At 43.0% G+C, this 102,769-nt stretch carries 98 protein-coding genes; 73 read left to right on the top strand and 25 right to left on the bottom strand.

Annotation, left to right across the window (positions count from 1 at the left end; all coding sequences use genetic code 11):
* Positions 1–5,884: Ig-like domain-containing protein (locus LPA49_RS15240; protein ID WP_230237023.1), on the top strand; the 5,884-nt coding region annotated here is incomplete at its 5' end.
* Between the two features lie 486 nt (positions 5,885–6,370).
* Here the strand turns inward: LPA49_RS15240 and flgN are convergent.
* The 3 genes from flgN to flgA all read right to left on the bottom strand — a co-directional run bounded on the left by flgN (position 6,371) and on the right by flgA (position 7,899).
* Positions 6,371–6,802, bottom strand: coding sequence for a flagellar protein FlgN (gene flgN, locus LPA49_RS15235; RefSeq protein ID WP_036970220.1), 432 nt, complete (start codon positions 6,800–6,802; stop codon positions 6,371–6,373).
* Positions 6,795–7,115, bottom strand: coding sequence for a flagellar biosynthesis anti-sigma factor FlgM (gene flgM / locus LPA49_RS15230; RefSeq protein ID WP_036970217.1), 321 nt, complete (start codon positions 7,113–7,115; stop codon positions 6,795–6,797). Before flgM ends, flgN begins: the two co-directional genes overlap by 8 nt.
* A gap of 79 nt (positions 7,116–7,194) precedes the next feature.
* On the bottom strand, positions 7,195–7,899 hold the full coding sequence (flgA, locus tag LPA49_RS15225) for a flagellar basal body P-ring formation chaperone FlgA (protein WP_036970214.1): 705 nt from the start codon (positions 7,897–7,899) through the stop codon (positions 7,195–7,197).
* Positions 7,900–8,041: 142 nt separating this feature from the next.
* Here flgA and LPA49_RS15220 point away from each other — a divergent pair, with 142 nt between their 5' ends.
* The 17 genes from LPA49_RS15220 to fliD all read left to right on the top strand — a co-directional run bounded on the left by LPA49_RS15220 (position 8,042) and on the right by fliD (position 26,386).
* A complete protein-coding gene (locus LPA49_RS15220; protein ID WP_036970211.1) occupies positions 8,042–8,974 on the top strand; it encodes a chemotaxis protein in 933 nt (310 codons plus the stop codon).
* A 21-nt stretch (positions 8,975–8,995) separates the two neighbouring features.
* Positions 8,996–9,826, top strand: coding sequence for a protein-glutamate O-methyltransferase CheR (locus tag LPA49_RS15215; RefSeq protein ID WP_036970209.1), 831 nt, complete (start codon positions 8,996–8,998; stop codon positions 9,824–9,826).
* A 133-nt stretch (positions 9,827–9,959) separates the two neighbouring features.
* Positions 9,960–10,370, top strand: a complete 411-nt coding sequence (flgB, locus tag LPA49_RS15210; RefSeq protein WP_036971676.1) for a flagellar basal body rod protein FlgB — start codon at positions 9,960–9,962, stop codon at positions 10,368–10,370.
* 2 nt (positions 10,371–10,372) lie between these two features.
* On the top strand, positions 10,373–10,804 hold the full coding sequence (gene flgC / locus LPA49_RS15205; RefSeq protein ID WP_036970207.1) for a flagellar basal body rod protein FlgC: 432 nt from the start codon (positions 10,373–10,375) through the stop codon (positions 10,802–10,804).
* A 13-nt stretch (positions 10,805–10,817) separates the two neighbouring features.
* Positions 10,818–11,501 carry a flagellar hook assembly protein FlgD gene (locus LPA49_RS15200; protein ID WP_036970204.1) on the top strand — a complete coding sequence of 228 codons (684 nt, stop codon included), beginning with the start codon at positions 10,818–10,820 and terminating at the stop codon, positions 11,499–11,501.
* Positions 11,502–11,551: 50 nt separating this feature from the next.
* The gene (flgE, locus tag LPA49_RS15195) at positions 11,552–12,895 is read left to right on the top strand and encodes a flagellar hook protein FlgE (RefSeq protein ID WP_036970201.1); all 1,344 of its coding nucleotides are present in this window, start codon (positions 11,552–11,554) and stop codon (positions 12,893–12,895) included.
* Between the two features lie 149 nt (positions 12,896–13,044).
* Positions 13,045–13,809 carry a flagellar basal body rod protein FlgF gene (locus LPA49_RS15190; RefSeq protein ID WP_036970198.1) on the top strand — a complete coding sequence of 255 codons (765 nt, stop codon included), beginning with the start codon at positions 13,045–13,047 and terminating at the stop codon, positions 13,807–13,809.
* Between the two features lie 21 nt (positions 13,810–13,830).
* Complete coding sequence (flgG, locus tag LPA49_RS15185) at positions 13,831–14,619, top strand: flagellar basal-body rod protein FlgG (protein WP_036970195.1); 789 nt, start codon at positions 13,831–13,833, stop codon at positions 14,617–14,619.
* Between the two features lie 15 nt (positions 14,620–14,634).
* Entirely contained in the window at positions 14,635–15,318 is a 684-nt protein-coding gene (flgH, locus tag LPA49_RS15180; RefSeq protein ID WP_036970191.1) for a flagellar basal body L-ring protein FlgH, read from the top strand.
* A 12-nt stretch (positions 15,319–15,330) separates the two neighbouring features.
* On the top strand, positions 15,331–16,425 hold the full coding sequence (locus tag LPA49_RS15175) for a flagellar basal body P-ring protein FlgI (RefSeq protein ID WP_065978733.1): 1,095 nt from the start codon (positions 15,331–15,333) through the stop codon (positions 16,423–16,425).
* A 125-nt stretch (positions 16,426–16,550) separates the two neighbouring features.
* On the top strand, positions 16,551–17,507 hold the full coding sequence (flgJ, locus tag LPA49_RS15170) for a flagellar assembly peptidoglycan hydrolase FlgJ (protein WP_065978734.1): 957 nt from the start codon (positions 16,551–16,553) through the stop codon (positions 17,505–17,507).
* Positions 17,508–17,520: 13 nt separating this feature from the next.
* Positions 17,521–19,584, top strand: a complete 2,064-nt coding sequence (gene flgK / locus LPA49_RS15165) for a flagellar hook-associated protein FlgK (protein WP_230237019.1) — start codon at positions 17,521–17,523, stop codon at positions 19,582–19,584.
* 2 nt (positions 19,585–19,586) lie between these two features.
* Positions 19,587–20,840: a flagellar hook-associated protein FlgL gene (gene flgL, locus LPA49_RS15160; protein ID WP_230237016.1), complete on the top strand. Its 1,254-nt coding sequence runs from the start codon at positions 19,587–19,589 to the stop codon at positions 20,838–20,840.
* A 233-nt stretch (positions 20,841–21,073) separates the two neighbouring features.
* Positions 21,074–22,525 (top strand): flagellin, encoded by a 1,452-nt coding sequence (locus LPA49_RS15155; protein WP_230237014.1) that lies wholly within the window; start codon positions 21,074–21,076, stop codon positions 22,523–22,525.
* Between the two features lie 396 nt (positions 22,526–22,921).
* Positions 22,922–24,364 (top strand): flagellin, encoded by a 1,443-nt coding sequence (locus LPA49_RS15150; protein WP_230237011.1) that lies wholly within the window; start codon positions 22,922–22,924, stop codon positions 24,362–24,364.
* 127 nt (positions 24,365–24,491) lie between these two features.
* A complete protein-coding gene (locus tag LPA49_RS15145) occupies positions 24,492–24,905 on the top strand; it encodes a flagellar protein FlaG (protein WP_230237008.1) in 414 nt (137 codons plus the stop codon).
* A gap of 44 nt (positions 24,906–24,949) precedes the next feature.
* Positions 24,950–26,386 carry a flagellar filament capping protein FliD gene (gene fliD / locus LPA49_RS15140; protein WP_230237005.1) on the top strand — a complete coding sequence of 479 codons (1,437 nt, stop codon included), beginning with the start codon at positions 24,950–24,952 and terminating at the stop codon, positions 26,384–26,386.
* Between the two features lie 234 nt (positions 26,387–26,620).
* Here the strand turns inward: fliD and LPA49_RS15135 are convergent, their stop codons facing one another.
* The gene (locus LPA49_RS15135) at positions 26,621–26,908 is read right to left on the bottom strand and encodes a hypothetical protein (protein WP_230237003.1); all 288 of its coding nucleotides are present in this window, start codon (positions 26,906–26,908) and stop codon (positions 26,621–26,623) included.
* Positions 26,908–27,309 carry a flagellar export chaperone FliS gene (fliS, locus tag LPA49_RS15130; protein ID WP_230237000.1) on the bottom strand — a complete coding sequence of 134 codons (402 nt, stop codon included), beginning with the start codon at positions 27,307–27,309 and terminating at the stop codon, positions 26,908–26,910. Before fliS ends, LPA49_RS15135 begins: the two co-directional genes overlap by 1 nt.
* A 303-nt stretch (positions 27,310–27,612) precedes the next feature.
* On the opposite strand from fliS, the gene LPA49_RS15125 reads away from it, so the two are divergent.
* Entirely contained in the window at positions 27,613–29,052 is a 1,440-nt protein-coding gene (locus LPA49_RS15125; RefSeq protein ID WP_230236998.1) for a sigma-54 dependent transcriptional regulator, read from the top strand.
* Positions 29,053–29,159: 107 nt separating this feature from the next.
* On the opposite strand, the gene LPA49_RS15120 is transcribed toward LPA49_RS15125, so the two are convergent.
* Positions 29,160–29,747 carry a DNA-3-methyladenine glycosylase I gene (locus tag LPA49_RS15120; RefSeq protein ID WP_199524105.1) on the bottom strand — a complete coding sequence of 196 codons (588 nt, stop codon included), beginning with the start codon at positions 29,745–29,747 and terminating at the stop codon, positions 29,160–29,162.
* A gap of 127 nt (positions 29,748–29,874) precedes the next feature.
* Here LPA49_RS15120 and LPA49_RS15115 point away from each other — a divergent pair, with 127 nt between their 5' ends.
* The 31 genes from LPA49_RS15115 to LPA49_RS14965 all read left to right on the top strand — a co-directional run bounded on the left by LPA49_RS15115 (position 29,875) and on the right by LPA49_RS14965 (position 60,269).
* The gene (locus LPA49_RS15115; protein WP_230236995.1) at positions 29,875–30,987 is read left to right on the top strand and encodes a PAS domain-containing sensor histidine kinase; all 1,113 of its coding nucleotides are present in this window, start codon (positions 29,875–29,877) and stop codon (positions 30,985–30,987) included.
* A complete protein-coding gene (locus LPA49_RS15110; protein ID WP_230236992.1) occupies positions 30,984–32,390 on the top strand; it encodes a sigma-54 dependent transcriptional regulator in 1,407 nt (468 codons plus the stop codon). The genes LPA49_RS15115 and LPA49_RS15110 overlap by 4 nt, the downstream gene beginning before the upstream one ends.
* A 164-nt stretch (positions 32,391–32,554) precedes the next feature.
* Positions 32,555–32,887 carry a flagellar hook-basal body complex protein FliE gene (gene fliE / locus LPA49_RS15105; RefSeq protein WP_036970144.1) on the top strand — a complete coding sequence of 111 codons (333 nt, stop codon included), beginning with the start codon at positions 32,555–32,557 and terminating at the stop codon, positions 32,885–32,887.
* Positions 32,888–32,907: 20 nt separating this feature from the next.
* Positions 32,908–34,623: a flagellar basal-body MS-ring/collar protein FliF gene (gene fliF, locus LPA49_RS15100; RefSeq protein ID WP_065978746.1), complete on the top strand. Its 1,716-nt coding sequence runs from the start codon at positions 32,908–32,910 to the stop codon at positions 34,621–34,623.
* Positions 34,616–35,656: a flagellar motor switch protein FliG gene (fliG, locus tag LPA49_RS15095; RefSeq protein ID WP_036970138.1), complete on the top strand. Its 1,041-nt coding sequence runs from the start codon at positions 34,616–34,618 to the stop codon at positions 35,654–35,656. The genes fliF and fliG overlap by 8 nt, the downstream gene beginning before the upstream one ends.
* A gap of 3 nt (positions 35,657–35,659) precedes the next feature.
* Complete coding sequence (fliH, locus tag LPA49_RS15090; RefSeq protein ID WP_230236989.1) at positions 35,660–36,478, top strand: flagellar assembly protein FliH; 819 nt, start codon at positions 35,660–35,662, stop codon at positions 36,476–36,478.
* Between the two features lie 17 nt (positions 36,479–36,495).
* Entirely contained in the window at positions 36,496–37,830 is a 1,335-nt protein-coding gene (gene fliI, locus LPA49_RS15085; protein ID WP_036970132.1) for a flagellar protein export ATPase FliI, read from the top strand.
* Positions 37,830–38,285 carry a flagellar export protein FliJ gene (fliJ, locus tag LPA49_RS15080; protein WP_036970129.1) on the top strand — a complete coding sequence of 152 codons (456 nt, stop codon included), beginning with the start codon at positions 37,830–37,832 and terminating at the stop codon, positions 38,283–38,285. The genes fliI and fliJ overlap by 1 nt, the downstream gene beginning before the upstream one ends.
* Before the next feature lie 96 nt (positions 38,286–38,381).
* A complete protein-coding gene (locus tag LPA49_RS15075) occupies positions 38,382–40,616 on the top strand; it encodes a flagellar hook-length control protein FliK (RefSeq protein WP_230236986.1) in 2,235 nt (744 codons plus the stop codon).
* 68 nt (positions 40,617–40,684) lie between these two features.
* The gene (gene fliL / locus LPA49_RS15070) at positions 40,685–41,206 is read left to right on the top strand and encodes a flagellar basal body-associated protein FliL (protein WP_199524101.1); all 522 of its coding nucleotides are present in this window, start codon (positions 40,685–40,687) and stop codon (positions 41,204–41,206) included.
* 9 nt (positions 41,207–41,215) lie between these two features.
* On the top strand, positions 41,216–42,307 hold the full coding sequence (fliM, locus tag LPA49_RS15065; protein WP_036970123.1) for a flagellar motor switch protein FliM: 1,092 nt from the start codon (positions 41,216–41,218) through the stop codon (positions 42,305–42,307).
* A 22-nt stretch (positions 42,308–42,329) separates the two neighbouring features.
* Complete coding sequence (gene fliN, locus LPA49_RS15060) at positions 42,330–42,731, top strand: flagellar motor switch protein FliN (RefSeq protein WP_036970120.1); 402 nt, start codon at positions 42,330–42,332, stop codon at positions 42,729–42,731.
* A complete protein-coding gene (fliO, locus tag LPA49_RS15055; protein WP_036970117.1) occupies positions 42,728–43,111 on the top strand; it encodes a flagellar biosynthetic protein FliO in 384 nt (127 codons plus the stop codon). Before fliN ends, fliO begins: the two co-directional genes overlap by 4 nt.
* Positions 43,112–43,115: 4 nt before the next feature.
* Positions 43,116–43,856 (top strand): flagellar type III secretion system pore protein FliP, encoded by a 741-nt coding sequence (gene fliP / locus LPA49_RS15050; protein WP_036970114.1) that lies wholly within the window; start codon positions 43,116–43,118, stop codon positions 43,854–43,856.
* 39 nt (positions 43,857–43,895) lie between these two features.
* A complete protein-coding gene (gene fliQ / locus LPA49_RS15045; protein ID WP_036970111.1) occupies positions 43,896–44,165 on the top strand; it encodes a flagellar biosynthesis protein FliQ in 270 nt (89 codons plus the stop codon).
* Positions 44,166–44,945: a flagellar biosynthetic protein FliR gene (fliR, locus tag LPA49_RS15040; RefSeq protein WP_065978751.1), complete on the top strand. Its 780-nt coding sequence runs from the start codon at positions 44,166–44,168 to the stop codon at positions 44,943–44,945.
* A 9-nt stretch (positions 44,946–44,954) separates the two neighbouring features.
* Positions 44,955–46,085 carry a flagellar biosynthesis protein FlhB gene (gene flhB, locus LPA49_RS15035; protein ID WP_036970105.1) on the top strand — a complete coding sequence of 377 codons (1,131 nt, stop codon included), beginning with the start codon at positions 44,955–44,957 and terminating at the stop codon, positions 46,083–46,085.
* A gap of 71 nt (positions 46,086–46,156) precedes the next feature.
* Complete coding sequence (gene flhA / locus LPA49_RS15030; RefSeq protein WP_036970103.1) at positions 46,157–48,268, top strand: flagellar biosynthesis protein FlhA; 2,112 nt, start codon at positions 46,157–46,159, stop codon at positions 48,266–48,268.
* 20 nt (positions 48,269–48,288) lie between these two features.
* On the top strand, positions 48,289–49,773 hold the full coding sequence (gene flhF / locus LPA49_RS15025) for a flagellar biosynthesis protein FlhF (RefSeq protein ID WP_065978753.1): 1,485 nt from the start codon (positions 48,289–48,291) through the stop codon (positions 49,771–49,773).
* Positions 49,766–50,626, top strand: a complete 861-nt coding sequence (locus tag LPA49_RS15020; protein ID WP_036970099.1) for a MinD/ParA family protein — start codon at positions 49,766–49,768, stop codon at positions 50,624–50,626. Before flhF ends, LPA49_RS15020 begins: the two co-directional genes overlap by 8 nt.
* Before the next feature lie 26 nt (positions 50,627–50,652).
* The gene (locus tag LPA49_RS15015) at positions 50,653–51,363 is read left to right on the top strand and encodes an RNA polymerase sigma factor FliA (RefSeq protein ID WP_036971668.1); all 711 of its coding nucleotides are present in this window, start codon (positions 50,653–50,655) and stop codon (positions 51,361–51,363) included.
* A gap of 39 nt (positions 51,364–51,402) precedes the next feature.
* Positions 51,403–51,786: a chemotaxis response regulator CheY gene (cheY, locus tag LPA49_RS15010; RefSeq protein WP_016708035.1), complete on the top strand. Its 384-nt coding sequence runs from the start codon at positions 51,403–51,405 to the stop codon at positions 51,784–51,786.
* A gap of 17 nt (positions 51,787–51,803) precedes the next feature.
* Positions 51,804–52,571 (top strand): protein phosphatase CheZ, encoded by a 768-nt coding sequence (locus LPA49_RS15005; protein WP_036970081.1) that lies wholly within the window; start codon positions 51,804–51,806, stop codon positions 52,569–52,571.
* A 15-nt stretch (positions 52,572–52,586) separates the two neighbouring features.
* Positions 52,587–54,866 (top strand): chemotaxis protein CheA, encoded by a 2,280-nt coding sequence (locus tag LPA49_RS15000; protein WP_230236982.1) that lies wholly within the window; start codon positions 52,587–52,589, stop codon positions 54,864–54,866.
* Positions 54,867–54,941: 75 nt separating this feature from the next.
* A complete protein-coding gene (locus tag LPA49_RS14995; RefSeq protein ID WP_065978754.1) occupies positions 54,942–56,078 on the top strand; it encodes a chemotaxis response regulator protein-glutamate methylesterase in 1,137 nt (378 codons plus the stop codon).
* Positions 56,071–56,835: a flagellar motor protein gene (locus LPA49_RS14990; RefSeq protein ID WP_065978755.1), complete on the top strand. Its 765-nt coding sequence runs from the start codon at positions 56,071–56,073 to the stop codon at positions 56,833–56,835. Before LPA49_RS14995 ends, LPA49_RS14990 begins: the two co-directional genes overlap by 8 nt.
* 6 nt (positions 56,836–56,841) lie before the next feature.
* Positions 56,842–57,801, top strand: a complete 960-nt coding sequence (locus tag LPA49_RS14985) for a flagellar motor protein MotB (RefSeq protein WP_065978756.1) — start codon at positions 56,842–56,844, stop codon at positions 57,799–57,801.
* 11 nt (positions 57,802–57,812) lie between these two features.
* Positions 57,813–58,583, top strand: coding sequence for a ParA family protein (locus LPA49_RS14980; RefSeq protein WP_036970071.1), 771 nt, complete (start codon positions 57,813–57,815; stop codon positions 58,581–58,583).
* 2 nt (positions 58,584–58,585) lie between these two features.
* On the top strand, positions 58,586–59,332 hold the full coding sequence (locus tag LPA49_RS14975; RefSeq protein ID WP_036970068.1) for a chemotaxis protein CheW: 747 nt from the start codon (positions 58,586–58,588) through the stop codon (positions 59,330–59,332).
* Positions 59,333–59,353: 21 nt separating this feature from the next.
* Complete coding sequence (locus tag LPA49_RS14970) at positions 59,354–59,851, top strand: chemotaxis protein CheW (protein ID WP_036970065.1); 498 nt, start codon at positions 59,354–59,356, stop codon at positions 59,849–59,851.
* 16 nt (positions 59,852–59,867) lie between these two features.
* A complete protein-coding gene (locus LPA49_RS14965) occupies positions 59,868–60,269 on the top strand; it encodes a DUF2802 domain-containing protein (protein WP_036970062.1) in 402 nt (133 codons plus the stop codon).
* 381 nt (positions 60,270–60,650) lie between these two features.
* Here the strand turns inward: LPA49_RS14965 and LPA49_RS14960 are convergent, their stop codons facing one another.
* Both LPA49_RS14960 and LPA49_RS14955 read right to left on the bottom strand, forming a co-directional pair.
* Entirely contained in the window at positions 60,651–60,959 is a 309-nt protein-coding gene (locus tag LPA49_RS14960; protein ID WP_036970060.1) for an EscU/YscU/HrcU family type III secretion system export apparatus switch protein, read from the bottom strand.
* A gap of 6 nt (positions 60,960–60,965) precedes the next feature.
* The gene (locus tag LPA49_RS14955; RefSeq protein WP_230236979.1) at positions 60,966–63,527 is read right to left on the bottom strand and encodes a flagellar hook-length control protein FliK; all 2,562 of its coding nucleotides are present in this window, start codon (positions 63,525–63,527) and stop codon (positions 60,966–60,968) included.
* Between the two features lie 102 nt (positions 63,528–63,629).
* Between LPA49_RS14955 and ccmA the strand changes: the two genes are divergently transcribed.
* Genes ccmA through LPA49_RS14905 form a run of 10 tightly spaced genes read left to right on the top strand, consistent with a single transcriptional unit; the run spans position 63,630 to position 71,345 of the window.
* Complete coding sequence (gene ccmA / locus LPA49_RS14950) at positions 63,630–64,250, top strand: cytochrome c biogenesis heme-transporting ATPase CcmA (protein ID WP_196857647.1); 621 nt, start codon at positions 63,630–63,632, stop codon at positions 64,248–64,250.
* Positions 64,250–64,936: a heme exporter protein CcmB gene (gene ccmB, locus LPA49_RS14945; RefSeq protein ID WP_036970055.1), complete on the top strand. Its 687-nt coding sequence runs from the start codon at positions 64,250–64,252 to the stop codon at positions 64,934–64,936. The genes ccmA and ccmB overlap by 1 nt, the downstream gene beginning before the upstream one ends.
* A 1-nt stretch (position 64,937) precedes the next feature.
* The gene (locus tag LPA49_RS14940; RefSeq protein ID WP_036970052.1) at positions 64,938–65,675 is read left to right on the top strand and encodes a heme ABC transporter permease; all 738 of its coding nucleotides are present in this window, start codon (positions 64,938–64,940) and stop codon (positions 65,673–65,675) included.
* A gap of 2 nt (positions 65,676–65,677) precedes the next feature.
* Positions 65,678–65,881: a heme exporter protein CcmD gene (gene ccmD / locus LPA49_RS14935; protein WP_036970047.1), complete on the top strand. Its 204-nt coding sequence runs from the start codon at positions 65,678–65,680 to the stop codon at positions 65,879–65,881.
* Positions 65,878–66,357, top strand: a complete 480-nt coding sequence (gene ccmE / locus LPA49_RS14930) for a cytochrome c maturation protein CcmE (protein ID WP_036970044.1) — start codon at positions 65,878–65,880, stop codon at positions 66,355–66,357. Before ccmD ends, ccmE begins: the two co-directional genes overlap by 4 nt.
* Before the next feature lies 1 nt (position 66,358).
* Positions 66,359–68,314: a heme lyase CcmF/NrfE family subunit gene (locus LPA49_RS14925; RefSeq protein ID WP_230236975.1), complete on the top strand. Its 1,956-nt coding sequence runs from the start codon at positions 66,359–66,361 to the stop codon at positions 68,312–68,314.
* Positions 68,311–68,883 (top strand): DsbE family thiol:disulfide interchange protein, encoded by a 573-nt coding sequence (locus tag LPA49_RS14920; protein ID WP_065978760.1) that lies wholly within the window; start codon positions 68,311–68,313, stop codon positions 68,881–68,883. Before LPA49_RS14925 ends, LPA49_RS14920 begins: the two co-directional genes overlap by 4 nt.
* Positions 68,880–69,341, top strand: a complete 462-nt coding sequence (locus LPA49_RS14915; RefSeq protein ID WP_036970035.1) for a cytochrome c-type biogenesis protein — start codon at positions 68,880–68,882, stop codon at positions 69,339–69,341. Before LPA49_RS14920 ends, LPA49_RS14915 begins: the two co-directional genes overlap by 4 nt.
* Positions 69,342–70,604, top strand: a complete 1,263-nt coding sequence (gene ccmI / locus LPA49_RS14910; protein WP_074988670.1) for a c-type cytochrome biogenesis protein CcmI — start codon at positions 69,342–69,344, stop codon at positions 70,602–70,604.
* Positions 70,605–70,613: 9 nt separating this feature from the next.
* Positions 70,614–71,345, top strand: a complete 732-nt coding sequence (locus LPA49_RS14905; RefSeq protein WP_036970030.1) for a VacJ family lipoprotein — start codon at positions 70,614–70,616, stop codon at positions 71,343–71,345.
* Between the two features lie 66 nt (positions 71,346–71,411).
* Here the strand turns inward: LPA49_RS14905 and LPA49_RS14900 are convergent, their stop codons facing one another.
* The 3 genes from LPA49_RS14900 to LPA49_RS14890 form a co-directional block, all read right to left on the bottom strand.
* Positions 71,412–72,635 (bottom strand): EAL and HDOD domain-containing protein, encoded by a 1,224-nt coding sequence (locus LPA49_RS14900; RefSeq protein WP_036970026.1) that lies wholly within the window; start codon positions 72,633–72,635, stop codon positions 71,412–71,414.
* Between the two features lie 269 nt (positions 72,636–72,904).
* Entirely contained in the window at positions 72,905–74,182 is a 1,278-nt protein-coding gene (locus tag LPA49_RS14895; RefSeq protein WP_000610830.1) for an ISL3 family transposase, read from the bottom strand.
* A gap of 12 nt (positions 74,183–74,194) precedes the next feature.
* A complete protein-coding gene (locus LPA49_RS14890) occupies positions 74,195–75,229 on the bottom strand; it encodes a permease (protein WP_000098298.1) in 1,035 nt (344 codons plus the stop codon).
* 111 nt (positions 75,230–75,340) lie between these two features.
* Between LPA49_RS14890 and LPA49_RS14885 the strand changes: the two genes are divergently transcribed.
* Positions 75,341–75,655, top strand: coding sequence for a helix-turn-helix transcriptional regulator (locus LPA49_RS14885; protein ID WP_008294929.1), 315 nt, complete (start codon positions 75,341–75,343; stop codon positions 75,653–75,655).
* Positions 75,656–76,004: 349 nt separating this feature from the next.
* Positions 76,005–77,516, top strand: a complete 1,512-nt coding sequence (gene putP, locus LPA49_RS14880) for a sodium/proline symporter PutP (RefSeq protein WP_065978762.1) — start codon at positions 76,005–76,007, stop codon at positions 77,514–77,516.
* Positions 77,517–77,653: 137 nt separating this feature from the next.
* Here the strand turns inward: putP and LPA49_RS14875 are convergent, their stop codons facing one another.
* Positions 77,654–77,962 (bottom strand): YebG family protein, encoded by a 309-nt coding sequence (locus LPA49_RS14875; RefSeq protein ID WP_074988669.1) that lies wholly within the window; start codon positions 77,960–77,962, stop codon positions 77,654–77,656.
* A gap of 250 nt (positions 77,963–78,212) precedes the next feature.
* Between LPA49_RS14875 and LPA49_RS14870 the strand changes: the two genes are divergently transcribed.
* Positions 78,213–78,506 (top strand): helix-hairpin-helix domain-containing protein, encoded by a 294-nt coding sequence (locus LPA49_RS14870; RefSeq protein ID WP_075593876.1) that lies wholly within the window; start codon positions 78,213–78,215, stop codon positions 78,504–78,506.
* Between the two features lie 25 nt (positions 78,507–78,531).
* Here LPA49_RS14870 and LPA49_RS14865 read toward each other — a convergent pair whose 3' ends face one another.
* The 3 genes from LPA49_RS14865 to LPA49_RS14855 form a co-directional block, all read right to left on the bottom strand.
* Entirely contained in the window at positions 78,532–78,834 is a 303-nt protein-coding gene (locus LPA49_RS14865; protein ID WP_036970014.1) for a DUF6170 family protein, read from the bottom strand.
* Positions 78,834–79,352 (bottom strand): disulfide bond formation protein DsbB, encoded by a 519-nt coding sequence (gene dsbB / locus LPA49_RS14860; RefSeq protein WP_036970011.1) that lies wholly within the window; start codon positions 79,350–79,352, stop codon positions 78,834–78,836. Before dsbB ends, LPA49_RS14865 begins: the two co-directional genes overlap by 1 nt.
* A 144-nt stretch (positions 79,353–79,496) precedes the next feature.
* Positions 79,497–80,648, bottom strand: a complete 1,152-nt coding sequence (locus LPA49_RS14855) for a chorismate mutase (protein WP_036970008.1) — start codon at positions 80,646–80,648, stop codon at positions 79,497–79,499.
* A gap of 333 nt (positions 80,649–80,981) precedes the next feature.
* Here LPA49_RS14855 and LPA49_RS14850 point away from each other — a divergent pair, with 333 nt between their 5' ends.
* A complete protein-coding gene (locus tag LPA49_RS14850; protein WP_230236971.1) occupies positions 80,982–83,987 on the top strand; it encodes an EAL domain-containing protein in 3,006 nt (1,001 codons plus the stop codon).
* Positions 83,988–83,998: 11 nt separating this feature from the next.
* Here the strand turns inward: LPA49_RS14850 and LPA49_RS14845 are convergent, their stop codons facing one another.
* Positions 83,999–84,328, bottom strand: a complete 330-nt coding sequence (locus LPA49_RS14845; protein ID WP_230236968.1) for a stress response translation initiation inhibitor YciH — start codon at positions 84,326–84,328, stop codon at positions 83,999–84,001.
* Positions 84,329–84,461: 133 nt separating this feature from the next.
* On the opposite strand from LPA49_RS14845, the gene LPA49_RS14840 reads away from it, so the two are divergent.
* The 4 genes from LPA49_RS14840 to LPA49_RS14825 all read left to right on the top strand — a co-directional run bounded on the left by LPA49_RS14840 (position 84,462) and on the right by LPA49_RS14825 (position 88,406).
* Positions 84,462–84,767, top strand: coding sequence for an STAS domain-containing protein (locus tag LPA49_RS14840; RefSeq protein ID WP_036970002.1), 306 nt, complete (start codon positions 84,462–84,464; stop codon positions 84,765–84,767).
* Positions 84,767–86,437, top strand: coding sequence for a fused response regulator/phosphatase (locus LPA49_RS14835; RefSeq protein ID WP_065978766.1), 1,671 nt, complete (start codon positions 84,767–84,769; stop codon positions 86,435–86,437). Before LPA49_RS14840 ends, LPA49_RS14835 begins: the two co-directional genes overlap by 1 nt.
* Positions 86,438–86,482: 45 nt before the next feature.
* On the top strand, positions 86,483–87,142 hold the full coding sequence (locus LPA49_RS14830) for a GAF domain-containing protein (RefSeq protein WP_074988666.1): 660 nt from the start codon (positions 86,483–86,485) through the stop codon (positions 87,140–87,142).
* A 73-nt stretch (positions 87,143–87,215) separates the two neighbouring features.
* A complete protein-coding gene (locus LPA49_RS14825) occupies positions 87,216–88,406 on the top strand; it encodes an amino acid aminotransferase (RefSeq protein ID WP_065978767.1) in 1,191 nt (396 codons plus the stop codon).
* A 62-nt stretch (positions 88,407–88,468) separates the two neighbouring features.
* On the opposite strand, the gene LPA49_RS14820 is transcribed toward LPA49_RS14825, so the two are convergent.
* The 8 genes from LPA49_RS14820 to LPA49_RS14785 form a co-directional block, all read right to left on the bottom strand.
* On the bottom strand, positions 88,469–89,248 hold the full coding sequence (locus LPA49_RS14820; RefSeq protein WP_065978768.1) for a DUF3379 family protein: 780 nt from the start codon (positions 89,246–89,248) through the stop codon (positions 88,469–88,471).
* On the bottom strand, positions 89,248–89,811 hold the full coding sequence (locus LPA49_RS14815) for a sigma-70 family RNA polymerase sigma factor (protein WP_074988664.1): 564 nt from the start codon (positions 89,809–89,811) through the stop codon (positions 89,248–89,250). The genes LPA49_RS14820 and LPA49_RS14815 overlap by 1 nt, the downstream gene beginning before the upstream one ends.
* A gap of 68 nt (positions 89,812–89,879) precedes the next feature.
* Positions 89,880–91,526 (bottom strand): BatD family protein, encoded by a 1,647-nt coding sequence (locus tag LPA49_RS14810; protein ID WP_230236966.1) that lies wholly within the window; start codon positions 91,524–91,526, stop codon positions 89,880–89,882.
* Positions 91,520–93,388 carry a VWA domain-containing protein gene (locus LPA49_RS14805; RefSeq protein WP_230236962.1) on the bottom strand — a complete coding sequence of 623 codons (1,869 nt, stop codon included), beginning with the start codon at positions 93,386–93,388 and terminating at the stop codon, positions 91,520–91,522. The genes LPA49_RS14810 and LPA49_RS14805 overlap by 7 nt, the downstream gene beginning before the upstream one ends.
* Before the next feature lie 2 nt (positions 93,389–93,390).
* A complete protein-coding gene (locus LPA49_RS14800; RefSeq protein ID WP_036969987.1) occupies positions 93,391–94,377 on the bottom strand; it encodes a VWA domain-containing protein in 987 nt (328 codons plus the stop codon).
* Positions 94,370–94,810 carry a DUF4381 domain-containing protein gene (locus LPA49_RS14795; RefSeq protein ID WP_074988660.1) on the bottom strand — a complete coding sequence of 147 codons (441 nt, stop codon included), beginning with the start codon at positions 94,808–94,810 and terminating at the stop codon, positions 94,370–94,372. The genes LPA49_RS14800 and LPA49_RS14795 overlap by 8 nt, the downstream gene beginning before the upstream one ends.
* A 2-nt stretch (positions 94,811–94,812) precedes the next feature.
* Positions 94,813–95,757 (bottom strand): DUF58 domain-containing protein, encoded by a 945-nt coding sequence (locus LPA49_RS14790; RefSeq protein WP_230236959.1) that lies wholly within the window; start codon positions 95,755–95,757, stop codon positions 94,813–94,815.
* Positions 95,758–95,760: 3 nt separating this feature from the next.
* Positions 95,761–96,717: a MoxR family ATPase gene (locus tag LPA49_RS14785; RefSeq protein ID WP_036969980.1), complete on the bottom strand. Its 957-nt coding sequence runs from the start codon at positions 96,715–96,717 to the stop codon at positions 95,761–95,763.
* Between the two features lie 337 nt (positions 96,718–97,054).
* On the opposite strand from LPA49_RS14785, the gene fadI reads away from it, so the two are divergent.
* From fadI to LPA49_RS14770, 3 genes are all read left to right on the top strand, one after another.
* Entirely contained in the window at positions 97,055–98,365 is a 1,311-nt protein-coding gene (fadI, locus tag LPA49_RS14780) for an acetyl-CoA C-acyltransferase FadI (RefSeq protein WP_036969977.1), read from the top strand.
* On the top strand, positions 98,365–100,590 hold the full coding sequence (gene fadJ / locus LPA49_RS14775; RefSeq protein ID WP_036969975.1) for a fatty acid oxidation complex subunit alpha FadJ: 2,226 nt from the start codon (positions 98,365–98,367) through the stop codon (positions 100,588–100,590). The genes fadI and fadJ overlap by 1 nt, the downstream gene beginning before the upstream one ends.
* Positions 100,591–100,734: 144 nt before the next feature.
* Positions 100,735–101,265, top strand: a complete 531-nt coding sequence (locus tag LPA49_RS14770; protein ID WP_036969973.1) for a GNAT family N-acetyltransferase — start codon at positions 100,735–100,737, stop codon at positions 101,263–101,265.
* 27 nt (positions 101,266–101,292) lie between these two features.
* Here LPA49_RS14770 and LPA49_RS14765 read toward each other — a convergent pair whose 3' ends face one another.
* Complete coding sequence (locus LPA49_RS14765; protein WP_036969971.1) at positions 101,293–101,679, bottom strand: MmcQ/YjbR family DNA-binding protein; 387 nt, start codon at positions 101,677–101,679, stop codon at positions 101,293–101,295.
* Between the two features lie 189 nt (positions 101,680–101,868).
* Here LPA49_RS14765 and yeiP point away from each other — a divergent pair, with 189 nt between their 5' ends.
* Both yeiP and LPA49_RS14755 read left to right on the top strand, forming a co-directional pair.
* On the top strand, positions 101,869–102,441 hold the full coding sequence (gene yeiP / locus LPA49_RS14760; protein ID WP_036969970.1) for an elongation factor P-like protein YeiP: 573 nt from the start codon (positions 101,869–101,871) through the stop codon (positions 102,439–102,441).
* A gap of 77 nt (positions 102,442–102,518) precedes the next feature.
* Positions 102,519–102,769 (top strand): helix-turn-helix domain-containing protein (locus LPA49_RS14755; protein ID WP_218640583.1); only part of this gene is annotated, 251 nt, incomplete at its 3' end.

The raw sequence follows: 102,769 nt of genomic DNA, 5'->3' as shown, positions 1-102,769 counted from the left end.
GGGCAGTGATGTCACGCCGGTACTCAGTGGTCGTAGTAATGAAGTGGGCGGCACTGTCACCGTGACAGTCACCGACAGCAATGGGGCAGAGCAAACACTCACCGCCACCGTAAATAGCAGTGGTGATTGGAGCGTTGAAGTACCGACAGCCCTAGCCGAAGGCAGCTACACGGTTGCCGTGACCATCAGTGATGATGCAGGCAACACCAGCAACGTTACCGCCACAGGCAATATCGATACCACCAACCCCGTTGTTACTGTAAATGACAATGGCCTAGGTAATGACAGTACACCAACCTTAAGTGGTACCTCAACCGAGCCTGCTGGCACGGTCGTGAACCTTAGTATTGTTGATAGCAATGGTGATTCACACAGCTTGACCGCGACAGTCTTAGCTGATGGGTCATGGCAAGCCACATCAAGCAGCTTGCCAGATGGTGCGTACACTGTGACGGCAACCATCACCGATGCTGCGGGCAATGTTGGCACAGACACAGGCACCGGCAGCATTGATACTTTACCGCCTAGCTTAGCAATTGATAGCTTGGGAACGGTGAATGATACCACCCCAACCATTAGCGGTACGTCTAACGAGCCTGCGGGCAGTGTGGTGAACTTAAGTGTCTCTGATGGCACCAACACCTACACCTTCACCGCGACAGTATTAGCGGATGGCACTTGGAGCGCCGATGTCCCTAGCCCACTGGATAATGGCACCTTCACGATTGATGCGAGCATTACCGATGCGGCAGGCAACGCCACCACCGCAAGCGACAGTGCACTGCTTGACACCACCGCTCCAAGTGTCACGATTAATGTGATTGGTGAAACAAATGACACCACACCGACCATTAACGGCACCAGTGATGCAGAGAATGGCAGTGTGGTGACGGTTGTGATTGATGATGGGATAAACCCTGTCGAAACAATTACCACCACCGTCAGTGGGGGCACGTGGAGTGTCACAGCGATGACCGCATTACCAGAAGGTGAGTTTACCGTGACCGCCTCAGTGCTCGAAAATGGTAACACTGGCACCGCCACACGCACCGGTATTATTGATACCACCATGCCAGCGATTGACATTAACGAACTGGGTATTACAAACGACACCACCCCGACGATTAGCGGCACAGCCAGTGCGCCACAAGGCAGCACAGTCACCGTGGTGATCACCGATGCAAACAACAACAGTCACACCGTGACCACCACCATGCAAAGTGATGGTAGTTGGTCAGTGGCAGCCAGCACGATTCTAGCGGAAGGCGAATACACCGTTACCGCGACAGTCAGCGATCAAGCTGGTAACCCAGCATCAGCAAGTGCCACCGGTGAAGTGGATATCACCGCGCCTGTTGTCAGTATTGATGCGATTGCCGACAGCAACGATGTAACCCCTGTTATTAGTGGCCAAAGCAGTGGTGCGACAGCAGGCTCTCAAGTCTTGTTAACCGTGACTGACAGTGACGGGGCGACACAAAGCGCCACAGCCATTGTGCAGGCTGATGGCAGTTGGTCAGTCGAGCTGAGCTCAGCACTGGCGGAAGGAAACTACACCGTTGTTGCGACACTGAGTGATGCCGCCGGTAATACAGGCACCGACACCGAAACCGGCACAATTGATGTGACCGCGCCAACCATCACCATTGATGCGCCAGCGCTAACCAATGACAACACACCCACAGTCACTGGTTCATCAGACTTAGCCAATACGAATCTTGATGTGACCTTTACTGATGCCAATGGCACCAGCCACACAGTGACAGTGACCACCGATGCGTCAGGTAATTGGAGTGTCGATGCAGCGCAAGCATTGGCCGATGGTAACTACAGTGTGACAGCGAGTATCAGCGATTCAGCGGGTAATAACAGCAGCGCCACAGACAGTGGTATAGTTGATACAATTGCACCAGATATCCGTATTATTCCTTCATTCTTATTAGGAAATTTAGTTGGCTTATCGGGCACATCAGATTTGCCAGAAGGCAGTGTGATCACAATTACTGAACATTTAGTAGGGGGCTTAATAGGTGCGACTTATACCGCCACGACTGATGCAAATGGTAATTGGACGCTTGCCAACATTACTGTCCCACTTATTAGCCTGGCTTATGTTACGGCAAGTGGCACAGATGCGGCGGGTAACACTGCTACTGTGAGCACATTAGAATTTGATAATGTGGCGCCTGAGCTGACGGTTACTGTTGATGCATTAACAAATGATACAACCCCAACCATTTCGGGCACAACGGATATGGGAGAAGGCACGGTGATCAACATCACCGTTCAAGATGCCAATGGTGATTCACAAACCTTTACTGCAACTGTGCAAAGTAACCAAACTTGGTCTGTCGATGTGCCCACAGCGCTAGCTGAAGGGACCTTTACAGTAACGGCATCGGTAAGGGATCAGGTCGGTAATTTAACTACAGAGCAAACATCGGGTGTGTTAGACAGCATTGCGCCAACCTTAGTTGTTAACGCGGTTGATGGCACCTCTGACGCGCGTCCAACTATTTCAGGTAGTAGTAACGAAATAGGCGGCTTAGTTATCGTTGAGGTTGCAGGACAAACCATTACCACCACAGTAGCATCAGATGGTACTTGGCAGTTTATAGTACCGGTTGATATTACCGATGGCAGTTACACTATTACGGCGACCATAACGGATGATGCTAATAATACGCAAACTGCAACGGCATCGATAACGGTTGATACAGTTGCGCCTGTCGTAGTGATAGACACGTTGGGACTTGGTAACTCAAGTACGCCTGTTATTTCGGGCACATCGACAGAAGCCACCGGTACTCAGGTTTCTGTTACGGTGACAGATAGCAACAACGATATACAAACATTAACGGCAACCGTCCAAAGTGATGGGTCATGGCAAGTAACACCGAGTACTATGCCAGATGGCAATTATAGTGTCACAGCGACTATCACAGATGTTGCAGGTAATGTTGGTACTGACACCGAAACGGGGTCAATTGATACTCTTACACCTGAGTTGGTTCTAGATGGTTTAGGGACTATTAATGATTCAACACCAACAATTAGTGGTAGCACCAATGAGCCTGCAGGCAGCACCGTAAATATTAGTGTGGTAAATGATGGGAATACATACAGCTTTACTGCAACTGTTCAGGCTGATGGGTCATGGTCAGCAGATGTTCCAACAGCATTGGCTGATGGCTTACTGACTATTACAGCGACAATTACCGATGCTGCAAACAACACGGTAACGGTAACAGACACGGCAACGCTAGATACCAATGCACCTACAATTTCGATTGATGCTCTTGCAGTCACTAACGACACCACACCGACCATTTCGGGTACAAGTGATGCAGCTGACGGTATTCAAGTGACCATTACTGTTGTCGATGCACTTGGTAATAGCCAAACAGCTATCGCCACTATTAGCAGCGGTACATGGACTGTAGACTTAACAACGCCGCTCAGTGAAGGAAACTATACTGTTACAGCAAGTGTGTCTGAAGATGGACTCACTGGTACGGCAAGTCGTCAAGGTGACATCGATCTCACTCCGCCAGCGTTAACAGTTGACTCTCCAGCAATCACGAATGACACCACACCAACAATCAGTGGTACAAGTGATGCACCACAGGGTAGCGTGGTGACGATAAGTGTCACCGACAGTGCGGGCGATATTGTGACAGCATCTGCGGTTGTTGGCGCATCAGGTGCTTGGTCTGTTGCATTAGGTACAGCATTAGCTGAAGGTGCCTACACGATTTCAGCAAGCGTTTCTGACACTGCTGGTAACACCAGCTCAGCCTCTGCATCGGGTGTGATTGATATTACACCTGCGAATGTGGTCATTGACACTGTGGCTGTTTCAACCGATTTAACGCCAGTGATAATGGGCAGTGCAACTGGCGCAGTGGCAGGCAATCGAGTAGTCGTTACGTTTGTAGACTCTGCCGGCGTAAGTCACAGTGTCGAAACGACACTAGATGCAAGTTTAAATTGGCAAGTTGAAGCGACTCAAGCACTCGCTGAGGGAGCGTATACAGTAACCGCAGTCGTGACAGATACCGCAGGAAACAATGGCAGCGCTTCAACGACATCTGCGGTTGATACCACAGCACCTGTCGTTAGCATTGATCAAAGTAGTTTAACTTTAACGAACGACTCAACCCCTCTTATTAGTGGTACGTCTGATGCGGCCAATAGCACTATTACAGTCACCTTTATCGCAGCCGGTGGAGCACAGCACAGTGTTACAACGACCACCGATGCGAACGGTGACTGGCAAGCAGCAGCAGATCAAGTGTTGGCCGATGGAGTTTATTCTGTTACTGCAAGTATCACGGATACTGCGGGTAATACCGGAACAGACAGTAAAACAGGTGGCGAAGTTGATACCGTAGCCCCAGAGCTCACCATTGTGCCATCGTTCCTATTAGGTCTGTTGGTCTCTTTATCTGGTACATCTGACTTACCTGAAGGCAGTGTTATTACGATAACAAACTACCTCGTCGGTGGAGTGGCTGGTGTGCCATATACAGCAACCGTTGATGCCAATGGTGATTGGCAAGTATTGAACTTGTCGGTGTCATTATTGAACTTAGCTTATGTAGAGGCAACAGCGACCGATGCCGCCGGTAATACCACGACTATTAGTACAGACACTTTTGACAATTCCGCCCCTGAATTGACATTAGATGTACCGGCTATCTCAGCAGACACAACGCCAGTGATAAGCGGCACAAGTACTGTGGGAACAGGGCAAACTGTGACACTGATTGTGCAAGGTGCCGATGGTGCTTCACAAACGCTAACGACCTTAGTGAACAGTAATGGCACTTGGTCAGTGGAAGTATTATCTGAACTTGTTGATGGCACTTACACTGTAACGGCAAGTGTCACAGATGCTGAAGACCGCACTACAGAGCAAACAGCCTCAGGTATTATTGATGCTGGATTGACTATAACCATTGATGATGGGTTACAGCTCACCAACGATGACACCCCGCTCATTACGGGTAAATCAATTGCACCAAACAGTGAAATAGAAGTGGTGTTTGATAATGGCACTACGCAACAAACGAAAACGGTTACCTCATTAAGTGATGGCACTTGGAGTGTAACACCAGACAGTGCGTTAGTGGATGGCACTTACACGGTAACCGCAACGATTGTTAGTAGTGGCGTAACAACGGGTGCAATTTCAGGATTAGAAATTGATACGATTCCGCCGACACTTGAGAATATAGATGTTAACTCTTTACTAAACTTAGGGCTTGTCATTACTGGCTTTGACGGCACAACGGATGCAGAAGATGGGGCTATCGTGCAATTAGATAACGCCCTTGCTTTAGGGATCACCTTATTAAGTGAAGGCGGCTCGGTTGTACAAAATGGACAGTGGTCAATAGGTATCGTTGATATTAACCTGCTTGATATATTGGGTTTAGGCCTAGCAGATGCACGCTTTAGCATTACAGATTCTATTGGTAATGTGCGCGTTGTTGATATTAACGGCAATGATATTGAAATTAATGGAGAGCCCGCAAGCACTGGCGGTGCGGGTCCTGAAGAAATGGCCTTAGGATCTGACAGCATTGAGGCTGACGAGCAAACTGCAGAAAGTATTGATCTCAGCCTTGTTCTATTAGATGCAAGCCCAGAGCCAACCTCAAGTGGGGGTATTGCTGCGCTTGACGTGACTATCGAAGATGTCTTAAGTGATAGTGAACAAAGTAATTTACTTGCCCTTGATAGCAACAGTGAAAGTCAGAGCTTAGCATTTACAGGCAACACAGAAGTCACGTCAGAGCCTGCCAGTAATATCCAAAGTGAGTCAGATGAGCTAATCAAAAAACTCATTGAGGGAGGCAATAACTCAATTGATATTTAGATAAATAGTTAAGCTTAAATAAGAAAAGCGCGATAATTATCGCGCTTTCTTTTTGAATTGGGTAGTTTGTAAAACGAGCAACGAGCAACGAGCAACGAGAAACGAGTAACTAGAAACGAGCAACGAGAAACGAGAAACGAGAAACGAGAAACGGGTAACGAGAAACGAGAAACGGGTAACGAGAAACGAGAAACGAGAAACGGGTAACGAGAAACGAGCAACGGGTAACGAGAAACGAGAAGCGAGTAACTAGAAACGAGTAACTAGAAACGAGTAACTAGAAACGAGTAACGAGTAACGAGCAACGAGAAATGAGTAACGAGAAATGAGTAACTAGAAACGAGTAACGAGTAACGAGTAACGAGTAACGAGCAACGAGAAATGAGTAACGAGAAATGAGTAACGAGAAATGAGTAACGAGAAATGAGTAACGGGTAACGAGCAACGGGTAACGAGAAACGAGTAACTAGAAACGAGTAACGGGCATTATGCTTTAAGGTTATGCACTATTTTTTTATCGCCTTGAATCACACTGCCACCTTGATCGTAGGTCATCGATGAAGGTGCGCCAATCAAGATATCTTTTAGTTGCTTAACACTAAGCTGGGCTTGATGAGCTGCATGTGCATTCACATCATTTTTCTTTTTACAGGCTGCAAGAAGAGAGTTTACTTTAGAAATGAGTTCGTTTACTTCATCATCTGGCGAGTCATTTTTGCTAACCAGCGTTTGCACTTCTTTATCTATTAACTGAATTTGCTGTAGTAGAGAGACTTTTTGTTGGGCAATACTTTTTAGCCCCTCACCACGTTTTGCAGCAATGGCTGTTAATTCATCATCCAAAAGCACAGCAATAGACTCTAAACAAGTGACTTGTTGTGTTAATTTGCTGGCGATTAAATGATTATGATCAGCCATACACATCAAACTCAAATGCGGCGATATTTTTAGCTAACTTTTCAGCATCAATTTGGTATTTACCTTCGCTGATTGCTTTTTTTAACTCAGCCACTTTATTGCTATCAAAGCCAGACGACTGTTCAGCTTTATCTTGTAAAGATTTAAGTTGTTTAGCTTGAGGCGTTAAGCTTACCGAATCTGCACTTGCTTTTGGCGCTGTCGATTTTGCCGCTGCCGCGTTAGCGTTATCTTTTTGTAAATCAAGATTTTTTTGCTTGGTATTCGTCAACACAGAAGTTTGTTGTTGACCATTATTGACATTGCTTACCATAATTTTTGACCTATACATTACCCAACATATGCCTATATATCGGCGGGCACAGCGGATACTTTAGCATAAATATAAAAAATTAAATATTCACTTGTACAGACTCAACACCATCCACACGTGCATTTAATACTTTACCTGATTTTTTGTTTTTTACACGTACTAATTCGTCTAATGTGCCATCTTCAAGCGCAATACCTGTTGTTTTGATCCTCAAGCCACGCAATGAAGCATAAATAGTCACATTGTCGCCTTTACACACCATGCAAACATGGCTCATTACAATAGGCACACCACTGCGAATATTGCGCTTGCTACGACTGCCGACAAGCATTGATTTTTCTTGAACATATTGCGTTCTTACAAACTGCTTAGGTTTCATCTCTAAGCGCAAATGCTCTGCTCTAATTACTTCACCGCGTGCTAAATTGGTTGTTACGACAACAACGGGTTCCAGCTCAATAATGCGAACATGCACATATTGAGTCCAACTATTTATGTCATCGCATTTAAGTTGTACGGTAACCTGCCGATTAAAAGGAGGTTCTGTCGGTAATGTTTTATTTAATGGCGATTCACACAATCTTTCTGGAATACGGCTATCAAGTGGTAATGCACTTACTTGCGGTGCCGTATCGAGATCGGGGATCTGCTCGCTGACAAAATCAATAGCGATTTGTTGAAGTTGCTCGTTATTATACACTTCAGCTTGTAGATGCGTGGCAAATAACAAGCTAGAAAGAAAATAAAAAACACTGTATCTTCGGCTTTTTTTTAACAAACTCATATTGTTTCGACTATGCTTATTGTTGAAAACAAGGTATAAATATTTTGCGTCAAAAAACAGACGCTTCGTAACCTTATGTAGCTTTAACACAAAGTAAGCAATTATTGTTCCGGCTCTGGTTGTTTATCTTTAGGAGATTGAAATGGCAGGCATTTTAGACTCAGTAAACCAGCGTACACAGTTGGTTGGGCAAAACCGCCTTGAATTACTATTATTCAAACTCAGAGGGCGACAACGCTTTGGTATTAACGTGTTTAAAGTAAGAGAGGTTCTACAATGTCCACCGCTTACAAACATGCCAAAATCGAATGCTTATATTCGTGGTGTTGCACACATTCGTGGTCAAACCATTTCTGTTATCGATTTATCAATGGCTGTTGGCGGTCCTGCCATTGAAAATATCAAAGATAGTTTTATTATCATTGCGGAATACAATCGTTCAGTGCAAGGGTTCTTAGTCGGTGGCGTAGAGCGCATCGTTAATATGAACTGGGAAAAAATTATGCCGCCACCTTCAGGTGCAGGGCGTTACTCTTATTTAACCGCGGTCACTGAAATAGAAAACGAACTGGTAGAAATCTTAGACGTCGAGAAGATCCTTAACGAAATTTGCCCTGTTAACACTGAAGTAAGTGCGGATGTGATTGGTGAGGGAGAAATCCAAAAAGATTTAGGGGAGCGAATCGTTTTTATTGCTGATGACTCGGCCGTTGCGCGTAATCAGGTAAAACGTGCGTTAGAACCTCTCGGTGTACAAACTGAACTCGCTAAAAATGGTAAAGAAGCCTTAATACGCTTACGTGAAATAGCAGAACTTGATTGTGTAAATAATATTACTGAGCGAGTTGGCTTGTTAATTTCAGACGTTGAAATGCCAGAAATGGATGGCTACACCTTAACCGCAGAAATTAAGGCCGATCCAAAGTTATCACCTTTGCATGTAATCTTGCATACATCACTCAGTGGTGTTTTTAATCAAGCGATGATAGAAAAAGTGGGTGCCGATGATTTTATTGCAAAATTTAACCCAGACGAATTAGCGACTGCCGTTAAAAAGTGGGTTCATTGTGATTAATTATTTATAGGTGGTATTACTTTGGAAAATAAGCACTTACAACAAAGCGAATACGATCAGTTCCGCTCTTTTTTAGAGCAACAATGTGGCATTGTACTAGGCGATAACAAACTTTATTTAGTGAAAAGTCGCCTGGCACCCTTGATGGCGCGTTTTAATGTTGAGTCATTGTCACAGTTGGTAAGTAAAACCTTGAGTCCTCACGAGAGGCAGCTTCGTGCCGCAGTGGTTGATGCAATGACAACAAACGAAACTTTGTGGTTTCGTGATCAATACCCATTTGAATTGCTTAAAACTAAACTTTTCCCTGAATTCAAAGAATTGCGTCGTCCAATTAAAATTTGGTCAGCGGCAAGTTCATCAGGTCAAGAACCGTATTCTATTGCCATGTCGGTTGCTGAGTTTCAATCTAAGCAACCTGGCGTTTTAAAAATGGGCGCACAAATTATCGGCACAGATATTTCTAATACTATGCTTGATATGTGTAAAAACGCAGAATATGACTCACTGGCTTTAGCACGTGGTCTGTCTGTTGAAAGACGTCAAAAGTTTTTTAAAGACAGTGGTAATGGTATGGCTCAAGTAGTTGATCCAATAAAGAAAATGGTCAGTTTTAGGCATTTAAACTTATTGGATTCGTATGCCTTGATGGGTAAATTTGATATTATTTTTTGCCGTAATGTATTGATCTACTTTGCACCTGAAGTAAAAGCAAAAATTATCGCGCAATTTGCGCAAGCACTTAATCCAAAAGGCTACCTGTTTTTAGGCGCTTCAGAGTCAATGGCTGGCCTTAGTGACAGTTTTGATATGGTGCGATGTAATCCGGGTATCATCTACCAGAAAAAGTAATCTTTCCTTAGCAACCTAGTTCTTAGGTTGCTAATTTCATTATATATCAACACCTTAATTATAAAATAATCATGCTTAATTTTTGGCTTACCTTTTGCATTAGCTAAGGAGAGTCAAATTTTTGGAGATGGTTATGGCTATCAGTTTTGATAAAGCATTCGGTGTGCATCCTCATGCCATGTTGATCCGTTCACAACGCGCTGAGTTATTAGCGACAAATATCGCTAATGCTGATACGCCGGGCTATAAAGCGAAAGATGTCGATTTTGCATCCGCATTAAAAGCGGCAAAAAGCAACCAGCACGGCGGCAATAGCATGGTAAGAACGGATGAGAAACACCTTGCCGGTGGCAGTCGATTTGTTGGTAATTCAGAAATGTTTCGTACGCCAAATCAAGCAGATACAGGTGATGGTAACTCTGTTGATATACAAGTGGAACGAAACTTGTATGTACAAAACTCATTAGAGTATCAGGCAAGCCTGCAATTTATGAGTAGTAAAATTAAAGGCCTTAAAAAAGCCCTCGGTAGTCAAGGAGCTTAATCATGAGTTTATATAATGTTTTTGATATTTCGGGCACGGGTATGAGCGCACAAAATGTTCGCTTAAATACCACAGCAAGTAATATTTCGAATGCAAATACAATTAGCTCAAGCCAAGACCAGACATACCGAGCGCGCCATCCTGTGTTTGCTGCTGAACTTACAAAAGCGTCAGCATCGCAAAGTAATCCGCAGGGCTCTTCTGTTGGCGTTAAAGTATTAGGCATTGTAGAGAGCGATAAGCCGCTACAAATAGAATACAACCCGAATCACCCCAGCGCGGATGAAAATGGGTATATCTATAAACCAAATGTCAACGTTGTAGAAGAAATGGCTAATATGATTTCTGCCTCTCGCTCTTACCAAACAAATGTGCAAGTTGCTGATGCAGCTAAGCAAATGTTAAGTAAAACACTGTTGTTAGGACAACGGTAATCGAGGATAAGTTATGAGTAACGACATCAGCTCTGCATCATCATCCTATATGGATAGCTTGCGTTGGAATGAGACAAACACGCCAACAGCAAAAGAAGACAGTAATACACTGTCTCAAGAAGATTTCTTTTCGTTGTTAACGCAGCAGTTGTCGTTTCAAGATCCGAGCAATCCTGCTGATAACGATCAAATGATTGCGCAAATGACGAACTTTACCATGGCAGAAGGTATTTCAAATTTAAACACAAAATTTGAGTCACTCACTGCATCCATGACATCAAATTCGGCATTACAAGCGTCAACGTTAGTGGGTAAGCAAGCGTTGCTTGAGTCAGAGACTATTGACTTTGATGGCGAAAATTTAGCTAAAGGTTCCGTTGTGGCAGAAACAGCTGTTGAATCTCTTACGTTAAGAATCACTGATTCGACGGGACAATTAGTTCGCACGATTGATTTAGGATCGAAGTCTGCCGGTGCTCACCGTTTCGAGTGGGATGGTAAAGATGGTGAGGGCAATGTTCTTCCTGAAGGCGAATACAATATTAGCGCTGAAGGCTTCGTAAATGGAGACTACAGCAGCATGCCTCTGGCAACCTTTAAGAACATTGAAAGTGTCAATATTAATGGCAGCAGCGGCATTATCGTAAATACAAAAGAGGGTGCGGTTAGGCTAACTGATATAGCTGAAATCGCATAATTAAAAAGGTTTGGGTTAGCTTAGGCTAAGAGATAGGTTAGAGGTGAGTTATGAGCTTCAATATTGCATTAACAGGTTTAGCAGCCGCACAAAAAGATTTAGACGTAACGGCAAATAATATTGCCAACGTAAACACAACGGGCTTTAAAGAGTCGCGAGCTGAGTTTGCTGATGTGTACGCATCGTCAGTATTTAGTTCTGGTAAAACAAAAAACGGCGACGGTGTTAAAACAGCAACGGTTGCACAACAGTTTCACCAAGGGTCGTTATCATTCACAAATAACTCACTTGATTTAGCAATCACAGGGGAAGGTTATTTTGCGATGAGTGATGACATCGCATCACAAGACTTTACATATACGCGTGCGGGTGCATTTAAATTAAATGCAGATAACTTTGTTGTTGATGCCAATGGTAACTACCTGCAAGGTTTCCCTGTTGACCCATCAACGGGTAATACGACATCGGTAAGTTTAAGTACTACTTCACCGATTCAAATTCCAGATGCTTCAGGTTCGCCTCGTCATACGAGTAATATCTACAGCTCAATGAATTTAGACGCACGTGTCGATACGCCAACAACGACAACCTTTGATCCAACTGATAGCACGAGCTATAACTCGTCTACTTCAACAACTGTTTATGACTCATTAGGTGAGCCGCATGTTGTGCAGTTATTTTTTGTAAAGCAAGACCCTACAGCAACGCCAAATACGTGGGAAGTGTACGCCACAATGGATGGTCAAGCGTTTGATGATTCAGGTGCTGCAACGGGCACAGGTGCACACACGCCAATTGATACACTTGAGTTCACGGCGGCGGGTTTACCGAACGTAACCGCTCCAGAAACCACATTTGATGACATTATTTTGCCTTCAGGTGCTTCGTCAGGTTTATCGACACTACTTGGTAATGGCGCACAGTTCCCGAATGAAATCACGGTTAATTGGCGTGACGAAGCAGGCACCGCTAATAAAGTGCCTACGCAATACGCCAGTAACTTTGAAGTAAAAGCACTTGAGCAAGATGGTGCGACAGTCGGTCGTTTAGCGGGCATTGATATTGGTGCAGATGGAAAAGTAGTTGCTTCATACAGCAATGGCGATACTTCATTCTTAGGCCAAGTGGCTATGGTGCGCTTTTCAAACTCTCAAGGCTTACAACAAGCGGGTGACACTTCTTGGAAGAAAAGCCTAACCTCGGGTGAGCCTATTGCGGGTGAGCCAAACTCAGGCACATTGGGTTCAATTAACTCATCAGCACTTGAGCAATCAAACGTTAATTTAACGAATGAACTGGTTGACCTTATCAGCGCACAGCGTAATTTCCAGGCGAACTCACGTGCCTTAGAAGTTAACTCAACATTACAACAAAATATCTTACAGATCCGTTAATTTTAGCGGCTCTAAGCTTAATCCGACACGAAAGGCTGCCCCCTCTATTGGCAGCCTTTTTTTATTTTCCTTTGCTTATTTCCGCGTCAATTTTACTTTGGCACTTTTATTGCATTTCATAGTTATCGTATTTTTAGTGAGTCAATGTTATGGACAAAATGGTCTACATTGCCATGTCTGGTGCAAAGCAAAGCTTGCGTGGCCTTGAATTAAAGGCAAACAACTTAGCAAATGCAAACACCACTGGCTTTAAAGCTGATTTTGCACAAGCACGCTCAATGCAAGCATTTGGCGAAGGCTTGCCATCGCGTGTATTCGCAATGCAAGAGCGCCCAGGTTCTAACATGGAGTCGGGTGGTTTTGTTGAAACAGGCCGAGAACTTGATATTGCCATGAGTGATCGGGGTTGGTTAAGCGTACAAGATGCATCGGGCAATGAAGCCTATACCAAAACAGGCACGCTGAATATTACTCCCGATGGCGCATTGATGACCAGTCATGGTCGTCAAGTTATTGGCGAAGGTGGCCCCATTATTTTGCCTTTACCAATCGAGAAGATTGAATTTAGTTCTGATGGGTCAATTCAGGTGCGTCCACAAGGGGCACCTGCAAACTTTTTAGAAGTGGTTGATCGTTTAAAGGTAATCGAAGCCGATAACAATCAACTAGAAAAAGGCAATGATGGCTTATTTAGGCCAAAGCCAGACATGTTGGTAAATGATTTATGTGGGTTTTGCGACATTTCAAATAATGTAAAAGTGCTTTCGGGCACCCTTGAAATGTCCAACGTTAACCCCGTACATGAAATGGTCGATATGATCAGCAATCAACGCCAATTTGAATTACAAGTTAAATTGATGAAAACAGCGGAAGAAATTGATGAACGTCAAGATCAGCTGTTACGCATTGTTTAAGATGACTGAGAGGGTAGAGTTATGAATCCTGCATTGTGGATCAGTAAAACCGGGCTTGACGCCCAACAAACCGATATTTCGGTGATCTCAAATAATCTCGCGAATGCCAGCACGGTCGGTTACAAAAAAAGCCGCGCCGTATTTGAAGATTTATTGTATCAAAATATTAATCAGCCAGGTGGCCGTTCCTCACAAGACACTGAAATGCCATCAGGTTTGATGTTAGGCGCGGGTGCGAAAGTGGTTGCTAACCAAAAGAACTTTTCACAAGGTAACATGCTTACCACTGAAAATTCATTGGATTGGATGATTTCAGGACCGGGCTTTTTTGAGGTGTTACTCCCAGATGGCAATATCGCTTATTCGCGTAATGGTCAATTTACCACCGATGAAGATGGCCGCATTGTTACCGCGGGAGCCGGTTTTCCTGTGCAACCAGAGATGAATGTGCCAGACGATGCACAATCAATTACGGTATCACAAGATGGTGAAGTGTCGGTGCGTATCTCAGGCCAAGCTGACAATGTTGTTATTGGTCAGCTAACTATCAGTGATTTCATCAATCCATCTGGCCTTGAGCCTATGGGTCAAAACCTTTACACCGAAACGGCTGTAAGTGGGGCTCCTGTGCAAGGTAATCCCGGTATTGATGGTTTAGGAACTGTTGTACAAGGTTCACTTGAAACTTCAAATGTGAATGTAACAGAAGAGCTCGTTAACCTCATTGAAACACAGCGAATTTATGAAATGAATTCAAAAGTGATTTCGGCTGTTGATGAAATGCTTAGTTACATTAACCAACAGTTATAATGGGTAGGAGGCAGCATGCGTAACATTATCTTAGTCACATCAACAGCGTTATTGCTCGGTGGTTGTATGGCAACACAAAATAACCATGTGGTTCAGGATGACCCTTACTATGCGCCAATGTATCCTGAGCCTGCAGCAGAGCAAATGGTACCCACCGGTTCATTATTTGATAGTTATTTATCAAATGACCTGTATTCAGATAAAAAAGCGTTGCGAGCAGGCGATATCATCACGGTTAAACTGCAAGAATCGACTCAAGCAACCAAAGCGGCGAAAACCGAAACCGATAAAGAAACCGACGCAAGCCTTGACCCAGTCATTGGTTTAGGCGGCAATCCTGTGAATATAGGTGGTGATAGTATCCAATTTGGTATTGGTTCAGATTCATCATTTAAAGGTGATTCTAAATCGAATCAATCGAACAGCTTATTTGGTGATATTTCAGTTAATGTTATGCGAGTTTTGCCGAACGGTAACTTAGTGATCCGTGGCGAAAAGTGGCTTACTTTAAATACCGGTGAAGAGTTTATTCGTCTTGAAGGTTTAGTGCGTCCCCAAGATGTGACAGCAGATAATACGGTGACTTCAAACCGAGTTGCGAATGCGCGCATTCAATACTCAGGTAAAGGTCAACTTCAAGAAGCGCAAAGTGCGGGTTGGTTAACTCGTTTCTTTAGCAGTTCTATTTTCCCATTTTAGAGGATACAAATCATGAATGGGTTTAAATACATTATTGCTCTTTGCTTAATTAGTGTACAGCTTTCTGTTCAGGCTGAGCGAGTTAAAGATGTGTCTATGGTTGAGGGTGTACGCTCAAATCAATTAGTCGGTTATGGTTTAGTGGTGGGTTTACCTGGCACGGGCGAGCAAAGTCGTTTTACAGAGCAGAGCTTTAAAGCGATGTTAAATAGCTTCGGTATCACGCTTCCTGCGAACTTAAAACCAAAGATTAAAAATGTTGCAGCCGTTGCTGTACATGCCGAGTTACCCGCGTTTAGAAAACCAGGTCAAACCATTGATATTACCGTGTCTTCAATTGGTAGTGCAGGAAGCTTACGCGGTGGTACGTTATTACAAACCTTTTTGAAAGGGGTTGATGGTAATACGTATGCCATTGCACAGGGCAGTTTGGTCGTGGGGGGCTTAGGCGCAGAAGGTGCTGATGGCAGCCGAGTGATTATAAACACTCCCACCGTTGGCCGAATTCCGAATGGGGCAACGGTTGAGCGCGCTGTTAAAAGCCCGTTTATGCAAGGTGACTACATCACCTTTAATTTGAATCGTCCAGATTTCACAACGGCAAAGCGCCTAGAGCAAACTATTAATGATTTAGTTGGGCCAAACAGTGCTCAAGCAATTGATGCAGCGTCTGTACGTGTCATTGCACCGCGCGATGCATCGCAGCGCGTATCGTATTTATCAACGCTTGAAAACTTAGAGTTCACACCGGCTGATACTGCGGCAAAAATTATTGTCAATTCACGTACGGGCACCATTGTTATTGGTAAAAACGTAAAATTACAGCCAGCTGCAATTACCCACGGTGGATTAACCGTGACCATTGCTGAGCAGCAAAACGTATCGCAGCCGAATGCACTGAGCGAAGGCGAGACGGTGGTGACAAACCAAAGTATTATCGATGTTAATGAAGATGACTCTCGCGCTTTTGTGTTTAATCCAGGTATTAGCCTTGATGATTTAGTGAGAGCGATAAACGAAGTTGGTGCCGCCCCTGGTGACTTAATGGCTATCCTTGAAGCGTTGAAAGAGGCGGGAGCCATAAACGGGCAACTTGTTATTATATAATCAATTAAAAACGCGCTGAGCTCAGCGCGTTTTTTCATTTTTACCTTCCCTCAATCTGATAAATCCTCTTTTGGCGTAATTATTGCATTTGATTATGCATTATTAATTATTGTGTCAAAAAGCTGATGGATACGAATCATCTCGACAAGCAAAACTTTTTTGATTTAGGCAACTTAGACTCATTGCGTCAAAGTGCTCTAAAAAGTGATGCCTCTAGCAATGCGTCAAAAGAGGCGCTGAAAAAAGCGGCGGCACAATTTGAATCTATCTTTACGCAGATGCTGCTTAAAAGCATGCGTAAGGCTAATGAAGCATTTGAAGACAAAGACAGTCCGTTTAACTCGAGTGGCGTAAAATTCTTTGAAGAAATGCATGATCAACAGCTTTCTGTTGAGTTGTCTTCTAACGGCTCACTGGGTTTGGCTGATCTTATTGTGCAGCAGCTATCGCCCGACGGTAAGAAATTTACTCCTGGTTCCGTGTTAAGAACAACCGCAGAGTTTGATAGCGATAAGCGTGTTCGCGGTAATCAAGAAGCTAAGCCAGAAACACACCCAATGGCGGAAGTTGCCACTGATGAGCAATCAGAAAACCGCTTTGAAGATGCTGAGTCATTCATTAGCTCTGTTTGGGAGCACGCAAAAAATGCGGCTGAAAAAATTGGTTTAAACCCTGCTGTGATGGTTGCTCAAGCTGCGCTTGAGACAGGGTGGGGTAAGCATATTATTAGTAAAGCGGATGGCACCAGTAGTAATAACCTTTTTAACATTAAATCTGATAAGAGCTGGCAAGGTGACAAAGCAAGTAAAGTTACGCTTGAGTTTGAGCAAGGTGTGCCTGTTAAAAAGCATGCAAGCTTCCGTTCTTATCAGTCAATTAAAGACAGTGTGAATGATTTTGTGGATTTCTTAAATGAAAACCCACGTTATCAAGACGCACTAAAAAACACCGCAGAACCCGCAGCCTTTTTAGATTCGTTACAAAAAGCAGGTTATGCAACTGATCCAAATTATGCCAACAAAATTAAGCAGGTATTGAAGCGTGTTGAGCTTCAAAGCGTCGCTGCTTCATTGGTACGTTAAGGAGTAAGTCCTCATGTCATTCAGCTTATATGACATAGCAAATGCAGGTATCAGAGCGAATTCTGAGCTTTTACAAACGACCAGTAAAAACATAGCCAATGTAAATACAGCGGGTTATGTTCGTGAGCGCACTGAGTTCAGCACCATGATCGACAACCAAGTTGGTCAGGGTGAAACGTATCGTTTACTCAATGAGTTTGCTCAAAAACAGCTAAATCGTGATACGTCAAATAAAGCATTTTTTGATCAGTTTGTAACAGAAGCAAGCCGAGTCGATAGCTTGTTTTCTGAAGAGTCGAATAGCTTATCAACCAGCATTAACTCGTTTTTTAATAATGTTCAAGAAAGCTTAAATCAGCCTTCATCGACGGTGGCGCGTTCGCTGGTTATGACAGATGCACAAAACCTCATTGATCAAATGGACAGGCTTTCAAGCATCGTGGTTGACCAGCAGACTGTTGTGAATGAGCAATTAGAAATTTTCTCGGATGAAGCAAATAACTTGATCCAAAGTATTAGCGAATTGAACTCTAAAATTGCCGCGGTGCATGGCACTGATCGTGAATCAGCGTCTAGCGGACTGTACAACGAGCGCGACAAAGCAATTCGTGACTTATCAGAACTCATTGATGTAGAAACTCTCAACGGTAATAACGGTGAGAAACAAGTCTATTTGGGGTCTGGTCAAGCATTAGTGATGGAAAGCGGTACCTTTAACCTGTTTTCATTTACTGGCGATCCCGATCCCAGCTTCAAAGAGCTACATTTAGATGTTAATGGTGGCAAAGCCGTGCCGCTTGAGGTTGATGTAAGTAAACTTAAAGGCAAAATAGGCGGCTTACTGTCATTTCGTGATGACATTTTAGTGCCAGCCCAGAATCAATTAGGCCAAATGGGCTTAGCCCTTGCTGATGCCTTTAATCAGCAAAACCATTTAGGTATGGATGCCGATGGCGATTTAGGTGGGGATATATTTAAAATCCCCACGGTTGATGCATTTGCTTATCAAGCAAACACGGGCAACGGAAGTATTACTGCAAGCGTTGAAGCTGGTAAAGGCAATGAATTGCCAGCAAGTGATTTTATTGTAAAGTACAGTGGCACTAATGAAGTTGAAATTTACCCTGTTGATAATAAAGGCGAGACGATTAAGGATGCCAACGGCGATGAAATTTTTACTACAGCAGTCGTTGACCCAGCAACAGGTAAGGTTAATTCACAAAATAACCCAAATTTAGATTTATTCGGATTAGAGTTAACACTGGATATGTCTTCTTTACCTGATATTGATGATCAATTTATGATCAAACTCAATTCTCAAGCATCAACAAGTTTAGAGCTTGCAACAAATCGCCCAGAAGATATAGCGCTTGCTTCACCTATTCGTACTGCAAACGATATTAACAATACAGGTACTGCCAGTATTTCAGCTGGTACGGTGTCTGATGTATCAAATTTTACAGATACCCCATCGTTACAATTACCAACAGGGTCTTTAACTTTAACAAAAAGCGCTGAAAACCCCGATATGTACACCTTAAGTGATGGTACGAATACGACAGCTCCATTTGCAATTGATTCTTCTGGTAAAAATGTTATTCAACAAGCTGAAACAGCGGGCGTGTTAGATGACATAACAACACTCACTGCGGAGCAAGTTGGCTTCGATTTTGATATTGAGGGGACGCCAGCTTTAGGTGATTCATTTACAATAGAGGCCAATGAAGACGGCTTTGATGATAACCGTAATGGGCAGTTTTTAGCTGATATTCAAAACTCAAATATAGTTAGACAAAATGTAGTCGGTAACGCTAGTAATAATCATCTAACCTTAAACAAAGCATATACTAGTTTAGTGTCGGATATTGGCGTTGTGACTAATCAGGCACAGACTAATGGTGCAGCATTTACTGCGCTCGCAGAGCAGTCTGAAGCGTGGTACGAATCTCTGTCAGGTGTAAACCTCGATGAAGAAGCGGCGAATCTATTGCGTTTCCAACAATCGTATGCGGCATCAGCGCAAGTGCTTGCCACTGCTCGTTCAATATTCGACACCTTACTTAATTCAGCGAGGTAATTATGCGTTTATCAAATAACTTAATGTATCAAAGCAGCGTTAATAAAATTCTTGAAGGCCAGCAAGGTGTTGCTAATGCACAAGAGCGTGTAACAACAGGTAAAAAGTATTTATCGACCTCTGAAAGCCCGTCGGCATATTCTCAAGCGTCTTTGTATATAAACAAAATACAAACTAATGAGCAGCACACAAAAAATATTAATCAGTTGAATGGCCGTCTAGAAACCGAAGAAAGTATCTTGATGAGTATTAATACGACGATTCAAGCAGCGCAAGAATTAACGATTAGAGCGGGTAATGGTGCTATGAGTCAAACAAACTTAGAAACTATCGCAGGAGAATTACAAGAGCTACAAAAGTCGCTAGTTAATTTGATGAATAGCCAGTCAGAAGACGGTAAGTATATTTTTTCGGGATATCAAGACAGCACCCAAACATATAGTTTTGACACATCTACTGGCTTATACGAATATCAGGGAGACCAAGGCCAGCATAGTGTAACGATAGCGCAAGGTGTTCACGTAAAATCAAGTGATAATGGATTTACAACATTTGAAAAAGTGAATGCTCGGCTCAATGTTACTTCTAACGATGGCGTCTTTTCAGGAGGAGTGACCTCAGGCACTGTGTATGTGAAAAATCAAGCTGATTTTGACACGTTCCATCAAGCTAATTATGACTTAAGCCCAACAGCAAATGCTGCAGATAATTCTTTTCAAGTTGAACTTGTCGCCGGAGTAAACCCTGGCGACCCTGATACTTATATTATAAACGATGGCTATGGGAATCCTATTTCGCCAGCTGTTACCGGGGAATTTACTGGTGAGCCTATCGAGTTTGCTGGCATGGAGTTTAAGCTAGAGGGTGCAGCGCCAGGTACATTTGATTTTTCACTGCAACAACCGCAAAAAGAAAATGTACTTAATACTATGCAAAACTTAATTACAAATCTTAACAGTGGCCTAGAGGGAGATGCATTGCATGACGCATTAGCCGATGGTTTAGTACAACTGCAAAATGCCAGTGATCAAGTTGTATTTACTCAAGCGAGTTTAGGGGCGCGTATGATTTTAGTCGAGCGAGTAACAGATACCAACAGTGCACTTGATATAAATAACAAAGCGAATAAAGCGAGTTTAGTCGAAGTTGATATGGCTGAAGCAATCAGCGACTTAACGAAACATGAGACTGCTTTGCAGGCTTCACAGGCAACCTTTGGCCGCTTAGCTAATTTGTCATTATTTGATTACTTATAATGTTGTATTGTCGGAAATAGTTTGCCTTTTTAATAAAAAGCCAGTGGCAAAAAATTGTCACTGGCTTTTTTATGCTTAATAATTACTATTTTTATAGGTTAAAATCGTTATTAAACAAGATTTTATAGTTTATATTTAAACTGGCACATTTCCTGCTTTTAGTTCTACACAAAGCGCGTGGTTCCTCACATTATCATTGGACCACAGCCTAATTAAAACTAGGAGATGGTAAAATGGCATTAACAGTCAATACTAATGTGTCGTCACTCAACGCACAACGTAACTTAACAAAATCGAGCGATGGTTTAGCAACCTCAATGGAACGTTTGGCATCGGGCATGCGTATTAATAGCGCAAAAGACGATGCAGCGGGCCTACAAATTTCAAATCGTTTAACATCACAGATAAATGGTTTAGCAGTCGCACAGCGTAACGCCAATGATGGTATCTCAATGGCGCAAACCGCGGAAGGTGCAATGCAAGCTTCAACTGATATATTACAGCGTATGCGAGAGTTAGCTCTTCAATCTGCCAATGGCTCTAATTCAGATTCAGATAGAGAAGCGTTACAAAAAGAAGTTAGTGCGTTACAAACGGAGTTGACACGCATCTCTGATACAACTTCATTTGGATCTCAGAAACTATTAGATGGTTCGTTTGGAACAAAAAGCTTTCAAGTTGGTGCTAATGCCAATGAAACAATCTCAATGAGTTTAAGCAGTATAGCATCTGCAGATATTGGGACTAACCAATTGACTCTTGCTGGTACAGGGTTAGGGGCTGCTGTAACAGGTACTAGTGGTAATGGGGTTCCAACAACAACACCGACAACAGCTTTAAGTATTACTGGTAAAGACGGCCAAGCTAAAGTTTTTAATACGACAGCTGGTGATGGTGCAGATACTCTTGCTACTTTAATTAATTCTAAAACAACTGAAACAGGCGTTACTGCGGATGCAAGAACTGTAGTCTCTATAGACAGTTTAAGTGCAGCTGGAGCAACATCTTTTACATTGAATGGATCAGCTATTTCAGCAACTACATCAAGCACCACAGACTATATTTCGATTGCTGAGGCTGTTAATGAGAAATCCGGTGCGCATGGTGTTACAGCAACTGTCGATGAAACATTAGGTTTGGTACTGACTGATGAAAGTGGTAAAGATATTGTGATTGGATCTATGGTAGGTGCGACCGCGTCAATTAGGGCGGTTGAGCATGATGGAAAAACAGCAAGCACTACAGTTTTAGCAGGTGCGACTTCTGCGACCGTTGCAGGTTCTATTCGATTAAATTCTACAGAGTCATTTGCTGTAACTAGCGCTAATGCCGCATTAGAGCCAACTGGATCTCAAGTTTCAGCTAGCGTAAATGTTGGCAGTATTAACTTAGGGACTACTCAAGGCGCTCAAGATGCTTTAGATATTATAGATGGTGCTCTTTCGCAGATAGATTCACAAAGAGCTAGTCTCGGTGCAATTCAAAATCGTTTTGCTCATACAATTAGTAATTTAGCTAATATACAGGAGAATGTCTCTGCATCACGTAGCCGAATTCAAGATACTGACTTTGCGACAGAAACTGCGCACATGACGAAAAACCAAATTTTACAACAAGCGGGTACGTCAATTTTATCGCAAGCAAATCAAATACCACAAGCGGCTGTCAGCTTGTTAGGTGGTTAATTAAAGTTATAGCTTTATATATGAAAAGCGCACAGGTTGCGCTTTTTTATTGCATAAAAGGCTGTAATTTACTCGGTGAAGTGCACAACGACTTTTAGCCTCTTTGTAACTAATTCACTTAAAACTTATATGTACAAAATGTACAAAGAGAAAAATGAGAAGTAAATGAGGGGGTCAATACGACTTAAGCGAAAACAAATAGTTTTAAATAAAAAATAATTAAAATCAGTTTGTTAAGTTAAAACTTTCAAATAAAATCCATTTTTTTAAAAAAAAAACTAAAGATAAATTCTCATCTGCCGTTAACTTAACCAGTACGGAGCTTGAACATACAATTGTGAAAGTTCTTGGTTAAATCAACACAGATATATTACGAAAGTAATCAGGAGTTTTATCATGGCTTTATCAGTAAATACAAATGTATCTTCATTAAACGCTCAACGTAACTTGTCAAAATCTAGTCAAGGGTTAGCTACATCAATGGAGCGCTTAGCGTCAGGTATGCGTATCAATAGCGCTAAAGATGATGCGGCAGGCCTACAAATTTCAAATCGTTTGACCTCACAGGTAAATGGTTTAGCTGTAGCCCAGAGAAATGCTAACGATGGTATTTCTATGGCGCAAACAGCTGAAGGTGCAATGAATGAATCAACCAATATTTTACAGCGTATGCGTGAGCTTGCTCTACAATCGGCAAATGGTTCAAATTCAGATTCAGATCGCGAAGCGCTTCAAAAAGAAGTAAGTGCTTTGCAAACTGAATTAACGCGAATTTCAGATACAACATCATTTGGATCTCAAAAATTACTTGATGGTACTTTTGGTACGAAGACTTTCCAAGTAGGAGCTAATGCGAATGAAACGATATCGATGAGTTTAAGTAGTATTGCTGCATCAGATATTGGGACAAATCAATTGACACTTGCGGGTACAGCTTTAGGTGCTGCTAATGCAAGTGGAACCGTTAATGGCGTAACTGCAATTAACCCTGCTGTTACTTTGACTGGCAAGGATGGTGTGGCTACAGCATTTGCTACTACTGCCGGCCAGAGCGCAGCTTCGCTTGCTAACTCTATAAATGCCAAGACATCTGATACCGGAATTACTGCTGATGCTAGAACAGTAGCAGGAATTAATACTCTTTCAGCAGCTGGAGCAGTATCATTTTCTTTAAATGGCTCAACTATATCAGCAACCACATCTAGTACAACTGATTATGCAGCATTAGCTGAGGCAGTTAATGAAAAATCAGGAGCACACGGAGTTACAGCTACTGTTGATGATACACGAGGATTGATATTAACAGACGAAAGTGGAAAGGACATCAAAGTTACAGGTATGACAGGAATGACAGCTTCTTTCCAAGGCTATGAGGCAGATGGTACTACTGCTGCAGGTGCGGCTGTTGCTACTGCTACGGAAGCAGTTATAGCTGGTTCAATTAAGTTGAACTCAACTGAGTCATTTGCGGTTCTGGGCGGTGATGCAGCTATTGAATCAACTACAGCTCAAGTATCATCAAGTGTTAATGTTGGCAGTGTTAACTTGGGAACTGTTTCAGGAGCCCAAAATGCTTTAGATATTATTGATGGTGCATTAGCTGAAATTGATTCACAGCGTGCAGACCTAGGTGCGATTCAAAACCGTTTTGGTCACACAATCAGTAACCTTGCAAACATTTCTGAAAACGTAGCAGCTTCACGTAGCCGTATTCAAGATACAGACTTTGCAACAGAAACTGCACACATGACTAAAAACCAAATCTTGCAACAAGCGGGTACCTCAATCTTGTCGCAAGCGAATCAGTTACCACAAGCAGCACTTAGCTTAATTGGCTAATAGCGCTTAGGTTAATGATTAGCTAGACTAATGATTAAGTCAGCATTAGTTAAATAATGAAAAGGAGATTGGCTTACGCTAATCTCCTTTTGTTGTATTAGCTAGTAGATAAAATTAAGGAGGCGTTATGAGTGCAATAACCCAAAGCCCTGATTACGCAGTGGCTCCGAAAAAGGTTGACGATAAAGTAACGGCGAGTCCGCAGTTAGTCGCCAATGCTGTTGAAGAGTCAACGAAAGCAGAAAATACGTTACAGCAACAACAAGCAGAACGCAGTGTGCAAGCCGAGCAAAAAACTGCTGAAAAAGATGAACTAGGCCGCGAGCAGCTTGAGAAAATGGCGCAACAATTGCAGGACTTCATGGGCGAAATGAACCGCAGTTTGCAGTTTCAAGTAGACGAAGAGTCGGGCCGTGATGTCATTAAAGTGGTTGATAAAAACAGTGGTGAGTTAATTAAGCAATACCCATCAGAAGAAGTGTTGAGCTTGGTGGCTAAGCTTTCTGAAACCGCGGGTTTTTTAATTGATCAAACAGCTTAGCTGTTTGCTACTTTGATTTAAATAAGTATTTAAGAGGATGTGTTATGGCTATTTCATTTAATGGTTTAGGTTCAGGTTTAGCAGTATCAGATATTGTTGATGCGCTTGTAAATGCTGAGCGCACCCCTTTTACTTCACGTTTAAATAGAAAAGAAGCAACTTTAACAACGGATATTTCAGCAGCTGGTGCTTTAAAGTCAGCCCTCGAAAAACTGCAAACATCTATGGAAGCACTAGGCGAAGTAGATAATTATCAAAAGCGCAGTATTTCTGGTAGTGATGATTTTGTATCGTTAAGCTCAGATAAAAATGCTCAGCCTGGTGGTTATAACGTAAAAGTTGATGCGCTTGCACAAGCCCACAAACTGTCATCACCAGCATTTGCAGCGGATGAGCCAATTGGCAGTGGTGTTATTACTATAAGCTCGGGCGATAATAGTTTTTCTACTGTTTTGTCACCAACAAATACATTAGAAGATTTACGAGATCAAATAAATAATGGTCCATTCACGGGTTCTGATAGCAATAATTCTGTTACTGCAACGATAGTAACTACTGACGCAGGGCAGCATTTAGTGCTAACAAGTAAAGAGACCGGTGAAGAAAATGCAATTAGCATTACAGTGCAAGATGGTGATGGTAACAATACAGATGCAAGCGGCCTTTCTCGCTTAGCATATGATGTATCTGATGCAGATCCTGCGAATCACGTAACTAATTTAACCGAAGTCGATGCCGCGCAGAATGCACAAATCACCATTGATGGCACACTAACCGTGACGAGTAACACTAACGAGTTTAAAAGCGTCATTGATGGGGTAGATATCACAGCTAAAAAAGTACATGGCACAGATGACGATAACAGCACATTAAAAGTTACCGAAAATAATAATAATATCAAAGCGGGCTTAAATAGCTTTATAGAAAGCTATAACGAACTACTTGAACTTAGTAATAACCTTGGTAAGTCAGGTGAAAGCGGTGCGGGTGTAATGGCCGGTGACTCTATGCTGCGTGGTGTAATGTCTAAACTTCGTCAGCAATTAACCAGTGAAGTTAGCTTGAGTGATGGCAGTAGTTTGTCGTTATCTAAGCTAGGAGTCGAAGCCGACCGTTACGGCAAATTAAGTTTAGATACTGAACGCTTAAACGAGCAAGTAGAAGCCGATGTAGACCTAGTTCAAGAGTTCTTTTTAGGTGAGGGCGATGAAGGCGGCTTTGCGCAGTCTTTTGATGACTTAATGAGTTTTTATACTGACTCCGATGGTATTGTTCAAAACAGGATTAACAGTAAACAAACTCAGTTAGATGGCTTAGATGATGAGCGCATTGATTTTGCAAGAAAAATGGAGTCGTTAGAGTCTCGTTTATATGCGCAATATAACAGTATGGATTTACTAGTTGCACAAATGAACTCAACCAGTAGTTATGTTCAAGCGCAGCTTGATAATATGCCTGGGGTGGTTAAAAAGAGTAAATAATTTAATTAGTCTGTTTTCTTATCTGTATTTAGGCGCCAACTTTTTTGGCGCTTTTTTTTGCATTAGCGCATAAGCTCTTCTTCAGTAAATATTTCGCTTTGTTTGAATAGAAGTATAAAAGCCAATTCACTATCTACAGCCGCGCCTTTATTTTGCACAATTGATACAGCGCTAATCAGTGACGTTAGTAACACGTTTATATAACTGAGTATGTTAAAAGCAACTAAACGCAAATTAGCGTTTAGTTGCTTTATATTTAGAAATAGCTTTATGTGATTTACGCTGATTAATAAGTTCAGTCTGAGTTTTGTCTCTGGCGTTTTTAAGTCTAGCTGTAGCGGCTAAAATTTTGGCTTGTATAGCTAAGAGTTCATGCTCTAGAGGCGGGTTTGCACCCTCACACCAATCTTTTAACTCTTGGTCTATGGCTATTAATGTATGACTGGCAAGCTCAATCTCTGTTTTATCGATGTGCTCTGACAATGCTGTGAGTAATGCATTCAGCGCGCTATAATCAGACATTATTGTTCAGCTTTAGGTGTGCGCTCATCAGCAGGAATAGAGTCCCAGCCTTCTTTAATTTCTTTTACTATACGAATAACATCATTAACAGCGTCAATATCATTTTTGATATTTGCTTCTATCAGGCGACGTTGGCAAAAATCGTAAAGCGATAAAAGGTTACCTGAAATATCACCACCGTGATCAAAATTCAATGCATCTTGCAATGCGCCAAACAATAAAATACAACTTGAGATGTTTTCACCCTTTTTCTCAAACTCTTTTCGTTCAATAAACCCTTTGGTTGCTGCTAACCGGCCAATGATATTACTGAAAATTAAATTGATCTGTTCGTAAGGTGTCATTTCGTTAATGTTACTAACGCTGACTTGACTGTATTTTTTTACCGAGATGTGTGCCATGAGAAAATCCTATAATTAAAACATCAATTAATAAAACTTTTAGCAATATTAATGCCATGTATATTATCGGCAGAACTAACTTTTTCTTTATCTTAGTCTAGGTGAATTATACAAATGTGTGTAGCGGTACTGAAGCAAAAAACAGACTGTAAATAATTTTAACCCTTTAGTATTGGTTATAGCTGCTAAGTGACTATTTTTTGGCGTTGATGTCAAAAAGTTGCCGCTTAGCGCTTGCATCCCTCTTAAACTCGCTTACAATTTAGAAACTAACTAACCCGTAGTCACTGTGGTTCGCCAATAATGATCTTAATTTTAGACAATAATAATAATCGTGCGATTGGTTTAAATGCAGCCCTCACTTTTATCGGAGAAGCTGTACAACTCGTTGATGAGTCAACACTTCAATCATTTTGTGAAAAACATCAACAACAAGAGTGCATGGTTATTCTTGGTGCACTTCAGCAATTAGATCATGAGTCTGTCATTAAACAGTTTCCTGCGATCCCTTTTCTTTTGATTGGTGAAACGTTAAAGCCACTTTTAAGCATTGCCAATGTTGTAGGCTTAATTTGTGAGCCATTTAATCATGATGTGACTACGCAGCTTTTACATGATTGTCAGCAGTATCAACGTATGTTGCCGGGCGATCATAAACAGTCAAAATCGAATAAATTGTTTGATGGTTTGGTTGGTGAAACAGATGCCGTTAAAGATGTGCGTTTTTTAATTGAGCAAGTTGCTAAAACCGATGCCAATGTGCTGATACTCGGTGAATCTGGAACGGGTAAAGAAGTGGTTGCGCGAAATGTTCATTTGCTATCTAAGCGCAGCTCCGGCCCATTCGTTCCCGTTAACTGTGGTGCCATTCCGGGTGAGTTATTAGAAAGTGAATTATTTGGCCATGAGAAAGGTGCATTTACAGGTGCAATTTCGGCGCGAAAAGGGCGTTTTGAATTAGCCCAAGGTGGTACGCTCTTTCTTGATGAAATTGGTGATATGCCGCTACAGATGCAAGTAAAGTTGCTGCGCGTTTTACAAGAGCGAAGCTATGAGCGGGTCGGTGGTACAAAACCAATTCAAGCCGATGTGCGTATTATTGCAGCGACCCATCGTAATTTAGAAGAGATGATAGAAAAAGGCGATTTTCGTGAAGATTTATTCTATCGTTTAAATGTATTTCCTATTGAGAACCCGTCGTTAAGCGAACGCGCTGATGATATTCCGCTCCTGCTTAAAGAGTTAATGCGTCGTGTTAACGAGCAAAGTGGCACGACGGCGAAGTTTACAGAGCGAGCAATTCAAAGCTTAAAAGAGCATGCGTGGCCTGGGAATATTCGTGAACTGGCAAACTTGGTTGAGCGTATGGTGATCATGTTCCCTGATAAAGTGGTTGATGTGCCAGATTTACCTGCAAAGTATCGTTACATAGAAGTTGAAGCCTATCAGCCTGAGTACCCTGAAGAGTTGATGGAACGAGATGCATTTAACGATATATTCAGCACTGGCTTTAGCGATTATGAAGATGAAGGGCCGCAAACGCCCGCTACACATGTTGACTCGGGTTTATTACCAGATGATGGCATTGAGCTTAAAGAATACTTAGCAGAACTTGAAATTAGCCTAATTAGTCAAGCGCTTGAGCGTTATGACTATGTTGTAGCGCGTGCTGCCGAAATTTTAGGCGTGCGCCGCACGACACTTGTCGAAAAAATGAAAAAATATAACTTATCGCGAGACTAGCGCTTGTTTGTATTATGTAGGTCGATGTTTACGGGAATACCTGAATTAACAGGCTAAAGTACGACCTACTTGATATCGCATTACCTTCCTTTATTTAAATCAAGCGCTTAATATTGCTCGATTATCTGGGCTTTTCTAAAACAATCATTACTGTGATCGTTAACCATGCCACAGGCCTGCATATGAGCATAAACAGTTGTTGGGCCTAAAAATTTAAAACCACGTTTTTTTAAATCTTTTGCAAAGGCTGTCGAGGCTTCAGTAATGGCTGGATAATCTTCAAGTTTATCGACATTATTCACCAAAGGTTTGCCCCCGACGAACTGCCATTGGTAATTTGAAAAGCTACCAAACTCTTTTTGTATCTCAATAAATCGCTTGGCATTATTAATCGTGGCGGCAATTTTTAAGCGATTGCGAATAATGCTGTCATCTTGCATCAGGCGTTCAATGTCGCTGTCATCCATTTGTGCAACGTCGTCAACAACAAAATTTTTAAAGGCGCGACGGTAGCCATCACGCTTTTTTAAAATTGTGTACCAGCTGAGTCCTGCTTGTGCAGATTCTAAAGTAATGAACTCAAAAAGGCGGTGGTCATCATAAATTGGCACCCCCCATTCTTCGTCATGATAGGCGACATAATCGTCTTTGCTGGTATCGAGCCATGGGCAGCGGTTGTGGTGATGGTGATGCATCGTTCCCTCGCAATTGTCATTTTTTTGTCGTTGTAAAATTAACGCTAAACTACTGAAATAAAACAATAATAATTATGGTACGGATTGTGCATTTACACAGCTAGACACGATTTTTTGAGTATCGATTATGGCCTTAGCACATGTACTAAAACCACAATTTATCACAGCTAATCAATATAACCCATGTTTACAGCAAGAAGAGTATGTGGGTGAGTTGAGTGAACTTCGTCAGCAAGCAAGTTGGTTGAGCCATTTGGTTGATACCATGCCTGCGGGGGTTGTGGTATTGGATGGCCGCGGCATGATTGCAAAAGCGAATCAAATCGCTATCGATATGCTTGGTGAGCCTCTGGAAGGTGAAAAGTGGTTCAGCGTTATTCAGCGCTCTTTTCGTCCTAAACAAGATGATGGTCACGAAGTCTCACTCAAAGATGGTCGCTTGATTAAGCTTGATATAACGGCTCTGACGCCAGAACCGGGGCAATTAATTTTAATGACCGATTTGACCGAAACACGTCGACTGCAAAAGCGTGTTGCACACATGCAGCGCCTGAGTGCGCTGGGTAAAATGGTCGCATCGCTTGCGCATCAAGTAAGAACACCGCTTTCGGCTGCTATGTTATATGCGGCTAATTTAGGCTCTAAACGCTTACCTGAAAGCTCGCGGGGTAATTTTCATAACAAGTTAATGTCACGATTAAAAGATTTAGAAACCCAAGTGAATGATATGTTGTTGTTTGCTAAAAGTGGCGAACAGCAAGTAGTTGAGCGTGTATCAATGCAGCAATTACTCAATGAAGTAAAAGCGGGGGCTGATGCTATGGTGGCGCAAAACCACAGTGAATTAAGCGTTAGTTTGCCAGAGCCTGATATTGAAATTGTGGGCAATAAAACAGCGTTAGCCAGTGCTGTTCAAAATCTTATTCATAACAGTATTCAAATTATTGGCCAGCACGCAAAAGTGTCACTCAGCGCTCAGCGTGATGAGAGGAGTGAACACTGTGTTCGTATCAGCGTCAGCGATAATGGCCCTGGAGTCGATATTAGCCAAGCCGAAAAATTATTTGAACCCTTTTACACAACGAAAAGCCAAGGTACAGGGCTTGGGCTTGCAGTCGTAAGCTCAGTCGCTAATGCGCATCAAGGACGGGTCGAAGTGGCTAATAACGCCCATGGGGGGGCATGTTTTAGTTTAATCCTGCCCATTAGTGCAGAAACTACGTCAGTGGAGGCAAGATGAATACGAACTCTATTTTAGTCGTTGAAGACGACGCAGGCTTACGCGAAGCCTTAATTGATACATTGGAAATGTCAGGTATTGATTGCATCGCTGCCGACAGTGCCGAGCAAGCAATGGTATTGCTAAAGCAAGGGACGTATTCATTGGTGGTAAGCGATGTACAAATGGGCGCGATGAGCGGCCTTGATTTATTGCGTAGCATTAAACTTAATTACCCTGAACTACCAGTATTAATGATGACAGCATACGCCACCATTGATGATGCGGTTGAGGCAATGCGTTTAGGGGCTATTGATTATATGGCTAAACCATTTGCACCCGAAGTTTTATTGAATATGGTGAGTCGTTATTTACCCGAGAAAGAAAAAGAAACCGATGGGCCGATTGTCGCGGATCCATCCAGTATTAAATTACTTGAGCTGGCCAGTAAAGTGGCACGTTCAGATGCCAGTGTCATGGTGCTCGGACCCAGTGGTTCGGGTAAAGAAGTGCTGGCGCGCTTTATTCACGATAAATCAAGTCGCGCTGACGCCCCTTTTGTAGCGATTAACTGTGCCGCTATTCCTGAGAACATGTTAGAAGCGACCTTGTTTGGTTATGAAAAAGGCGCATTTACTGGGGCGATTCAAGCGTGTCCGGGCAAATTTGAACAAGCACAAGGTGGCACTATCTTGCTTGACGAAATCACCGAAATGGATTTGGGTCTGCAAGCTAAGTTACTGCGTGTTTTGCAAGAGCGTGAAGTTGAGCGTTTGGGTGGTCGTAAAACCATTGAGCTCGATGTTAGGGTACTCGCAACCAGTAACCGTGATTTAAAAGAAGCTGTTAGCGAAAATTTATTCAGAGAAGATTTGTATTATCGTTTAAATGTTTTTCCTTTAATGTGGCGTCCGCTGTGTGAGCGCCCAGGTGATATTATTGTCCTTGCAGAGCATTTAATTGAGCGTCATTGCATCAGAAGTAAAGAGCCTATCGCATTATTAACTGAGCAAGCTAAGCAAAAACTGCTATCGCATGCTTGGCCGGGTAATGTCCGAGAACTTGATAATGTGATTCAGCGTGCACTGATACTATGTGATGGTAATAGCATTCATGAAGACGATATATTTATTGAAGAGCTCTTAGTGGCTAAAGCACAGACTGTAAATAGTGCACCGGTGCAAAATGCCCCGGTTTATAAAGAGCAAGTGGTTAACCCCATGCATGACGAAATTCCATCTGTGAACGAGCAGGGAAATTATAAAGATGAGCTTAAAGACAAAGAGCATCGCATTATTTTAGAAACCCTAGCTAGGTGCCAAGGAAAGCGCAAAGAGGTTGCTGAAACATTAGGGATTAGTCCACGAACACTTAGATATAAACTAGCTCAAATGCGCGACTTAGGTATTGCATTACCCGCTTAAAAGCATCCCCCCTTAACTGACAAGCTCACTCCGTGTGGGCTTGTTTGCTGTCAAAACTCTGACAAACAAAATAACCATCTAACACATTGATTTATAGTGTTTTATTTTGTGGCACGTTTTGTGCTTTATCTGTGTATAAGTAAACTGCATTGTCAGAGAGTATTATGAAAGTTCAAAACAGCGCATTATTTCAAGAAATGCAATCTATGGCACTTGAAGCTAGCCGTAGTCAATCCGTTAATAATTTACCAACTCAGGCTCAGCCAACATCATCGGCGCAATTTGGTGACTTACTTACAAGCGCGCTAGATACCGTTAATGGCCTGCAGCAAGAAGCAAAACAAAAAGTAACAGCACTTGAGATGGGAGACCGCAGTGTATCCCTTGCTGAAGTAATGATTGCTTCGCAAAAGTCTTCGGTTGCTTTTGAAGCAACGGTGCAAGTTCGCAACAAACTTGTTGAAGCATATAAAGAAATCATGAACATGCCTGTTTAACTAGGTAGTGGAGAATTATTGTGGCGCAATCTAATCAATCAACTGATCTAGCCCTCGCAGGCGGCGGTGTCGATACTTCAGACACGGATGATCAACAAGAGCAAAAGTCAGGCTACCTCAGTGCCCTCAATGGCGTTGATGTATTACGTCAGGTGACGTTGGTCATTGCACTGGCTATTTGTTTGGCAATCGCAATTTTTATTATTATCTGGGCTCGTCAACCAGATATGCGACCGCTGGGTAAAATGCCAACCGAAGAGCTTATCCAAACGCTGGACTTTTTAGACGCACAGAAGATTGATTATGAACTTGATGGTAATGTCATCTCAGTTGAAGAAGGCGAATACCAAAATATTAAATTATTGATGGCCCGTGAAGGTCTTGAGCAAGCGCCAAGCTCAGGCACCGACATCATCATGCAAGATATGGGCTTTGGTGTTAGCCAACGCTTAGAACGTGAACGTTTAAAACATGGTCGTGAGCAGCAACTTGCTCGTACAATCGAAGAGCTAAAAAATGTCACTCGCGCCAAAGTGCTTTTAGCAATTCCAAAAGAAAACGTATTTGCTCGTCGTGAAAAATTACCATCAGCTACCGTTGTACTGACTCTTAAACGTGGCCGTATGTTAGATGGTGAAGAAATCGACTCAGTTGTTGATATTGTTGCCTCTGCAGTACAAGGTCTTTCACCTGAGCGTGTTACGGTGACAGATCAAAACGGTCGCTTACTTAATTCGGGTTCACAAAATTCACTGGCAGCGCGTTCTCGCAAAGAATATGAAATTGAGCGCAAGCGTGAAGAAGAATACTTAAATAAAATCGACAGCATCTTAATTCCTGTCGTAGGCTTAGGTAATTACACTGCGCAAGTTGATTTAAATATGGACTTTAGTGCGGTAGAAGAAACACAAAAGCGCTACAACCCAGACTTACCTGCAGTGCGCAGTGAAACAACATTTGAAGAAAATAACATTGGTGGCCTTGCTGTGGGGATCCCAGGTGCCTTGACTAATCAACCGCCTGTTAATTCAAATATTCCTGAAGTTGCAGGACAAGGGGGCGCTGGTAGTGCAATGAACCCAAGTCGTTCGCACAAAGAAGCAACCCGTAATTACGAGCTAGATACCACTATTTCTCATAAGCGTCAGCAAACAGGTGTTATTCGTCGTATTAGTGTATCTGTTGCGGTTGACTATGTGCCGCAAGTGGGTGAAAACGGCGAGACAACAATGGTTCCTCGTTCTGTTGAAGCGCTGTCAAATATCCGTCGCTTGCTACAAGGCGGAGTGGGGTTTGATATGCAACGTGGTGATGCGCTTGAAGTTGTTACTGTTCCGTTTGTACGTGAAGATACCGCTGCGGCCATAGAAGTGCCTATTTGGGAACAAGACTGGTTTATGAAGATATTGCGTTTATCATTAGGTGCATTAGTGATTATCGTACTTATCATGGCGGTTGTGAAACCTATGCTGAAACGCTTAATTTACCCAGATGATACACTTGAAGAGTATGATGAAGATGCACTTAGCTCTGGTGTAGATATTGGTGATAGTACGCTAGATATGCTAAATAAAGACTTTGACTCTGCTGCTGTAGGATTCTCAAGTGATGGTACACTACAGCTGCCAGATTTACATGGTGATGAAGATTTACTCAAAGCAGTTCGTGCATTGGTTGCTAATGAACCAGAACTGTCTTCTCAAGTAGTGAAAGCGTGGTTAACTGAAGATGACTGATCAAGAACAAAAACAACTCCCACCGGCGTTTGATGTTGATAAATTAGACGGTGTTGATAAAGCAGCGATTTTATTGCTGAGTTTATCGGAAGAAGATGCTGCGCAAATTCTAAAACACTTAGAGCCTAAGCAAGTGCAAAAAGTGGGCATGGCGATGGCTGCATTAGACGATTTATCGCAAGCGAAAATCAGCGCCGTTCATAACTTGTTTATTGAGCAAATTCAAAGCTTCAGTACCATAGGTTTCCAATCTGAAGACTTTATTAAAAAAGCGCTTACGGCCGCACTTGGTGAAGATAAGGCCGCCAGCCTAATCGACCAAATTGTGATGGGTTCGGGAGCGAAAGGTCTTGATTCACTTAAGTGGATGGACTCGAAACAGGTGGCTAATATTATTCGTAATGAGCACCCGCAGATTCAAACCATTGTGCTTTCTTACTTAGAGCCTGAACAGTCAGCCGAGATTCTGTCGCAATTCCCAGAGAAAGTGCGTCTTGATTTAACGATGCGTATTGCGAACCTTGAAGAAGTTCAACCAGCTGCATTGCAAGAGTTAAACGAGATCATGGAGAAACAGTTCGCCGGCCAAGCAGGTGCACAGGCAGCGAAAATGGGCGGCTTAAAAGCAGCGGCAGATATCATGAACTACCTTGATACCAATATTGAAGGTCAGTTAATGGATTCGATTCGTGAGCATGACGAAGAAATGTCGCAACAAATTCAAGACTTGATGTTCGTATTCGAAAACTTAATGGATGTAGAAGATCGAGGCATTCAAGCGATTCTGCGCGAAGTACAGCAAGATGTCCTTATGAAAGCGATTAAAGGCACAGATGAGGCACTGAAAGAGAAGATCTTAAGTAATATGTCTAAACGTGCAGCGGAATTACTGGCCGACGACTTAGAAGCTATGGGCCCTGTGCGTATTAGTGAAGTAGAAGCGGCACAAAAAGAAATTTTGTCTACAGCACGTCGTTTAGCTGACTCAGGCGAAATTATGCTTGGCGGTGGCGGTGGTGAGGAGTTCCTGTAAACCATGACAAAGCCTTCTTTTCATCCCGGACGCCCAGTTCATGCAAGTGACGCAGTCGATGAACTACTCGAGAACTGGCCGATTCCTGATGTAGCGCAAGATACCCGAAAGCTTGCTGGGCGCTCAACAGCTTACGGTACCCCTTTGGCTGATCTGTACCGTAAAGAGCAAGAAAAAAAAGACGTTGAAGAAGAGCCAGAAGAACCTGAATTTCCACCTTTGACGATGGCTGAGCTTGAAAAAATTCGTCAAGATGCTTTCGACGAAGGCTTAAAGCAAGGCCATGAGCAAGGTTACATTGATGGCTTTGAAAAAGGCGTGGGTGAAGGAAAAGAAGCGGGCTACAAAGAGGGTGTTGAGCTGGGTAAAGCACAAGGCCAAGAAGACATAAAACCGATTTTAGAAGAGCAACTGACTACGCTAAGAAGTTTGCTTGATAGCCTAACTCAGCCCTTATCAAAAGTGGATGAAAGTGCTGAAAAGCAACTTGTTCAACTAGCCGTTATGCTCAGCGAATCGCTTATCTATCAAGAAATAAAAACATCACCAGATGTTATTTTGCATGCACTTAAACACGCTATTGATGCACTAGCAGAAGAGCAAACAAGAGTGCGTATTCATCTACACCCAGATGACATTGCGCTGATCACCGAAAGTTACGGTGAGCAAACTATTGCAGATAATCACTGGCAATTAGTGGCTGAACCGACACTTGAACGCGGCGGCTGCGAAATAAAAACCCCGCAATCATCCATCGATATGACCGTAAAAACACGCGTCAAAGAAACATTGGAAAACTTCTTGCATAATAGTGGTATCTAACTCTTTTTAGGCTCACTATGAGTAGTCAATCAATGACCCTTAGCGACCGTTTAAAACGGTACGAAAAGCATATTAAAGTTCCTAAACCGGCCGTTGCGGGTATGTTGACGCGCGTAGTCGGTTTGACGCTTGAAGCAAGAGGTTTGAGAGCGCCAGTAGGCAGCCAATGTAAAATAGAAACTATCAATGGGTTTGTCGATGCTGAAGTGGTTGGTTTTAACGACCAAACGCTTTATTTGATGCCAAACGACCATATTTCTGGAGTACTCCCCGGTGCAAGGGTGATCCCACAAGTTAATGAAACGGGTTTGCCTGTAGGGATGGGCTTATTAGGTCGGGTTGTTGACGGCTTAGGTCGACCGTTGGATGGGCTGGGTGCTGTTAATGCTGAGCACTACCTCAAGTTTGCGCAAAATACAATTAACCCCCTTTCAAGAAGACCAATTAGTCAGCCGATGGATGTGGGTGTTCGTGCGATAAATTCTGTGATTACGGTGGGTCAAGGCCAGCGTATGGGCTTGTTTGCAGGCTCTGGTGTTGGTAAGTCGGTGCTGCTAGGAATGATGACTCGTGGTTCAGAGGCTGACGTCATTGTTGTTGGTCTTGTGGGTGAGCGTGGCCGTGAGGTCAAAGAGTTTATTGAAGAAATACTAGGAGTAGAAGGGCGTAAACGTTCAGTGGTCGTTGCTGCTCCTGCTGATGCATCTCCCTTGATGCGTTTAAAAGGCTGCGAAAGTGCAGTAACCATTGCAGAATATTTTCGTGACCAAGGGCTTAATGTGCTGTTACTGCTCGACTCTGTAACCCGTTATGCTATGGCACAGCGTGAAATAGCGCTGGCAGTGGGTGAGCCACCGGCAACAAAAGGCTATCCACCCTCGGTGTTTGCTAAGTTACCAGCATTGGTAGAACGCGCGGGGAATGGCGGCGAAGGGCAAGGATCTATCACTGCCTTTTTTACGGTACTGAGTGAGGGGGATGATATGCAAGACCCTATTGCTGACTCGGCTCGAGCTATTCTTGATGGACATATTGTGCTCTCTCGAGAGCTTGCTGATAGCGGCCATTATCCCGCAATAGACATTGAAAAGTCGATCTCGCGGGTGATGCCGCAAGTGGTGTCAGAGGCGCATATGCAGCAAGCACGTGTGCTTAAACAGGTTTATTCAATGTATCAGCAGAATAAAGATATGATCACGCTTGGAGCATATCAAAAAGGCACTGACCCGATGCTCGATCAAGCCATTAATATGATGCCAAGAGTCAATCAATTCCTACAGCAAGGCATGAAAGATGTGATCAGTTATGATGATGGCCTTCAAGGCCTTGCGCAGTTATTAGGACAAGCATAATGGCAAACAGTAAACTTGATTTATTATTAAAGCTTGAAAACGACAAAGAAGAATCATTGCGCATGGATTACTTAAAAGCACAGCAGCACTTGCAAAGTAATCAACAAAAACTGCAAGGTTTAAACAACTTTCGATTAGAGTACTCACAGCAATTGCACTTAAAAGGCCGTTCTGGTTTATCAAGCGCAGGATTTAGTCAGTACCATTCGTTTATAGCAAAAATCGAAGAAGCCATTCGCCAACAAGCCAGTACTGTTAATACGGCAAAACAAGTTGTATCGCAAAGAAAAACACTGTGGCTAAAACAGCAAGTTAAAGCAAAAGCAGTCGCTAAATTAATTGAGAAACACGCGTTAAAACAGGCTGCGATAGTGGCTAAAAATGAACAAAAAATGTTGGACGAGTTTGCCTCTAATCAGTTCTTCCAGCGTCAACTGAAAAACCCAACCTTATAATCCTGATTTTTAGGCATGCAATTTGCAGCTATCTGCTTAACAGCGTTAATTTTGGCACTTGCGGCGGCAAATTGCCTCTTTATATTTAGGTGAATTATGGCGATCAGTGATATTAATTTGCAGGTTAAAACTGAGCACGATACTGGTTTTTTAAGCAAAGAATCAGAGGCAAATGATCACGCATCAGGCCTAAGCTTTTTAACTGAATTGTCTGAAGCAAGCGAAGCGGTACACTCTAAAACTGTCGCTAATAAACAGAGCGACAATAGTAACGTAATGCAAAGTGAGGCTGAACAAGCAGGCGGTGTCGTCGCGAATAATACAGACAGCAAACAGGTCTCTGATAAGCCGACGCGTGATGATGAAGCCACAGACGTTGCCCTCATCGAAGGGGAAGACAACCCACTGCTCTCACAAATTAATGCATCACACGCAATGAGCACGCGTGTAAACGTGCTCGCAGACAAACATGAATTTAGTGGGATTGTGGTTGATAAAAAGCCCACCCCAATTGATGATATTACGCCTGTTATTCCTTCGCCTTTAAGTGCGTCTTTAGCAGATGATGACGCGTTGTCTGACAGCGAAAACTCAGTTGCCAATCTATTAACTAAGTCTAAAGTTGCTACCGCGATTGACAATCAATTGAAACCGATTGGCGAATTGCCACCGAAAGATTCAGTCACGCCAATTATTGATAGTCCGTCTGTACTCGATGGCACTGAAAATGCGACAACAGTAAACACTGCCAAGCAGCCTCAAGTTATCACGGCAAATACTACTGAGCAAAATGCAGCGATGAAACAGGCCGCTCAGTCTACAGAGCTGTTGAGCAGTGTTAGTAATGATACGAAGGCCGCATCGTTAGGTTCAGTGGTGACTCCCAGTGGCGAAGTGCAGGATTCGCCAGCTGTAGATGCTAAGTTAGCACCGACTAACAATGCTGCTGAAAATGCGAAAAATATCGCTAGTAAGCCAGCGATAGATGCTGACAATACCGTTACTAAAATGGCGGCGACAAATTCAGCTGATAGCGTGATGAGTGATAAAGCGGCAAACGAGTCAGTCACGAATCAATCAATCGTCAGTTTGTTGGCAAAAGTACAAAGTGGTGATGGTCAAGCGGTCAGTCAATTTGCCAAAGAATTGACTTTAACGTCAACGCAGCAGGTAAAACTTGAGCAGCAAATTAATCAATTAAAGGCGGCAGGTGAGCTAAGCTCAAATGACGTTGATAAGATTAAAGCGCTACTTAGCGAAGCGATGAATACTCATAGTGAAAAAACACAGACACCGCAGCCGGCATTAGTCGCAGACGCAGCGAAAGCCGCACTAAGTAATGCTACAGAAAGCAAAGTGTCTGACAGTAAAGTCCCTGACAGTAAAGTTCCGGCTGCAATAGAAAAACAAATTGCCACATTAACGAAAGATGAGCAGCAAGCATTGCTTAATAAAGTAAACGCACAGTTGCAATCTTTAACACCAGGCACTCAACAATATGAAAAATTAGTGGCGGTGCAGACTCTTTTATCTGACGCGGTTACCCCCGTGAAAGCGGATGCTGTAACACCCACATTAACGGCGACAACAGAGCCTGACAGTAAAAGCCCTAAAGCTGAGCGCAGTGAGCAATTATCAGTGCTAAAAAATGCCAGCGCTGTAAACATAGACACTGAAACAACATCAAAGCTTGATACTTTACCCGACACTGAGCGCCCAAAAGAGGTGTCGACAGCACGAGTCGTGCAGCTTTTCAATCAGTTGACGGCACCGCTTAATCCCTCTCAAACAGGGGCTTATGACGCGGCCTATCAACAATATGAACAAGCCTTAGATGTGCATAGTTTTCAAACACAGGCTCAACAGCAGCCACAAAGTAAAACAGTGAGCCTTGACCCAGGGGTGATGCAAGCAATTAATATTATAAAAAGTGATGCGGCAAAAATGCTCCAAGAGCGAGTCAGTGCCCTGTTAAATATTAATAACAAAGAAGCTGAAATACGTCTTGATCCGCCTGAAATGGGCAGCATGCAAATTCGTATCCGCAGTGATGCTGAGCAAGCACAAATTAACTTTGTTGTGCAAAATCAACAAGCCAAAGAAGCTTTAGAGCAATCGATGCCACGTCTGCGTGAAATGTTAGCGCAACAGGGGATTGAGCTAGGCGAAAGTAGTATTCAGCAAGGTAACCCTGAACAACAAGGCAGCCAGTCAGAGCAAGGGCAGCTTGCAGGGCATCATAATGACGAAGAGGTTCAGCAAGACGTCACGACGCAAAGCGTAGAAACTTCTCGACAACAATCGTCATCATCAATAGATTACTATGCATAAGTCCTGCTATTATAAGAAATAATACAGTTACAGAGAATGAGTTTACTGTAACGCTTAAGGAAGTGATTATGGCCGAAGACGCAAATTTAGAAATAGAAGATACCGGTAAAAGTAAAAAAAAGCTGATTATAATCATTGCTGCAGTTGTTGTGATTTTAGCCGCAGGTGCGGGGTATTTTTTATTTATGGGTGATGATGCCCGACAAGAAAGCCTTACTGATGAAACAACGGTTTCTGAAACGGCTGCTCCATCAAGCTCTGCGAAGGTCGGTTCGGCGTTATATGTCGCGATGCCGCGTCCTTTTGTGTTTAATGTGCCAGGTGCCAGTCGTGATCGAATTGTACAAATTAAAGTGCAGTTATTAGTACGCGGTGAAGTAAACGAAGAAACGGCAAAGAAACATATTCCACTTATCGAAAGTACTTTATTAGGGGTGTTGTCTACGACCACAGCTGATGAACTTGGCACCAGTGAAGGTAAAGAGTCAGTGCGTGTGGCGGCACTAGAAAAAGTTCAAACTGCCTTAAATGATGTTGAAGGCAGTAAAGTGATTGAGCGGGTGTTGTTCACCGGCTTTGTGATGCAATAAGGGGTCAGCGTGAGCGATTTATTATCCCAAGACGAAATCGATGCGCTCTTACACGGCGTTGATGAAGTCGAAGAGGAAGATATTCACGACGGTGGTGATTCAGACGGTAATACACTTCAGTATGACTTCTCATCACAAGATCGTATTGTCCGTGGTCGCATGCCGACCTTGGAAATCGTGAATGAACGTTTTGCCCGTCATATGCGGATCAGCTTATTTAACATGATGCGCCGTACCGCAGAGGTATCAATAAACGGCGTACAAATGATTAAGTTTGGCGAGTACATCCATACCTTATTTGTACCAACAAGTTTAAATATGGTGCGTTTTCGTCCTTTAAAAGGCACTGGCCTGATTACCATGGAAGCACGCTTAGTGTTTATTTTGGTCGATAACTTTTTTGGTGGTGACGGGCGTTATCATGCAAAAATAGAAGGCCGTGAATTTACGCCAACAGAGCGTCGTATTGTGCAAATGCTACTCAAAATAATCTTTGAAGATTATAAAGAGGCATGGGCACCGGTTATGGATGTGTCGTTTGAGTACCTCGACTCTGAAGTTAACCCTGCGATGGCAAATATTGTTAGCCCAACAGAAGTGGTGGTTATTAGCTCGTTCCATATTGAACTTGATGGCGGTGGTGGTGATTTTCATATTGCCTTGCCGTATTCAATGCTTGAGCCAATTCGTGAATTACTTGATGCCGGTGTTCAATCAGATACTGAAGACACTGATTTGCGTTGGAGTAAAGCTCTCCGTGATGAAATTATGGATGTCGAAGTCGATTTATCAACTCAGTTATTAGAGGTTGATTTAACGCTTGCGCAAATTATGGAATTAAAAGCGGGTGATATTATTCCCGTTGAAATGCCTGAACACATTACGGTCTTTGTTGAAGAGCTGCCGACCTTTAGAGCTAAAATGGGCCGCTCTCGAGACAATGTGGCATTACAAATTAGCGAAAAAATTAAACGCCCTGAATCAGTTAAGTCTGAACTCCATGTGTTCACTAAAGGTGGCAAAAAACTGGATTCGGATGCAGAATTAGCAGAACTAGAAGAAGATCTTCACCTCTCTGAAGGTGTCGATTTAGACTGGTAGTCGATTTATAAGGTTAAATATAATGAGTGATGATCAAGATACAATGGACGAATGGGCAGCGGCATTAGCCGAGGCCGAGGAAGCCGAAAGTGCAACAAGTAATGCCTCAGTTGCTGAGCTTGACGAGCTGAAAGATGAGAAGCATGAACTCTCAGGTGATGAAAAGCGCAAACTTGACACCATTTTAGATATTCCAGTCACCATTTCGATGGAAGTTGGTCGTTCTAAAATCAATATTCGCAACTTATTACAATTAAACCAAGGCTCTGTTGTTGAGCTTGATCGTGTCGCTGGTGAGCCACTTGATGTGTTAGTTAATGGCACCTTGATTGCGCACGGCGAGGTGGTGGTTGTTAATGACAAGTTTGGTATTCGTCTTACAGATGTGATTAGCCAAGTTGAGCGAATTAAAAAGTTACGATGAGCGCATTTATAGCTTTATCTAGTGCCAGTAGCACTGTTTTTCCTACAGCATCACCTACGGCAGATTTGCTGTCTATGGTGATGTCTTTGCTTTTAGTGTTAGTGGTTATTGTGGTATTGGCGTTTTTTGTCAAGAAGCTCAACCCTAATTTAGCAAACAGTGAAGAGTTTAAAGTTGTTCGCAGTTTACCGCTTGGTTCGCGTGAACGCTTGATGGTTATTGAAATTGATAATGCTCAGCATTTAATAGGTGTTACGCCGCACAGTATTAACTACTTGCATAAGCTAGAAACTCCCTTAAAAGAAAAAGAATTACCGGAACTTGCCAAGCGCTTTGGCAAGTTGTTGAACCCACAATCACCCCCTAATAAAAAGAATTAACGCTATGATCAAGTGGATACTTATTTTAGCTACCGTGTTATTCCTGCCATCTGTTAATGCAGAAGGCATCGATGCACTCACTATCACGACCAACCCCGATGGCTCGCAAGACTACTCGGTAACTTTGCAAGTACTTGCAATAATGACTGCGCTGAGCTTTATTCCTGCGGCAGTGATTATGATGACTTCATTTACGCGTATTATTGTAGTGCTGGCAATTTTGCGCCAAGCAATCGGTTTACAACAAACTCCTTCGAATCAAATATTGCTTGGTATGTCATTGTTTTTAAGTATCTTTATTATGGCGCCAATTTACCAGCAAGTGAATGAGCGTGCGATAGAGCCATACCTAAATGAACAAGTCACCTCAGTGCAAGCGTTAGAATTGGCAAAAGAACCAATGAAAGCCTTTATGCTTTCGCAAGTGCGCCTTAAAGATTTAGAAACATTTGCAAAAATAGCGGGTTACGATAAGTTGGATTCTCCTGAAGACACGCCTTTAATCGTGCTGATCCCCGCATTTGTGACCAGTGAGCTACAAACCGCTTTTATCATAGGTTTTATGTTCTTTATTCCATTTTTGATTGTCGATCTCGTGGTTGCATCGGTCTTGATGGCCATGGGTATGATGATGTTATCGCCGATGATCGTCTCCTTACCATTTAAAATTATGTTGTTCGTACTGGTTGACGGGTGGAGCTTAGTAATGGGGACGCTTGCGAAGAGCTTTGGGCTTGGTGTGTAGCAATGCGTAACATAGCGTGTAACAGTTAGGAGTCATACGATGGAACCGGAAATTTTTGTCGATATTCTCAGCGACGCTTTATTTTTAGTGATCAAGCTGGTGTCAGCGATTGTTGTGCCTGGCTTGCTGGTGGGGCTTGTCGTTGCGGTGTTTCAAGCTGCAACATCAATTAACGAGCAAACACTCAGTTTCTTGCCTCGTCTACTCATTACAATCAGTGCGCTTATATTGGGTGGTCATTGGTTCACTCAAGAACTCATGGATTATTTTACGCGGCTTGTTATGTCGATTCCGGAGATTGCGGGGTAAATGGAGTTTCCATTTGCGGTCATCTTACAGTGGCTCAGTGACTTTTTACTGCCATTTGTACGCATTAGCTCCATGATTATGATCATGGCAGGCTTAGGTGCGAAGAATGTGCCAACGCGTATTAAGCTGGGTTTAGCGGTCGTGGTGACCTTTGTGGCTGTGCCTATGCTGCCGCAGAGCACGTTTACAAACCTGTTTTCGTTTGAAATGGTACTGGTTGTTATCCAACAATTATTGATTGGTGTGGCAATTGGCTTTGCTTCGGTATTATTGCTGAATACTTTTGTACTTGCTGGTCAAATATTGGCGATGCAAACAGGCTTAGGTTTTGCCTCTGTTGTTGATCCCTCGAATGGCTTGAGTGTACCCGCGGTGGGCCAGTTTTACCTGATTCTAGCCACGTTACTATTTTTTGTCTTTAATGGGCATTTGATGATGATTCAAATGGTCATACACAGTTTTGAAGTCTTGCCTATTGATGGTACTTGGTGGTCGGTTGACCACTACTGGGACATCGTTACATGGGGTGGGTGGATGTTTACCACCGCGTTAGTTCTGGCTCTTGCTCCATTGACAGCGATGCTTGTGATCAATATGTCATTTGGGGTCATGACGCGTGCTGCTCCGCAATTAAACATTTTTTCGATAGGCTTCCCTTTTACTCTTGTCGCAGGGCTTGTGATTATTTGGGCTACGTTAGGCAATTTTATGACTCAGTTTGAGTTTCAGTGGTTAAAAATGGTTGAGTTAATGTGCAGCCTTGTTGGCTGTACACCTTAGGAGCGCGCCATGGCTGAAGATTCGGGTCAAGAGAAAACCGAAGAACCCACCGGGAAAAAAATAGAAGACGCCAAGAAAAAAGGCCAAGTTGCCCGCTCTAAAGAGTTGGGAACGATGTTCGTATTAATTTTTTCGGCTATTTCATTACTGTTGTATGGCCCTGAGATTGGCAAGGGCTTATATAATGTGATGGGGCGATTATTAAGCCTTAATCGTAATGAAACTTACGACACCACCAAAATGTTTTCAGTGTGGAGTATTGTCTCTGATGCCTTGTTGTTCCCGATGGCGATGTTTGTTCTCATTATTGTAATAGCGGCATTTATCGGTAACACGTTGCTGGGCGGCTTTAACTTTAGTTGGCAAGCTGCAGCGCCTAAAGCCAGCAAAATGTCACCGGCTAAAGGGATTAAACGTATGCTTGGTCCCCAAGCAGGCGTTGAGCTGGTTAAGTCGATATTGAAGTTTGCGGTGGTTGCAGGCTTTGCAGTATTTTTAATTAATACCTTTTTTGATGAAATATTACATCTAAGTATTGAAAGTGCGCCGGGGAATTTCATTCATGCCCTTGAGATTCTAGCTTGGATGTTTTTAGGCCTGACTTGTACGCTAATTATTATTGCAGCGATAGATGCGCCTTATCAAAGCCACAAGCATCACAAAGAGCTTAAAATGACCTTGCAAGAGGTAAAAGACGAATATAAGAACTCAGAGGGTGATCCACAAATTAAAGCCCGTATTCGTCGTACTCAGCGTGAAATGTCGCAAAGGCGTATGATGCAAGACGTGCCAGATGCCGATGTTATCGTGACCAACCCGACTCACTATTCGGTTGCCCTAAAGTACGATACCGCCAAAGCAGGTGCGCCAATTGTACTTGCTAAAGGGGTCGATGAGCTTGCTATGCAAATTCGTAAAGTGGGTAAGGGTAACGATGTGCCTATTGTTGAATCACCCATGCTTACCCGTGCGCTTTATCACACCACCGAGGTGGGCCAGCAAATACCTGATCAACTGTTTACCGCAGTAGCGCAAGTGCTTGCCTATGTATTTCAATTAAAACGCTTCCAAAAAGGGCGTGGTAAACGTCCTGTTCCACTTAATAAAAAGCTCCCTATCCCAGAGGCTTATAAATATTAATTAGCCGTTTAATAACTTGGAATAGTTATTGCAAATTCCGTGTAGTGTCAATTTTTTGAAATTGTTGAATTATGGAATTTAAAGCGGTATTACAACAACTTAATAAAGATAAAAAAGAGTATGCGAAGGGGCTTGGAACACCATTACTGGTGCTTGCAGCCCTTGGCATGGTTATTTTACCTCTGCCTCCTTTTCTTTTAGATATTCTTTTTTCGTTTAATATCGCGCTTGCGCTGGTGGTGTTACTCGTTACGGTTTACACCATGAAGCCTCTTGAGTTTGGTATGTTTCCGGCCGTGCTGCTAATAGCCACAATTATGCGTCTTGCATTGAATGTTGCCAGTACTCGGGTGGTACTCCTTGAAGGTCATAATGGCGGGGATGCTGCTGGTAAAGTAATTGAAGCGTTCGGCTCGGTGGTTATCGGCGGTAACTATGCTGTTGGTCTTGTTGTGTTCCTTATTCTCATTATTATCAACTTTGTGGTTATCACCAAAGGTGCAGGGCGTATTTCAGAGGTGTCAGCGCGTTTTACACTTGACGCTATGCCAGGTAAACAAATGGCGATTGATGCTGACTTAAACGCAGGTTTTATTAGTGCAGAGCAAGCTCGTGAGCGCCGTGAAGAAGTAACCCGTGAAGCCGACTTTTATGGCTCAATGGACGGTGCCAGTAAATTCGTAAAAGGTGATGCTATTGCCGGTATTGTGATCCTTGTGATTAATATCGTAGGTGGTTTATTTGTCGGCATGATTCAACATGACTTAAGCTTCAGCCGTGCGATGGAAGTATATACTCTATTAACCATTGGTGATGGTCTCGTTGCGCAATTACCTTCATTACTTCTTTCAATTGGTACTGCGATTGTTGTGACGCGTCAAAATGAGTCGCATAACATGGGCGATCAGTTTAAGTCGCAGCTAGGAAACGAAAAGTCGTTATTTATCGCTTCAGGTATTTTGATCACCATGGGCCTTGTGCCAGGCATGCCTCATCTTGCATTTTTAAGCTTGGGCGCATTGTTAGGTTACCTTGCTTACTTTACCCAACAACAAAAAATTAAAGCAGAAGCAGAAAAAGCTGAATTGGAAGCTAATGGTGGCGCGCCAGGCACCGGTGTTGCTAACAAGCAAGAGCAAAAAGAATTGGGCTGGGACGATGTACAGCAAGTAGATGTGATTGGTTTAGAAGTCGGTTATCGCTTAATTCCACTGGTTGATCAGTCGCAAGGGGGAGAGCTACTTAACCGTATTAAAGGTGTGCGTAAGAAACTCTCGCAAGAACTCGGTTTCTTGGTACCGCCCGTGCATATCCGTGACAACTTAGAGTTAGACCCCAACGCCTACCGTATCACAATGATGGGTGTATCCAGTGGTGAAGGTGAGCTTAAGCATGGTGATGAACTTGCCATAAACCCAGGGCAAGTATTTGGCCCAATCAAAGGTGTTGAAACAAAAGATCCTGCTTTTGGACTCGATGCGGTATGGATTAAGCCAGACCAGAAAGATGAAGCCCAATCATTGGGTTACACCGTGGTTGATGCAGCTACTGTCGTGGCAACCCATATTAGCCAGCTATTAACAAACAGCGCAGCATTACTATTAGGTCATGAAGAAGTACAGAACCTACTTGATATGTTAGCGAAAAGTCATCCTCGTCTTGTCGAGGGACTGGTTCCTGACGTATTACCATTGACCACGGTTGTAAAAGTGCTGCAAAACTTACTTAACGAAGGGGTCGCAATTCGTGATATGCGTTCAATTGTTCAGACCCTTGTTGAATATGGCCCACGTAGCCAAGACCCAGATGTACTAACGGCTGCAGTGCGAATTTCACTGCGCAGATTGATTGTTCAAGATGCGGTTGGTATGTCATCTGAAATCCCTGTCATAACCTTGGCGCCTGAGTTGGAACAGATGTTGCATCAGTCACTTCAAAATGCAGGTGACGAAGGTGCCGGAATAGAGCCAGGACTTGCAGAGCGACTTCAGCAATCATTAAATGAAGCGCATCAAAACCAAGAAATGGCCGGCGAACCTTCGATATTACTAACGTCAGGAATGTTACGCACTGTGTTATCTCGTTTTGTTAAGTACACCATCCCAGGTTTAAGGGTAATGTCTTACCAAGAGGTACCAGACGAAAGACAGATTAAGATTGTCAGCTCAGTAGGCCAACAATAGGATAGTAAAGGGGTTGTACCATGAAAATTAAACGTTTTTTTGCTAAAGATATGCGCACCGCACTAAAAGAAGTGAAAGATGAATTAGGTGTTGATGCGGTTATTATGTCTAACAAAAAGTTAGCGAATGGTGTTGAAATTGTCGCCGCTGTTGATTATGACAAAGCAGCCCCAAAAGCCGAAGCGAAACCGGTGCCTGCACACACAGCGCCACAACAGTCGCATAACTTCGTTAAACCAGAACCTATGCGTGCTAAACCTGAGCCACAAGCCCAAGTTGCAGACAGCCTACAAGCGTTACTAGAGCGTCAAGCCCCACGCCCTCGTTCGCCAGAGCTTGCTTCAATGTTTAATCAATCTGGTATTGAAACGAGTGAACATTATCAGCCAAAAGCACACAGTTTTGCGCCGCAAGAGCAACCGCAATATTCAGCAAAACCTCGCTATCAAGAGCAAGCAGCACCGCGAGTGCAAACACAAGCACATAGCCTAGGTTTTGATGATGATTTAGACACAGGCTTCGACGATTTAGATTCACCAGCAGAACACAAAACGGCCGCACCCGCAAACCACTCAGAAATGGCGACGATGCGTGAAGAAATGAATGCCATTCGTCAATTACTTGAACATCAAGTATCTGGTTTGATGCAGCAAGACATGGCGCGTCGCGACCCTACCCGCGCTTGTATGATTGATCGCCTAGCCGGTATGGGCATTGAGCGTGATGTTGCGGAGCAAATGGCGTGTTTTATTCCTGATGACGTTTCGCGTCAACAAGCGTGGCAAGCCTTATTGCAAATGGTTGAAAACCAAATGCATACAACAAATAATGAAATTTTACGTCAAGGCGGTGTGTACGCTTTAGTGGGTCCTACGGGGGTGGGCAAAACCACCACGGTGGCGAAATTGGCAGCCCTTGGAGCACAAAAATATGGTGCAGATAAAGTCGCGCTTATTACAACAGACACTTACCGTATTGGAGCGTATGAGCAGCTAGCCACTTATGGCCGCATTATTGGCTGTGGTGTGAAACAAGTTAAAGACGCAAATGAATTAGCTGAAGTGTTATACCATTTACGCAATAAGCGTCTAGTATTAATAGACACTGCGGGTATGAGTCAACGCGACTTACGCTTAACTGAGCAACTTAATACATTAATGCGCAATCAGCGTGTCGACATTCGCAGTTATTTAGTGTTAAGTGCAACAGCGCAAATTAACGTGCTACAAGAAACCGTTCGCCACTTTAAAAAAGTGCAACTAAGTGGTTGTATCTTCACTAAGTTAGATGAATCACTTAGTTTAGGTGAGATTATTAGTATTGCGATTCAAAATCGCTTGCCAATAGGGTATCTTACTAATGGTCAGCGTGTTCCTGAAGATATTCGCGTTGCGAATGCAGAAAAACTAGTAAAAAAAGCTGAGCAATTATATTTAAAACGAGCAAAAGCACAACATTCACGACGTCAAGCAGTAGCGTCGAACACAGTAGGGATGTATGATTAACACAGTATTAGATCAAGCAAGCGGCCTGCGCAAAATGAATCAAAATAATAATAGTGGCGTTAAAGTTATCGCTGTCACTGGCGGCAAAGGTGGTGTGGGTAAAACGAATGTGTCACTCAATACCGCGATCGCATTAGGTCAGCTGGGAAATCGTGTATTAGTATTAGATGCCGATTTAGGGTTGGCAAATTGTGACGTAATGCTTGGTTTACGTGTCGAGAGAAACTTATCTCATGTTTTATCTGGTGAGTGTGAACTGGATGAAATTCTTGTCGAAGGCCCAGCAGGTATAAAAATTGTGCCAGCGACTTCGGGCTCGCAAAGTATGGTTGAGTTAACACCGTCAGAACATGCGGGGCTTATCCGCGCATTTAGCGAGCTAAATACTGAGTTTGATATTTTAATTGTCGATACCGCTGCGGGTATTTCAGACATGGTATTAAGCTTTTCGCGTGCAGCGCAAGATGTTGTTGTTGTTGTATGTGATGAACCTACCTCAATTACCGACGCTTACGCCCTAATTAAAGTGTTAAGTCGTGAGCATGGCGTTTACAAATTTAAAATAGTTGCCAATATGGTGCGCAGTATGCGTGAAGGGCAAGAATTATTTGCTAAACTCTCAAAAGTAACGGATCGATTCTTAGATGTGTCTATGGAACTTGTCGCAACCATTCCGTATGACGAGAATATGCGCAAATCGACCCGCCGCCAAAAAGTGATTGTGGAGTTATTTCCAAACTCACCAGCCGCTGTGGCATTTAAAACATTAGCAACGAAAGCAGTTAAGTGGCCAATTCCAAATCAACCGTCAGGTCATTTAGAATTTTTTATTGAAAAACTAGTAAACGGTTAACTATGACAACATCGGTGAATAAAGCGATGGGATATCAATCAGCACAGAATTTAAATGCGATTGTTGAAAAACATGCCTCTTTAGTCAAAAAAGTAGCGTGTCATCTAATTGCTCGTTTACCTGCCAGTGTGCAACTCGATGATTTGATTCAGTCAGGTATGATTGGCCTTATAGAAGCGTCGAAAAATTTTGATGCGAGTAAAGGGGCCAGTTTTGAAACATTTGCGGGTATTCGAATTCGAGGGGCTATGCTCGATGAAATCCGTCGAGGTGATTGGGCTCCCCGTTCAGTTCACCGTAATGCACGCCTTGTCGCTGAAACGATTTCGGATTTAGAGAGTATTTTAAACCGCGAGCCAAAAGACACAGAAGTTGCTGAAAAACTTGATATTACACTGGATGAGTACCATCATATTCTACATGATGTAAATTCCAGTAAGGTACTGGGTATAGAGGATTTAGGCGTTGATGAAGACGTCATCACACCTATGGGGCATGATTTAGCACTAGACAAACCGTTTAATAATGTTAAAAATGAACGGTTTAACCAGTCTCTATTGACGGCTATCCAATCGTTACCAGAAAGAGATGCACTCGTTTTGTCTTTGTATTACAACGATGAAATGAACTTAAAAGAAATAGGGCACATACTCGATGTTAGCGAATCGCGTGTGAGTCAAATACATGGTCAGGCGATGATTAAGCTCAAAGCAAAAATCAATGACTGGATTAATTAGTAGTAAGTAAATAAGGTTCAAACCTCACCGGAGGATGTTTTGGATAAAAACATGAAAATTCTTGTTGTTGATGATTTTTCTACAATGAGACGTATCATTAAAAACCTGTTAAGGGATTTAGGTTTTACCAATGTGCAGGAAGCTGATGATGGTTCAACAGCATTGCCGATGTTGCAAAATCAAGAGTTTGATTTTGTTGTAACAGATTGGAATATGCCTGGAATGCAAGGTATTGATCTATTACGCGCAATTCGTGCTGATGATAGCCTTAAACATATCCCCGTGTTAATGGTGACAGCTGAAGCGAAAAAAGAACAAATTGTTGCTGCTGCTCAAGCGGGTGTTAATGGCTATATCGTCAAACCATTCACTGCTGCGACACTGAAAACCAAATTGGAAAAAGTGTTTGAACGTTTAGGTTAATCTAAGGGGAGAGGCTTATGTCAGCACTTGCTGCGCCTCAAATAAGTTTAGAGCAAGCTCGTCAACTTGTTGAGTATCTTGAAAATGGTGAACAAGAGAAAGCTGATAAGCTGATACTTGAAACAGCATCAAAAGAACAATCAGAGTTGTTTGCTGAAGTCGGTAAATTGACACGACAACTTCATGAAGCACTAAAAAACTTCGATCTTGATACTCGACTCACAGATTTAACAACAGAAGCAATCCCGGATGCAAAGCAGCGCTTGAATTATGTTATGGAAATGACTGAAAGCGCGGCCAATAAAACGATGGATGCCGTGGAAGCTAGTTTGCCTATAGCACAACAGCTCGCTGATGAAATTGCCACGATTAAACCAACGTGGGATCGTTTAATGAATCGAGAAATTGAACTCGGTGAATTTAAAACGTTATGCCACAGCTTAGATAAGTTCATGAATAACTCGCACACCAAAACAGATGAGTTACAAGGCTTGATGACCAACGTGCTAATGGCGCAAGATTATCAAGACTTGACGGGGCAGGTAATACGCCGTGTTATCGAATTAGTGCGCGAAGTAGAAGACAGTTTAATCAATCTCTTAACTGTATTCGGCAGTCAAGACGATGGTCAAATAAAACAAGAAAAACAGGCCATAGACAAAGCACCTGCACAAAGCGATACGCTGGCAGGTCCAGAAGGGCCAATTATTGATAAAGAGTCACGCGATGATGTTGTTTCAGGACAAGATGAAGTTGATGACCTATTATCAAGTCTGGGCTTCTAAGAGGAGAGTAGCTGCATGAGCTTTGAAGTCGATGAAGATATTTTACAGGATTTCCTTGTTGAAGCAGGGGAAATTTTAGAGCTTTTGTCGGAGCAATTGGTCGAGCTTGAAAATAATCCAGATGATAAAGACTTACTAAACGCTATTTTTAGAGGCTTTCACACCGTAAAAGGTGGCGCAGGCTTTTTAAGCATGACTGAGCTTGTTGATGCGTGTCATGGTGCTGAAAATGTGTTTGATTTGTTGCGCCAAGGCGTGCGCAGTGTAACTCCAGAACTTATGGATGTTATTTTACAAGCCCTCGATACAATCAATGAAATGTTCGCGACAATTCAAAATCGTGAACAACCAGAGCCAGCAGATCAAGCCCTCTTAGACGTCCTACATAAATTAAGTCAACCACCAACAGCAGAAGAGCTCGCTGGTGAAGACACAACCGTAACAGACGAAGTAGCTGAAGAAGTCACTGTTGAGCCTGAACCGGTTGTTGATACACCCGAAGTTACTGCTGATGTCTCTAGTAATATTGATGACGACGATCCGTTTGCATTTGATATGTTATTTGATGGGGGATTGGGTGATACCCAAGCTCAACCACAAAACATAGATGAAATTACTGAAGATGAATTCGAAAGCTTGCTCGATGAGTTGCACGGTAAAGGCCAAGGGCCTGCATCAATCACATCAGACACCATGAGCAGTGACAGCGATGATATTACCGATGATGAGTTTGACAGCTTATTAGATGAGCTTCACGGCGTTGGCAGCTTTGGTGAAGTAAAAGCCGACAAAATTACCCGCCAAGCTCCCGCTGAGCCAAGCGCTGTGGTCGAGCAAAGCCCCCCTGCAGTCAGTAATGAAGGCTCTGATGATGAAATTAGTGATGATGAGTTTGAAGCATTACTTGATGAATTACATGGCAAAGGCAGTGCGCCACAATCATTAGAGACAGATAAGCCGCAAACGCCAGAAACAACCAAAGTTGAGCCAGCAAAACCTGCGGCCCCAGTGGCTGCAAAGGTTGAGCCTGCTAAACCTGCGCCACAACCTGCAACGAGTAAGCCTGCGCCAACTGAAAAAGCGCCTGAGAAACAGGCTGCTGCTGCGGCGAAAAAAGCGCCGCCTCCCCAAGCTGAAACAACCGTGCGTGTCGACACTAAACGGTTAGACCAAATTATGAACATGGTTGGTGAGTTGGTGTTGGTGCGCAATCGCTTAGTGAGCCTTGCAAATAACACCAACAGTGAGGCGATGGGGAAAGCCATTTCGAACCTAGATGTCGTCACGGCAGACTTGCAAGGTGCGGTAATGAAAACCCGCATGCAGCCAATTAAGAAAGTATTTGGTCGTTTCCCGCGTGTTGTTCGTGATTTAGCACGTAGCTTGAAAAAAGACATCAACTTGCTATTAGTCGGTGAAGAAACCGACTTAGATAAAAACTTAGTTGAAGCCCTTGCTGATCCACTTGTTCACTTAGTGCGTAACTCTGTTGACCATGGTATCGAGATGCCTGCGGTGCGCGAAGCGGCCGGTAAGCCTCGTACAGGGACAGTTACGCTTTCAGCATCGCAAGAAGGCGATCATATTCTGCTCACCATTCGTGATGATGGTGCAGGTATGGATCCTGAGAAGCTGAAAAAAATAGCAATAAACAAAGGGGTTATCGATCACGACCAAGCGAGTCGTTTATCGGACACTGAAGCGTATAATTTAATATTTGCACCTGGTTTTTCAACCAAAGAGGAAATCTCAGATATTTCAGGTCGTGGTGTGGGTATGGATGTGGTGAAAACCAAAATCACCCAACTAAATGGCTCTGTGAACATTCAATCTGAGCTAGGTGTTGGAACTATACTTGAGATCAAAGTACCTTTAACACTGGCAATCTTGCCGACTCTGATGGTTATTGTGGGTGAGCAAACCTTTGCTTTACCACTGGCTGGGGTGAGTGAAATTTTCCATCTTGATTTAACAAAGACCAACGTTGTCGATGGGCAACTGACGATTATTGTCCGTAAAAAAGCGATTCCATTATTTTATTTACAACATTGGTTAGTTAAAGGAGCCAATCGCCAAGAGCGTAAAGCCGAAGGTCATGTGGTTATCGTACAGATTGGTACTAAGCAAGTGGGCTTTGTCGTTGACTCATTAATTGGTCAAGAAGAGGTGGTGATAAAACCTCTCGATGCTTTACTGCAAGGTACACCAGGTATGGCAGGCGCAACAATCACTTCTGATGGTGGCATTGCACTGATTTTAGATGTACCAAGTATGCTAAAACATTACGTTGGCTAATAATAGTTAGGCTCAATAATTTTAAAGTGCAGCTAATATGCTGCACTTTATGGCATAAATAACAAGAGAGTGCTAATGGCAGTCAAAGTATTAGTTGTTGATGATTCAAGCTTTTTTCGTCGCAGAGTAAGCGAAATATTAGAGCAAGACAGCGACATTCAGGTAATAGGGTTTGCTGTAAATGGCCGCGAAGCAGTTGATAAAGCGCGTGAGCTAAAACCAGACGTTATTACAATGGATGTTGAAATGCCGGTACTTGACGGCATTAGTGCTGTTAAAGAAATTATGGCAGCAACGCCTACGCCAATATTAATGTTTTCTTCGTTAACCCGAGATGGTGCAACAGCCACGCTAGATGCACTGGACGCGGGGGCGCTTGATTTCTTGCCTAAAAAGTTTGAAGACATTGCAAGAAACAATGAAGAAGCGATTGCCTTACTACAAAATAAAGTAAAGGAAATAGGGCGTCGCCGTATTTCTCGTTTTACACGTCCTTTGACTTCACCTCGTCCGGCGTCCCCGACACCTGCAACTAGCACGCGAACTGGCGGCATTGTTCAGCCAGATCGTAGTTTTAGCCGTTCAACTCCCGCAGCGCCTTCGCCGTCGAGTAATGTTAGAGCGTCAGGGAAGCAGTACCAAGTTGTTGCAATTGGCACCTCGACAGGTGGCCCCGTTGCGCTGCAAACAATATTAACGCAACTACCTGCTAATTTTCCGCACCCCATATTACTTATTCAACATATGCCGGCTGCATTCACGCCAGCGTTTGCTGCACGTTTAAATGGCCTGTGTAAAATCAATGTGAAAGAAGCACAGCAGGGTGACAGACTGATGCCTGGCACTGCGTATTTAGCACCGGGTGGTCAGCAAATGCTGATAGAGGGACGTGGCTCTGCACGCACACTGCGTGTGTTTGAAGATGACAGTCCGCGTATTACCTATAAACCCAGTGTCGATGTGACATTTGCCAGTGCTGCAAAAGCATTTGGTGGTGATGTATTAGCGGTGGTGCTGACTGGTATGGGGGCTGATGGTCGTGATGGTGCTCGCATGCTGAAGCAAGTGGGAGCCACTATTTGGGCACAAGATGAAAAAACCAGTGTGGTTTATGGTATGCCACAGGCCGTTGCTAATGCGGGTTTAGCCAGTGAAAACCTAGCTCTTAATGATGTTGCTACACGCTTAATACGTGAGACTGGCTGTGGATAAGCTGTCTTTTCTTGGATTAATCGTTGCTATTTGTGCCATAACCTTCGGCTACGCGCTTGAGGGAGGGGTTGTTAGTGCTTTGTTCAATGGTCCTGCCTTAATTATTGTACTTGGGGGAACTTTAGGTGCGGTCATGCTGCAAACGCCAGGCAGTGTGTTTACTAAAACGCTGAAAATTAGTCACTGGGTGTTTTTTCCTCCTTATCATGATGTGGACGCCGCGATTGAGCAGGTGAAGCGGTGGTCACAAAAAGCGCGTCAAGAAGGGTATTTAGTTTTAGAGTCTGAAGCGCTTGCGCACCCAGACCCCTATGCTGCAAAAGGTTTAAGCTTGCTTGTTGATGGCGCCGGCGAAAATAAGCTCAGAGATACGCTAGAAATTGATTTAATGCTTGAACGCGAACGTCTGTTAGAAGTCAGTCGCGTGTATGAAGCAATGGGCGGCTATAGCCCCACAATTGGCATATTAGGGGCCGTGCTTGGCCTTATTCAGGCAATGCAATTTATTACTGACCCAGAAAAGTTAGGCGCAGGCGTTGCAACGGCGTTTATTGCGACGATTTACGGCGTCGGTTTAGCTAATTTATTGTTCCTGCCAATGGCAAATAAGCTAAAACAACAGATTGAACAAAAAATGCTGTATCACGAATTACTTGCTGAAGGCATTATTGCGATTGCTCAAGGCGAGAGCCCACTCAATATTGAACTTAAACTTGAGGCGTACCGTGTTGAACGTCCAAGCTTAGTCAGTGAGTAAGTTTTTATGATGCGCCGTCGTATGCGTCATACCACTCAAAAAAGCCAGCACACAGAGCGCTGGTTAGTCTCTTATGCAGACTACATGACTATCATGTTCGCTTTTTTTGTTGTTATGTACGCTATCGCTATTAGCAAGAATGAAGATTTTCAAATTTTGTCTGATTCGCTTGAGCAGGTGTTTGAAAAGTCAGCTCGCAAACAGGAGCAGGCAGGCACAGGCGTCAATGGGACGGGTATTTTAACTGACCGTGTGACCCCTGAAAACGATATTTTGTACGGTGAAAGTATACGTAAAGATGAGCAAGGCCCCGAGTTACTCGACGGTCAAAGTGAAACCAGCAATATAGATAAAAAGCACTTAGGTAAACCCCTTGATAGCTTGCTTACCAAGTTACAATCAGCATTAATCGATGAAATTCGGGATGGTGAGGCTAGTTTAGAGCTTCATCAAGATTGGCTTATCATAGAATTGAGCTCAGGCATGTTATTTTCATCGGGTAGCGCAGTTGCACAACAACGAGCAAAGGAAGTGGTTGCTCTAGTTAAAGAGATTATTGCCCCTGTTGATAACTATATTCGCGTTAGAGGCTACACGGATAACGAAGGTATCCGTAATGAAATGTTTCGTTCTAACTGGGAATTATCTGTTGCACGTGCCACGTCTATACTTGTTGAGCTTGAAAGTTTAGGAATAAACCCTGCACGAATGGCAATTGAAGGGTATGGCCAGTATTCACCGTTTGCCAGTAATGATACAGCACAAGGTCGAGCCGAAAATCGTAAAGTCGTGGTGGCATTATCTAAATACGGTTTACCGCCAGAGCCAAAGCAAAATAATGATCAACCAATGGATGTCGCACCTGAAGAGCCTGCTGAAATTGAGTTGCCAAGCAATGATAACACCATTAAAGTGATTCAATTACCCCATGGTGGGATTCGAATTACCACGCGCAATGAACAATAATAAGGTGTGATGTGAAAATTTGGACAGTAGCGAATCAAAAAGGTGGAGTAGGGAAGACAACAACAGCTGTTAGTCTTGCTGGTATTCTAGCATTACAAGGAAAGCGCGTTTTACTCATAGACACCGATCCGCATGCGTCACTTACTTATTATTTTGGCATTGATTCAGAAGAGCTGGAAGTCAGTGTTTATGATATTTTTGCCCGCGGCAATAGTATGGCAAGTGAAGAAATTTTACAGGCGCTGTGCCCTTCAACGCTTGAAAACCTTGATATAATGCCCGCGACCATGGCCATAGCAACGCTTGATAGAAGCATGGGCAACAAAAATGGCATGGGCCTTATTTTAAAAAAAGCACTGGCTAAAATTAGTGAGCATTATGATTACGCTATCATTGACTGCCCGCCAGTCCTTGGGGTGCTAATGGTTAATGCATTAGCTGCCAGTGAGCGTATTTTGGTTCCTGTGCAAACTGAATTCTTGGCATTGAAAGGGCTTGATAGAATGATGCGTACTATGGAGTTAATGCAAACTTCACAGTCGAAACAATACCAATATACAATTATCCCTACTATGTACGACAAGCGGACTAAAGCATCCCTTGAAGCCTATAAAACGTTGCAGGATAATTACAAAGACAAAGTGTGGTCTGGTGTAGTGCCGGTGGATACAAAATTTAGAGATGCGAGTTTGGCACAACAAGTGCCGATTCAATTTTGCCCGCGTTCACGCGGGGTTTTTGCATATCGCGCGTTACTTGATTTCTTAATTGCACAAGGTTAACGATGAGTAAGCATTTATTTGCCAATGAAAAAGTGATGACCCAATACTTGGGTGCCTTGCTGTGCGAAGATGAACCTGCTGAACAAAATCTAGAGCCTGTTGCAAAATTACTGGAGCAAGTAAAACAACCAAAAGTAGACATTGCTCCGCCAGAAGCGGCACCTGAACCCGAAATACCCCTAGTTGAACCGACTAAAGAGCTTGAGAAAACCGAGAACCAAGCTAATATCAAAGATATAGTCGAGAAATCTAGCAATGACATTGCAGCTAAAACGTCATCTGAACGTCAAGAAGACTATTTTGATGGTGAGTTTCAGGCTTTATTTTTTGAGGTGGCAGGGTTAACCCTTGCAGTGCCGTTAAAAGCATTAGGCGGTATCCATCAGCTTGCAGAGGTAAACCAATTATTTGGTAAGCCTAAGTGGTTTAAAGGGGTCATGCTTAACCGCGATGAAAAACTGAATGTGGTAGACACCGCTCGCTGGGTTATGCCAGAAAAGTATAATGAAAAGCTAGAACAATCACTAGATTATCAGTATTTAATCACCTTAGGTGATAGCCAATGGGGATTGTTGGCTGAAAAGCTCGTAAATAATATTACGCTTCGCAAAGAAGATGTAAAATGGCGAGCAAAATCAGGTAAGCGGCCTTGGCTTGCTGGGGTTATTAAAGAAAAAATGTGTGCCTTGATTGATGTTGAAAATTTATATCAATTGCTAGAGCAAGGCTTAGACAGCCGTGAGCAGTAACTATTATTACGGAGTAATAGCATGAGTGAAGAAAGACTACTGTCAGCGAATAAAAATGCTGATAGCAACGATGAAGTGTTACAGTGGGTAACCTTTAAACTTGAAGCAGAAACGTACGGCATTAACGTAATGCAAGTACAAGAAGTACTTCGCTATACCGAAATTGCTCCTGTACCAGGCGCGCCTTCTTATGTATTGGGCATTATTAACTTGCGTGGTAATGTTGTTACGGTTATCGATACGCGTGCACGTTTTGGCTTAATGGGTGCAGAAGTAACAGACAATTCGCGCATTGTTATTATTGAAGCCGAAAAACAAGTTATTGGTATTTTAGTCGACAGTGTGGCTGAAGTTGTTTATTTACGCAGCTCTGAAATCGACAGTGCGCCAAATATTGGCACTGAAGAGAGCGCTAAGTTTATCCAAGGCGTTTCAAACCGTGATGGTGAGTTATTGATCTTGGTTGATCTGAATAAGCTATTAAATGACGATGAGTGGGACGAGCTGAGCGCACTATAAAGCGTTTGGAAATTATATGCTGTTATACTCCTTGTTTGGTGCCTCAATCCTACTTGTATTAGTGTGTTTGGGGCTTATTTTTGTTAATAACAATAAACAATCCGCGGCTATTCAAGCAAAGCAAAAACAACTGCAAGAAACTCAACAACAACTGAGTATTCTGCGTAGTGAAGTGGCTGAAATGCGCGCAGGAATGCTAAGTATTGGCAAACGTGTTGTCGCAGTGGAAGAAAAAAGCCAAGAGCTTGAGCAACTGCAAGACGCACAAAAATATGATGATCCTAATGCGAAAATCTATTCGCGCGCGGTCAAAATGGTTGAACTGGGTGCTGATCTCGAAGAGATTATTCACGAATGTGAACTACCCAGAGCTGAAGCTGAGTTACTTATGTCGCTTCATAAACAAAAAGGTGCTTAAGAGCACCTTTTTGCCAACTTGCACTAATGCTTAATCATTTTGAGGGATTAAACCTGTCGCTAGCTGCGTTAAAAATGTCTGATTTACGACTGCATGGGTGCAGGAGGTAGGGCAGGAGCAATTGCCGAGAACAACTAAATAACGACATTTTTGCCTTGCCATCGACACCATTTTTTACCTGATATAGATTATACCAATCCGCAAAAATACTTAATCATTTTGAGTGATCAAACCAGTCGCTACCTGCGTTAAAAATTTCTGATTTAGAACAACTAAATAACTAAATTTTTGTCTTGTTATCAACGCGGTTTTATTGCCTCAAAATAGACCACTTAATTAAGCGGAATGGTATTACTTAATGATGTGAAAGGACGTTCCTTTTTAAGCCTGAATATTTAACTTGCCTTGAAAATCTTGCCAACCAGGGGGGAATTTACCGCGTAAAACATACGAAAAGGCAATAAGCTCAGCAATCACATAATAAAGCTCCTTCGGTATCTCTTCACCTAACTCAAGATGTGACAGTGTTTTTGCTAAATCAGCATCTTGATGAACTAAAATGCCTTTTTGTTCGCCAAGCTTCACAATTTCTTCTGCCAGCTCACCAAATCCTTTACAGGTTACTTTTGGCGAGTTTCCAGCTTCGTAGAGAAGACCAATGGCTGACTTATGTGTGTATTGTTCGCTCATTGAATATTAAACCTTTATGTTGATGATGGCATGCGATTTATAAAATGCCTGATGAGTCGTTGCACCTTGTTTTAAACTTAACTCTCCTACATTTAAACCATGACTAGCGAGCTTATGGCGCAGTGTATCTAAATGCGGGTGCGCTAGAGCGGTTACCTCTTGCGACGATGCAAGCAATTGGCAATCGACCGCGGTATCCATAACCTCAGCCGTTACTTGCAGTTTACCAAGCGTTGCAAAGTCAAAGTTTAACCTAACAAACCACACATTCTTGCTCTCGAGTTTATTTTTACTGGGTTTTTTGTATTGCCCAAGACTTATCTCTGTTTGCCCTGTTTCTGGGGGGAGTTTCATGGGTAAGAAAAATTGCGCGAGGGCGCTGGCATCTTGTTGCTGGTTAATCGGTGTTGCTTGCACTTGAGTGAGCGCTGTTTTTACTTGGCTTATTTCTGCGGCCATGGCTTGCAAGCTAGGTTGTTGAAGCTGTTCGAGTAACTTATTACTGTTCACGGCTTTAAAGTTAGGTACTAACACTTGTAAAAGTGCATCAAGCCCTGTTTGATTATTAAAACTAAGATTTGTAGGGGCTTGGCTTACGATGGGGGCCGCGAGTGTGGTTATAGCTAATTGTTCAAGCCCTTGAGTAAAACTGGCTTGTTGGCTTTGAGGTGTCAAACTTGAGGGCCTTATAATGCTCAGTAACTCACGCTCAATGGTTGAAGGGTGTACATTTTGATTTGATATCATTCTATTAAATGCTTGATTCACCAATCTATTTAAATCGACTGAGGGGGATTTGTTCTGCTCACTTAGTTCATTGATTTTTTGACTCAGCTGTACAGGAAGATCACTGACTGCGCTACTTTTGGTGTTAGGTAAAGGCAGTAACTTTGCAATTAACGCCGCCTCTAAAGGCCTAATGGGTTGTAATGGTTGCGCTAAGTTAGGCTCTTTCAACGCTAAATAAGGTGGCTGCATTTTTAATGTATTACTCGCATCTGTCAGCAGTTTGTCTAACTTGGGGTGTGTCAGCGCTGGTTGCGTTTTGATACTTGCTACATTACTTGGCGGCTGGGTCAGTGTCATTTGGTTTGCTGCAACAGGTTTAGCGTGAGGCTTTATTAATGGCGACTCTGTCCCCTGAGTTTTATTAGCCTCAGCGGGGATTAGTTTTTGTAATTCAATTGCTTGTTGACTATTGATGCGTGGAAAAACACTTGCTTTAATCAATTTAAATAGCTGAACAAGTGGCGCCGATTTAGTAAAGCTAACAGGCAGCATCGGGTTTTCGACCTGCGCTCGTATTGTAGCTGTTGTCCCTGAAGTGTTGGCTAAGGGGGCATGAGTCTTTGGTGCATCAGCCACAGCGGTTGCTGATGTTGGCTGATGGAATCGTGTTTCGGTTGGCCTGTTATTTTCAAAAGCCGCGAGTTTGACAATATCGAGTCGTTTAGCATTAAAGCCAAGCTGACTGATTGAGTCGGTTTTAGTGTTCAATGCAGCATCAAGTGAATTATTTGTGGCTTTATTTGCAGCGGGTAGTTTTTCGAAATAACGAACAGCATCGGTTATGCGCGTTTTTAGGTCGGCAAAACTGCCTTTTAACCATGAGCGAATCGGTGAGTCTGTGGTGCTTAGTGGCGTTAATTCAACATGCTGTTTAGGGGAGGCATTGCGCTGGCTTTGCAGTGCTTGAATAAAGGTCTCTGCGAGAGAGTTTTTAAGTGTTATTTGCTGTGCAGGCGCTTGGTTAATAAGCGTGATAGTGTCTTTAATTGCTTTAGGTGTCATTATTAAACTAAGCGGGCTTAACTGCCATTGAGCTTGAATATTTTTTACTTGCTTAGAGGGCAGAGTATTTAATGGCACTGTTAAGGAGGACGTTGGCTTTTCAGGTATGTTCAACTGCACTTGTTGCCCAGATAGCTTTAGGTTTAGCTCAGGTGTGAGTTTTGCCAAAAGTTCTGCGACCTTTTGCTGGCTAATGCTTTGTTGGTGAAGTGAATCACCAAAACGGTTAATGATTGTCAGCGAAAACTCGTTGTGTTTATTGCTGGCAGGCACTATCACAGCCTTGAGTGGGGTTTCTGTTTTTAAGAGTGCTGCAAGGGTGTTATTGAGTACAAATTCAGTATTGAGTACGGGTAATTGTAAAGCCGGCTTTTTTGCAGCAAGGTTTGCAGGTAAGGGAGCGGTTGTACGTGAGTCACCCTGTGTTAACAGATTAAGTAAAGCGTGTAACTGAGGCGCTTTACTCAGCGTCATTGTTACGGGTAAGGGTGATATTGTCAGTTGTTTACCATCGCTGCTTAATTGAATGGTTGCGGCTAAAAATTTCTCAAGTTGTGGGTTCGCTTGTTCTGTCGATAAGCGTAAGGTTTGCCAGCTGTTATTAATTAATACATCCATTTGCACAGTATGTTTAGTTACAACAATATTGCGTGCTGTTAAGTGCTGTTCTGTGAGTGCTTTTAACGCATCGTTGGGGTGTTGTTGACCAGCCGAATGTATGCCTTTTGGATCAAGGTTTAGGTGAGTGGTGAGAGTCAACTGGCTTTGTTTATTCATTATTTTAGATCAAATATAAGTTAATCGTTATAAAGCAATATTCGTATTACCCTATCATTATGGTAGACTAACGCCTAATTTTGGGTATAGAGAATCATCATCTTGTTACACATTAAGGCCGTCACCTGCATCAAGCAAGATCGTTGTTTGTTTGCGGATCTTAATTTCAGCTTGAAATCGGGGCAAATTATGCAGTTAGCTGGTCCGAATGGGGCTGGTAAAACATCATTATTGCGTATTATTGCTGGTTTCGCTATGCCAGATGAGGGCGATGTTTTATGGCAAGAGCGTTCGATTGCAAAATACTACGATGAGTATGCGCAATCGCTTTTATTTATCGGTCATAAAACAGGTGTGAATAGCCAACTGACGGCGCTTGAGAATGTGGCATTTTGGCTAAAGATTAATGGTTACGATACACAGCAAGATCTCTATCCTATCTTAGCCAAAATTGGTTTAGTAGGACTTGAAGATGTGCCAGTACGCATGCTCTCCGCAGGACAGCAACGTCGTGTGGCTTTAGTGCGACTATGGCTAAACAGTGCAAAGTTATGGATTTTAGATGAGCCATTTACAGCACTTGATAAAAGCGGTGTGGCATTTTTACAAGCACGATTCGTTGAACACTTAAATGCTGGTGGGGCTATTCTTCTCACTACGCACCAAGATTTAACGACACAGTTTAGTGACCTTAAAACGGTGACTTTGGAGTATCGCCACTGATGGTAAAGCAGCACTCTTATTGGCAACTGTTCTCTGCGGTTTTTTCAAAAGATCTTAAATTAGCGTTTCGTCAGCGTGCTGAAATCGTTAATCCTATTCTATTTTTTCTGATTGTTATCACTCTTTTCCCTCTGGCGATTGGACCTGAACCGGGTTTATTAGCACGAATGGCACCGGGTATTATTTGGGTCGCCGCATTACTTTCAACCATGCTTGGTTTAGACAAACTTTTTCGTGATGATTACCACGATGGCACATTAGAGCAGCTTATAGCTTCGTCATACCCGTTACCTTTGACAGTATTGGCTAAAGTGGCTGCTCATTGGGTGATTACGGGGCTGCCTTTGGTATTAATGACGCCAGTTTTCGCTTTGTTATTAAATTTAGAAAGTTCAGCACTTCTTGCTACAGTGCTAACCCTGTTATTGGGCACACCTTTGCTAAGCTTTATAGGCGCAATCGGTGCTGGACTCACGGTGGGTTTACAAAAAGGCGGCATTTTAATGAGCTTACTTGTGTTGCCTTTGTATATCCCAGTATTAATTTTTGCAACATCTGCTATCGACACCAGTTCAATGGAGCTTGCGTATAGTGGACAGCTTGCAATCCTTGGCGCCATGCTAATCGTTGCGATTTTAGCTGCGCCAATTGCCATATCGTCAGCATTGAAAGTGAGTGTAAGTTAATATGTGGAAGTGGTTACATCCCTACGCAAAAGCAGATCGTGCTTACCAATTGTGTAACACCTTACTGCCTTATTTCGCCGTCGTGACGGTGGTGTGTATGATTGTTGGATGGGTCTGGGGGCTGGCTTATGCACCTGCAGATTACCAACAAAAAGACAGCTACCGAATTATTTTTATCCATGTCCCATCTGCAATCTTATCGATGGGTGCTTATTCCTCTATGGCGATTGCCGCAGTGATCGCATTAGTATGGCAACTACGTAATGCTGAACTTGCAGTGATTGCAATTGCGCCTGTTGGAGCGTGTGTAACAGCAATCGCATTAATCACCGGAGCAGCCTGGGGTAAACCTATGTGGGGCGCTTGGTGGGTGTGGGATGCACGCTTAACGTCAGAGCTTATTCTGTTATTTTTATACTTAGGTGTGTTGTCGCTATACCATGCTTTTGAAGATAAGAAAGCCGCAGGGCGAGCCGCGTGTATTTTGGCCATTGTTGGGGTAATAAACCTCCCTATCATTCACTTCTCAGTTGAGTGGTGGAACACCCTTCACCAAGGTGCCACAATCACAAAGTTTGATACAAAAGCGATTGACCCAAGCATGTTTTGGCCATTAATGGTGAATATTGTTGCGTTTGCTGCCTTTGTCGGGACTGTGACGTTGATCCGTCTTAAAAATGAAATATTACAGCGTGAAAAGCACCGTCCGTGGGTGCGTCAAATGCTTGAGCGAGGTTAATCATGCAGTTTGATTCTTTTGCAGATTTTATTGCCATGGGAGGCTATGGCTTTTATGTGTGGTTGTCATTTGGCAGTTGTGCATTAATTTTACTTGGTATTTTAGTGAGTTCGTTAAACGATACGAAACGTATTTTCTCTTCAGTTAAGCAACAAGCACAACGAGAAGAGCGCATTAAAAAAGCGAAGCAAGAGGCAGGGCAATGAATCCAAGACGTAAAAAACGCTTATTAGCTGTTGTCGCCATCATTTTCGGTGTGGGTGCAACGATTGGTTTGGTGCTATATGCACTACAAGAAAACATTAATTTATTTTATACGCCGAGTGAGCTTGTTGATGGTAAAGGCCCTAACAAAGAAAAGCCGCACATAGGTCAAAAATTGCGTATTGGCGGTATGGTTGTACCAGGCTCTGTTGTGCGTGATGAATCAAGCCTTAAAGTCAGTTTTAAACTGATTGATACAGGCCCAATGGTGACAATTAATTACCAAGGCATCTTGCCAGACTTATTTCGTGAAGGCCAAGGGATTGTAGCCCAAGGGGTGCTTGTGAATGCCAACGAGATTGATGCGTTTGAAGTACTCGCTAAGCATGATGAAGAATACATGCCAGCGGAAGTTGCTGAAGCAGTGAAAGGTATCAAGCACGAAAAACCGACCTATAACTTAGAAAGCGGTAATTAATATGATCCCAGAACTCGGTTATTTTTCACTCACACTGGCCATGGTGCTCAGTGTCTTATTGTGTATTTTTCCATTGTGGGGTGCTCATACTGGTAATTTACGCCTGATGCGTGCGGCGCCCTCACTGGCAGTGGGCCAGTTTGTGTTTGTACTGCTCTCTTTTGCTGCGCTTATTTATGCCAGTTTAACTGATGATTTTACCGTTTCGTACGTAGCCTACCACTCAAGTAGCACCTTACCTTGGTATTACAAAATTACCTCGACGTGGGGGGGCCATGAAGGCGCTATTTTGTTGTGGTTAGTGATGCAAGCAGGGTGGACTGCGGTTGTTGCAATGCGTTCTAAATCATTGCCTTGGGTATTACGTGCGCGTGTACTGGGTGTTTTAGGCTTTTTAGGCGTGGGCTTTATGCTTTACACCTTGTTAATGTCGAGTCCATTTGAACGATTACTGCCTTATTTCCCTGTTGAAGGGCGAGATTTGAATCCACTTCTTCAAGATCCTGGCATGATTATCCACCCACCATTACTTTACATGGGCTATGTGGGTTTATCTGTGTCATTCGCGTTTGCGATTGCTGCACTCCTTATCGGCAAGCTTGATAATACGTGGGCAAAATGGTCTCGACCTTGGACAATGACAGCGTGGGGCTTTTTAACGTTTGGTATTACTATCGGCAGTTGGTGGGCATACTCAGAACTAGGCTGGGGTGGCTGGTGGTTCTGGGATCCAGTGGAAAATGCCTCGTTAATGCCGTGGCTTGTTGCCACCGCGTTATTGCATTCATTATCGACCACAGAAAAGCGTGGTGTATTTAAGTCGTGGACAGTACTACTGGCAATAGCTGCGTTTTCATTGAGCCTATTAGGCACCTTTATTGTGCGTTCAGGCATTATTGTTTCGGTGCATGCGTTTGCCTCAGACCCTAATCGCGGTATGTTCATATTGGCCTTTTTAGCGATTGTTGTTGGTGGCGGGTTGAGCCTGTATGCACTGCGCGTTTCTCAAGTGAAAAGTGAAGGGCGATATAAGTTTGCATCACGCGAAGTGGCACTGTGGCTTAATAATATCTTTCTCGTTGTAGCGACTTTAATCGTTCTGTTAGGTACGTTGTTACCTATGATCCATAAAGAGCTTGGTTTAGGCAGTATCTCTATTGGTGAACCATTCTTTAACAAGATGTTTGCTATTTTACTTGTTCCATTCGCTATTTTAATGGGAATTGGGCCGCTACTACGATGGAAACAAAATAAGTGGTCAATGCTACAAAATAAGCTTGCGTTATCAGCAGTAGTCAGTGTTGTTGCAACTGCTGCATGGCTGTACTCAAGCTATGATGTAGTGGCGCCAATCACGTTTATAGCCACAACGCTGGCGATATGGATTTTTGTCACAACGTTTGTCGATTTAGTGTCAAAAGTGACTATTCACACGACATTGTCTGAGGGCTTTAAACGTCTAGGTTTGAGTTATTGGGCGATGGTATTGGGTCATGTTGGTTTAGCATTTGTAATTGCAGGCGTTACCTTAACCTCTGCGTACTCAGTTGAGCGCGATGTATCGATGAAGCCGGGTGATAAAGTCGCGCTTAATGAATACCAGTATCGTTTTGACGGTGTTAAAGCAATCCGTGGTGCGAATTACAGTGGTCATGCAGGTGTGGTGACCGTGTTTAAAAACGACAAGCAAGTAACCGTCTTACATGCAGAAAAGCGTCGTTACGACATTGGCATGCAATTTATGACAGAAGCTGCGGTTGATGCAGGGTTTACTCGTGACTTGTATTTAGCGCTTGGTGAGCAACTTAGCCAAGGCGCGTGGTCGTTGCGTATTTACCACAAACCGTTTGTTCGTTGGATGTGGCTTGGTGGTATTTTAATTTCACTCGCGGGTTTCTTAGTCTTAGGCGATAAGCGTTACCGTCAAAAATCATTGAATGGGGAGGCCGCAGCATGAACCGAAAGTTGTTAGCATTAGCGCCTTTGCTGGTTTTTGTTTTACTGTGCGTATTTTTGTACCAAGGCTTATTTGCTAATCCACGTGAATTGCAAACAGGGCGTATTGGTCAAGCGATGCCTACTTTTAATTTGCCTGATTTAATGGATGAGTCTAAACGTTGGACAGACACTGATTTAAAAGGTGAAGTGTATCTTCTTAACGTATGGGGCACATGGTGCCCAACCTGTTTGGCTGAATTAGGCTACTTAACTGAGCTCAGAGAACAAGGCGTTAAAATTATCGGCTTGTACTATGAGCAAGGTTATGACCCTGACTTTGACGGTCAATTTGATATTAATGCGTTACGTGACGATGTCACGAGTATGCTCAATCGTGCTGGCGACCCATACCAGTTTAATATTTTAGACTTAAAACGCACCTTGGCTCTCGACTTAGGTGTATCGGGTGCCCCCGAAACCTTTTTAGTTGATAAACAAGGTACTATTTTACTTCACCATACTGGCGATATTAACCCGCGTGTATGGCGAGCTAAGTTTGCACCGTTAATGCAGGAGCTACAGCAATGAGGTGGGTGATTTTTTTAGTAAGCTTGCTGATCACGGTGAGTGCTTTTGCAGAGCAAGATAAATATCAATTTGATAATAACGAACAAGCAGCGCGTTTTAGTGAGTTAACGAAAGAGCTGCGTTGTCCTAAGTGCCAAAATCAAAATATTGCCGATTCAGATGCCGTTGTCGCAAAGGATCTCCGTGATAAAGTGTTGGCGCTCGTTAAAGATGGCAAAACCAAAGAGGAAGTGATTGATTACATGATTGATCGCTATGGCTATTTTGTTCACTACGATCCACCTGTTACACCAGCAACTTTAGTGTTGTGGGTGTTACCTGTATTGATTGTGGTGCTGGGTTTTGGCTTTATTGTTTTGCGTCAACGTAAAGCGTCGGTTAAACAAACTTGGACAACAGAAGACGAAGCGTTACTCGCTAAGTTAATTGAACAAAATCAACGTCAGGAGCAAAACTAAATGGCATTAATGTGGGCTTCTTTTGTTTTACTCACACTGATTGCATTGCTGTTTGTTGTGGTGCCGTTTTTTAAACGCGAACGTATTCAACGCCTTGATCACAATGCAAACTCGGAATTGATCCGAATTTATTACCAACGTTTAGAAGAATTGAAAGCTGATTTAGACAACCAGCGTATTGATAAAAATATGCACAGTGAATCGGTTATTGAGTTAAAGCGTCGTTTATTAAACGAGCTTTCGCCAGAAAAAGCACTGAATAGTAAAGGTAATAATCGTATTTTTGCACTAACCGGAACCGTGTTTTTAATTACATTAACGGTTATTTTCTACAGCTACACCGGCAGTCAGCAACAGATTAAAGGCTGGCACGATGCCATGGCAAACTTAAAGTCATATGGTGAGCGTGCAGTAATGCAAAGTGGTGAGCCTTTGACAGCAAATGAGCTACAAGCGTTTGCGTTAGCACTGCGTACTAAGCTTGATCAAAGCGGTGACGATGAAGTGGCTTGGATGCTGCTTGGACGTGTTGCTATGTCGTTGAATGAGTTCGACATGGCGATGCAGTCATTTGATAAAGTGTTGAAAATGAATCCTGATAACAAACAAGTGCTGATCAGTTACTCTCAGGTACTTTTAATGGAAGGCAGTGACGCAAACATGTCACGTGCTGCAACAATGTTATCTCGCGTGCTCAAGGCTGAGCCCACCAATATCGATGCTATTTCATTGTTAGCACTTATTGCGTATGAGCGTAAGGATTGGTTGCAAGCTAAAACTGCATTCGAAGTGTTACTTGCTAGTATGGAGCAAAATGATCCCCGTTATCCAATGATTGCACAGCGTATTGCTGAAATTGATGCACATTTAAATAATGAGCAACAAGTCGCAAGCGCTGGTGCAGTCAATGATAGCAACAGCGAGATTAAAATCACGGTCAATTTAGATGAATCACTTAGCAATAAACAACCTGAAAATGGCACTTTGTTTATTTTCGCAAAAGCAGCCAGTGGTCCACAAATGCCATTAGCTGTTGTGAAAATGACCGAGTATAGCTTTCCACTTGAGGTGACCCTCAGTGATAGTAATGCCATGGTTGATGGTTTAAATTTATCGAGTGTCGATAAAATTATTTTAACCGCGCGTTTATCAAAAGATGAGACTGTGGTAACTTCTAGCGGCGAGTTGGAAGGTAATTCGGATGTCTTAGAGCGTAAAAACGTTAAAGAATACGCGTTGCTAATTAATGAGTTAATACCGTAAGGATAGCCGATGTTTAGGCACAGTATATTTTTTATCTTTTTTGTAGTGCTAGCAGGATGCGCACAAATTCCTGAAGAAAAAGTTGATGAGCGTGACCCGTTACAGTCATTTAACCGTCCAATGTACGATTTTAATATGGACGTACTCGACGCGTACATTCTTCGCCCTGCAGCGGTTGGTTATGTGGCCGTTACGCCTATGCCGGTTAGACGCAGTATTGTGAATTTTACCGATAATATCACTGCACCAACAGACATGGTAAATGCGGGTCTTCAAGGCAAGCCTGGTAATATGGGAATTAGTCTGGCACGCTTTTTAGTCAATTCAACGGTCGGTTTGTTGGGTCTCTTCGATGTTGCTTCATCACTGGGGTTAGAGATAGTGGATGAAGATTTTGGCCAAACACTGGGTGTTTGGGGAGTTGGTGATGGTGCCTACTTAATGATCCCAGGCATGGGACCAAGTACAGCCCGTAATTTAACTGGTGATGTTGTCGATAACGTCGTATTACCAGAAATAGCCCTGACTACGCCGCAAACCGTATTGGTTTTTGTTTTAAAAGCAGTGGAGGCCCGTGCCTCATTGATAAACCAAGAAAGTTTATTAAATGAGTCGCTCGATCCGTATATCTTCGTAAAAGATGTCTATTTTCAGCGCCAGCTCTATGAGCTTCACGATGGCAATCCCCCCATCGAAAAAGAGCCTGATGACTTTGATGAAGACTTCTTAGAAAATCTTTAAAAAGTATCCCATAAAAAATGCCAGCATGAATGCTGGCATTTTTTATGGGGATGAAGCGGGGTGGTATTAGTCGCCAAACACAGCCATTTGTTCATTCGCCCAGTTAACAGCGTCATGGTATGCATCGGGAACTTCTTCAGGCTTCAGACCAAGTGCTTGCTGTATTTCATTGGCGTTTTGCCAATTAGCTTGCTCATATTGTTTTACCAAGCGTAAATAACTGGCTAAAAGGCCTTCGTCTTTAAGAAGCGCAACTTTAATGTCGTTTGCCAACGGCAACTTATTCATTACGCTAGACATCTCTTCATCTAAAATAGCGTCCATTAAGGACATCATACCGGTTAAAAATGCCATTCCTGTATCACGGAATTTTCCGTGACTGATTGCCAATAACTCTGCAAATCGAGCACGAGTGAGTGATAATCGAATAAGCTCTGCAGGCTTATCAGCAGCGACTTGTGCAGCAAAAAGTAGCGATAAGAAGCGTTTAATTTCTTCACTGCCCAATACAATAAGTGCTTGTTTAATAGTGCTTATTTCTGCACGGCGTTTAAACGCGGCTGAATTTGAGTAACGTAATAATTTATAAGATAAATTAACATCACGCTCAAAGACTTCAGTGATTTTCTTAAGGTTTAGATCAACACTCGATGTTTCGTATAAAAGCTCAGCAAGCGCCATCTCTGAAGGAGGCAGCGTTTTACTTTGTACCATTTCAGGTTTTGAAAAAAAGAAACCTTGGAAATAACTAAACCCTAGGTCGAGAGCAAGTTGATACTTTTCGTGGGTTTCTACTTTCTCAGCAAGTAATTTTATATGAGGGAAAGGCTTTATTGCCTCAATTACCTCTTTAATTGACTCGGCCTCGGAGCTTAAAAAGTCGATTTTAATAATATCGATAAACGGATAAAAATGACGCCAAACAGGTTGATGAATATAGTCATCAAGGGCAAGTGTATAGCCTTTTTCTTTTAAATCTTTGACTAAAGCAAGCAGGCGTTTTCCCGGTTGAATTGTTTCAAGGATTTCGACAACAACGTGGTCTTTACCTAATAACAGCGGATAGCCTTTTTGTAAGGTGTCTAAAGTAAAGTTAATAAAAGCGGGTTTATTGTCGGTTAAATCTTCTAAGCCGAAATTAAACTGGCTCCCTTCAATAAGCCGTGAAGTTGCTTCATCGCCATCGATGTCTGGAAACACATTATCTACACCATCCCGAAAGAGGAGCTCGTAGCCTATGAGTTTCTTTTCCTTATCTAAAATCGGTTGGCGCGCAGCGTAAAAATACATAATTGAAGCAAGTCCACATCTGTTAATTCATTTCCTTCCCGCAATATATTGCATTGAGCTTAAAATAGCATTAGTTAAATAAATTTTATGCGGGAAACGTAATTTTATTCTCTTGTTCAAGACCTTAAGACTAAGATAAATTGTGCTTAAATTCTATAACTTGAATTAAATATCAGAAAAATTGTTAGCAAACCGTTGTTATTGTAAATTAGGGTATACGGATTTAATGGTTGATGGGGCACCTTTACCCCACCAACCTGATACCATTATCAGATGGTTGATAGATCGACTCCGTAGTTGAGTTCCTCTGCGAAGTCCGGCAGTCCGTAACCGATGGTTTTCTTGTAGAAAGGAGAGACCTTCGCAGTCGGTGCCTTCTTCTTGTGCTTCGTGGTGTAGAGCATTCGTGCCCGCATCACCTCGAAGGAGTAACCGCGCCCTTCACGGTTCTTGTCCTTGGCCAGTCGGTTGATGGACTCCGTGTAAGCGTTGGTGACGGGCATGTCCGTCTCGAAGTAGGTCATGGTCTCTTCGCGCCAGTTTCCCACTGCCCTGACCAGATCGCTCCAGACTTCCTTTTGGCCCTTCGGGATGGTGGCTATCCACTCGTCCAGGGCGGCTTCTGCCTGGAGCCGTGTGGTGGCGTCCCAGATGCCGTAGAAGCGCTCCTTGTGCTCGTAGGCGGCCAGCAGTTGCGGGAACGCGCCTGTCCAGGTCTCCATGATGAGGCGCTCCCGGTCTGAGACTTCGTGAGCGCGTTTCAGCAGGATTTTCCGGTCTCCCTTGAGAGTCCGGCTCTGGGACGGTTTCAGCTCCTTTCTGAGGCCCTTGCGCACTCTCTCTAGGGCATCGTTGGCCATGCGCACCACATGGAACTTATCGACCACGATACGGGCCTGGGGCAGCACAGCCTTGACCGCTGCCCGGTAGGGGTTCCACATGTCCATGCTGACGATCTCGACCTTCTGCCGGTCTTTCAGCTTCATCAGGTAGTTGGTCACCACGTCCTGGCGGCGGGTGGCCAGCAGGTCGAGCAGGGTTCGCTCCTCAATGTTGGTCAGAATGCAGCGGTAGCGCTTGTTCAGGTATAGCTCGTCAATGCCCAGGATGCGGGGCGTCTCGAAGCGGTGCCAGCGCCCCAGGAACTCGGCGCGGGCGTTGAAGATGTCGCGCACCGTCTTCTCGTCCAGGCCGGTCTGTGCCGCCACAAAGGTGTAGGGGTGGTTGAAGGATTCCTTCTCCACGTACTCATGCAGCCGCAGTGTCATACGGAATCCGTCCACCATCTCCGGTAGCTGGGGCCTGAATGTTGTCTTGCAGGCCCGGCAGGTGTATCGGCGGCGGACCACCCAGAGAGTGACCCGCTTGCCGTGGATGGGCAGATCACGATAGGGAACGTCACGCTTGCCGAACCGCACGAACTCACCCTGCACGCCGCACCCCTCGCAGGCTACTGGTGTAGGTGCTTCAAGCCGAAAATGTATGTCTTCATTCTGCTCATCAGAATCCACCAACTGGTACCCAGGAAGGCTTAACGAATTAATCATCTCCCGCCTTGATCAGAAAAACAGGTAGGTGGCGTAACCGGCAATCATCGCCATAGCAAAAATGACTGCTAAAAACGCCGCTAAAAGCTTCAGCGTGAACAAAGAGCGCAACAGAATGAGCTCAGTCAGGCTGGCTCCGGCACTGCCGATGATCAACGCTAGCACCGTCCCGGCACCCACGCCTTTGGCCATCAGAGCCGCTGCCAGAGGTATGACGGCTTCAGCGCGAATATACAACGGCACGCCGATGACAGCGGCAACTGGAATGGCAAAGGGATTATCTGGGCCTGCATACTGCTCCAATAAGTCAGTGGGCATGAAACCATAGATCACGCTGCCAATCGCAATACCGATGAGCAGGTAAGGCAACACATCGATAAAGTCCGACCAAGCTTCCCGCCACACACCACTGTACTTCCCTTCTTTCTTAACCGTGACAGTGGGTTGACTGTCACAGCATTCGCTAGACGTAGAGACTGTTGTCTTCCTATCAGCCCCGCAAGAAGCCGTCTTCGGAGTGGTGTCGCAGCTGTTGGTGCCGCAACTCGATGCGGTCGATGTAGCACTGCACGGGCTTGCTGATGAACTACATCCACTGCTCTCTTGTGTCGCCGTCCGGCGCACATAACGCTCGAAGCCAAGCGTGTGAAGCAGCCATCCGGCACCTACCGCGACCACCAAAGCGGCGAGCACATAGATAGCAGTAAGTGTCCATCCAAACGTGGCAACCAGCAGGCCGACGACGATAGGATTCAGCAACGGAGATGAGAAAAGAAACACCATCATCGGCCCAAAACCGGCCCGTGCCCGAATCAACCCTTTCAACATGGGGATAGTCGAGCAACTACAGAAGGGCGTTATAGCTCCTAAACCAGCAGCAAGAAAATAGCCTCGCTTCCCACTGGAAGTCAGTAACGCTTCCACCTTGGATGGTGGGATGTGACGTTGAAGAACTCCGACCAGCAAGCTAATGCCAATGAATAAAACCGATAGCTCGATAGCGAGAAAGGCGAACATGCCTAGAGCGTCTTGGAGTTGAGATGACATTCAATATTACTCCTATATTTCTAGTATTGTCGAAATGATGTACGCAGCCTACTTGCGTTTATCCGACCTGTCAACTATAATTCTAGAAACATCGAATTATTGGGGCGTGCTATGGATCACGAAAAGGTTGCAGCCAGCTTAGCTGAGCTAGGGAATAGTCACCGACTGTCCGTGTTCCGCTTTCTGGTCAAAGCTGGCCATGATGGGGCTTCGGTCGGAGATATCCAGAAGGGGCTGGGTATTCCTGCTTCGACGCTATCACATCACCTTGCGCGCATGGCCAAGGTAGGGCTGATCCGGCAGGAGAAACATAGCCGCACGATTGTCTGTATATCCGAGTATGGGCACCTAGAGAATTTGATCGGTTTCTTACAAGAGGAATGTTGTGCAGGTGTCCGGATTGCGCATGAACCAGAACCGCTTTGACGCTTGCCCAGCTCTCGCTGTCCTCCCTAGTCAGCATCGCTATGAAGACTCAGGCGAAGGTGGAAACAGAAAATTGGCAGTAGAGTAGGCTGAAGAGGATCAATCAGATAATCCGCTGAGAAAGATTTTCTTCTTTACATCTTTGGCATTTTATCAACCAGAAATTCCGGATACCCGTAAATTATACAGCTCATCGGCTTAATTGGAGTTGTGGGGCACAAGCATGATATAGTCGTGTGTGATACCGGCTTTTATCCCAATAATGTCTTAAAACTAAGTAACTTGCGAGTCATTATTTGGATTAGAAGCCTACATTGATTATTTTTTGGAGGCTGATTTGGAAACAGGAATGATAATTTCGTTAGCATTGTACTTCATTGTTATGTTGGGAATAGGGCTTTATGCCTATAAGCAATCAACTGACGATGTATCGGGTTATATGCTAGGTGGGCGTAATTTATCACCCAGTGTAGCTGCGTTATCGGCAGGTGCGTCTGACATGAGTGGTTGGCTGTTAATGGGTCTGCCAGGTGCAATGTATTTATTTGGTTTAAGTAAAGTTTGGATTGCAATAGGGCTCGTATTAGGTGCTTGGGCAAACTATTTCCTCGTAGCGCCGCGATTACGTGTGTATACCGAAAAGGCGAATGACTCGATTACTATCCCAGACTACTTCGCTAATCGATTCGATGATAATAAGAATATTCTTCGCGTTATTTCTGCCATTGTGATCATTGTCTTCTTTACTCTTTATACCTCATCAGGTGTTGTTGCCGGTGGTAAATTATTCGAAAACTCATTTAATATGAGCTACGAAATGGGGCTCTATATCACCACGGGTGTTGTGGTTGTGTATACCTTGTTTGGTGGATTTCTTGCAGTAAGTTTAACGGACTTTGTGCAAGGCTGTATTATGTTTATTTCGTTATTAGCTGTGCCTATTGCGACTTTTACAATGCTTGATCAGCCTTTCATGGACACCTTGGCTAATGCTCGCTATGACCTCTTATTAAGCTCACCCAAAGAAACAGAAATTCATGCACTTAACATGATGGATTGGTTTGCAGGTGGCTCGACAATTGCGATTATTTCGGCAATGGCTTGGGGCTTAGGTTATTTTGGTCAGCCACATATTATTGTCCGCTTTATGTCAGTGCGCTCTGTTAAAGATATGCCTACCATGCGTCGTATTGGTATGTCTTGGATGACATTGTCTGCAATTGGTGCTGTATTTACTGGTTTATTCGGTGCGGCTTATATGCTTGAAAACCAAATGCCAATCGACGATAAAGAAACAATTTTCTTAGTTTTATCTGAACTCATTTTCCACCCACTGATCGCAGGTTTTCTCCTAGCCGCAATTTTAGCAGCGATTATGAGTACTATTTCTTCGCAGTTATTAGTGTGTTCGAGCTCTTTGACTGAGGATTTTTATAAAATTTACCTGAATCGCGACGCGTCTCAAAAAGAGTTGGTATTAATTGGTCGTGTTAGTGTGATGTTGGTTGCCGTTTTTGCTATCTACTTAGCTTATGACCGTGATAACTCTATATTAGATTTAGTGAGCAATGCATGGGCAGGGTTTGGTGCGGCATTTGGACCGTTAGTGTTGCTTAGCCTTTATTGGAGACGAATGAACCTACAAGGGGCAATAGCGGGAATGGTTGTGGGCGCTGCGACAGTGCTGTTTTGGATTTATGCACCGATTACGATTGATGGTGAAAAGTTAAGTGCCATTATTTATGAAATTGTACCGGGCTTTATCTTATCAAGTATTGCCATTGTGGTCGTTAGCTTGAACACATCAGAGCCAAAACAAGAAATTACACAATTATTTGATGAAGTTGAATCGTCACTTTAGGACGCTAAGTGTCATTCTTTAGAATGTAATTAAAAAGGGCAACATAAGTTGCCCTTTTTTGTGTTAATTTTTTTAACTCTACTTTAAGAGTGACCGGTTACTTTGATGAATAATATCCGCTGCTAAAGTAAGGGATATTAACTGGCTGCTTTTTCTTTTATATCAGCGACTTTATCTGTGTCTGCTGATTTGGCTTTTTTCGGTTTGCTAGGCAGTTCTTTAGCGCCTTTTAGTACAGCCATAAATTGGTCTTTTTCTTTTGCTATTTCAAGGGCTAGAGATTCAATTTGTTGCTCACTTAATGGTACATCTACCTTCTCAAGCATGAGCTCTAACGACTCAGCGATGTCGAGCATTTTATCGTACGCATCAGCTTCTTTTTTGGTAGTAAACGTCATGCGCTCGACTCCGTTTCTTTCTACAACATATTTAACAACAACAGCCATGATTTCTCCTGCATTCAAGCGTGGCATTTGCAGCGTGTAATCGCTACTTTGATTACTGTTTTTATATACAGTAATCGTTTGGGGCCGAATTTGCAAGCTGCGTGTGTGTATTTTTTATGACATTAATTTGACAAAAAGGCATAAATTGACTTTATTTAGTTTGTCACCAAATTAGTGACGAATGTAATGGAATTAGTGTTCGGTGACGAGACTATTTAACAGTCCACGTAAGGACATCATGGAGGAAACAATGAAGTTTTTATCAAGTTTACTATTTGCAGCAAGTCTTGCATTACTGCCGGCGACTCAGGCACTCGCTGAAAAACCAGCTGAGTCAGTGCAAACAAAAATTCAAAAAGTGAGTATCAATAAAGCCACTGTAGAGCAACTTTCTCAGTTACCTGGCATTGGTAAATCGAAGGCTCAAGCCATTGTTGAGCATCGTAAGAATCAAGGCCCATTTAAATCAGTTAAGCAACTGAAAGAGGTTAAGGGGATTGGTGATAAATTGTTCGCTAAAATAGAAGGAAAAATTTCGCTTTAACTAAATAGTAATTTAAACAGGGCGTCTATTCGCCCTGTTTAAACTCTTGTATCGCTTTTCGCAGGTGAGGTTGAGCGAACATATTTTCAACCGGCGTTGTGATTAATGGGTAGCTTAATCCCGCTAATAATAACCAAGGTAAAAGCATCCAACCTTCAAAGTAGGCAAGGCCTAGAAACAAGGGCGCTAAAAATGCCAGTTTGCACACAGATAAAACGATTTTATGCATTGGGCTTAAGTGGCTCAGTGCAATTGCTATTATCTGCTGACGCTGCCTTACTTTAAAGGTCTTTAATTCAGGAATTTGACTGCTAAAAAAGTAAATCATTACAGTGACTTTTTGACTAGTAAGCGGCTTGCTAAAACCCCGACAAAAACAATTGAATATGCGGCAAAGATGACTTCCATCCATGCGGGCATACTCATTGACGCAAATTGCCAATCAATATTGCCACAGTCTCCTGTTGCTGCGAAAAAGTGCGGGATCCATTCATGTAGGGGCATGAAACTAGGGAAATTTGGCTCAAACGCACAGCTAAATGCAAATGGATCTGTGTTGTTTTGCATAGCAATGTGCTCTTTTGCGATAAAGTAGCCCCAAATGGCAGAGACTCCCCACGTTGCAAAGGCGATTAATCGGCAGGTTACAGCGTGTGGGTTTATTGCTCCAATGATACCCGCGGCTAAGAGACCAAGCATCGCTGTGCGTTGGTATATGCACATAATACAGGGTTCTAGACCCATACTATATTGAAAAAACAGGGCTGTTATTTCAAATGCGAGTGCCGTTAAGGCTAATAATACCCAAGGGGTTCTTTTGTTTGCTAACTCAGCTAACCAACTCATGAAAAATCTCATTTCTAATTGTTTTCAAGATTATGCTTAGGGACTGCGCAGGGTGCAAGTGCCTGCGATGAATATTCGTAAAAACAACGCAGATAAATAGTAAAGGAGCCAACGGCTCCTTTACTATATGTGTATGAATGAAGGTTAAACACTCACAGCTTGTAGAGATTCACTTTGATAACAACCCAGTACGCGAGTGTATTGGGTATGCTCTTTAAGCTCTTCTAGCGCTTGTTTTACATGTGCATCATCTAGGTTTGCTTCTAAATCAACGTAAAACACTTCTTCCCATGGATTTCCTGGCACTGGTCGAGACTCTAGTTTTACAAGGTTAATTTGATGGTGTTTAAATATCATCAAGGCATCTGCAAGCGAACCTGCTTGCTGTTTAGTTGCCATAATCAAACTTGTTTTAGTGGGGATTTGTTTAGAGACTTGCAATGGTTTACGTGCAACAACAATAAAGCGGCTGTGGTTTTCACTTTGGTTTGCAAGTCCAGACTTAACAACCTCTAGGCCAACATTTTTACCCGCCTGAGCAGAGCCAATGGCCGCACTATTCGGGTTCTCAACTGCGGATTGTAGCGCGTGAAATGTCGAATCACAGGTTTCATGTTGGATATCACCGAGCCCTTGCACAAAACGACTGCACTGTGCGAAAGGTTGTGGATGCGCATATATTTTATTGATGTGTGAAAGCTCAGTGCCCGGTATTGCAAGTAAACAATGCTCAACACTGTGAGTAACTTCACCTACAATAGAAACTTGGGCGTGTTGTAATAAATCAAAGACTTCATTGATACTGCCCGAACTTGTGTTTTCAATCGGCAACAAGCCAAAGTCGGCTTGGCCATTTTCAACTTTCCCCGTGATTTGCTCAAAGCTCGAGCAGCCTATTTCTATGACTTTACCCGGGCGGCGGCTAAAGTATTTATGGCATGCTAATTGGCTGTATGAGCCCTGACCACCTAAATATGCCACACGATGCGTTTCGCTCATTGCATCTGGGTTCAGGCTTTTTTGTAACATGGCCTGTTGATTTAATACGGAGTCTTCCAAAATAGTCTGGAACACATTATTGATGTAGTAGGCGTCTAACCCCAGCGACTTTCCATAGCTTATTAGCTTTTCAAGCAATGCTTGTTCGCGGGCTTCATCGCGAATGGGTTTATTGTTGGCAATTTTATATTCAACAACACTGTGACTAATACGTCGTCGTTTTGCGAGTAATACTAATAAATCGGAATCTATTTCATTGATATCGTGTCGTAACGCATTTAATGCATCGTTGCTCATGTTGGTTTCCTCATTCCAAAACAGTGCACAAACAAAAAAGCCTCCCAAGAGGGAGGCTTTAGCTATTCGGTGAATTTATCTCGCAAACAGTTAAGCCTCCTCTATCTAAAGAAGCTAAAAAACGAAAAATAAGTGCGAGAAATAATGTGTTTCATCCAGTTAATGTAAGAAGTGTCGTTTATAAAGTCAACAGCATATCGAAGGAATTTGCAAAACACATGGATTAGTTATGAAAATTCATCAATCTTCATAAAAAATTTATAAATCTAAAAATGAATCTGGTATATTTGTTTTTGGATAATAAATAATAACAATTATTAATAAGGTAGTCCTGTGGTGTATCGACGCCCGCCATCTCGTTTTGGTGTGAATTCGTTAAGTATGAAGCTATCGCTGCTGATTTCTGCAATTTGCTTAATTGCGGGTATTTGTGCAGCGGCATTAATGCTTAAATCAGAAGAAAAACAGCTCGTTTTTGAAGAACACGAACTTTTAAAGCATTCGAGTGAACGCTTAAGTCGTCAATTTAACGGCTTGATAAAAACAAAAACAAATATTGCTGAACAAGCGAATAATGTCGTTACTAGCCAGTTATTACTTAACGAGTCTCACTTGCAAAGTAATCACAATGCCGATATTAAATTTGCTGTTGATGGCAGCATACGCAGTACGTCTGCAGATGGACTCTCCGCCGCTTTTATTCCTCAAGATAACTATTCCGCTTTTTATAAAAGGCTGATTAACGATTCCGAGTCATTATGGAAAATAGTGTCACCGACACTTATTCAAGATTTCTTTAATTTTTATTTAGTCAGTAAAGATAACTTTATACGTATCGCGCCGCCAAACTGGGCACTCAATGTACCTGCTGAGTTTGATTTTACAAAAGGCGAAACATTTAACTACGCACAAGAAGCATTAAACCCAAGCCGAGAAGCAGTGTGGTCAAAAGTTTACTACGACACCATTTGGCATAAATGGGTGGTGAGTGTATTGGTTCCGGTTTACCACAATAATGAATTTTTTGGTGTCACAGGCAGTGATATTGCGCTAGAAACCTTACTTGCTCAATTACCAATTGGTGATCGCGAGCAACATTTATTTGTGTTTGATGCAAAAGGACAGTTACTTGCGCATCCCGATTTAGATAAATCGACATTAGAAGAATATGGCCGCGAAGGTAAAAAACTACTGACAAAAGACTTTGTTAATGCGGATTTACAAACGCTCGTCTCAGAGACTATTCGTTCTAAATTACCTGAATCTGCAAATTCATTTGTGCAAGGCGGCGAAACACACATTATCAATATTCGTAAAGTAGAAGGCCTTAACTGGTACATTGGTATTTATAAAAAGCGTTCTTCGGCGTTGTCTGCCTTAGAAGAGTTAAAAGTTAAGTTTTTTGGACTGTTTATTTTATATGCCATCTTAGTCGCACTGTTGTTACATCAAGCGCTTTACCAGCTTGTTCTGCGCCGTATCCACTCGTTAGTTAATGCCGTTGTCAGCTTTGGCAAAGGGCAATTGCAAACAGAGTTTCCGTACGCAAATAAAGATGAGATTGGCACCCTCAATGGCTCATTTAAAGATATGGCGATAGAAATCAGAAAGCTAATTGATGGTTTAAATCAGCGTATCAGTGAAAAAGAAATTGCCGAAAAAGCGGCTAACCGATTATCAAAAGCGGTGGCATTCTCTGGAACCGGTGTTGTCATCACCAACCAAGATTTTGAAATTGAGTACGTCAATCCGAAAATGGTTGAGATGACTGGGTTTGAAGAGCGCTACTTTATTGGCTCGCCTTTAATGAGCATCATATCGCAAGAAATGGCCATTTTGGTTGACGACATAGATGTTGATTTAAGAAGCCGAAATTATTGGCGTGGCGATACACTGTTACAAGCCAATGAGCGCCAATCTGTATGGGTGTCATTAAGTATTTCGCCGATTCGTGAAGATGGCGGAAAAATTACCAGTTATGTTGCATCAGCGCAGGATATTTCGTTTGTAAAAGAAAGCCAACGTAAGATGGAGCAGTTAGCTTATTTCGATACACTAACCGGACTTGCCAACAGAACGTTCTTTAGAATGCAACTACGTAAATCGATGGCGCTTGCAGAGCGTGGGCATTATGCGTTTGCGTTATTTTATTTTGACCTAGATGAATTTAAGCGAATTAACGACACTTTAGGTCACGATGCTGGTGATCAGTTATTGGTCGAAGTGGCTAACCGTTTGAAAAAACGTTTACGCACAGAAGATACGATTGCCCGACTCGGGGGCGATGAATTTGCCGTACTGTTAAGTGGTATTGAGCATCAAACACATGCAATGGAAGTGGCAAATACGATTCAAAGAACGCTCAATGAGCCAATCAAACTTGGTAATAATGAAGTGATCATCAGTGCGAGTATAGGCATTACAATGGCACCATTTGATAGCCAAGAAGAAGATCAATTACTTAAACATGCCGATTTGGCTATGTATGAGGCGAAAGCAAAAGGACGAAATACTTTCCACTTCTACAGCCAAGAATTAAATGCCGCTGCGAATGAACGGTTGTTCATTGAAAATGAGCTACGTAATGGCATTCGTGAGCGTCAGTTTGAGGTTTATTATCAACCTCAAGTTGATAGCCGAAATCAGCAAGTGGTTGGCTATGAAGCGCTTATTCGTTGGTTCCACCCTAAAGAAGGCATGATCCCACCGACTAAGTTTATTCCGATTGCAGAGGCAACCGGTTTAATTGTTGAATTAGGGGCGTGGGTTCTTCAAGAAGCGTGTGAGTTCGCTGCGCGCTTAGCGAGTAAAAACCTAAAAAATAATATTTCAATCAACTTATCGGCACGCCAGTTTAAAGACGCTAATTTGGTTTCGACACTCGATAAGATCATTAAAAAAACAGGGGTTGAGCCTAAGCGACTTCATTTAGAATTAACTGAAAGTATGTTGATGGGGCATGTTGAAGCGGCAATTTTGCAGTTGCATCAGCTTAAAGCATTGGGCGTATCAATCTCTATTGACGATTTTGGCACAGGTTATTCATCGCTGAGTTACTTGAAACGTTTTCCTGTTGATATTCTCAAAGTCGACCGCTCATTTGTAAAAGATATCCCTGAGGATACCAATGACATGGAAATCACCGCGGCGATTATTGCTATGGCGCAAAAGTTAAAGCTTAATGTTGTTGCTGAAGGTGTCGAAACGATAGAGCAAGTTGAGTTTTTACAAAACAACAACTGCTATATTGTACAGGGTTACTATTACAGTAAGCCGGTGTCCGAAGCGCAGCTGCCAGCACTTTTTGAGCGCTTGAGCCATATAGAAGACGTTAATTAAAAGGGGGCTTTTTAGCCCCCTGCAATTTTAACTTTAAATTTGAGCGCTTCGAGAATCGCTTTAAGCTTTTCTCGGTCGTCGCCTTGAACCTCAATAATACCGTCTTTTACTGCACCGCCTTGGCCCATTTTACTTTTAATGGTTTTGGCGAGCTTTTTAAGATCATGTTGTTCAGCGTCAATGCCAACAACAAGCATGACACCTTTGCCTTTACGCCCTTTGGTTTGACGTTCAATGCGAAGGAAGCCATCTTTAAACATCTTACTTTGCAAAGGCTTTGTTTCTTTAGGTTGCTCAATGCGTCCAGTGGCTGTTGAATAAACTAGATTATTATCGCTCATAGTGATACTCGTTATAAAAGCTTGCCTAAATGATAACAAATTTCCTCTTAAGTGTTTTAATTTTTGGCTTATTTCTTCTAAGCAGTTATATTTAGATATGTCTTAGAAAAGATTTGTTTATTAGGAGTTTATTATGAGTTTGACGCGCAGCACTTCTGCTGATGGCGCTATTTTAACTGTACAAATCAAAGGAAAGTTTGATTTTAATCTGGTGCAATCTTTTCGTCAGGCATACGCTGACTTAAGCGATAACATAAATAAGATTGTAATCGATTTAAGAGAAACTGATTACATGGATAGCTCTGCGCTGGGTATGCTACTAAATATGAAAAAAAACCTTACGGGAAAAGTTGATAATATTCAAATTAGTAATTGTCAGCCGCAGCTAAAAAAGATTCTGCAAATTTCTCGTTTCGATAAAAAGTTCGACATTGATTAATGCTTAATATCCTGGTTGTTGACGATCTTGCTCTAAATCGTCGCATGTTAACCGTGATGTTAGAGCAACAAGGCTATCGAGTTTATAACGCTGAAAATGGCTTGATGGCGCTAAAATTACTGGCAGAGCACAGTATTGATATTGTGCTACTTGATGTCATTATGCCGGTTATGGATGGCTTTGAAACCGCTGCAATAATAAAAGAGCGTTTTAGCCAAGTTTATCTCCCCATTATTTTTATTACGTCGCTTGAAGACGAAGCCAGTTTTGAACGTTGTTTAGCGGTAGGCGGAGATGATTTTCTTCATAAGCCGTTTCAAGAAGTGATTTTAAACGCAAAAATTAAGGCGCACAGCCGAATAAGAAACTTAAGCCAAAAGGCGCGAGAACAAAATTTACAACTTGAGTATCACCAAAATCAAGTTGAACGCGAACACGAAATCGTTGAGCATATCTTTAATAATGCGTTAGAAAATCAAAAGCTATTTACGCAACACCTCGATTTTCATCTTTCACCCGCTGCCATGTTTAATGGTGACATGTTCCTCGTCGCGCAAAGTCCCATAGGCAGTTTATATTGCATGCTTGGGGATTTTACCGGGCATGGCTTAGCGGCTGCAGTTGGGGCACTGCCAGTATCACGGGTGTTTTATACCATGGTGAGTAAAGGCATGTCAGTGAGTGATATTGCTGCTGAAATTAATGCTGTTTTGGCTAATTTATTACCTGGGCACATGTTCTGTGCTGCGACAATATTAGAGCTTAGCCATTCTGGACGCAGTTTATCTGCGTGGCTTGGCGGCTTACCTGACACCTATATCATTAACGATAAAGGCGAAATTACACGTACCTTAGAGTCCCAGCATATGGCATTGGGGATACTTGAGGGAGATGAATTTGAACGCGGCCTAATACATATCGAAGTCGAGCCAACCTCACGCGTTGTGATGGCTACCGATGGCATTATTGAAACGGCCAATCCCCAAGGTGATTTTTTTAGCGAGACGCGTTTTAAAGAAGCCTTGTGTTCAAAAGAAAACATTACAACAGCTCAGGTGTTAGAGCGGGTAAATAAATTTGCGCAAGGTAACGAACAACAAGACGATTTGAGTTTAGTGCTATTAAATTGTTTACCTGTTCCTGAACCAGAACAAGCGGCAGAGCCTTTTTCTCCTTTACCGTTTAACTTTTCTTTGAGCCTGAATTCAAAGCAAATAAAAAGCACAGATCCGGTGTTAGAGGTTGTGGATGTGCTCACCCAAGTAGCGGGCTTGAACGCGCATCGCGCAAATATATTTTTAATATTGTCTGAGGCATACAATAATGCTTTAGATCATGGGGTGTTAGGTTTAGATTCTGAGATTAAAAATCAAGAAGATGGTTTTTTAGTTTATTACCAAGAAAGAGACACCGCACTTGCCACTCTAAGCGACGCTTTAATTATTATTGATATTCGTTATTGCCCAGATAACTTAGCGTTGTATTTTACGGTGTGTGATTCTGGAAATGGCTTTGCTAAGGCACATGCCTCAGATCAAAGCTTAACGCGAGAGCATGGTAGGGGGTTAAGTTTACTAGGTGAAATAGCCTCTCATATTTCATTTAATGCCGCTGGGAACCAAGTCGAAATTTGTTATCAATTATCCTCATCAAGCACTAGCTCACACTAACAACGCATGTTATGATTCTGCCATTATAGATGTTTGGATGGCTAAATGATTTCAACTTACTTATCAATTGCGCAGCTTGATTTACCAGAAAACCTTGTTGCTGAGCAATTATCGTATCTAGAACAATACCTAGCAGATGCAGAGTTACCAGAAGTACGCTGGCAGTATCAAATCCCTGAATTAGGTGAAGGTGGTGCCTGTAGTCTGTTTGGTTATTTACAGGATGAGCCATTCAAGCTGAGTGATTATGTCGCTAATAACGCAGAGAACACTGCTAAGCTGGCAAAACTGCAACAAATTATTGATTTTGTTGTTGAAAAAACTCAGGTGGACTGGTTTGGTATTTATCAAGCGACAGCAACGGATGAAGGTAAGCAGTTATTAAAATTAGTTTACCATGGTGCCCCAAGTCGTCCTTTGTTTCCTATAACAGAGGCCTTTGCTAAAGGCAGTAACAATGTACAAGTCGCGTTATCTAAGCGTGGTCGAGTTATTAATAATGTTGCTGATTACCTTGCCAAGGGCGGTGAATATTATACGTGTGATCCTAACGTGAAAGCAGAGACATGTTTGCCGCTACTTTCACAACAAAATGAGTGCTTAGGTATTATTGATGCTGAAGCATTTAATAATGATTTCTTTGATAAGCAAACCCTTGCTTTACTGGTGGCTTGTTGTATCAAAATTCCTCAACTCTTGGTCTAATTTAACTAGTAATTAGGCTGGGTTTTTATGTTAAGCTAGTGGCAACGCTAACCCCTATAAAAAGAGATAGTCAATGTTCTCAGAATTAAAACCATTACCAACAGACCCTATTCTTGGCCTAATGGCGGCCTTTAAACAAGACACAAATCCAAATAAAATTGATTTGGGTGTCGGTGTTTATAAGGATGAGCAAGGCAATACGCCTGTACTTAAAGCGGTTAAAAAAGCGGAAGCGTTTCGTTTAGAAAACGAAACCAGTAAATCGTACATTGGCTTGGCGGGTAACTTAGATTACTGCCAAAAAATGGAAAACTTATTACTGGGCGAGCATCCAGCACTATTAGCAAACCGTGTACGCACAGCACAAGCACCCGGTGGTACAGGTGCGCTTCGCGTTGCGGCTGAATTTATCAAGCGTTGTAACAAAGACGCGACAGTGTGGGTAACAACGCCAACATGGGCAAACCACATTAGCCTATTTGAAGCGGCTGGTTTAACAGTTAAAGAATACCCTTATTATGATTACGAGAATAAAGACCTGTTATTCGATGAGATGATCAATACCTTAAAGCAAGTGCCAAAGGGTGATGTTGTGTTATTCCATGCATGTTGTCATAACCCAAGTGGTATGGATTTAAATGCAGAACAATGGAGCACGGTTTCAGACCTTGCTGTCGAAGTTGGTTTTACACCTCTTATCGATATCGCTTACCAAGGGTTTGGTTCAAGCTTAGAAGAAGATGCTGCAGGCTTACGTAAGTTAGCAGCAGCCGTCGATGAGATGATCATTTGTTCTTCTTGCTCGAAAAACTTCGGCTTATACCGTGAGCGTATTGGTGCATGTTCTATCATCGCAAAAGATGCGGCAACGGCCGATGTGTCAAATTCTGTGCTATTAAGCGTTGTGCGTAGTATTTACTCAATGCCTCCTGCTCACGGTGCTGATATTGTAAGCACTATTTTAAGCAGCACTGAACTGACACAAATGTGGCATGATGAGCTTGATGAAATGCGTAACCGTATTAATGGTTTACGTACTCTAATTAAAGAAAGCCTCGCAGCGAAAGGCATTGCGCAAGACTTCTCATTTATTGACCGTCAAAACGGGATGTTCTCTTTCTTAGGCATCAATAAAGAGCAAATTGATCGTTTACAAAAAGACTATTCAATCTACATCGTTGGCTCTAGCCGAGTAAATGTTGCTGGTATCAGTGATACAAACATTGACTACTTTGCTAACGCAGTTGCTGATGTATGCAAATAAGACATTAATGTATGTCAAAAAAAAACCGCACGACGTGCGGTTTTTTTCTATCTGCTGTTTCGCTAATGTAGCCAGCGAATGGCACTGTTGAGCATACTGTTATAGCTATCAAGCGGTGCGCCGATACTGGCAATGAGTATTGTATCTGCTCGCTCACCTCGGTTTATATGTCCAGCAAAGCGTTCGTCGCTGAAATCTTCAGCGCCAGTGCCAAAGGGCTGTTCATCAGATGGGACAATAAAGACTGTCATTGGGCCAAAATCAGATTCAAATACTAAATGCAGGCCTTTTTTACCTTGGAAATCACAAAACGTAAGGTACGTTACTTTACCTGGTAGCTCATCTAAGTGTCCGCCGATCGTGGCAAACTTTTTGTTCACATAGGCAAGATCAATTGCCTCGTGTTTATCAAGCGATCCAATCTCATGGTATAAATGTGCAAAAGCATGTTCACCGACACTGTAGAGAGTATGTTGTTTGTTGGTGACAAAGAAAATACTTACGGCGACTAAAAACGACGCTGCTGCGGCTAAATAAAGGCGCTTAAAGGCGAATCGAGATTTTGCCTCAATAATTGTGTCAAGTGGTTGCTCAGCCGTTTGCTCCTCAGCCGTTTGCTCTTCAGTACGATGCTCCTCAGCGGCATAGGTGTTTTCAATAATGCGTGCGGCAAGGTTTTCGGGCACGGGTACATTTAATGCGCTGTGAATTTCATCATCAAGTGCTCGCACATCATTAATAAATGCGTGTTTTTCTGTGTCCTGCTCGGCAAACGTTTCAAGGTCCTTATCAATCGTGCTTGGTTCGGCGAGGATGCGGCGGCGAAACTCGAGTTCATCCATTACTTTGATGCTCCTCTAAGTTGGTCATCATCACTGCTTAAAGCCTCTTTAAGCTGGTTTCTGGCACGAAAAAGACGTGTCATAACGGTATTTTTATTTAAATCGAGGATCTCGGCAATCTCATCGCCAGAACACCCCATTACAACTTGTAAGAGTAATGGTTCTCGATATTCATCTGCTAACTTTCCGATCTGTCGTTGGATCACTGTTTGTTCCATTTCAGCGTCTAAGGTTGTGCTTCTTTCATCTACTAGCGTCTCGTTTTCAACGTCGGCGTAGTCAAATTGTTTACGCTCAAAACGACGGGCGTTTTCGCGCCTTAGTATGGTTAAAAGCCAGGGTTTAACCGCGTGCTGATCTTGAAGCGAATCCAAGGCACGCCAAGCTCTCAGGAAGGTTTCCTGCACTAAGTCTTCGGCAACACTTTGATCACGACACAACCAATATGCAAAGCGAAAAAGCTCACTGTGGTAGATATGAACCAGCGCTTCATATCGCTTCTGTTTTTCTGTCATAGTAATTAAGACCTGCCTATCAGAAAAAAAATTTCTGATATTATTCATTATTTTTAATAACAGCTAACCTCAAGATTAGCTGTTATTTTTCATTATTTTATTACTATTAATTGATTTTAATCGTAAAGATTTTTCAATGTCTGATTTTGCGCCGCCGATTTAGGGTGTTTTTCAGCCTGGTTAAGCTGATTAACAATCAGCACTAAATCAGGTTTTTCATGCGATGAACTATAGAGTTTTGCACGTAATTTGGCAATTTCAGAGTTTAATGATTCATCGTTTAGTGTGGCTAGCAGTGAGTCTAAAGCCCCCGTTGTTTTTCCTGTGTGGTGTTTTGCATAGCGACTTAATGCACTATAAAACGCAGTGTATTTACCTTGCTTAGCTAACTTTTTAAGCTCGGGTAATAAGGATGAAGTCGTCGCTGAAGTGTGCGTTGACTCTCCTGTTGATTGAGGGCGTTTTTTAAAATACAGCACCAGTGTCACTAACCACAGTATGTAACCGGCAACGGCAATAATTATCAGCCAAGTTGGCGTACTTAACTGAGTAACGACAGCAGGTGTGCTGTTATTTAAGCTAGGCGTGGCTGCTTGCTCTGTAGGCGCTGTAACAGCTGCTTGAGGTGGCGTGAGCGGGTTAGTGCTTGGTACGACGGTAATCGAGCGTGCAGGGATTGTTGCATAGCTTATACGATTAATTTTAGTGTTGAACCAAGGCAGCTTGATTTCGGGCAGTGTATACGTTCCCGGGGTTTGCGGTAATAAAGCATAAGAGGCTGTTTGCTGAGAAATGACGCGGCCATCGCGAACAAGGTGATTGTTCTCTTTTTCGTCAGGGTAGCTTCTAAAACCTTGCACTTGCGGCATATCGATATCAGGAAGCTGCTCTTTAGTCACGCCCAGTGCCGTTAAAGTAATGGTGCGCGTAATCGGGGTGCCAACTTCTACAGTGTCATCTTTTGGTTGCCATTGCTCATCAAGGTTAACCAGCTCACTTGGCAACCAAGCACCAGAGTAGTTATCAGGAATCGGTTTGATTTCTGCGTCAATATCTTCGCCCATCGCAGAGATTTCCATTTGGCGATAGTTTTGACGAATACGGCCATTAAACACAGGGGCTGTTATGGTGTGAATGCCACTTTTTTGTGGTTGCACTAAGTATTCACGGGTGATCACTAAATACCGTTTACCGTCAATCAGTTCATAGCTTTCTGATTGCTTGTTAATAGGGGTTAGTTCAGCATCTGCCATGACTGGTGTCGTTAGGTTACCATCGAGCAGTTCTTTGTTATTGTCTAAGTACAGTTTAACTGTGTAAACACCTGCTTCTTGAACATATAAGTTGTTTGGCTTGAGGCTGGTTTTTATAAACGCATCTTTATTTTGCTCTGACGATTGGCTGCGTTTAGAAACGCTAAGTTGAATTGGTTTTGAACTTACACCTGCTACCGTAAAAGCTGGAATAGTGTAGGTGCCTTCCTTACGCGTCATGAGTTTTACAGACCAATTAGTTTGTTTACTAATTTCGCCGTTAATAATGTTTGTGCGTGAGCTCACACTGGTTGGCCCAACGACAAAGTCTTTTAATAATACAGAGGTGTCGGGTTGTTCACTGTTAATCGTGTCGTCTGCAGAAATAGTGAGGATAAAAAATTCGCCCGCAAGGACGGGGTTTTTATCAACACTGGCCTGTAGTTGGGTGGCGGCCCAAAGCGGCGCTGCCGCGATTAGCAATAAACAACATAATAATCGCATTACCATGATTTTTCGGCTCCTCGTGGACGACGTTGATAGTTTCGTTTTTGTGCTTCTAACTGCATTTTATTTCTTAATAAGATAGCGGGATCATCAGGAACTTTACGCAGCAACTGATTCAGTTGCTGGGCTTTCTCTTTTTCTTCATTTGTTAGTTCAGCCGCTTGTGCCTGCATAGCTTGTTGTTCAGCTTCTTTTTTAGCTTGTTCATCACTTTGCATCGGCTCTGGCTGCGCGTCTTTTTGCTCGGGTGTTTGCTCAGGCTTTTGTTCACCAGAGTCGGATGGTTGCGCTGATTCAGATTGCATTTCAGGTTTATTTTTTTGCTCGCTGTTTGACTCGCTTTGCTCACCTTTCTGATCCGATTGTTTATCTTGCTCAGAGGGTTGTTCACCTTCTTGTTGCTCGCTCTGTTCGCTGTTTTCACCTTGCTGCGAATTATCGCCTTGTTGCTTTTGCTGGTCGTCTTGCAGACCATCCTTGTTTTGTTGGTCAGAATTTTGCTGTTGATCTTGTTGTTGCTGTTGTTGATTTAATAACTGCTCAACAAGTGCTTGATTTTCTTGTGCCTCAGTAAAATCATCTTGTAACTGTTGAGCTTGCTTATAGGCATCAATGGCTTGTTCTAGCTGCCCAGCTTTAGCCAGAGCATTACCGTAGTTATAAAGGCCTGTTGCAGACTTATCTTGGCTAAAAGCATCAACCGCAGCTTGGTAATTACCTTGCTGATAAAGTGCGGCTCCTTTTAGCTGGGTGTTATCTGTATTAACGGCCTGATCAAACTGCTTTTGCTGATATGCATCCAAAGCGCGTTGATCTTGGTTTTTAAACACTGCTGGTAACTCTGCGGCGTGTATCTGCTGTTGTGGTAGTAGCATAATAAACATAAAACCAAGCACTAGGCTGCTGCCCCGGATTAAAAAGAGTGCCAGTGGCATTAAAATCAGTAAGCCATAAATACCTGCATCGATACGCCATAACGTTTGGCTTTGTTTTTCGTCTTTGAGACGCTCTGCGTTGGCGCTGGGGGCGAAGGCTTTTATGTCTTGGTTACTGGTTTGATATAACGCAAATTTGCCTCCACTGTTACGAGCAATTGCTGTTAAGCGGCTGATATTAAGAGTGGGAATGACGATTTGCCCCTGTGAGTCTTTCAAAAAGCCGCCTTCAGGTAACTTAATGGGGGCGCCTTGTTCAGTGCCAACGCCGTAGACATTTAAGCGGTAGCTCGATTGAGCAGTAAAGCGACTAATGTCATCGTGATCGAGTTGATCAATACCATCGGTTACCAAAATAATGTCACCGTCTAAATACCCGGCTTGCTTTAGTAAATCATCGGCTTTTTCAAGGCCATCAATCACGTTTGACCCTTTGCTTGGCATAATATCTGGACTCAAACTTGGAATCAGATTCGCTAACGTGCTGGCATCATTAGTTAAAGGCGAAATAGTAAATGCTGACCCCGCATAGGCCACAAGTGCAGTATCACCCTCTTTAAATAGCTCAATCATATCAAGTGCTTTAAAACGCGCTTGTACTAATCGGCTGGGGGCTATGTCGGTACTGAACATTGAGTACGACATATCCATGACGATAACGCGTGCATTTTTTGCTTGAAACACGGGCACCTGTTTTTTCTCAAAGCTTGGGCCGGCCGAAAAAACAATCGCAAGCAGGCTAAATAACGCCACCAACCAGAGTGGTTGTTTTTGTTTGTTGTGACTTTCGCTCATAACAAATTGTGCAAGGTGCGGTGCAATTAAATCAGCTGGAGCATGCTTTTTATTTCGTACAAATAGCACGCTAAAAATAATCAATGCAGGCAGCAATAACCAAAGTAGGGTAGGGCGAATAAACTCAAAATCCATGCTTAGACCTCCCGTTTAAATTGGCGAATAAAATTAACAAGCAAGGCAAGTGCAATAATGCCCAACGCTGCAAGTAAGGGTAAATAAAACAAGGAGACTTGCGGGCGGAATGTTTGTTCATCACTGCTGATAGGCTCCAGTTTATCGAGCTCTTTATAGATTTGCTGAAGCCCTGCGACATCCTTCGCTCTAAAGTAGAGACCACCGGTTTGTTCTGCAATGCGTTTTAGTAAGCCCTCATCTAGATTACCGCCACTCATTCCGCCCATGTTAAATAAGCTAAAACCGCGAGGGTTATCGGAACCTACGCCTATGGTGTACACTTTTATTCCCTCTTCACGGGCAAGTAACAGCGCGTCATCAGGGTCAAGGTTGCCTGCAGTGTTTTGGCCATCTGTTAACAACACCACAATACGGTTACTTTCGTCTTTGTTGGCAAACCGTTTTACCGACAGCCCTAAAGCATCACCAATCGCTGTGGCACGGCCAACTAACCCAATTTGGGCTTCGCTGAGCATTTGGCTTACTGTTTTTACATCGCGGGTTAGTGGGGTTTGTAAAAAGGCGGTATCACCAAATAAGATCAGTCCTAAGCGGTCGCCTTGGCGTTGCTCTATAAAGTCACTGAGTACCGCTTTTACCATGGTCAGCCGGTCAACATATTGTCCTTGATACGCCATATCTTGCTCTGTCATCGAACCTGATAAATCAACTGCCAGCATGATATCGCGGCCTTCATTTGGTAAGGTAATTGGTTCATCAAGCCATGTTGGATTGGCAATAGCGATAACCAATAGCGCCCAAATTATCCACTCGACTATCGATACCTTGCGGCCGTGGTCTTGTACGGCTTGATTATTAAGGCCTAACTTAGCAAATCCAGGGATACGCAAACGCAAGTTACCTTGTTGCTTTAGCGGCTTTAAGCGGCTTAATAACCAAGGTAAAGGTAATAAAATAAAGCACCATGGCCAGCTAAACTCAAACATTAATAGACTCCTTGAGTTTAAAATTATTGATGGCATGGCGTAATTTTACACCCAGCTCGGCATGGTTATTGTCTGGTTGATAAAGTTGCATTAATTCATCATAGCTAAAGGTGTCGCCGCTAAGCTGTGACAAACTCTGTGACCATTGTGCCACAGGCTGAGCAGCTAATTGTTCTGTGTAGTAGTGACGTGTTAAGCGTTTTAAAATGATATGCAGCGCCTGCACGTCGTCATCTGCGAGTGTGCGACTTAGTTCAATAGCCTGTTTTTTGGCTTTTTTAAATTGGTTATTTTTATATAACTGCACCAAGCCAATAATCAAAAGCACACAGACTATTGAGATTATTAGCCACCAAATAGGCGCAAGTGGCCACCACGCAACCTCTGCGGGTGCAATGACATCATGTAAGCCATCGAGCGGATTTGTTTGCATTGTTACTTTCTCACTAATTGCAGCTCAAGCGGTGTGGCTGCACTGAATGAAATTAAACTCAGCCCCGATTTCTGTAAGCGTTTTAGTCTTTGAGTAAAAGAGTGCTCGGCTGATTTTGCGAAGCGTTCACGGAATTGTTTGTCCATTAATGGTAGGGCTAAATCTTGGCCATTAGCAGACACAGTGACGGTTTGCTTAAATGCCGGCAGCTGATGCTCAAACGGGTCACTGATATGACAACCAATTAGTTCGCAGTGTCTACTGAGCATTTCAAGCTGTTTAAAGCTTGCTTCATCAAGAGCATTAAAGTCTGAAACAATATACACAAGGCTTCCTGGCTTTGCTAAGTGATTTAATCGTTTGAGATTATCGCTGAATAAGCTGGAAGCTGTTTTGTCGATATTGTTAAGTGCGTTGCTGTGAATATCGCATAAATTATGGCAAAGCTTTAATACTGCTTTTTCACGTGATATAGGTTTTAGCTCATGATGACTGTGTTGGTTGAACACCAAACCACCTATGCGGTCACCTCGTTGGCAGGCCGACCATGCTACCAGCGCACTGATATGCGCAGCTTGCACCGACTTTAATAATAACCGAGAGCCAAATAGCATCGAGTTTGAAAAGTCAGTAAAGACAAAAACAGGACGCTCTTTTTCTTCTTGAAACAGCTTTGTGTGGGTTTCGCCAGTACGTGCTGTTACACGCCAGTCGATAGAGCGTATATCATCACCAGCTTGGTAATGGCGCACTTCGGCAAATTCCATCCCACGCCCCTTATGAGGCGCAAGATATTGCCCAGCTAAGCTGTTTTTGATTTTTACTTTGGGCGCAAGTTCAAGCAAGCGAGCCTTAGCTTTGTAATACATCAACTCTTTGAGTGATAAATTAACGCCTTGACTATGACTTGCAGCTAACCACGCCGCTGTATCAAATTGGCTAGACATAGTTTATGGCACTGCAACCAATTCTAGGATGCGACTGATAACGTCATCCTTACTAATACCATCGGCTTGGGCTTCGTAGCTCAAAATGATGCGATGACGTAACACATTGTGAAGAACCGCTTGGATATCATCGGGGGCAACAAAGTCGCGACCTTCAAGCCATGCATGTGCACGGGCACATTTATCAAGCGCGATTGTGGCACGCGGACTGGCACCGTATTCAATCCAGCGGCCAAGTTGTTCATCAAGTTCTGATGCTTCACGGGTTGCAACAATTAATTGCACTAAGTACTTTTCAAGCGGTTCAGCAAGGTATAAGCCTAAAATTGCTTTTCGGGCGGCAAATAATTCGCTTTGGCTAATTTGCTCTGTACTCGCTTGTTTATCAGAAATTGCTTCGCCACGCGTCAGACGCAAAATATCAAGCTCATGCTCAGCGCCCGGGTAATCAATGCTTAAGTGTAATAAAAAGCGGTCTAGTTGTGCTTCTGGCAGAGGGTAAGTCCCTTCTTGCTCTAATGGGTTTTGCGTTGCCATCACCATAAACAAGTCTGACAACGGGTAAGTGTTTTTGCCAACGGTTACTTGGCGTTCTGCCATCGCTTCGAGCAATGCAGACTGCACTTTTGCAGGAGCACGGTTAATTTCATCAGCCAAAATCAGGTTATGGAATAACGGCCCTTTTTCAAAGACGAATTCGCTTGTTTGCTGACGATAGATATCGGTGCCTGTGACATCTGCTGGTAACAAGTCAGGGGTAAATTGAACCCGTTGGAAACTGCCTTCAACGCCTTTAGCTAGCGCGTTAACAGCACGCGTTTTAGCAAGTCCTGGCGGGCCCTCAACCAATAAATGACCATCCGCTAAAATAGCGATTAACAGTGCTTGAGTTAATTGAGGTTGGCCGATAATTTGCGTGTCTAAGTATGATTTTAATTGTGAAAATGCGTTAACTGCCATAATAAAAAGACTGTCCTAAAAGCGTGAGTCAAAGTTCATTTTTGTGAAGCGCCAATAAACACTATTCAGTGCCGATAAATTATCCAAGCGATACTGTGATTGGGGCGCTATCAACAAGTTATAAGGATTCAAAAGTCATAACACAAGTGTTAGACAGAAAATCCTAAAATAGTTCGTTATTTTTTAAGGATTTTTAGCCTAGCATATAAATGGTGCTATTTTTTGTAAATAGGTCGAAAAAAGCCTATGGTTGGTAACTTACTATTGGCATTCATACACGGGTTGTTTTAGAATCAGGAAAAACAAACAGGTCAGACCTGTCAGCGGGAGAGCATAAATGTCTGAGCAAAACATACTTAAAACAGCAAAGGGCGATCGTATCGCTATCGTTAGCGGCTTACGAACGCCATTCGCAAAACAAGCCACAGCATTCCATCATGTACCAGCCCTTGATATGGGCAAGTTAGTTGTCAACGAAATGCTTGAGCGCCTTAACTTCGATAAATCTGAAATTGATCAATTGGTATTTGGGCAAGTAGTGCAAATGCCAGAAGCCCCTAATATTGCCCGCGAAATAGTGCTTGGTACCGGTATGCCTGTCTCTGTTGATGCGTATTCGGTATCACGTGCGTGTGCAACAAGTTTCCAAGCAATTGCCAACGTAGCCGAGTCAATTATGGCGGGGTCTGTGCAGGTTGGTATTGCTGGCGGTGCTGATTCATCGTCTGTATTACCAATCGGTGTGAGCAAAAAATTAGCGGGCAGCTTAGTTGATTTAAACAAGGCGCGTACGTTCGGGCAGCGTTTAAAAATATTCTCTAAATTGCGTTTAAAAGACTTAATGCCGGTACCGCCAGCCGTTGCGGAATACTCTACAGGTTTATCTATGGGTCAAACAGCTGAGCAAATGGCTAAAACGCATAACATTAGCCGTGCTGACCAAGATGCACTTGCGCACCGTTCACACACGCTTGCGAGCCAAGCATGGGCCGACGGTAAATTAAAAGACGAAGTGATGACGGCACACGTTGCACCGTATAAGAGCTTCATCGAGCAAGATAACAATATTCGTCATAACTCAAGTATTGAAGGTTACGCTAAATTAAAACCAGCCTTCGATCGCCAACACGGTTCAGTGACGGCGGCAAACTCAACGCCATTAACTGATGGGGCCGCTGCGGTGCTTATGATGAGCGAAAGCAAAGCAAAAGCACTGGGTTACAATATTTTAGGCTATGTCCGTAGCTTTGCGTTTTCGGCAATCGGTGTGCACGAAGACATGCTTATGGGCCCAGCCCATTCAACACCCATCGCGCTTGACCGTGCGGGCATCACATTAGCTGATTTAGATTTAATTGAAATGCACGAAGCATTTGCAGCGCAAACACTGGCAAATATGAAAATGTTTGCATCAGATAAGTTTGCCCAAGAAAAGCTGGGTCGCAGCAAAGCGATCGGTGAAATTAACATGGACAAGTTCAATGTGTTAGGTGGCTCGCTTGCTTACGGTCACCCATTTGCGGCAACAGGTGCGCGCCTGATCACGCAAAGCTTACATGAACTTAATCGTCGCGGTGGCGGCCTTGCTTTAACGACTGCCTGTGCAGCGGGTGGCTTAGGTGCAGCCTTTGTATTGGAGAGTGCGTAATGACAGATTCAGTATTTAGTTTATCGGTAGGTGATGACGGTGTTGGTGTTGTGACAATTGATGTGCCGGGTGAAAAAATGAACACCCTGCGCAGTAGTTTCGCAGAAGATTTAAAAACACTCTTAAAAGACGCACAACAACAAGCTGTTAAAGGCATGGTATTTATTAGTGGTAAAAGCGATAACTTTATTGCTGGTGCCGACATTAAAATGCTTGATAGTGCAAACAGTCGTGAAGATGCATTAGCGCTGAGCGAGATGTGTCAGCAAGCGTTTTTCGATATGAAAAAACTACCATTCCCAACAGTCAGTGCCATTCATGGTGCGGCGCTTGGTGGGGGATTAGAGTTTGCATTAGCGTGTGATTATCGTGTCTGTTCAGACAGCGACATCACGAAGCTGGGTTTACCCGAAGTACAACTAGGCTTATTACCTGGGGGTGGGGGTACTCAGCGCTTACCTAAATTAGTTGGCTTGCAAAAAGCGCTCGAATGGATGCTAACAGGTAAACAAGTACGTGCAAAACAAGCGAAAAAAACAGGCTTGGTAAATGATTGTGTACCGCACAGTGTATTACTTGAAGTTGCAAAAGAGTTTGCCCTTAAAGGGAAAGCGAAAGTAAGCAAGCCTAAATTAGACCGCTTGAGCCAATTGTTAGAGTCAAACCCGTTTGGCCGCAATATTATTTTCAAAAAAGCCCAAGAAAATGTGCTTAAGAAAACGGGCGGTCATTACCCTGCGCCTTTAGCAATTATTAAAGCCGTGCGTGCGAGTGTTGAACTTGATCAATTAAAAGCATACAAAACAGAAGCAGAAGGCTTTGCAACGCTTGTTATGAGCGACGAGTCTAAAGCGTTGCGTGGTATTTTCTTTGCAACCACTGAAATGAAAAAAGAGTGGCGTAATGATGACGCACCAGCCATTAGTAAAGCCGCAGTTCTTGGCGGCGGATTGATGGGCGCGGGTATTGCCCACGTAAGTGCTGTTAAAGCGGGTGTGCCTGTGCGTATTAAAGATGTGGCTGAAAAGGGCATTAGTAATGCAATGAACTACAGCTACAAGATATTAGACAAAAAGCAAAAGCGCCGTATTTTATCAAAAGCCGAGCTGCAACAAACCATGAGCCGTATTACAGGCACGACAGATTACAGCGGCTTTAAACACATTGATATTGTTATTGAAGCTGTGTTTGAAGATTTGGCACTTAAGCAAGGTATGGTGGCCGATGTTGAGCGTGAGTGCCAAGACACCACGATTTTTGCAAGTAATACATCGTCATTACCGATTGCACATATTGCCGCTAATGCTGCACGCCCAGAGAATGTAATAGGATTGCACTACTTCTCACCTGTAGAAAAAATGCCATTGGTTGAAATAATTCCTCACGCTGGTACGTCTGAAGACACCATTGCGCGCGTTGTTAATTTTGCTCGTAAGCAAGGTAAAACGCCGATTGTGGTGAAAGACATGGCGGGTTTTTACGTAAACCGTATTTTAGCGCCGTATGTAAACGAAGCGGCTAATTTACTGCTTGCGGGTGAACCTATTGAGAAGATTGACCAAGCGCTTGTTGAGTTTGGTTTCCCTGTGGGTCCATTAGCTTTACTTGATGAAGTTGGCATTGATATTGGCTCTAAAATTGCGCCAATTTTAGAAAAAGAATTGGGTGAGCGTTTTAAAGCCCCTGATGCCTTTAATCGTTTAATCGATTCTAAACGTTTAGGTCGTAAAACGGGACGTGGTTTTTATCTTTACGACAAGAAAGATAAAAAAGTGGATGAGTCAGTTTACGAGTTATTGGGTGTGACTCCTTCGCCACGTCTAAATAAAAGCGAAATAGCCAAACGCTGTGTGGCACAAATGCTAAATGAAGCGGTACGTTGTTTAGATGATGGCATTATTGCCAGCCCACGTGACGGTGATATTGGGGCTATTTTTGGTATCGGCTTCCCACCGTTCTTAGGCGGCCCATTTAGCTATATGGATAAGCTAGGGGCGGCGCAAGTGAGCTCTGAAATGGCAACATTTGCAAACTATAACCCTATTTTTACGCCATGCGATACATTAAAGGCAATGGCTGAGAATAAGGGGCATTTTTATCAAAGTGCTGAAGAGTCTGTTGTTGAACAACAGGAATCACACCTAGACCCTGTCGAAGTAACGAAAGAAGTGGTTGAAGATGAGCAAGCCTCAGAAGAGCCAAATGCTGAAACAACTAAAAGTTAAGCTGTTAGTTAACGAGTGACTTCATACTAAAAGCCCTGTTCCTATTGAACAGGGCTTTTTTGTTGCTGTATTGGCTATAAGTTGTATTTAAAGTAGGGGAGTGATTTGCTATAACAGACTTTATTTAGCAAACGACTAATCACCATGACTCTCACCACTGCGCGATTAACTTTAAGACCTTTAAATGCCGATGACTGGCCATTATTTTATGCATTACACAACGATATTGATGTGATTGAAAAGTGCTTTGATAAACCCTCTGAAGCACATGTACGCGCTAAGTTTAATGAACGCTTAAAGCCTTGGTCACCAGGTGGCAATACGCCGTTGTGTTTGGTGATAGTCGAAACCTGCACGGGCAAAGAAGTCGGGGTGACAGGGTTTACGTCATCCACTGTGCCAAATAGCCAAGAAGTAGGCTATTTGCTACTGCCAAACTTTCATGGCCGTGGTTATGCTACTGAGTCATTAAAAGCGGTGCTTGATTATGCTATTCGCGAACACCGCGTTTGTGAATTTAAAGCCGTGGTCACTGAGGGCAATGTCGGTTCAGAAAAAGTGCTGGAGAAATGTGGTTTTCAGTTAATTGAAAAACAGCCTGATGCTTATATGATAGGGGGTATTTTGTATACCGATCATCATTTTTATTTGAATCGCACTGATCACACCCTGTGATCAGTGCTGATGTAACTAGCGAAGAGGTTAAAGGTGCAACTCAATCGCTTTTCTGTCTTTTTCAGGCATGTTTGCGACCACTAGATTAAACGAATTATCAATCATACGTTCAATCTCCCCTTGTGGTACTGTGCCATCTAAAATAACGGTATTCCATAAACGTTTATTCATGTGATAACCCGGGACCACGGATGGGAAAATATCTCGCAATGCTTGGGCTTCATCAGGATCGCATTTTAAATTTAACCACCAAACAAGGTTACCTTCATCGTCAATTTGGCCTTCTTTTCCCTCTACGAGAGTGGCAAACATTTTATGGTTAACCTTATAAACATCGACATCTTGGCCAAATGGTTGGGTGATCATCACCAATGGCTTTTTCATTAAATATTCGTGTACTGTGTGTTGATTCATGATCCAATCCTTGAAGTCATTTTTCGTAGTTATAAACATAGCAGAATTTTTAAGTTTGGAGATATCTATTTTTATAATTTGCTGAAAACTAGGATAAATAATGCGGGTGATGGAAAACTGCAAATTTTTATTGAACAAAAGCCATTACGTGGTAAATTTCTGTCATCAAAAAACGATAGGAATACACCCATGCCTAAGGCAAGTGAAGTAAAAAAAGGCGCAGCGATTGAATACAATGGCCGTGTTTTAGTAGTAAAAGATATCCAGCGTTCTGTGCCGCAAGGTCGAGCTGGTGGTAGCTTATACCGTATGCGTTTATACGATGTTGTTACTGGCGGTAAAGTCGATGAGACGTTTAAAGACAGTGACATGTTAAAGCTTGCTGATTTGACGCGTCGTGAAGCAATGTTTTCTTATATTGATGGCGAAGAATATGTGTTCATGGACAATGAAGATTACACGCCTTATAACCTTAATAAAGACGCAATTAGCGAAGAAATTTTATTCGTTAACGAAGAAACACAAGGTGTGCATGTCATTGTGATTGATGGCGCGCCTGTTGGTATCGATTTACCTTCAAGTGTAGAACTTGTTGTTGAAGAAACTGACCCTTCGATTAAAGGTGCCTCTGCGAGTGCACGCTCGAAGCCTGCGCGTTTAACTACTGGGTTAACGATTCAAGTACCAGAGCACATTTCAACGGGCGATCGTATTCGTATTAATACTGCTGAACATAAGTTTATGGGTCGAGCAGAAAAATAATTATCAGATCATCTGTAAAAGCCGACATTTGAAGTGACCCCCAATAGTTGGACATTCCAATTACTGGGGGTCTTTTTATGTCCAAACATCATCGAGCTTTTAAGCTCAAAATAGCAGAGCTCGCTTTGTCTGAAAGCTCTTCGACAGTAAGTAACAGATTTAATGTTACAGATAGGCAGGTCCGATATTGGACCGCTATTTATCGAATTCATGGCGCTGAAAGCTTCAGGTCTGTTCACAAACCTTATTCTCAAGCATTTAAGGTAGAAGTGTTAAAAACGATGACAGCAAACAGTTGGTCACTCGGTTATACCAGTGCTTTCTTCGA

It is taken from the genome of Pseudoalteromonas sp. MB41, from assembly GCF_020966275.1.
Taxonomy (GTDB): Bacteria; Pseudomonadota; Gammaproteobacteria; order Enterobacterales; family Alteromonadaceae; genus Pseudoalteromonas; species Pseudoalteromonas lipolytica.
The sequence above is the reverse complement of the archived record's forward strand: the minus strand, read 5'-3'. Positions and strand labels throughout refer to the sequence as shown.

Excerpts from the sequence above, each read along its gene's own strand:
- fliL (WP_199524101.1), top strand. The coding sequence starts at position 40,685 with ATGGCCGAAGACGCAAATTTAGAAATAGAAGATACCGGTAAAAGTAAA.
- ccmB (WP_036970055.1), top strand. The coding sequence starts at position 64,250 with ATGGTAAAGCAGCACTCTTATTGGCAACTGTTCTCTGCGGTTTTTTCA.
- LPA49_RS14845 (WP_230236968.1), bottom strand. The coding sequence starts at position 84,328 with ATGAGCGATAATAATCTAGTTTATTCAACAGCCACTGGACGCATTGAG.
- LPA49_RS15145 (WP_230237008.1), top strand. The coding sequence starts at position 24,492 with ATGAGTGCAATAACCCAAAGCCCTGATTACGCAGTGGCTCCGAAAAAG.
- ccmI (WP_074988670.1), top strand. The coding sequence starts at position 69,342 with ATGGCATTAATGTGGGCTTCTTTTGTTTTACTCACACTGATTGCATTG.
- flhF (WP_065978753.1), top strand. The coding sequence starts at position 48,289 with ATGAAAATTAAACGTTTTTTTGCTAAAGATATGCGCACCGCACTAAAA.
- flgG (WP_036970195.1), top strand. The coding sequence starts at position 13,831 with ATGAATCCTGCATTGTGGATCAGTAAAACCGGGCTTGACGCCCAACAA.
- fliN (WP_036970120.1), top strand. The coding sequence starts at position 42,330 with ATGAGTGATGATCAAGATACAATGGACGAATGGGCAGCGGCATTAGCC.
- LPA49_RS15015 (WP_036971668.1), top strand. The coding sequence starts at position 50,653 with ATGGGATATCAATCAGCACAGAATTTAAATGCGATTGTTGAAAAACAT.
- LPA49_RS15150 (WP_230237011.1), top strand. The coding sequence starts at position 22,922 with ATGGCTTTATCAGTAAATACAAATGTATCTTCATTAAACGCTCAACGT.
- flgE (WP_036970201.1), top strand. The coding sequence starts at position 11,552 with ATGAGCTTCAATATTGCATTAACAGGTTTAGCAGCCGCACAAAAAGAT.
- ccmD (WP_036970047.1), top strand. The coding sequence starts at position 65,678 with ATGCAGTTTGATTCTTTTGCAGATTTTATTGCCATGGGAGGCTATGGC.
- LPA49_RS15110 (WP_230236992.1), top strand. The coding sequence starts at position 30,984 with ATGAATACGAACTCTATTTTAGTCGTTGAAGACGACGCAGGCTTACGC.
- flhB (WP_036970105.1), top strand. The coding sequence starts at position 44,955 with ATGGCTGAAGATTCGGGTCAAGAGAAAACCGAAGAACCCACCGGGAAA.
- LPA49_RS15115 (WP_230236995.1), top strand. The coding sequence starts at position 29,875 with ATGGCCTTAGCACATGTACTAAAACCACAATTTATCACAGCTAATCAA.
- LPA49_RS14900 (WP_036970026.1), bottom strand. The coding sequence starts at position 72,635 with ATGTATTTTTACGCTGCGCGCCAACCGATTTTAGATAAGGAAAAGAAA.
- LPA49_RS14790 (WP_230236959.1), bottom strand. The coding sequence starts at position 95,757 with ATGTCTAGCCAATTTGATACAGCGGCGTGGTTAGCTGCAAGTCATAGT.
- ccmE (WP_036970044.1), top strand. The coding sequence starts at position 65,878 with ATGAATCCAAGACGTAAAAAACGCTTATTAGCTGTTGTCGCCATCATT.
- LPA49_RS14865 (WP_036970014.1), bottom strand. The coding sequence starts at position 78,834 with ATGATTTACTTTTTTAGCAGTCAAATTCCTGAATTAAAGACCTTTAAA.
- LPA49_RS14960 (WP_036970060.1), bottom strand. The coding sequence starts at position 60,959 with ATGAGCGAACAATACACACATAAGTCAGCCATTGGTCTTCTCTACGAA.
- fliJ (WP_036970129.1), top strand. The coding sequence starts at position 37,830 with ATGGCAAACAGTAAACTTGATTTATTATTAAAGCTTGAAAACGACAAA.
- flgJ (WP_065978734.1), top strand. The coding sequence starts at position 16,551 with ATGGATACGAATCATCTCGACAAGCAAAACTTTTTTGATTTAGGCAAC.
- flgH (WP_036970191.1), top strand. The coding sequence starts at position 14,635 with ATGCGTAACATTATCTTAGTCACATCAACAGCGTTATTGCTCGGTGGT.
- LPA49_RS15075 (WP_230236986.1), top strand. The coding sequence starts at position 38,382 with ATGGCGATCAGTGATATTAATTTGCAGGTTAAAACTGAGCACGATACT.
- LPA49_RS14995 (WP_065978754.1), top strand. The coding sequence starts at position 54,942 with ATGGCAGTCAAAGTATTAGTTGTTGATGATTCAAGCTTTTTTCGTCGC.
- flgL (WP_230237016.1), top strand. The coding sequence starts at position 19,587 with ATGCGTTTATCAAATAACTTAATGTATCAAAGCAGCGTTAATAAAATT.
- LPA49_RS14795 (WP_074988660.1), bottom strand. The coding sequence starts at position 94,810 with ATGCAAACAAATCCGCTCGATGGCTTACATGATGTCATTGCACCCGCA.
- LPA49_RS14810 (WP_230236966.1), bottom strand. The coding sequence starts at position 91,526 with ATGGTAATGCGATTATTATGTTGTTTATTGCTAATCGCGGCAGCGCCG.
- LPA49_RS14840 (WP_036970002.1), top strand. The coding sequence starts at position 84,462 with ATGAGTTTGACGCGCAGCACTTCTGCTGATGGCGCTATTTTAACTGTA.
- LPA49_RS14905 (WP_036970030.1), top strand. The coding sequence starts at position 70,614 with ATGTTTAGGCACAGTATATTTTTTATCTTTTTTGTAGTGCTAGCAGGA.
- LPA49_RS14915 (WP_036970035.1), top strand. The coding sequence starts at position 68,880 with ATGAGGTGGGTGATTTTTTTAGTAAGCTTGCTGATCACGGTGAGTGCT.
- flgM (WP_036970217.1), bottom strand. The coding sequence starts at position 7,115 with ATGGTAAGCAATGTCAATAATGGTCAACAACAAACTTCTGTGTTGACG.
- fliQ (WP_036970111.1), top strand. The coding sequence starts at position 43,896 with ATGGAACCGGAAATTTTTGTCGATATTCTCAGCGACGCTTTATTTTTA.
- LPA49_RS15190 (WP_036970198.1), top strand. The coding sequence starts at position 13,045 with ATGGACAAAATGGTCTACATTGCCATGTCTGGTGCAAAGCAAAGCTTG.
- LPA49_RS14770 (WP_036969973.1), top strand. The coding sequence starts at position 100,735 with ATGACTCTCACCACTGCGCGATTAACTTTAAGACCTTTAAATGCCGAT.
- LPA49_RS14875 (WP_074988669.1), bottom strand. The coding sequence starts at position 77,962 with ATGGCTGTTGTTGTTAAATATGTTGTAGAAAGAAACGGAGTCGAGCGC.
- LPA49_RS14870 (WP_075593876.1), top strand. The coding sequence starts at position 78,213 with ATGAAGTTTTTATCAAGTTTACTATTTGCAGCAAGTCTTGCATTACTG.
- fliP (WP_036970114.1), top strand. The coding sequence starts at position 43,116 with ATGATCAAGTGGATACTTATTTTAGCTACCGTGTTATTCCTGCCATCT.
- LPA49_RS14855 (WP_036970008.1), bottom strand. The coding sequence starts at position 80,648 with ATGAGCAACGATGCATTAAATGCGTTACGACACGATATCAATGAAATA.
- fliE (WP_036970144.1), top strand. The coding sequence starts at position 32,555 with ATGAAAGTTCAAAACAGCGCATTATTTCAAGAAATGCAATCTATGGCA.
- fliI (WP_036970132.1), top strand. The coding sequence starts at position 36,496 with ATGAGTAGTCAATCAATGACCCTTAGCGACCGTTTAAAACGGTACGAA.
- fliG (WP_036970138.1), top strand. The coding sequence starts at position 34,616 with ATGACTGATCAAGAACAAAAACAACTCCCACCGGCGTTTGATGTTGAT.
- flhA (WP_036970103.1), top strand. The coding sequence starts at position 46,157 with ATGGAATTTAAAGCGGTATTACAACAACTTAATAAAGATAAAAAAGAG.
- LPA49_RS14815 (WP_074988664.1), bottom strand. The coding sequence starts at position 89,811 with ATGAATAATATCAGAAATTTTTTTTCTGATAGGCAGGTCTTAATTACT.
- LPA49_RS14920 (WP_065978760.1), top strand. The coding sequence starts at position 68,311 with ATGAACCGAAAGTTGTTAGCATTAGCGCCTTTGCTGGTTTTTGTTTTA.
- fliH (WP_230236989.1), top strand. The coding sequence starts at position 35,660 with ATGACAAAGCCTTCTTTTCATCCCGGACGCCCAGTTCATGCAAGTGAC.
- LPA49_RS14965 (WP_036970062.1), top strand. The coding sequence starts at position 59,868 with ATGCTGTTATACTCCTTGTTTGGTGCCTCAATCCTACTTGTATTAGTG.
- LPA49_RS15000 (WP_230236982.1), top strand. The coding sequence starts at position 52,587 with ATGAGCTTTGAAGTCGATGAAGATATTTTACAGGATTTCCTTGTTGAA.
- LPA49_RS15120 (WP_199524105.1), bottom strand. The coding sequence starts at position 29,747 with ATGCATCACCATCACCACAACCGCTGCCCATGGCTCGATACCAGCAAA.
- putP (WP_065978762.1), top strand. The coding sequence starts at position 76,005 with ATGATAATTTCGTTAGCATTGTACTTCATTGTTATGTTGGGAATAGGG.
- fadJ (WP_036969975.1), top strand. The coding sequence starts at position 98,365 with ATGACAGATTCAGTATTTAGTTTATCGGTAGGTGATGACGGTGTTGGT.
- LPA49_RS14975 (WP_036970068.1), top strand. The coding sequence starts at position 58,586 with ATGAGTAAGCATTTATTTGCCAATGAAAAAGTGATGACCCAATACTTG.
- flgC (WP_036970207.1), top strand. The coding sequence starts at position 10,373 with ATGAGTTTATATAATGTTTTTGATATTTCGGGCACGGGTATGAGCGCA.
- LPA49_RS15220 (WP_036970211.1), top strand. The coding sequence starts at position 8,042 with ATGGCAGGCATTTTAGACTCAGTAAACCAGCGTACACAGTTGGTTGGG.
- fliO (WP_036970117.1), top strand. The coding sequence starts at position 42,728 with ATGAGCGCATTTATAGCTTTATCTAGTGCCAGTAGCACTGTTTTTCCT.
- LPA49_RS14800 (WP_036969987.1), bottom strand. The coding sequence starts at position 94,377 with ATGTTTGAGTTTAGCTGGCCATGGTGCTTTATTTTATTACCTTTACCT.
- LPA49_RS14925 (WP_230236975.1), top strand. The coding sequence starts at position 66,359 with ATGATCCCAGAACTCGGTTATTTTTCACTCACACTGGCCATGGTGCTC.
- LPA49_RS14765 (WP_036969971.1), bottom strand. The coding sequence starts at position 101,679 with ATGAATCAACACACAGTACACGAATATTTAATGAAAAAGCCATTGGTG.
- fliS (WP_230237000.1), bottom strand. The coding sequence starts at position 27,309 with ATGGCACACATCTCGGTAAAAAAATACAGTCAAGTCAGCGTTAGTAAC.
- flgA (WP_036970214.1), bottom strand. The coding sequence starts at position 7,899 with ATGAGTTTGTTAAAAAAAAGCCGAAGATACAGTGTTTTTTATTTTCTT.
- LPA49_RS15020 (WP_036970099.1), top strand. The coding sequence starts at position 49,766 with ATGATTAACACAGTATTAGATCAAGCAAGCGGCCTGCGCAAAATGAAT.
- fliD (WP_230237005.1), top strand. The coding sequence starts at position 24,950 with ATGGCTATTTCATTTAATGGTTTAGGTTCAGGTTTAGCAGTATCAGAT.
- LPA49_RS14830 (WP_074988666.1), top strand. The coding sequence starts at position 86,483 with ATGATTTCAACTTACTTATCAATTGCGCAGCTTGATTTACCAGAAAAC.
- LPA49_RS14940 (WP_036970052.1), top strand. The coding sequence starts at position 64,938 with ATGTGGAAGTGGTTACATCCCTACGCAAAAGCAGATCGTGCTTACCAA.
- LPA49_RS14885 (WP_008294929.1), top strand. The coding sequence starts at position 75,341 with ATGGATCACGAAAAGGTTGCAGCCAGCTTAGCTGAGCTAGGGAATAGT.
- LPA49_RS14785 (WP_036969980.1), bottom strand. The coding sequence starts at position 96,717 with ATGGCAGTTAACGCATTTTCACAATTAAAATCATACTTAGACACGCAA.
- flgK (WP_230237019.1), top strand. The coding sequence starts at position 17,521 with ATGTCATTCAGCTTATATGACATAGCAAATGCAGGTATCAGAGCGAAT.
- LPA49_RS14825 (WP_065978767.1), top strand. The coding sequence starts at position 87,216 with ATGTTCTCAGAATTAAAACCATTACCAACAGACCCTATTCTTGGCCTA.
- flgN (WP_036970220.1), bottom strand. The coding sequence starts at position 6,802 with ATGGCTGATCATAATCATTTAATCGCCAGCAAATTAACACAACAAGTC.
- LPA49_RS14985 (WP_065978756.1), top strand. The coding sequence starts at position 56,842 with ATGATGCGCCGTCGTATGCGTCATACCACTCAAAAAAGCCAGCACACA.
- LPA49_RS15125 (WP_230236998.1), top strand. The coding sequence starts at position 27,613 with ATGATCTTAATTTTAGACAATAATAATAATCGTGCGATTGGTTTAAAT.
- LPA49_RS14835 (WP_065978766.1), top strand. The coding sequence starts at position 84,767 with ATGCTTAATATCCTGGTTGTTGACGATCTTGCTCTAAATCGTCGCATG.
- LPA49_RS15155 (WP_230237014.1), top strand. The coding sequence starts at position 21,074 with ATGGCATTAACAGTCAATACTAATGTGTCGTCACTCAACGCACAACGT.
- fliR (WP_065978751.1), top strand. The coding sequence starts at position 44,166 with ATGGAGTTTCCATTTGCGGTCATCTTACAGTGGCTCAGTGACTTTTTA.
- LPA49_RS14820 (WP_065978768.1), bottom strand. The coding sequence starts at position 89,248 with ATGGATGAACTCGAGTTTCGCCGCCGCATCCTCGCCGAACCAAGCACG.
- LPA49_RS15175 (WP_065978733.1), top strand. The coding sequence starts at position 15,331 with ATGAATGGGTTTAAATACATTATTGCTCTTTGCTTAATTAGTGTACAG.
- LPA49_RS14805 (WP_230236962.1), bottom strand. The coding sequence starts at position 93,388 with ATGGATTTTGAGTTTATTCGCCCTACCCTACTTTGGTTATTGCTGCCT.
- LPA49_RS14890 (WP_000098298.1), bottom strand. The coding sequence starts at position 75,229 with ATGTCATCTCAACTCCAAGACGCTCTAGGCATGTTCGCCTTTCTCGCT.
- LPA49_RS14970 (WP_036970065.1), top strand. The coding sequence starts at position 59,354 with ATGAGTGAAGAAAGACTACTGTCAGCGAATAAAAATGCTGATAGCAAC.
- fadI (WP_036969977.1), top strand. The coding sequence starts at position 97,055 with ATGTCTGAGCAAAACATACTTAAAACAGCAAAGGGCGATCGTATCGCT.
- LPA49_RS14955 (WP_230236979.1), bottom strand. The coding sequence starts at position 63,527 with ATGAATAAACAAAGCCAGTTGACTCTCACCACTCACCTAAACCTTGAT.
- dsbB (WP_036970011.1), bottom strand. The coding sequence starts at position 79,352 with ATGAGTTGGTTAGCTGAGTTAGCAAACAAAAGAACCCCTTGGGTATTA.
- LPA49_RS15135 (WP_230237003.1), bottom strand. The coding sequence starts at position 26,908 with ATGTCTGATTATAGCGCGCTGAATGCATTACTCACAGCATTGTCAGAG.
- LPA49_RS15005 (WP_036970081.1), top strand. The coding sequence starts at position 51,804 with ATGTCAGCACTTGCTGCGCCTCAAATAAGTTTAGAGCAAGCTCGTCAA.
- yeiP (WP_036969970.1), top strand. The coding sequence starts at position 101,869 with ATGCCTAAGGCAAGTGAAGTAAAAAAAGGCGCAGCGATTGAATACAAT.
- flgB (WP_036971676.1), top strand. The coding sequence starts at position 9,960 with ATGGCTATCAGTTTTGATAAAGCATTCGGTGTGCATCCTCATGCCATG.
- LPA49_RS14895 (WP_000610830.1), bottom strand. The coding sequence starts at position 74,182 with ATGATTAATTCGTTAAGCCTTCCTGGGTACCAGTTGGTGGATTCTGAT.
- LPA49_RS15200 (WP_036970204.1), top strand. The coding sequence starts at position 10,818 with ATGAGTAACGACATCAGCTCTGCATCATCATCCTATATGGATAGCTTG.